This is a genomic window from Winogradskyella schleiferi (genome assembly GCF_013394655.1).
GTDB lineage: Bacteria > Bacteroidota > Bacteroidia > Flavobacteriales > Flavobacteriaceae > Winogradskyella > Winogradskyella schleiferi.
In genome coordinates this window covers 1441789-1557131 of sequence record NZ_CP053351.1, presented here as the reverse complement: position 1 = coordinate 1557131, position 115343 = coordinate 1441789, and the positions used below count along the sequence as shown (strand labels likewise).

The window sequence follows — 115343 nt, the reverse complement described above, 5'->3', positions numbered from 1 at the left end:
ATAAAAACCTCATTTTTAAAGCTCTTTTTATCAACGGCTATGTGAAGTTCAAATGTGGTTTCTTTATTTAAAATACTTTGCACTTCTATTTTACCATGATGTAACCCAACCAATTCCTTAACTAAAGACAGGCCAATTCCTGAGCCTTGGTTTTGCTCATTACTTTGGTAAAAACGTTCGAAGATATTACTCAATTCATAAGATGTTAAGCCTTTACCAGAATTGGTGATTGAAAAAAACAGTTTATTGTTTTCAATAAGAGCTTTGCAGGAAATGGTACCATTTTCAGGAGTATATTTTATAGCATTAGAAAGTAGATTAACCGTTATTTTTTCTACAACGCTCTTATCGAACCAAACTGTCTTTTCTCCTTTAGCGATATGAATGGTATAAGTAATATTTTTTTGCTCTGCATAATAGTTGAAGGCTTCGCTTAGAGCAGAAATGAGTTGAAGAACCTTCCCTTCTTGAAGTTTTAATTTTAAATGACCTTCATCAATTTTCGAAAGATCCAACAACTGATTGACCAGTTCTAGAAGGCGTTCGGAATTTTGCTTGGCTACGGTAAACTGCTGACGTTTTTTATCTGATATTGAATCTTCTGACAAAAGCTCATTAATCGGGCTGGTTATTAAGGCTAAAGGCGTACGGAACTCATGTGAAATGTTCGTAAAAAAGCTAGACTTTAACACATCTAATTCTTTTAATTTAGTATTCGTTCTTTGACGGTTTCGATATAGAAAAAAAAGGAATAGTCCAGCAATAGTAGTTATCGCCATTCCTCCTAACAAGATGTTCTGCTGGTTCGTTTTCTGCTGTTCTACAATTTCTTTTTGAGATTTTAACAGATTGATTTCTTGTTCTTTTTTTTCGGTTTGGTATTTTGCCTCTAAATTCCTTGTTTCTTGTGCAATTTTTTTAGTGTCGGACTGTTTTTGTATGTCTAAAAGTAATTCGTAATATGTAACTGCTTCTTTATAGTCTTTCTTTCTTTTTAATACCGTGATTAGCTCTTCAATATTTTGCGAAACTCTTCCATTATCATTAGCTAATTGGTTTTTTTCAATAGCCAATTTATAATATTTTTCAGCTTTTTGTAGTTGGCCACTTGATTTATAAAATAAGCCTAGATAGCCTAGACCAGAACGTTGGTAGAACTCATTTTTACTTTTTAAAGCTAAGTCATAATATAGCAAATAATCCTTTTCCGCTTTTACGTAATTTTTCATTTGAAGAAGAAGATATCCTCTTACAATTACTCCATACGAATAAGAATTTCTATGAGGAGCATAATTTTGATGAAATAAAATGGACTCATTCAATAATTTTAATGCTTTATCATATTCTTCAAAAGAAGTGTAGGCTTGAGCTATGGCAATGTTCACTTCCTGAACACCTTCATTATTTTTTAATTTTTCATGAATATTCTTAGCTTTGAAGTAATATTCAATAGCATCTTTATCACCATTACTTTTCCTAATACAAAAACCCATGTAGTTATTGATAACAGCTCTTTTCGTAGAAACTTTTAATTTAAGGTCATTTTCGCAAACGGAATCGGCTTTAGAGTAACTCATAAAGGCTTTGTCATAATCATAGGTTTGGTTCCAAATATTACCAATTGAAATATAAGCATTACAAATCGTCAAATTATTTGAGTAATCTTTACCAAGTTTTATTAATTTATTATGATAATAGATTGAAGAATCAAAAAGAGATCTTTTAGAAAACTCATCTCCAATTAATTGAAGTGCATAATGACTATATTGATTACTTTCGGGGAGGAGTTTTATTAAGTTTTTATATTCGGATATAGCGGAATCTGAATTATATATAGCTTTTTTTAATACTGCAATTTTTTTATATGAAGTATATATGCCATAATGAAACTTAATTTTTTTTGATTCATTTAGAGCTTTTTTAATTTTTTGTATTTGAATTGTAGTGTCAAGTTCTATTGAACTTTCTTCTAAAAGTTTCATTACTTTTATGGAATCTTTTTCTTTTGTTTGTCCAAAAGAATAAAGAGATAATGTAAAAATAATTATGCAGTATTTTATGTTCATAATCTAAAGATAATCAATAATATGAATCGGTATTCTATGTTATTAGATCTAACCACTAGAAGAAAGTTTTTTTGAAATCAGTTCTATTTTAAATTAATAAGTAGTGATCTATAGTCTGCGTATTTTTATTAGCGTAATTGCTAGAACTGCAATAGTAAACTTCCTTAAAGCATTTTGCAAAATAAGAATAGTCATTAAAACCTACAGGATACCCAACTTCGGACATATTAACGTCGGTCATGTTCAAGAATTGTGTCGCTAATATAAGACGTTGAGAACGTATTAGTTCTGAAGCTGTAATGCCTATTAATCCCTTTAGTTTTTTATGTAATTGCATAAGACTCATACCAAGTGCATCCGAAAATTCCGTAATATTAAATGATGGATCTGTAAGTTTTTTATTTATTATAGCCTGTATTTTTTCTAGGCTATAAATAGTTTTCAAGACTGCATAAAAATCGGTAATAATTGGTAAATCTTTTATTTCTTTGGAGACCTCCAAACATTCTGAACAAACCTCAATAGCAATTCCTGTTTGTCCTAAAAAGTAATAAATACGGTAGAGTACATTTTGAGACAATTTAATATCACACTGATAATGATATTTTTTCGCCAATTTTATTGATGAGTCAAAATAGAATACTGCGGAATCCAACATTTGAATTCTCCGAAAATAATAAGCTTTAAAATAAGGTGCTTCTACAATACCTATCGCATAATTTCTATCCAAACTAAACTGCTCTATTATTGAAGCATAGGCATAAGAACTATCGGGAGCAGGATTTATACATTTGGCAAATTGATGTTTTAGGTTTTTATATACAATAGAATCTTTTTCAGATAGTTTAATAAAAGTCACTTCTTTTTGTCCATAACAAAAAGCGCTGAATAAAAACAAAAGAATGAGGCTAAGATGTTTCATATAATTAAACCGTAGGCTAATCCACTTGTCGCAATTATATAAAAAACGAGCAATTTCTATTCCAACTATTGTAACATAAAGCGTTACATATGTTATACAATGCAAATAAATTATAGAATTCAGTTATTGTAGGAACAAAAAACAGAAATTAAATCCAAATAAAGGCTCTCTCAATAATTAAGAAAAAGGAAGAAATAAAATAGAAATTAAATATGATCTTCAATAATTTTAGCCATTTTCTCAGCACGTACTTTCACCTCTTCTTCAGTCCAAGATAATTTTATTAAACAAGAAATATTCCGACCAATGAAATGATCAGACTGTTCAAAGGTTGTGATTTTAAGATATTCTAAACCTTTTTTTACCTCCTTAGAAATAGGAAACAATGATTTTAATTCTTTTAGATGATCCCATTTTCTGATGTAATGCCAATTATTCTCGTAATAATTCCAACAGGCATCCACACCGTTTTCTTTAAATGCTGCTGATACTTTACGCGCCGATTCTAGATCTGGCAAAAAGAAGTTTAGAAAAGCATAACTTTCCTCTCCACCTTTTGGAATTCTTCTAAAGGTCACTCCAGGTACTCTGGCTAAAGCATTTCTTAAAATATTATAATTCCGTTTTTGAATGGCAACAAACTCTGGTAAACGTCTCACTTGTGCCAAACCAACTGCAGCATGTAATTCTGAAATTCTAAAATTATAGCCTAAAAATGGATGTGTTTCGGCACCTCTATCATTTCCAACGTGATCATGCCCATGATCGCTATAATGATCTGCATTGATGTAATAGTCTTTGTTATTGGTAACTACCGCTCCACCTTCTCCACAGGTGATTGTTTTTACAAAATCGAAAGAAAAACAACCTAAATCAGCAATACTTCCTAAGGGCTTTCCTTTATAGGTGCCTCCAATAGCTTGGCAAGCATCTTCAACAAAAATTAAATTGTGAGTATTACAAATTTCACTTAAAGCATCCATATTTGCCATACTTCCGCACATTTGCACCACCATAACTGCTTTGGTTTTCGGTGTTATAGCAGCTTCAACAGCCTTAGGGTCCAATGTTAATGTATCATCAATATCCACTAAAATAGGAATAGCACCCAAGAGCATAACGGCCTCAAAACTTGCCACGAATGTAAAAGTTGGCATAATAACTTCATCTCCTGCTCCAACTCCAGCCGAAGCTAATGCTACAGAAACTGCAGCAGTTCCACTTGATACTAATTGTACATGTTTGGATTGAAATGTTTTTGCCAATTCAGATTCAAGTTCTTTTGCTTTCCAATGGCCTTTTCGCATACCATCAAATCCATAGCGCATTAAGACGCCATTGTCTAAAACATCATTGACTTCTTTGCGTTCTAAATCACTAAATAATTCGAATCCTGGCATAACTGATAATTAAATTTAAAAACTCAACAAATATAATGGTTTGTTGATGCAGTTAGAAGTACTATTTTATAATTCTATAATAGTTTCGGACAAGTGTTTTCTTACCTTTTTAAAACCGGCAAACATGTCATCACTGGCTCTGTAGCCTACAGGTAATAATAAAACTGAACTCAACCCATATTGATCCAATCCTAATTTTTCATCTAATTTTTTTGGTATAAATCCTTCCATTGGGCAGCTGTCGATACCCTCTATCGCACAAACGGTCATTAAATTACCTAAAGCAATATAAGCTTGTCGTGTTGCCCAACCTACTTTTTTTTCAGGATCCATTCCATTTATTGTAGATTTCATTTGTTCCTTAAATGGTTTTAGAATATCATCTGGCGTATTTCTTATGGTTTTAATGGTATCAAAATGATTATTTACGTCATTACCATCAATTTCAGTTTGAATACATAACACCAATAAATGTGAAGAATCAACTACCTGACGTTGACCGTAAGCTACCTCCACTAAACGCTGTCTAGCAGCTTTATCTTCTACAACGACTAACTTTAGGGTTTGTAAACCATACGATAATGCGGTTAAATTAAAGGCTTCTTTTAAAGTTTCTAATTTTTCTTTTGGAAGCGTTTTGCTTGAATCAAATTTTTTAGTAGCATAACGCCATTTCAATTTTTCTATAATGGACATTCTCATATTTTTTTGTAAAAATAAGGAATTAACTTTTTACTTAATTTAAACTAATTATTTCCTTGAAATAATAAAGCTGAATGACTTTATTCGTCCTTCAGCTTTATAATAAACCCTATTATATTCTACCGCTTCAAAGTAAAATGGGCTCTAAATTCTTTACGTTCCCCTGTCAAAGGTTCATCGTACTCCACTGTAATCCAATAGTCGTCGGGCGGCATAGCACTACCATTGTAGGTACCGTTCCAGCCAGTTCCATCTGGGCTAATTGGTTTCAGAAGTTTCCCGTAACGGTCAAATATGTGAATTTTCGTATCATTTCCAATACTTTCTATGTTCCAGGTTTCATTTCGGCCGTCTCCGTTGGGCGTAAAGTACAGCGGATAATCGATTATGAAGGCCGGTTCGGTCGTTGTCCCACAGCCGTTCCTGTCCCTTGCCGTGATATGGTGCAATTTACATGATAAATGCCCCAAAATTATTTTATATCTTTAAGCCATGAATTTTATAAAAACAACTGAGCTAGATTCCAACTACAATAATCTCGAAAACATGTCTACTCACGAGATTATTGGAAGCATTAATAAAGAAGATCAGACAGTACCTTTGGCTGCGGAAAGAGCTTTACCACAAATTGAAGTGCTAATAGACCAAGTTGTTTCTAAATTAAAAAATGGAGGCCGACTTTTTTATATAGGGGCTGGCACAAGCGGAAGATTAGGTATTCTTGATGCTTCTGAATGTCCACCAACTTTTGGGGTGCCTCACGAGTTAGTTATAGGATTAATTGCAGGTGGCGATAAGGCGATACGAAAAGCCGTAGAAAATGCTGAAGATTCAATAACTCAAGGATGGGAAGACTTAAAAGCACAAGATATTTCTGTCAACGATGTTGTTATAGGTATTGCAGCGTCCGGAACAACGCCCTATGTGATCAGTGCTTTGGAAAAATGTAATGAGCAAGGTATCATTACGGGTTGTATAACCTGCAATGAAGGAAGTCCATTAGCGCTCACAGCAAAATTCCCAATTGAAGTTGTGGTTGGTCCAGAATTTTTAACCGGAAGCTCTAGGATGAAAGCTGGTACAGCTCAAAAATTGGTTCTGAACATGATAACCACTACAACCATGATTCAATTAGGTAAAGTAAAAGGAAACAAAATGGTGGATATGCAATTAAGCAATGATAAATTGGTTGACAGAGGTGTGAAAATGATTATGAACGAGCTCAACCTCTCAAAAGAAGAAGCAGCCAAACTATTAAATGAACATAAAAGCGTAAGAAAAAGTATTGCCCATGGACGACGAGAACAGAACTGATAAAGACATTTTAGTTAAAGGCTTGAAACAAATGGGCATTTGCCTTCTATTGATGTTTGCTGGCCCGACGTTACTGCACCTAACCTTAGACAATAAAGATAAATCCCTTTATATTCCGTTACTTATTGTTTCAATTCTACTATGCATATTGGCGATTTCATTTTTGTTCATTGGGATTAATACCATTCTAAACAGTATTTTTAAAAAAAAGTGATAACATTATTTATCTACACTTTAGAAAGGCAACAATTATTTATTGACTAACAACAAATTTTAGCACCATTACTTTTTAAAAGGATACATCAAACTAAGCGATGTTCCCATTTCAGGTTGAGAAGTTAATTTAAATTTAGCATTCAACAACTCCGCTCTTTTTTCCATATTGATTAACCCAGATCCCTTTTCAACATTATCAAGCTCACATCCTATTCCATCGTCTTCAACATTTATGGCTAAACATGCGTTTTGGTAATCTAAAGTTACATTTAGATGTTCAGCCTCAGCATATTTTAGGGTATTTGAAAAAAACTCCTGTAAAATTCTGAACAAAATAATTTCATCTTTTTTATTTTCAAAATCGACCTTTTCACCATTTATTGATAGGCTACATTCAATTAAACCGGTTTTATTTAAACGTTTAATTTCATTTTTAACGGTTTCATCAAAACCTAAATTAAAAATCACATCGCTATTTAAAGATTTTGACAAAGCCCTAACCTCCTCCAAGGATTCCTTTAAAGCCATTGCGGCATTTTCTACTTTAGACTTTGCCTCATCTTTTACGGTTCTGGCAGCAGCCTTCATTTGCATAGTTGCTAGCACCAACAATTGCCCAACATTATCATGTAATTCCCGACCAACGTGTTTTAAGGTTTCTTCTTGAATTTCTTGTTGCGTTTTTATGAGTTCTTCATCGAATTTCCGCTGTTGCTCAATTTTGTCCTTTAAAAGTTGATTTTTTCGCTTTTGGAAGACTATAAAAAATAATATAACAAGAGTACTCACTACTATCAATACAATTATCATGTATATAAGTAAATCGCGCTCTGCATCAGTACTAATTATTTGGTCTCGTTCCTGCAAAATATTAATGCTATTGTAAGTGTTAAGTATAGAAAAATGTTTAATGATAAATAAATCTTATATTTTAACATGACATAACTCCAATCATCGGTAATAAAATAACTTTCGAAAAAATCCATCGGAATCATGATGAGTATCCATATAAAAATTATGGAGTTGAAATAAAAATAAATTGATTTATAGAACTCAATTATTTTATCGGAACGTAGAATTTCAAAAAAGTAAACTATGATGCATAGAATGACAATCCAAAAACTTGAAATTTTCAAAAATCGTTCTTCTGGCGTGAATAAATATTCAAACCTAAATACTAATGTTAAAAAAACTTGTATCAAATAAACATATAGACTGTACTTAATGATTTTCTTCAATCTCCTAGTTTCTACAACATTGTAGTTTATATAAACCATAAATAAAGGTAGTCCACACCAAAAAAAAATATTATACCACCAATAATTCCGCTCTATAATTGTTCCTTCAATCAAATGAAACAAATTATTGTCATAAAGCATTTGGGGATAATTACCTATAAAATCTACAATAAAGGCATAAACCAGAAAATATATTATAGTTTTTGCCTTTGAATTTTTATAGCTTTTAAACAAAACTAGACCAGTAACTAACGCAGTAAGTTCAACAAATCGCGTTAGAAACGTATAATTTTCTTTTATAAATTCATCCATTCAAACTAATGTGGGTAGTTTGCGCCAGGAGGATTACCTGTACCTCCTACATTCAACCCATCTCCACCTGGTATGTCCTCACTACTGCCAAACACTATAGGAGACATACTACCTTTGGATGTATTTTCAGTACCAGTTGGCACAAAGAACATCGTTGTAAGACCTTCCTGCCCATCAACTTGAGGGTAAGACCCCAAATAAACGCGCAATCCATCCATGGTATAGCCTAACTCACCAGCTTGGTTTTCGGCATGATTGATATAATTCTGAATATCTTCTGTTGACCACCATGACGACCTGTTATCTCCACCATCCGTTGATTTCTTGAAAAGCGAATCGTTAATTATACGATGTTTAATATTATAAGCTTCATCTAAAACTTTAGCATCTTTTGAGGATATTAAACCAGATGGTTTAGTTGGTTCTTCAACGGCTAAGTCTCCATCATTACAGCAATAAAAATACATCGCCAAAGCGCCTAAAATAATACCTAATACAAGTAATCCGAAATTTTTCATAATAACTGGTTGGTTTAATTAATAGAGCCTGTAAATTATTGATTTTATTTAATATAAAAAATTTTAAAACAAAAATTTTCTTACAGAATTAGTCTTTTAAACTAAATTTTAAGCGGTTACCTGTGGCTTTCTGACTTAGAATGTTAATCGATTGTTCTGTTAATTGAAACATTCTTGGGTAACCTCCTGTAGTTTGACAATCGCGCATTAATACAATGAGTTGCCCAGATGGCGTAAGCTGAACGGTTCCTGGTAAAACTGGAGTCGTTAAGATTGGCTCCAAACTATTTTTAAATAATGGTAGAAGCTGATAAGCCATACGATTGTTAAATTTTGAGACCTGAAAATTCTGGCTAATCAATAAATTTTGCTGTTCCCTAGTTAGCTTATCAAATTCCGGTCCTTTTGTGACTTCTAATATTTTATCCTCGTGATAGGAACTATTGAACTTCAACTTTGCATGTTTAGGACTTTTTATACTTGTAGCATTAAAGTCCAAAACATCCTCTTTTTTAATTCTAATAGATTCTGTAATCCCCTTCGCCATACTTCTACTTCCTAAAACAATTTCACTTAAAAAACCTCCTTTTACGGCAACATAAGTTCTAAAACCATTTGATAGCTTTCCAAAACTCAGGACATCATTAGGCTCCACCAAGATAGACTCAAACATTTCTATTGTTTTTCCGTTTAATGTAGGGTTCATATGAGCGCCAGTTATAGCAATTGTAGTTGGCTTAAGGAATTGTAGTTCGGCTCCTGTCATAGTCATTTCCAAAACAGCTGCCTCTTTATTATTTCCCAACAGCTTATTGGCAAATTCACTTGAATAGGAATCCATAGCTCCAGAATCAGGTACGCCGTAACTACGATGCCCTAAACGACCTTGATCTTGTATGGTGGCATAAAATCCCGAATTTAAGACTTTGATCATATCGTTTCAATATTAAAGCTTGACCTCTTTATGTCATCTTGAATCCTTAAATATTCAGATTTTGTAATGGGATTGAATTTTACTTTATCTCCAGCTTTAACAACACATGGTGGATTTTGCTTTGGTTTAAATAATTCCAATGGGGAATTTCCAATAATATGCCATCCTCCAGGACTGTCTTGCGGATAGATTCCAGTCTGTTTTCCACCAATAGCAACCGAGCCTTTTTTTACGTTGAGATTGGGCGTTTCTTTGCGATCCAAATGTAAGGTTGGATTTAGCCCTCCCAAATATAAAAATCCAGGTAAAAAACCGATAAAAAAAACAGTATAGACAGCTTCTGAATGTAACTTTATTAAAGCAGATTTTGAGAGGTTTTTTGCTACGGAATAGTTGTCTAAATCCATCGCAAATTCATCTTCATAGCACACTGGAATTCTGAAAGTTTTTGATTTTAACAACTTCTTTGCATCTTGCGATTTATAAAGCACTTTTAAGGTCGAAAACTCATCATTGACATTTTCAATAGTTGTATTATATATTATTAATAATGAAGCATATGTGGATATAATATCAACTATTGGTTTATATATTTTTAATTCAATTCTAGTTTTGAAATTTAGTACATCATGAAGCACATTTTCGTCAATAATTGCTGGCCACTCTACTAAAATGGAACGTTCATTATATTGCGAAAATCGAAGTTTATAACTCATACTTTCTTATTGAATTTGAATGCTATTTTGTTTCAAATTAGAACTCAAATATTTCAAAATTTCAAGCGCATTTTTGGTGTCGCCATGTACACAAATTGTTGTGGCTTTTATGGGCACTTCCACGCCACTTATTGATGTTACTTTTTCGTTCTTAATCATATTCAAAACATGACTTAAAACCGCTTCTTTTTTATGTAAAATAGCATTGCTATTTGTTCTTGAAACCAAAGACAAATCATCATTGTAATTTCTATCTGCGAAAGCTTCAAAGGTTACAGCAATGTTTTCCTGTTTTGCTAAATTGGCGATTACGGAATTAAAAGGTGCATACAAAGCAATAGTTAATTCCAAACGTTTTATCACTTCAATAATCAAACGGGCGATTTTTTCATCTTTAGCCGCCAAATTATACAACGCACCATGCGGCTTAATGTGATTTAAAGTCACACCTTCTGCTTCAGCAATATTCTTTAAAGCTGAAATTTGGTCTATTATACTCGCATACAATTCAGCATCCGATATGTCTAAATTAACACGTCCAAAATTCGCTTTATCTGGAAAGGAAGGATGTGCACCGACTTTTACATGGTGCTTTTTTGCAAGATTCACAACGTGTCGCATCATAACTTCATCTCCTGCGTGTCCGCCACAGGCAATATTGCAAGAGGATAAAAACGGCATCAAATCCGATTCGTTGCCAAGACCTTCTCCAACGTCTGCATTTATATCTATACTAATTACACTCTTCATCTTAGATTATTATCAATAGACTAATAGTTGGTTTTTTTATTAATTATATGCCCATGGAATGCTTATTCAAACCTAAAAAAGCCTTTAAGCAAAATAATTATTAATTTTTTACACCCCTAAAGTCCCCTCAAGGGGACAAACAACCAATTCAACTGAGTGGCTTGTATCCTTGATTGGACTTTAGGAGCACTTTTTTAACATTTCTCCTATGCTTCTCTTAATTTACTGTCTTCTGAACACTTATATATTTAGTCTCAAATCAATTCAAAAACACTCAAAATCCCTTTTAACCCCAAAAAGATAGTGATTACTAAAATAATTAATCCTAAAACATTCTGAAGTTTTGAATTTTTATAGGTTCCCAAAACCGACGATTTATTCATAATCCACAATAAAAAACCAGCAATGACAGGTAACAATAAACCATTGGCAACCTGTGCAAATTTTATAATTTCAATAGACTTAAAGCCGAAACTAGAAAACAGTACTCCCAAAATCACAATGATTATCCAGATAGCTTTAAATCTTATCGACTTTAAATCTGATTTCCAACCTAAGCAACCACTTGCAACAAACGCAGCTGCTAAAGGTGCGGTTATTGCACTTGTTATTCCTGCCGCAAAGAGTCCAGCCGCCAGAAAGTATTTCGCATAACTACCAAATAATGGCTCCAGACCTAAAGCCAAATCAGCGGTATTGGTTATTGTTTGTTGCTGTATTGCGGAGGCCGCAATAATGATACACATAGATACCAATCCACCCAAAATCACGGCAACCAACGTATCTTTTTTAGCCAATGGCAAATCGCTTTTAGACTTCCATTTGGTTTTAGCTAAAGACGCATGTAGAAAAAGATTATAAGGCACAACAGTGGTTCCAATTAAAGCGATAATAGTTAAAATACTGCCTTCGGGCGCTTCAGGAATAACAATACTTTGAAAAATTTCAAACAGATTCGGCTTTGTGAGAATCGCAGTCGTTATAAATGCAAAACTCATCAGAATGACAAGGAACACAAAGGCTTTTTCCAGTACTTTATAATTTCCTATGTAAAGTAAAGTGAAAGCTATGACACCAATTACCAAGCTCATAACATTGAGTTTTAGCTGTCCTATTTCCCAAAACATATTGCCGACAATGGCTTCCATGCCCAACGCTCCACCACTGATGTTTCCTGCTTCGTACGCTGCATTTCCGACGACGATGGCGCTTATAATTAAGAGTAAAGCAAATCCTTTTAAAATAGGATGTTTGATTTCTTCCCTTATAATTTCAGACAAACCTTTTTGGGATACAATTCCCAATCGTGCTGCCATTTCCTGCAAAAAAACCGTTGCAAAAATAGACAAGGCCATGGCCCACAATAATGCAAATCCGAAATTGACGCCAGCCAAAGTACAAACGGTCACTGTTCCTGGTCCAATAAAAGCAGCTGCTACTAAAGGTCCTGGACCAATATTTTTGAAGAACTTGGCAATCATTTTTCAATAGAATTCAATGCATAAATCGCAAAACTCCCTAACCAGTGACCACCTTCATAACTATCGCCTACAATACTGGGCAAAGAATATTTGATGTGTTCATTAGCTAAATTTTTTAAATGATGAAATTCTGGTAAATCTTTGGCTATATAATTCAAGCTCCAAGCGCGCGAAAAATTAACACCATCGAGATGCACTAGTTTTCCATCGGTTCGGTCCGAAACTTCACCAACAGCAATATCAAAATCATTGTTATATAGTTCTGGCATAAAATCATTGATCCAAGATTTGAAATCTTCAATTGGCAATACGCGTTTCATTAAAGCGGCTTCTTCTAAACAAGGCGAGAGGAAATCGAATCCACTTGGCTCCCAATCTATGGGGCAATCTTGGTCATCTAAATAAAAATCTTTGGCTCTGGTTTCTATTAACGTCATTAATTGTTGATGCCCAACAGCAACTGCATAATCGTAAGCAAAACTTAATCCGAAAGCTGTATTTGGGTGCTCTCCTACTCTAATTGGATAATTTAATTTCGGTAAAAACTCTAAGTATTTATTGACGATTAAATCTGTCATCGGTTGCAGATTCGTTTCTAATGCTCGTGCAATTTCAGAATCCCATGTATGTAATTCTTCCGCTAGTTTTAAAAACCAAGCCCAACCATAGGTTCTTTCAAACGATGTATTGTGTTTCCCTTCAAAATACACTAATTCTTGCATTATGTTTACTTTGGTTATATTCTGAAGTAATTTTTCTTGAATCTCGGCTCTATTTTCCAACGCTGGAAACTGTTTTAACAAGCTGACCAAACTCCAATGCCCATGAACGGCCGAATGCCAATCGAAACAACCGTAAAATGCAGGATGCAGTTCTTTTGGCGTTTTTAAATCTGAAGCACTACCAATGGTTTGATTAAGTTTGTTTGGGTATTCAGTGTTGATGCAGCTGATTGGTAGGTGTGCTAAGCGATTGGCTTGGTCTAGGTTTAGGGTTGGTGTTTCAACAGTTTCTACCTCAGTTATTTCTTTGTCTGTATTTTTATTCTTTTCGGAAGTATTGCAGGTTAAAAAGACAAAAAATAAGGTGTAAATAAAATGGTATTTGGTCATAAAAATAGCTTAACATGAAAAGTAAAAATACAATTATTATGCTATATGACCACTACATAGGAAACCAGGGAATCGATTAAAACATATATCGCAACCCAAATAACACTCTTAATTGTGTATTATTAAAAGACTGGTTGTTATTGTCTATCGGTTTTTCAAAATAATTATAACTAGGTTCTAAAAATAGAATCGTCTTTTTTGCTAATTCATAAGACATGTTTGTATTCAGTGTCGCGCCAAAAATTGTAGAATTAACATTTAGACTTTCCCCTATTTGCTCATCATCCAAAAATGCCCTGTTGTTAGTTAGAAAGTTCATATTTCCACCTAAACCCAATGAGACATCAAATTTTTGTGCTTTTAATACCTTATATGAAACTTCTAATGGGACTTGGATATAATCAAACTGTTGCTGCAAACTGCCTTCATTGGCATTATTAGATAATGCATCAAAATTATCAATAGACTCTTGAGATCCAACAAATATTATTGATTCATTATCAACTATACTTTCCATATTATTTGCACCAAGCGTAATATCTGAATTTATGTAATTGATACTGTTTATTTCTTGACCCAATATATTTTTACCAACCCCAGATTTAACTACGATTCTGTCTGAAATTGCATAGCCAACCTTTAATGCATATATAAAGTCGTTTTGGGATGTTGTGTTTACGGACTCGCCTTGAATAGAGGCTTCAGAAGCCGTATTGGATAAGCCGCCTAAAATCTCAACTGACCATTTTGGACTTCCGATTACATTATTAATTATACTATCGCTGGCGTTCTCATTTTGGGCGACCAATTCTTCTGTTAATTCCAATAATGGAACATCATTAACCTCAGCAATAGAATCAATACTTGTTATCGCCTTATCTTTTTCAAAATTAATAAGGCCCTTATTCTTCTCTTTTAGTTGAGGCATAGCTTCAAAATTTAGGCTATCGTTGTTATTACTAGTCTTGTCTTTTATAGTATTTTGAGCATAGCTGTTATTATCGTTAGAATTTTCAATCTTTCGAGTGGTGATTTCATCATGAACTATTTTTTCGTTCACTTCTTTTTTGCCTGTTATTTCATTTTCATTCTGCGTTTGTTTTTGACTCGTAATAGCGTTTAATTCATCATTTTTAATATTTAGTTGCTCATTTGACTGCTCTACTAATACATCTTCATTTGCATTGTTTAAATCTGTCCCCTTAACTATTTTCGTCTTTTGTTCGTCCGATTTATTAATTACGCTATCATCTGTGGATTTCCCGTTATCTGCAGATTGTTCATTATCGGTAATAACATTGACAGGTAAGTTATTAGGCGCTGGAGAATTGGTGAACATGTATGCAAGGAATACCACCAATACTGCAGCGGCAGAACCCCAAATAAAAAAGAGTCCTCTTTTCTTCTTTTTAGGATGAAGTCTTGCTTCTATATTATCCCATAACTCTTTTGGAGGTGCTTTCGAAAATGCCTCCAATTCACTATATATGTTATCAATATTGTCCTTTTTCATGACACTTTTTTCTTTAATTCTTCATTAATTTTAGATCTCAGCATACTTTTAGCTCTACTTAATAACGATTTTGATGTTCCTACAGCAATTTTTAGTTTATTTGCGATTGTTTTATGGCTATAATCCTCAAAAACGTAAAGATTGAAAACCATTCTATAATGATCTGGTAACTCCCGAATGTGATTTAACAACTCTTCCTGGGTTAAAACAAGATCAATGTGATGACTATTATCTTCTGCATCCGTATTTAAATTAAAATCTTCAATCGCAACATGAAGTCGACGCTGTTTTTTTCGCAAAACCTCTAAGGCTTCATTTACGAAAATTCGTTTCGCCCAACCCTCAAAACTGCCTTCAAACCTATATTGATCAATTTTTTGAAATAGAATAATAAAGGCATCCTGAAAGACGTCATCTGCCTCGACTTTGTTCTTCATATATTTCAAACAGATACCATACAAAACTGGAGAAAGCAACGTGTATAATTCACGCTGCCCTTCCCTATCTTGCTCTACACATTTTTGTATGAGTATTCGTAGTTCTTTATCCAAATTGGTACTTATCTATATGTTTACCGAAAATGTTAGATTTCATTAGCATCTTAACATTGCAATAGTATTTTTAGCCGTTAATAGATTTGGAACAACTGACAAAGGATAATTTTTATAGCGTTAAAACTGGAGCGTACTAATAAGCTCCAACCCAAAATTATCTGCATAATTATATTGATGAATTACATTTTCTCCTACAGAAATTAAATGAGTAGATAATGGAATAACATCTTTGGAAATCGTTTGATAGGTATTTTCCAGTATGATGTTGTTTGGATTTTGAGCATCAAACACATTTATGCCATCATCATTACATACATATAAGACGTGATTTCTAATACCTAAACCATAAGGATTAGATAAAAAATATGTAGAATGTTCTACGGGAGAACTTATATCCGAAACATCAATAACATTAACTTGATCCTCAATGGCACCACATGTATTTCCACCTCTTACCGTAATATAGGCCGTGTTTTGTTCTACAACTACGGGATCGCAACCTGTAGCATGCGTAAAAGATGAGGTATAAGTGGGATTGAATTCATCTTGCAAGTCAACGATATGCATACCGTCGGTTGCACCAATAAACAAATAATCCTTTAGGATAAAAGTCGTTTCGAGCACACCGCCAAACCAACCTCCCATCCAGGTCTCAGAGGTTAAGGAAATATTATTATAATCCGAAATATTGAACGTATTCAATTTATAGTCGTCAAGCGTATATAATGCATCGCCATAAATTTGGAACTTAGCATAAGACCCTCCAACACCTATATTATTACCAGCAGAAGCAGCAGTATCAAAAAAGGTAATAAATACATCTGAACTCCAATAATAAAATTCTGGGTTATTTTCAACTTCAGTTCTTTCCATATTGACTATGGCATGGCCTGCAATAAATTCATCTTCATTATCTGGATAAATATTAGATTGGTAATATAAAATATCGTCAGGATATAAGGCGTAAAAGACTAATATGTCTTCCTCTATATTTACAAGCTCTATATCTGACACATTACTAATATCAAATACCACTAAATCCATATAATTATCAGCATAGAGTATATCATTTTTAATTGAAATATCGTTTACCCCTTCCAACTCTATAAAGGCTATATTTTGAGGATTTGCTGGGTTTTGATTATTAAACACATGTATTCCAGAGTTTTGAGCAATGTAAAACAGTAAATTGTCATAGACATATATTTTTCCGTCTGCATTGGTCGGTTGTGGATTTGTAATTGCAATAGCATTCCGCATTGCCGTTTTGGATTTTATCACAGGAACAGTAACTGCGACAGGATCTATAAGATCATTGCTATCGTCGTCAGTATTACAATTTGTAAGTTGTAAACACATTGTTACAACTAGAACTAAGGGTAGAAGTTTGTTTTTCATAATGGTTGTTTTATTATAAGATGGAAAAAACTGAAAAGGTTGCGGTGTTTTTTGAAAAAAATTATCTTTTTAATGAAATTATCGGAATTTTTGCTCCTTTATTTCTGTGAAGTATTAAATAAGCATCCATAAGTATTATGAAATTTGAGGTTCTGCAGAAGTTTTGTTTACATTGACGTGGCCTATGCTTCTGTTTGTGATTTTAAATTATGAGATTCCTACTTTCGCAGGAATTTGTTAGCCTAACCAACCATCACGATCCAAACTACGATATTGAATCGCTTCACTAATATGAGCGCCCAAAACATCTTGCGAACCTTCTAAATCTGCAATTGTTCTTGCTACTTTTAAAATCCTATCATAGGCTCTGGCGGATAAATTAAGTCGTTCCATCGCAGATTTAAGTAATTGCATGGATGCCTCATCCAACTTGCAATATTTTCGAATTTGCTTGGTGTTCATCTGTGCGTTGTAATGAATATTTTCCAAATCCTTAAAACGTTCGGTTTGTTTTTCCCTGGCTTTGGTCACTCGTTTTCTAATGTCCACTGAAGATTCACCTTTTCGGTCGTCCGAAAGTTTTTCAAAAGGCACAGGAGTGACTTCAATATGAATATCAATTCTGTCTAAAAGTGGTCCAGAAATCTTTCCCATATACCTCTGCATTTCCGCTGGCGATGAGGTTATTGGCGCATCTGGATCATTAAAATAACCACTAGGACTTGGATTCATACTTGCCACCAACATAAATGACGATGGATATGTGACCGTGAATTTTGCTCTGGAAATGGTGACTTCCCGATCTTCAAGTGGCTGACGCATCACTTCTAAAACTTCACGTTTAAACTCTGGCAATTCATCTAAAAACAATACACCATTATGAGATAAGGAAATTTCTCCTGGTTGTGGGTAACTTCCGCCACCAACGAGGGCAACGTTCGAAATTGTATGATGTGGACTTCTAAACGGTCGTTGTGCCATCAGTCCTGCATGTGCCTTTACACGACCAACCACTGAATGAATTTTGGTAGTTTCCAAGGCTTCATGCAATGTCATTGGTGGTAAAATACTTGGCAAACGTTTTGCCAACATGGTTTTTCCAGAACCTGGTGGACCAATAAGAATAATATTATGACCTCCTGCTGCAGCAATTTCCATACAGCGTTTTATGGATTCTTGCCCTTTGACATCTGCAAAATCGTATTCCGGAAAATCCAAGCTTTTATAAAACTCCTCCCTAGTGTTAATGATGGTTTGCTCTAAAGGTTCGCCTTTGTCGAAATGATTGATGACCTGCATAATGTTTTCTACGCCAAACACTTTCAGATTATCGACGATAGCCGCTTCTTTAGCATTCTGAATGGGTAATATTATACCTTTAAAGCCTTCTTCCCTAGCTTTAACAGCAATCGGCAAAGCACCTTTAAACGGTTGCAAGCTTCCATCTAAGGATAATTCTCCCATAATGAGATAATCTTCTAAATTCTCGGCTTTTATTTGGTCTGTTGCTGCTAAGATGCCTAAGGCTAAAGTTAAATCGTATGCCGAACCTTCTTTTCTCAAATCGGCAGGTGCCATGTTTATGGTTATCTTTTTACCCGGAATTCGGTAACCATTATTCTGAAGTGCTGCAGCTATTCTGTAATTACTTTCTTTAATAGCATTATCTGGCAATCCGACCAAATGGTAACCTACACCTTTATCAACGTTAACCTCAACGGTAATGGTGGACGCTTCCACACCAAAAACAGCACTGGCGAAAACTTTTTTGAGCATATAACTTTGTTTCCCCTAAATGTATGAAAAGTATTTTAAATCAGCATATTACAAGTATCCTTTCGAGATGTATATATGCTTATAATTTCTAAAAACTAGATATTGACTTTTCCACTGTAATAATTACACTTTTAGAAGCTGGTGTTTTCGCCGTATGTGCAAAACTATCTAATGGCACCAACACATTAGTTTCTGGAAAATAAGTGGCACAGCAATTTCTGGGAATATCGTACCCAATCACTTTAAAATGATGTGCTTCTCGAATAACACCATTAAATTCAGACTTCAAACTGACCACATCTTGCTCAACTAATCCTCTTGATTCCATATCATCACGATTCATAAAAATAATGCGACGCTCATTGAATATACCACGATAACGATCGTTTAGACCATAAATAGTCGTGTTAAATTGGTCATGACTTCTAATGGTCATCATAATTAATTCATTAGCTTTTAATTTCCACTTTGGTAATTTATTTAAAGAAAAATTGGCTTTTCCTGTTTCGGTTTTAAAATTCCGTTCACGGGCGCCATTGGGCAAATAAAATCCTGTTGGTTGTTTTAAACGTGTATTATAATCGTCGAAGCCAGCAACCACATCTTGAATATCATTACGAACCAACGCATAATCATCTTTATAGTGTAACCAATCAATTTTTGTACGGTTTTTCAAAGTAGCATAGGCAATATTACAGACGACGGCAACTTCACTCAAAAGTGCATCGGAACACGGTTCCAAAATGCCTTTGGTGGATGATACAATGCCCATGGAATTTTCTACACTTTGAGTTTGGATTCCTGATTTCTGATAATCTTTTTCCGAACGTCCCAAACAAGGTAATATTAAGGCTTCTTTTCCTGTCACTAAATGGGATCGGTTTAATTTGGTGCTGACGTGAACGGTTAAATTACAGTTTGCCAATGCCTGTGCCGAATAGTTGGTGTCTGGTACAGCAGAAATAAAATTACCGCCTAAACCAAAAAATACTTTAGCCTCTTTTTCGTACATGGCTTTGATAGCATCAATAACCGAATAGCCATGTTTTGTAGTGGGTTTAAATCCGTATTTGTCTTCAATTTTATCTAAAAACGCTTGAGGTGCTGATTCCCAAATACCCACGGTTCTGTCGCCTTGCACATTAGAATGACCACGAACCGGACAAGTACCTGCGCCTTCCTTGCCTATACTTCCCTTTAATAATAATAGATTCACTAACTCTCGAATATTATCCACTGCATTCTGATGCTGTGTCAATCCCATGGCCCAACAAATAATAATTTTTTGATTATTAAGAATTAAATTGAAAGTGTCATCAAAAATTTCACGGCTTACTCCAGACGCTTTCAAACAGTCTTCAAAATCATAAGTTTTTAAATCTGAAATAAAAGCCTCATAGTTATGTGTATAGTCTTCAATAAATGCTTTATCAAACACATTTCCTATTAGAGTTTGTTCTTCCAATAACTTAAGAAGCAAAGCTTTTATAAACGCCACATCTCCATTGATAGTAACCGGCACAAAAACATCAGCTATTTTGGTGCCTCCTGTTAGTAGTTTTTTTGGGCTTTGAGGATTTGTGAATTTAATTAATCCGGCTTCGGGAAGTGGATTGACGGCTATGATTTTTCCTCCGTTCTTTTTGCATTTCTCTAAAGCGTTCAACATTCTTGGATGGTTAGTTCCTGGATTTTGTCCAATGACCATAACCACTTCAGCTTTATATAAATCATCTAAAGTTACGGATCCTTTTCCGATACCCAAAGTTTCAGACAACGCACTACCACTAGCTTCATGGCACATGTTGGAACAATCGGGTAAATTTGCCGTACCAAATTCCCGTACAAATAATTGGTACAAAAATGCGGCTTCGTTAGTGGTTCTACCAGACGTATAGAACACAGCTTCATCTGGATTATTTAAGGCATTCAAATGCTCGGCGACTTTTATAAATGCATTTTCCCAAGACATAGGTTGGTAATGTGTTGCGCCTTCTGCTAAAAACATAGGTTCTTTAAGTCGTCCTGTTTTTCCAATTTCAAAATCTGACCAATTTGAAATTTCATCAACGGAATTTCTAGCGAAAAAATCAGAAGAAATGACGTTTTTTTGGGCTTCTTCAGCCATGGCCTTCATCCCATTTTCGCAGTATTCGCCTAATGCTGACCGTTCATCATCTGGATCTGGCCAAGCACAACCAGGACAGTCAAAGCCACCTTTTTGGTTTAGGGTTGTCGAAATTTTAACTGCATCACTCAGTTTCATATACCTAAACACATGTCCTACAACCGATTTTATAGCACCAAATCCCACACTATTTTTTGGTGGTGTTTTAGTCTTTAAATCTGTAAATGATTCTGATGTATTTGCTTTCTGGGATGCCGTTTTTTTCATGTAATCAATCTGAATAAACTATAAATATAACTATTTCTATGGTCTTAATCCGAACTCCTCTAATTAAAAATATTCGCATTAGCGACCGTAAATACCAAAAGGATTAATCAAAATATGAGCGACCAATTATGAGACTTTTCAACATAAAATGTAAGAATTTTACCTTATATATTTGTCAAAAAATGCATTTCATCGAATATTATATACGTTTTATGGATAAATATTTGCTTAGGTGTAGAATTATTCTCTAGTTTGTTCTCCCAAATTTACTTAACCATGAAAAAACAACTACCAACAATGTTAGCGGTTGCGCTTATGTCTAATTTTGCATTATCTGGCTGCTCTGCAGATCTAGAACCACCAGAAGAAAATTGTGCATGTGAACGCGTCACCTATATTGAGTCTAAAAATCTCGAAGAAACTACAGACATTTGGTATCTAGACTATCAAGAAACCGCTCGTGAGTCTGTTGTATGTCAAAATGAAACTGATTATTCCGTACCACTAACAGGTGCTACTGAGAGAGAGGTTTTTAGAATTGAATGTGATTGAATTTAAGGGACAAGAAAACCTTTCAAAACTTAATCTTGAAAGGTTTTTGTGTATGATAATGAGATGCTTCGCTACGCTCTGATTGACAGACTAGTGCTTTATAAACTTTTTGGTCGATTTTGATTCGCCAGATTTTATTTCCAAGAAATACACGCCTTTAGTTAAAGTTGAAACATCTAAGGTATATTCTGAATTCGATAATTCAATTTCGCTCAATAGTCTGCCATTAATATCGAATATGGTTAATCTATTAATGATCGTCTTGGATGTAATGTTTAATTGGTTTTTTGTAGGATTCGGAAATAATTTTATTGAGTTAAGCGCATGACTACTCACTGACAGAGTAGAAATGTTTCCATACCAAGCAATTTTGCTATCTTCAGAGGAGGATGAAAGAACATCAATTTTACCATCATTATTGATATCTGCCACATATACTGAAGTTGCACCATCCGCAGTAACTGATATTACTTGTTGAGAACTAAAAACCCCTAAACCCATGTTTTTATAATAAGCAATTTTATCATCATAATAGGAAGCCGACAATACATCCAAATCACCATCATTATCAACATCTGCAGTATAAACTGTATTTACAAAAGCCGCATCATTAGTTAGTATTTGCTGAGAACCAAACTGTCCTTGTTCATCTAAATTTTTGTACCAAACGATTTTATCTTCCATTGGGGAAGAGCAAACAATATCGATATTGCCATCATTATCTAAATCTACTGCGTGCAGAGACTGTAAAAAAATATTAGCAATGTTATCGGTAGCATCAATCAATTGTGGCTCACCAAAGAGACCTTGCCCATTAAGATTTTCAATCCAACTTAAGTTAAATGTACCATTCATTACAAATATATCTTTATCACCATCACCATCAATATCTGATATATCGAATGAATGAGGAGGCGAAAAACCTGGCACTTGCATTATCATCTGTGGCGCTCCAAATGAAGCTAAACCATCGATGTTTTCATGCCAGAACAAACCAGATTCAGCCATTGAATTTCTGTTAGACATAATAATGTCTAAATCACCATCATTATCCATATCTTCCGCTTGAATACCAATACCATATGCTATGGTATTTATATCAATCTCTTGGTCTGTAAAATTTCCTAAACCATCTAAATTTTCATACCAAATTGGGTTATCATTCTCATCCCAATTAGATGTTAATACATCTTTGTCTCCATCGCCATCTAAATCAGCTGTATATATTTCCTGTGCCTTAAAGTTATTACTTATTTCTTCATAAAACCCAAACGATCCTAAACCATCACTATTTTTATACCATACCAATTTTTCTTCACAAATCTGATTGTCCAGAAAATACGAAGAAGATAATATATCCATGTTACCATCACCATCCATATCATCTGCATAAATTACATAGGGCTTACATATAGCTTGCCCTCTTGTAATTAATCGCTCTTGCTCAAATGAACCTAACCCATCACTGTTTTCATGATAGAATAAACCACTTCTAAAGGCAGATACTGCATCTAAATCACCATCATTATCAAAGTCTCCTGCTTGGACAAATTTAGCTCTTGTTGCAGAAGTGGTCATCACTTGTTGGGAACCAAAACTACCTAAACCATCTAGATTTTCGTACCAAGCTATTTTATTATCATCATATGAAGCAGAGAGTACATCCATATCTCCATCACCATCTAAATCTGCAGATAACACATTTAATGCAAACATAGCCATGTTACTTATAAGCTGTTGATTTCCAAAATTCCCTAGCCCATCAGTGTTTTCATACCAAGCGATTTTATTATCACTTCTTGATGATGATAGTACATCCATATCTCCATCACCATCTATATCAGATGAAAAAACAGAAGAAGCACCATAAGCTACATTGATAATTACTTGTTGAACTCCAAAGGTCCCTAAGCCATCTGTGTTTTCATACCAAGCAATTTTATCATCAAATACAGAAGAAGATAGCACATCCAAATCGCCATCACCATCTATATCTGTGACATAAACAGACCTTGGTAAATCCACATTAGTAGTAATAATTTGCTCCACGCCAAAAGAACCTAAACCATCAGTGTTTTCGAACCAAGACACTTTATCAAGAGCCTCTGAGGCTGTAACTATATCCATATCATTATCACCATCTATATCTGCTGCAAAGAGTGAAGAAGATCCGTAAGGGATATTTAAAATAACTTGTTCTTCTGAGAAGTTACCTAGCCCATCTATGTTTTCGAACCATACGATTTTATCATCATAAACAATACTCCCAATAACATCCATATCACCATCACCATCTAAATCTGCTGCATGCACAGGGGAATATACAATATTAGTATTGACAAGAATAAATTTCTGTGGCGCAAAATTGCCTAAGCCACCTATGTTTTCATACCAACCAATCTTATGAGCAGCAGAATATAAGATGTCCAAATCTCCGTCATTGTCAATATCTACATTAAATACAGAGTGATCACTATAGAAACCATAGGTGATATCTGAAACAATATGCTCCTGAAATTCAATTTGACTAAATGAAAATTGAAAACTAAAAAAAATCGAAAAGAATAAAAATTGTTTCATAATACTAATTCTTAATGAATTTTTTCGTCAATTTAGATGCTACAGTCTGTAATTCTAAGAAATAAACACCTTTGGTTAAACTTGAAACATCTAAGCTGTATTCTAAGTATGAAACTATAGTTTCATTCAAATATCTACCGTTGATGTTAATAACTATTAATCTACCAATAAATTGATTGGATGTGAATTCCAATTATTTTTTGCTTTTGAAATTCGATTAGTCCAAAACTAAACTGCCTGCAAATAATTAAAATAACTTTTGTGTAAAACTGTTTGACAAAACTATTTTATCAACTGCCAATTTAACGCTTTTCACCCTCTTTAACAAACTCCAAAGCCCGCCGTTCGTTATAATAAACATTCTTTTTGTCGATAAATCCCACATGACCTCCATATTTTGGCATTTCTAAATACAGGTTTGGATTATGCTTGGCTTCCTTTACAGGATAACATGCTGTAGATAAAAAGGAATCATTTAACGCATTAATGATTAAAGACGGCACTTTTATATTTGGTAAAAATTGTAAGCAACTCGCTTTCTCATAATAATCCAAAGCACTCTCAAAACCATGGGCTTTTGCGGTGTAAACGTCGTCAAAATCTATTAAAGTTTTAATTTCTTTAAAATCTGTAACTGATATGTTTTTAGGATATTGAATTAATTTAGGTTTCAGTTTATCTTTTAAATGATTTAAAAAACGAATCGCATAATGTCGGTTTTTTAAACTCAGTAATTCGTCGCAAGACCCTTTTAAATTGCACGGTGTGGAAATGGCAATAACAGCTTTAATCTCATTTGGAATGTCGTTGCCTTCGCCTACATATTTTAAAGCCATGTTCGCGCCAAGACTTATGCCTTTTATGTAAATGTCATCATAAATGTTTTTGGATAAGATATGCTTTACCACAGCATCCAAATCTTCAGTAGCGCCAGAATGATAACTTCGAAATAACAGATTAGGTTCGCCACTACATCCTCTAAAATTTACCGCACAAGCATCAATACCGTTTTCGTTGAAGTGTTTTGCTGTACCAGTAATGTATGGTCGCTGTGCATTGCCTTCGAGTCCATGTAACAGAATAATAACTTTATTCGAGTTTTGTTGTGCGTAGCTCCAATCTAAATCCAAAAAGTCGGTATCTGGTAAAGTGATACGTTCTCTGGTTTGGATTACACCTTCTACTTTTCGGGCTAGTCCTGAAAATACAGTGGACACAAAGCTTTTTTTTGCCCAGAAAGGTGGTTTATATGTTGAGGTCAGTATAGGCATGGTAAGTCTTCGGTTATTAGTCTCTTTATTAGTATTCTGGCGTAGTTTTCAAATCGTAAATCATCCCAAGTTAAGCTGTCGCCATCTTTTTTACTCTTAGTTCTGCCGAAGTTTTACAAATTGAATTTGTAAGTGGGATTAATGCTGTAAGAAGAATTTTCATTATCATAAAAATTTAATGATTTAAATATAGGTATTGTGTATCAAAATATTTAAAATTTACTTCTTAATAAACTTTAAAGTTTGAATGCTTTCTCCCGATTTAACTTCCAAAAAATATAAGCCTTTAACCAAACCTGAAACATTCAATGTAATTATATCGCTATGTTCTGATATCGTTCTTAAGCGTCTTCCATTAACATCATATATACTTATCGAATCTATGACACTTTTCGAATTAATTGTTAACGCTGAATTTACCGGATTCGGGTAAAGCTTAACTAGATCCGTTTCGAAATCAGTAATTGATAATGTACTTACAATTTCTGTTGTCGCCGTATTTGTTATAATTGGTGGATTAAAATCAAAATAAATAGCAGCTGTATTAGAAAAAATATCTCCAACAACAACGTCTGACTTTGGCTTTATTTTATACGTTATAAATCCATGGGAATTAGGCTCGTCATTAGTGCTATCCGGTAAATTTATATTATCGAATATAAAGTCGATTTTATTACCATCTGTAATTTCTACACGTCCAGGATGGCTTAAACTTTGAAGCTGTATGGATGACCAATCTAATTTGTTATCTAAAATATTATTGACGCTAACATTAATAGCACTTGCCGTTCCTGTATTTTGAAAACGAATAATATAATGCAAATAATTATCGATCTCGTCAACAGTAATTTCTTCACCTTCCAGCACTATTATATCATTAGGATCATAAGCACCGATAACAGTTAGATTCAGAGTATTAGTATTATCCTCTGGCGTTAGATCGTTTCCATTAGAAGTAATTGTGGCAGTCCCAATTAACTCGTCATCAATGTTGGTTGTTGGGATAGTAAATACATTGAATTCTAAATCTATCACTCTCGTTTCAAAAGGAACTATGTTATCATAGTTAAATGATACTGTATTAGAATTCATCGAAGTCACAGTCTCAGTAGCACTTAAAAAACTAATTTTTGAATCATCAAATTCAAAAGTAATAGTACCACTCAATATGGTGGATCCGTTATTTTTATAAACTAATCGATAAGTTGTATCAAAACCTGGTCTAGGCTCATTTATCGTCGGATATACGATAATACTAACATCGTCTACAGATTGATTGGCTTCAACACAAAAATCTGCTTCGCTATTTGAATTGCTTAGCCCAGTTAAATCATACGTATGACTAGCCGGATTACTAATATAATAATTAGGTAATGTTGATGTTAGTGATGTAACATAACTTTCTTGATTGGCTTGCAACACGAAACTACCATCAGCTTGTGTGAATGTTGAGAATGAATTTGTGCCATTATCTGCAACGACTAATAGGTTTTCTAAAGAAGCATCAGACATATCACAACCATTGGCATCGGCATCCAAACGTACAACGCCAGAAATCGTATTGGTAAATGCGCCTAAATTTTTAAACCAAGCTACCTGATCGTCATCATATGAAGAGGTAATTAAATCAATTTTACCGTCATTATTTAGATCAGCTGATGTAATATGGCTAATGTCACCTATAAAACTTGTGATTTCAACAGGCTCTCCAAAATTAGCATCGCCATCATTTGGAAACCATATAAATTTTTGACCTTCGTTGGAATTTGTAATCATATCCATATCACCATCATCATCAATATCTAAACTATAAATGGATCTTGGACTTTGCGGAATTTCACTTGTGATAACTTTAGGTCCGAATGTTCCTAAACCATCCGTATTTAAAAAATAACCAACTTCATCAGCATTGCGATTACTAAACAATACATCATTATCATTGTCTCCATCAATATCCGCAACAAATAAGGCGCTTGATGAAGACAACTCTTCAATTATGATATGTTTTCCACTAAGATCACCAGAACCGTCGTTTTCGTGCCAAATCACTTCGTCACTGATATAAGATGCCAAAACATCGATATCATTGTCACCATCGACATCCGCAACCTGTAGGCCTGATAAGTAAGAAAATCCAGTCTCAGAAAAAATGATAGGTATTTCAAAAGTGCCATCTCCATTATTGTTATAAAGCTTTAAAACACTGTTGTCTTCACCACTAATTACATCCATATCGCCATCATCATCAACATCCGCATAATTGATTCTAAGAATACTGTTAGAAGTCGTTTCAAAAATGTGCTCTTGAATAAATGTTCCAGTCCCATCATTCTCGTACCAAATTAATTGATAGTCTCCTGTAGTCTCTTCCAAACGCGATGATACTAATACATCCTTGTCATTATCGCCATCCATATCGACTGCGAAAACATCTCTTGCACCATCGGTAGTATTCGAGATAATATTCTGACCATTGGAAAAGTCACCTAAACCATTGGTGTTTTCATACCAAGCTATTTTATCATCCGCGTGCGATGAGGACACCAAATCTAAATCTCCATCGCCATCTATATCACTATAATCTACATGATTCACAAAGATAACGGTTGATGAAATAAGATTTTTAGTACCAAAATTGCCTAGCCCATCAATATTACTATACCAAGAATACTCACTAAGATTAAAATCTGTAACGATAATATCTAATGTGTTATCGTTATTTAAATCACCAAGTGTTAAATCTGAAATCGACGGATTATCATTTGCTACAGTTGTGCCTTCATCATAAACAAGATTTCCCATGTTTTTATAAAGTACCATACCATTTAATCGCGAATCGAAAACAACCACATCCATTGACCCATTACCATCAATATCCGCAACCTCCAAACCACGATAATCTGTACTTGAGGATCCAGAAATCGTAGGCATTGCTATTAAAGTTTGGCTGTTGGCGAATGTGCCAAGACCATCTGTATTTTCGAACCAATACACACTTCGAGCTGAACCATTTTGATAGAGTACGATTATATCATTATCGCCATCTGCATCCATATCGGCAGCCTTATAATCTTGATATAGTGCAAAAGTGCTCATCGTCTCTATTAAACTAATAGAACCATCTGCATTGATTTTGAATGCCGTTAAATTATAACCATTATCTCTAACTATATCAACTAGGTTATCTCCATCCACATCTACTGCAATAAAACCATCATTATCACCAAACCTGGTGTCATTAGTAAAATTGGCTACACCATCATTTTCTAACCAAGATATATTACCGAGACTGCTGTAAATAATATCTAAATCACCATCATTATTCATATCAATGACCTGTAGGTTTAATCTAAAAAGTGCAGAATCCATATTAGCGATACTTATAGGTTCTGATAGATTACCAAGTCCATCTAAATTCTCGCTATACATGACATCTGTAGATGAATTTCCTGATCTTGCTAAAAACACAATATCTAAATCGCCATCAGCATCAAAATCTCCTGTTCTTACAAAGTTAGTATCTGTAAATTCGTCTAATAATGATACTTCTAATTCAAAATTACCTTGCCCATCTATACTTCGTCTCCAAATAATCTCACTATTTGAAGCTACCAATATATCCTGAAAACCATCGTTATCTATATCGGCTAAATGTATGGATTGTGGTCTTAAACTTCCGTAGGAGTCATCAATAACAACGTTTTGCTCAAATGCTACTTGTGCGTTAGTACCAAGAAAAAAGGCACACGTAAAAAGGAAGAATAGTTTTATTTTCATGTTTGATTAATTTTTCAGCGAAAATAGGAGTTTTAACCTTTTAGCTGTGTTAATGTTTCAATATTAACAATACTTAAGATGAACTATATAATCTATAATTACGAATTTTTAAAATTATAATATCACACCTTAAAAAGACTGGTTAGTTTCGTTTTCTATGCTTCAGAGCATCTTCAGGCGTTGGTACATAGTGTCCTTTCCCACCTGCTCTATCATCATTAAAAGTTACAGGGATATCGTCGTTATCAGTACGTTCGCTCCAGGTTATACGTTCTGAACCATCATCTCGTTTTACCATGGTAATACAATCCTCGACAGGACAAACCAAAGAACATAAATTACAACCTACGCAATTCTCTTCTATAATACTCGGAATTCTAATTGTTGGATCACTTGACAGAGCAATGGCTTGATGTGCGCCATCATCACAGGAAATATAACACAATTCACAACCTATACATTTATCTGCATTGATTTCCGCAACCACTTTATGCTTAAGGTTTAAATGTTTCCATTCAGTGACATTTGGTAGTGCCTTTCCAGCAAAATCATAAATTGTCTTATAATTTTTCTCTTCCATAAACTGACGTAATCCAGCGTCCATTTCACGTACAATTCCGAAACCATAATGCATCACAGCGGTACATACTTGAACCGAAGTGGCTCCAAGCAAAATAAACTCCACAACATCACGCCAAGTTTCAATGCCGCCAATTCCAGACAACGGCACTTTTCCAATTTCAGGATGCTGAGCTAAGTCCTTAAGCATGTGCATTGCAATCGGTTTTACTGCTGGGCCACAATAACCGCCGTTCGTTCCCTTACCATCCACAATAGGATATGGCGCATAAGAATCTAAATCAATCCCAACGATACTTTTAATGGTATTTATTAATGAAATCGAATCCGTTCCACCTTGAACTGCGGCTAAACCAGGATCTGTAATATGCGAAATATTAGGCGATAGCTTAGTAATCACAGGAATATTGGCCGCTTCTTTTACCCAGCCCACAATCGTCTTCAAAACTTCAGGTTCTTGTCCAACAGCTGAACCCATGCCACGTTCGCACATGCCATGTGGACATCCAAAATTAAGTTCAATGCCATCGGCTCCTGCATTCTGAACATCTTTTATAATCTGCTCCCATTCCGCTCTGCTTTCCACCATTAATGATGCAATTACAGCATGGTTTGGAAAATATTTCTTCACCTCTTCAATTTCACGAAGATTATCAGCCAACGGTCGATCTGTAATAAGTTCAATATTATTGAAACCCATCATTCTCGTATTCCTATAATTCACAGATCCATAACGACTAGACACATTAACCACGGGAACACCGAGGGTTTTCCAAACAGCGCCTCCCCAACCTGCATCAAAAGCTTTCATTATTTGATATCCTGAATTTGTTGGTGGTGCTGAGGCTAACCAAAATGGGTTTGGTGCTTTTATACCTCCGAAATTTATTGATAAGTCGATCATTTGATTTATGATTTACGATTATTGATTTACGATTTATTAGAATGCTAGTATAGTTATTTGAACGCAGATGACGCTGATGACGTAGATTTTTGCTGATTTTTTATAAACTATTTAAAAATCATTTTTTATTATATAGAGCTGGGTCATCAGCGTTCTAATTTATTTTACTGCCAACTGCAATTGAATACTGCTTACTTATTAAGCCAATTATGAATTCCTCGCGCTGCCATTTTACCATCATACGCCGCATTAACGACTTCTGCTCCTCCATTGACGGCATCGCCTCCAGCAAAATACTTTGGATTGGACGTTTGAAAGTCTTCGTTGATTTTAATTCTTATTTTACTATCGATATCTAAGTCATCTATCATTTCAAATAAATGTCCTTGCTTCGCTTGTCCTGTTGCTTTTATGACCATATCACAGCGCACAATGAAGGTGTTATTCATATTGGTTTTCAACGTTCCATCGACCATTTCGGTTTTAGGGAACTTGACCCCTTCAACTTTTCCATTTCCAGTTATGGCGATTGGTGTGACATTAAACAAACTATCTACTCCTGCGCTTATGGCTAAATCGTATTCAAAAGGGTAAGCTCCCATTTTGTCCTTTGAATTTCTATAGGCTAAAACCGTTTTACGAGCTCCCATTCTAGCCGCTTCAGAAGCCGCATCCATGGCAGTATTTCCGCCACCAAGCACCACGACCTTAGCCGGAACTTTTATTTGGTGGTGTTTCATTCTCAATTCCTCAATAAACTCAACAGCACCAACAACCCCTTTTTTATCTTCGCCATCTAAACCTAAATATCGCGATGCGCCTAACCCAACTCCAACAAAAATGGCATCATAAGATTTTTCGAGACCAGCTAATTCTTTTTTTGAATTGATAGCATTATTATATTTAATATTAAATCCGAGTTGTTTTTGAAGATAGTCAACTTCTTTTAAAACCTCCTCATTAGTAATTTTATAAGGAGCAATGCCGTAAACGGTTAATCCTGAAGGTTTGGCTTTAGCTTCATAAATATTAACCTCATATCCTAAGGTTCGGGCTTCGCATGCACAAGCAATTCCTGCGGGACCTGCTCCAATGATTGCTATCTTTTTACCGTTAGGCTCACCAACTTTAAAAATGACTTTTTCTGCATCGATTGTTTTATTTGTGGCATAATTTTGAAGTCGTCCTATTTGAATTGGTGGTACATCTTGATGATTGTAAACACAAGCGCCTTCACACAATACACCAGTTGGACAAACTACACCACAAGCATTTCCCAACCAATTGGCATCGAAAATAGTTTTGGAAGCTCCAGTTATATTATCCGTATGAATTTGTTTGATAAACAAAGGAATATCAATACTTGTTGGACAGGCCTGAATACATGGCGCATCATAACAGAACAGGCATCGTGAAGCTTCATAATAGGCTTCAGTATCATTCATTAATGGCTTTTTCTGTTTGAAATTCTTTTTGAATTCTGCCTCGGAATTTGGTCTTTTATATTCTGCCATGTTATTTAATTCAAAGTTTAATGTAATTGAACGCTGATTAAGCAGATCTTTTATGGTTAAATATGATATTTATCTCTTTTTATCCGCGAAAATCTGCGTCATCTGCGTCATCTGCGTTCTATTTTATAAATCCGTCAATCGTGAATAAGTTTCTGGTCGTCTGTCTCTATAAAATTGCCAAGTAGAGCGTACTTCTTCAATTAAATCTAAATCAAATTCAGCAACCAATAACTCATCATCATCACGAGAGGCTTCAGAAAAGATTTGTCCACGAGGATCTACAAAATATGACTGTCCGTAGAACTTTCCTAAATTCCATGGCTTCTCTTCTCCAACGCGATTGATACAACCCATAAAGTAACCATTGGCTGCGGCATGCGCTGGTTGCTCCAATTTCCATAGATATTCACTTAATCCAGCGACCGTTGCAGAAGGATTATAAACAATCTCAGCGCCATTTAAGCCCAATACTCTTGCACCATCTGGAAAATGCCTATCGTAACAAATGTATACACCAATTTTGGCATACTTTGTTTGAAATACTGGATAACCCAAATTTCCAGGTTTAAAGAAGAATTTTTCCCAAAAACCTGTGGTATGAGGAATATGATTTTTTCTATATTTCCCTAAATAGGTGCCGTCGGCATCAATTACGGCAGCCGTATTGTACAACACGCCAGGCGATTCTTTTTCATAAATTGGTACTATGATGACCATATTATGTTTTTTGGCAAGTACTTGCATTTTTTCAGTCGTTGGACCTGGAACTGACTCCGCAGAAGCATACCATTTTTTATCTTGTCCAGGACAGAAGTATGGCGTATTGAAAATTTCTTGTAAGCATAAGATTTGAACCCCTTGTTTTCCTGCTTCTTCAATATAAGGCATATGCTTGTCGTACATCGCATCCATAATTTCTTGAATGGTTCCTTCGCCTTCCGTCATTGGAAGACTCATTTGTATTAATCCTGATTTTACTTTTCTTGGCATAATTGTTTGGTTTTATAATTCTCGCAAAGGCGCAGAGACACAAAGTTGCTCGTGAAATTAAGTGTTATGTGCTTCTTCTAATCTTTATATTCAATTGAGTCTTTTTTCTTGATTCTTTATTCTTTTTTCTATATCACTGTTTTAGAGGTTGTCCCTCTTTTAATAAACTGGCCATGTCCTGCTGTTAATTTACATTCTTCATTTTCAATAGCGACTTTACCTCTTAGAATTACAGTTTCCGTTTTCCCTGTTACTTCCATGCCTTCATAACCCGAATAATCACAATTCATATGATGGGTTTCAACGGAAATGGTGTGTTGTTTATTTGGGTCGAATATCACGATATCTGCATCACTTCCAATGGCAATAGTTCCTTTTCTAGGATACATTCCGAATATTTTCGCGGCGTTCGTTGAACTCACTTCCACATATTTTGTCAGCGATATTTTTCCCTTGTTTACACCTTCAGAAAATAATAGCTCCATGCGATGCTCAATAGCAGGATGACCATTCGGGATTTTTGAAAAATCATCTATTCCCATCTTTTTTTGTTCCCACATAAACGGACAGTGATCCGTACCAACCACTTGAATTAAGCCTTGATTAATGCCAGACCATAAGGCAACTTGATCTTTCTTTTCTCGTAATGGCGGACTCATTACCCATTTGGCACCTTCAAAGTTATTTTCATAAAGCGAAGCATCCAAGACTAAATACTGCGTACACGTTTCTACGAAGACTTTCTGATTCCGTTGTGTTGCTTTTCTAACCGCGTTTAATGCGCCTTCACAAGTCATGTGAACGATATAACCAGGACAATCTGTATAGTTTAGCATATCAGCAAAACGCGCTGAGGCTTCGGCCTCTGTGACTTCGGGTTGTGATAAGTAATGATACAAAGGTGTAGTGTTTCCTAAAGCCCTATTTTTTGCTATTAAGGAATCAATCATATCGCCGTTAGTGGCATGCACAGTTACTAAACCGCCATACTTTTTTACCACTTTCATCAATTGAACCATTTGTCCGTCATCGATCATCAAAGCGCCTTTGTAAGCCATAAATGTTTTATAAGACGAAATCCCTTCGTCTTCAATCATCTGAACCACTTCTTTGGCGACATCATCATTAAAATCAGTTACAGCCATGTGATAGGAATAATCTCCTATGGCTTTGCCTTGTGATTTTTGTTGCCAAGTTTTTAAGGCATTGTGAAGGGTATCGCCTTGAGTTTGCAGAATAAAATCAATAACCATGGTTGTGCCTCCATGAAGTGCTGCTCGTGTTCCTGTTTCATAATCGTCACTAGAATAGGTGCCCATAAATGGCATATCTAAATGCACATGTGGATCGATACCTCCTGGAAATACTAATTTATCTGTAGCATCAATTATTTTATCTGCTTGATAATTTAAGTCTTTTCCAATAGCGACTATTTTTTCGCCTTCAGTATAGATATCTGCGATATAGCTTTCTGAGGCTGTGACTACTTGGCCGTTTTTTATTAGTATGGACATTACTCTATGTTTATTAGAACGCTGATGACGCGGATCTTTATGATTAATTATGATTTTTTAGTTCTCTTATCTTTTTTTTATCTGCGAAAATCTGCATCATCCGCGTCATCTGCGTTCTATTTGTTTTTTTACTGAGCTTTCCGCGTTCCATTATTTTTCATCAATAAATAATACAATACGAACGACATAAAGAATCCTGTAAACCAAGATAAGGAATACAAGAAACTCAATACAGGAATCCAAAATCCAATTAAGGCTGTAAAAACACCAACAAATAAGGCAATCATCGCCACTTTATTAAAACCGGTTCTGTTATAGGAATAAATGCCTTTCTCTTTATAAAGTTCGGCCAATTCCAGCTTCTTTTTTCTGACTAAGAAATAATCTGCGATTAAAATTCCGAGAACCGGACCTAACAAACCACTTACAAAAATTAAAAATCCTGAAATTTCATTCAGCAACCACCAAGGCATAATTAAAATCCCTATAATTCCTGTAATTGTACCGCCTTTCTTAAAACTGATTTTCTTAGGCCATAAGTTTGAAAACGCATTTGAAGGTGCAATAACATTCGCAGCAATATTGGTACTTAATGTCGCAATAATCATAAAGACCTGAGCGACGATAACCACAACTGGATTTTTGAACTTTGCAATTAGCGATACAGGATCCCAAGGCGCATCATCTGCAATTAAAATATCTTTAAAGTTAATAATTGCCGCACAGGTTACAAAAATTCCAACGAAAGAATATAGCATCATCGTTGCTGGTAAACCTATAAATTGTCCTGCAATTTGATCTTTTTGTGTGGCGGCATACCTTGTAATATCCGCAATACTAATGGACATTGTTGCCCAGAAACCAACCATAGCGGTTAACCACAATAAATAACGCCATAGTTTACTACCGGAATTTCCATCAGTATTTATGACATTAGCAGTTACTATACTCGATACCATATCGTTATTCTTGAATTGCACTTCTACACTCTTAGTATTTTCAATATGAATGGGTTCAGATGTAAAAGAACGCCATGAGGTACTCTCATCGGAAACAATATTATATTCTGAGGCTTTTAGTTGCCCTTCTTTACTTTTTAAAACATTCAAATTGAGATAAAATTTATCATCCTCTTCCGTAATTGTTGCTGCCGTCTTTTCAAGCTGAACACTTTGGTCTAACACAATTGAAAACCCTTCAGCTTTTGCATAACTCCAATAAATGAGCACTATTCCCATAATCACAAGAATTGGTGCTGAATACGTTTCTAGCCATTTGATGCTTTCCGTGCCTTTCCAAATGAAATACATATTGATGAACCAGAAAATCCCGAAGCTCACAAACTTCCCAATCGAAAGTCCAAGTTCTCCTGTTGAACCCGTAATGGCATTGAAAATGGCATAGATGGCTAAACCTCCAATCCACGTTTGAACACCAAACCAACCACATGCAATTATCCCTCTTGTAACCGAAGCTAAATGCACACCTTTTGTTCCAAATGCTGCACGACCAATAACAGGAAATGGAATGCCATATTTCACTCCAGCATGCCCATTGAGTACCATTGGAATTGTAATAATTAAATTAGCCAAACCAATTATGATCAGTGCCTCATACCAGTTCAAACCTGTTTTAATCATATAAGATGCTAAAAGATAGGTTGGAATACAAACCGCCATTCCGACCCAAATAGCTGCCAAATGCCATTTGCCCCAAGTTCTCTGACTTGATGGTACTGGTGCTAAGTCTTCGCTATAAAGTGAAGAATTGGAAACGTCTTCTTTGAGTTCTATGATGTCTTTGCTCAAATTAGTTACTAGTTTTATGTGCCTTTAATCTTATTAATTTCAATTATAATATGAGATTCCTCGTCGTTCGTCCCTCACTCTGTCGGAATGACAGCTAATTGCAGTATTCATCAGCTATTGTAATCGCTTCTGAAATTATTTTTAAACCTTCATCTACTTCTTCTTTTGTTACATTTAGTGGTGGCGCAATAAAAATCCAATTCCATCTTACGAATGTGAACATTCCCAGTTCCCTTATTTTAGCTGCCATTCTATTTGTGGCTTCCATGTCATGAGCTTTCGCATTCCATGGTGTTGTCGGTTCTTTTGTTTCCCTGTTTTTTACTAATTCAATACAGCCTAATAATCCTGTATTTCTGAAATCGCCAATGGATGGATGTTTATCTTTTAGTTTTTCAACTTCAGCCTCAATATAGGTTCCCATTTCTGCAGCACGTGCCACTAGATTTTCTTCTTCAATAATTTTAATATTTTCCAATGCTGCTGCGCATAAGGTTGGATGTGCTGAATACGTCAACCCAATAACCAAAGGATTATCATTAAAATGATCCGCAATTTTATCAGTAACCACAACGCCTCCAAGCGGCAAATAACCAGAAGTCAAGCCTTTTGCCAAGCACATAATATCTGGTGTAACATCGTGATTATCTATACCAAACATTTTTCCTGTACGTCCAAAACCACTCATTACTTCGTCATCTATCATCATGATGCCGTATTTATCGCAAAGTTTCCTAACGTGTTTTAAATACATTGGTGGATATTTTATACATCCTGAGGAACCTGATTCGCCTTCAAACAAAATAGCAGCTACACTATCTGGATTTTCAAATTGAATGACACGCTCTAAATGTGCCAAAGCTTGATCTCCGCATTCTTTAATCGAGTTGGAATTCCAAGGACAACGATACGCATAAGGGTTTTCAACATGAACCACATTAGGCATGGCTTGACTATCTACTGGAAACCGTCTTGGATCTCCACCTGCAGTCATCGCTCCATATGTTCCGCCATGATATGCTCTATAATGGGTAATGATTTTATGGCGACCTGTGTACATTCGTGCTAACTTTATGGCATTTTCTATGGCTTCTGCTCCGCCGAGTGTAAAGAATGTTTTTGTAAGATTACCAGGTGTGATTTCGGCTATTTTTTTACCAAGTTTACCTCGAACATCAGTAGCCATTCCTGGATACACATAACTCACTTCTTGCATTTGTTTTGCAACTGCTTCTGTTATACGTTGGTTGCCGTGACCGATATTTACATTCATCAATTGAGATGAAAAATCCAGGTACTTTTTTCCATCTCTGTCATAAACATAAGAGCCTTTGGCGTGTGATGCGTTTATAGGATTCAGACCACCTTGTTTTGCCCAAGAGAATAAGGTGTAGTCTAAGTTATCTTTTATAATTTGTTGATTATTCATTAAACATAAATAATTGATTAGTGATATTTTAAAGCTAATTATGTAAACAAATAGATTAGCTCATCCAATTCGTCTGTGCTTCAGGATTCCACTTCGTTGTGGTCTTTTTATTTTGAGTCCAGAACTCAATAGAACTACGTCCTGTAATGTCTCCCACTCCAAATTTAGATTCGTTCCATCCACCAAAAGAAAATGGTTCACGAGGCACAGGCACTCCAATATTAACACCAATCATTCCTGCACTTGCCCGTTCCATAACTTGTTTTGCCAGTCCACCACTTTGCGTAAAAACGGCTGCCGCATTTCCGTAATTAGAACCGTTTTCAATTTTAATAGCTTCATCCAAATCTTTCGCGCGAATAATAGAAATAACCGGCCCAAAAATTTCTTCTCTAGCCACAGACATGTCTGTAGTGACATAATCTATGATTGTTGGACCGACATAATAACCACCTTCTTTTCCTGGAACTGTGGTATTTCTGCCATCAAGCAGAATTTTAGCGCCATTTTTTTCGGCTTCGTCAATATAACCCTCTATACGTTTTTTTGCTTCTGCCGTAATTACAGAACCCAGATTACCGCCAGGAACAATCGTTTTGGCTTCTTCAACCATACGATCAATAATATGCTGCACCTTATCCACACCAACCATAACAGAAGCAGCCATGCAACGCTGACCAGCACAACCAACCATTGACGCCACAACATTGGAAGCGGTCATTTCAAGGTGTGCATCAGGTAAAACTAACAGGTGATTTTTTGCGCCACCTAAAGCAACACATCGTTTTAGATTGGAGGTGGCTCTTTTATAAACAATCTTTGCCACTTTGGTTGAACCCACAAAAGACACCGCCTCAATTTTTGGATGATCACAAATGGCTTCAACCACTTCTTTTCCGCCATTAACAATATTGAAAACACCATCTGGAAGCCCAGCCTCTTTTAGTAGCTCTGCCATACGCACAGTACTAAGCGGCACAAGCTCTGAAGGTTTCATAACCATAGTATTACCTAAGACTAGTGCATTTGGCAAGGTCCAATGTGGTACCATATTTGGAAAATTGAAAGGGGTAATCGACGCCACTACACCTAATGGTTTTCGCTCAATTCTACATTCCACCCCTTTACTTACTTCTTGCACTTCATTGACCACAATTTGTGGCATTGACACTGCAAACTCACAGAGTTCCATACTTTTTTCAATTTCTGCTTTTGCTTCTCCGTAGGTTTTACCATTTTCGAGCTGCACTAAGTTTGTCAGCTCATCCATGTTTTGTTCTAATAAATTTCGATACCTAAAAAATATCTGTACGCGCTCTTTAAAAGTCATTCCAGACCATTCAGGAAATGCTTTTTCTGCGGCTTGCACTGCCGCATCGACATCTTGTGTTGTAGATAATGGAATTGAGGAAATTTTTGATCCATCTAATGGGCTGAAAACATCCATTGACTTTTGACCAGTTCTTTGAAATTTACCGTCTATAAAATTTTTTACTTCGGAAAGTGTTTCGCTTACATTCATTACCAGCTTCGGATTAATTTTATTAATATTCGAACAAAAAATAAGAATGTGCTAAAATTATGGTCAAAAACCTGACACTTTCTAACTACACTCTTCTCAAATATATGAAATTAATACGAAAAATGGATTTTTATTGAAGAATGGAACGCGGACGACACATATTGTTATGATTAAATATGTTTTTTTGCTTTTTTATTGGAACGCAGGTGACACTGATCCTTTAAGATTACATATGATTTCTTTTTTTATCTGCGAAAATCGGCGTCATCTGCGCTATCTGCGTTCCATTTTACACCTCTAAAGACGTAAACTTAAAATTCGATCCATCAAATAAGCCTTTATCACTAAGCTTTAACGAAGGAATTACCAATAATGCCATAAACGACAAACTCATATATGGTGCATGAAGTTTACTGCCTAATCGCTTTGCCATTTTATCCAATTTAGAATACTGCTTTCCAATCGTTTCTGCATTTTGGTCGCTCATAATTCCTGCAACTGGAAGGGCGACCACTTTTTCCTCTGTATCACTAATAGCGCAAATACCGCCTGCATTTTCAATCAAGAGATTGACCGCTTTACAAATTGCTTCGTCAGAAACGCCAACGGCAATAATATTATGCGAATCATGACCAACCGAGCTGGCAATCGCGCCTTCTTTTAATCCAAAGTTTTTGATGAAACCTATTCCTGGTTTTTGATTTTCATAACGATTAATAACGGCCATTTTTAAAATATCGGTTTTAGTATTTGAAACCAAATTACCATCTTCGATAGTTGCATTTTCTATGAGTTCGTTGGTGACCAATTCGCCATCCATGCATTCTATAACTCGAATTTTTTCAGCCTGAGACTCCAATCTTAAATCTGAAATTTCCTTTTTATCGGTTTTGAAATTATTTAATTTTTCAAATTCCCCATGTTTAATTTTTGAAATTCCATTATCAAAAACCAACTCGCCATTAATATAAGTTTGAAGTGTTTTAAAGTCTTTTAAATCTTCAACAATTATACAATCCGCATTATCTCCGACATTTAAAAGTCCGACATCTAAATTGTAATGTTTAACAGGGTTTACACAAGCTGCTTGCAATACTTTAAAAACATCTTTTCCTTTGGCGACAGCTCTTGTGCACAATTGATTAATATGACCGAGCAACAAATCATCCGGATGTTTATCGTCACTACAGAACATCATATTTTGATAATGTTCGTCGAGCAAACCGATTAAAGCTTCAAAATTTTTGGCGGCACTACCCTCTCTGATAATGACTTTCATGCCTTTTTGAAGTTTTTCTAAGCCTTCATCGTAAGTAAAACATTCGTGATCGGTAGAAATGCCAGCAGAAATATATTTGGTTAAATCGTCTCCACGAAGTCCAGGTGCATGCCCATCGATTGGTTTATTGTAATGTTTTGCCCATTCTAGTTTCTTAAGAACTTCCACATCATCATAAATAACGCCTGGATAATTCATCATTTCAGCTAAATACTTGATGTCTGGATTTGCCATTAAGGTTTTAATAGCATTGGAATCAATTACGGCTCCTGCAGATTCAAAACTCGTGGCTGGCACACAAGAAGGTGCTCCGAAATTGAACTTGAAAGGGGTTTGTTTCCCGTTTTCTATCATGAATTCAACACCATTTACGCCAAGGACATTGGCGATTTCGTGAGGGTCGGAAACTGTAGAAACTGTACCGTGCTTTACGGCTATTTTTGCAAACTCCGAAGGCACTAACATTGAACTTTCAATATGAATGTGTGCATCAACAAAACCTGGTAAGATGTAATGGTTTTCTTCGCAATTCTTTTCTTCAATGGATTTAATTTTACCGTTTTCTATGGTAATCTCCCCTTTGAAGATTTTGTGGTTTGGGATGTCTATGATGTTTCCTTTAAGTTTCAAATTATTTGTTGTTTTTGATCACGGATTTACACGGATTTTTTTAACTCGAATTTCACTAATTATCACTACTTCTCACTCTATACCAATACTAAATTTCTATTTCCTGTAATTACGGGTAGATTTACTGAGTACACATTATTTTTCTCAGAGAGGTTAAGTTTGTCAATTATTCAGACTTCTGTACTATTTTAATTCTTAAAATTTCCTTGGTATCTTGTGTTACTTTAAATCTATCATCAGCACGTTTACCAACCACCCAAACAACTTCATTATTAGAAATGAGCAACCATGTATTTTCTTTTTCAATCAAAGACAATTTCTCATCTTTAAGGTATTTACTGACTTTCTTTTTGCCTTTCATTCCTAGAGGTTGAAATACATCTCCTTCTTTCCAAAGTCGCAATTCTAGAGGGTATTTTAATTTTTCTCTATCGACATAAATGGAATGGTTTGACGTTTTTTTAATGGCATCGGCTTCATCAAAAAATAAAATTCCTAAAGGGGATTTAAACTCCTTAATGACTTCATCTATAAAAAAAGATTCTTCCCTTTGCTCAAAATCACATAAATCGGTTAAAATTAAATGTTCACGATGTTTTATTAAACGATGCGAGTTTGACTTTACCAACTTACCCGATTGTGCATCTAGTAAACTTACAACATCATTCCATTCTGTAAATCCGTAGTTTTTAAAACATTCATATAGATAAGCCTTTGAATTTTTGACGTTTTTAAATTCTGAAACCTTATAACTTATGCCGTACTCATCAATTTTTGCAATGGCTTTTTTCTTAAAATCATTTAGACTTTTCTCGACGATTTCTGCCGTATCATTAAGATTATCGATAGTGTTTTGAAAATTATCTAATAACTGTGGATTGATTTCTTTTAAAATTGGAACCACTTCATGACGCAATTTATTTCTCAAATATTTTCTGGAAGAATTACTAGAATCTTCGCGCCAAATGATATTTTCTTTTTTTGCAAAAGTTTCTATTTGATTTCTAGAGAATGGCAAAAGAGGTCTAACAATGTTGCCATTTATCATCGGAATTCCCGTTAAGCCATTTAAGCCTGTCCCTCTTGTAAAATTAATTAGAAAAGTTTCTAGATTATCGTCGGCGTGATGTGCTGTTAAGATATAATCGAATTTTAACTGCGTTGCTAATTCCTTAAACCAATCATACCTCAATTCGCGTGCAGCCATTTGGATGGAACGCTTGTGTTCTTTAGCATAAACTTCGGTATCAAAATTTTGAATAAAGATTTCGACATCTAATTTCTCAGCTAATTCTAGGACAAAATCTTCGTCTTTATTACTTTCTTCTTCGCGTAAATTAAAATTGCAATGTGCGAGTGAAAAATTCAACTTTAATGAATGGCATAAATGTGCAAGCACAATACTATCAATGCCTCCCGAAACGGCAATTAACAATTTTCCTTCCTTTAAAATTGAAAGCTTTTTATTGATATGATCTTTAAAGTCTTCTTCCACCTCTCAAAGGTATTGAAATAATTCAATCTCATAGAGACGTGGAGAAGCAAAGTTTTACGAAATCTAGACTTTAAATGTTGACGTTAAAATGACAATTATCATAACAACGTAATTTCTTTTTGATTAACTTTAAGGGAATTTAAAATATTAGGTTATGAGTGTACTTGAAGAATTAACATCGAAATCTGCACGAACCGCCTTTGACAAAAAGGTGCTTTCTGCACTACCGCATTTACATCCATATGTAAAACACAGAATTTATATTGCTGAAACCACAGGAATCTTGCCCAAAAACATGTTTTCCTCTAATGGAATCATCGATGAAAGTATAATTATTCTTTATGATAAAGGGTTTAATGTGGACGCTGAGTCCATGGCTGTAAAATTAGAACTGTTCAGAATTGTGGATAGTTATATGAATGTCTTGTTTAAAAACGAAGCCTATCATAAAGACACCATAAGTACCGACGATATTCTCAAAAAGGAATTATCTAAACTTAACGAAGACTATACGGTTGATGCTGATTTTGATTTTATTCTGAATACGGAACTCAATGATATTTCTTATCATCAAGACCAGATGGAACCTTTGCAATTATATGCCAATAAGGAATCTTCAATTTTAAAAGCTTTTGAAATTGATGATTTATCTGCGAAAAAATCTCCTAAGGTATTTGGTCAGCTTTATAACTGGTTGCCTTTTAATGTCTCTAATATTGTGGATTTATATATTATTGGGAAATTAGATTTTGAGTCTATTGCTAAGATTAAAAAGATTGAGCAGAAGCGGGTTGAAGCTATTTTTGAAAAGGTGAAGCGCACTTTTAGAAGACACATAGAATAAGGCTTCTTTAGCACAGGCGCTATGCGTTCTAAATAAATAGTAACAAAACCAAAGTATGTATTAATGCGTTGAGCTGAAAACTGCCACTGCGACTGAACACTAATTCCCCAAAGCCTCTCGCATGGCTTTCGCCTTTACCAAACATTCCTCATATTCTTTCAGCGGATTGCTTTTTGAGGTAATGGCACTTCCTACGGAATAGGAAACATATTTTTTTGTTTGATTGTAAAGAATACTTCTAATAATAACATTGAAATCGAAGTCGCCGTTGGGTTGAAAATAACCTATAGAACCTGAATATAAACCGCGTTTCGTTTCTTCAAGTTCTTCAATAATTTTCATGGCTGAGATTTTTGGTGCACCTGTCATGCTGCCCATTGGAAATGTAGTTTTTAAAATGTCTATGGGATTGGTTTCTAGACTAACTTCCGACTGAACTGTAGATATCATTTGATGGACTTGCAAAAAGGAATACACTTTGCACAATTCTTTTACCTCTACACTTCCCTTTTTTGCTGTATGCGCTAAATCGTTACGAACCAAATCGACTATCATAATGTTTTCGCTACGTTCTTTTGGATCATTTGCTAAATTTTCAGCTAGTTTTGAATCTTCAGTTTCATTTTCTGAACGTTTGGCAGTTCCTTTAATCGGTTGGGAAATTACCGTATTTCCATTTTTTTGAATATAGCGTTCAGGCGACGCAGACATTAAGTATTTATCCTCAAACTTTAAGAAACTGGCGAATGGTGGTTTTGAAATATTATTCAACTTCCTGAAGGTTTCCAATGGATTTATTTCACTGTCTTCTGCATAAAACTCTTGGCAAAAATTGGCTTCGTAAATATCGCCTCTATGGATGTGAGCGAGCATTTTGCTTATCTTCTCAAAGTAGTCGTCTTTGTGGATTCTAAGTTTTATTTTGATATTGTTATTCTCATCTTCATCATATGCATTTCGACTCGATTCGGCTTTGCTCAGCGAACATTGCTCAGTGTAACATTTTTCTATGGATTTTAAATCGGCATCAATCTCATCATCTACCATTTTCAGATATTGAATCTCAACATGATTATCTTTTATTAAAAATAATTTTTTGGGTTGAAAAAAATACAATTCCGGAAATTCCAATTCATCTAAATTTTCAGATTTTAATTGTTCGGTAGTGTTTTTTAAATCGTAAGTAAGAAAACCAAAAATCCAATCGTTCGTTGAGCTTTGAAATTCCTTTAAACGCTCAAAGGCATCAAAATAATCGGCACGAATTACAGTCAGTGCATCTACCGCTAAAACCGCGTCATAATTGCTGTATTGATCCTTGTGATGATTGGAATCCAACCAAACAACATCATCAAATTGCTGACTCCAAAGCAATAGATTTTGCTTAAAGTTCTCAATGTTTTTTGGCTGATGGATTTGTGTTGTTCTCAATAGAAAAATAATTGCTGCAATTTACCGAAATTAAATTGTTTCTTCTAACCTGCAAGGTTTCAAAAACCTTGTAGGTTTAATTATTAATTGTTCCGAAAAATAACTTAAATACTTGTAAGGTTTTTCAAAACTTTCAGGATAAAACAAGAGAAGAATTGTATATTTCAAAAAAAATAAAACCGATGCCTAGTTTAAAAAATGACCTCTTACAAATCAACATCAAATCCAAAGGTGCTGAGTTATGCAACATCACTTCCGTAAAAAATAATACCGAATTTATGTGGCAAGCTTATACTGAGATTTGGGAAAGTCATGCGCCAAATTTGTTTCCAATTATTGGTTGTATGAAAGATGACAGCTATACCTACAAAAGCAAATCTTATCACATGCCAAAACATGGTTTTATAAGACATAATGATGATTTCACAATAAAGAATCAGACGGATTCGAGTATCACGTTTTCATTGATTTCAAATGAAGACTTATTTACAATGTATCCTTTTTTATTTGAACTTGACATTAGTTATACACTTACAGAAAATAGACTAACCATTAATCATACGGTTACCAATTCAGATGAAAAACCACTCTACTTTTCTTTAGGTGGTCATCCTGCTTTTAATTGTCCACTTTCGAAGGATGAAAACTACACAGATTATTATTTGGAATTCGAAATTCCTGAAAACAGCGCATCTTATGTATTGAATATGAATTCTGGTTTGTTAACTGATAAAACGAAACCTGTATTTACAGACGGTAATAAAATTAATTTACGTCCAGATTTATTTAATGAAGATGCTCTAATTTTTAAGGATTTAAAATCGAGAATCGTCAATTTGAAACATAAAACCAAGGGAAAAATCTTAGCCGTTAATTTTGAAGATTTTAAACAATTGGGAATTTGGGCCAAACCAAATGCGCCTTATGTTTGTATTGAACCTTGGTTAGGCATTGCAGATCATGAATCGACGGATCAAAACATTGAAACTAAAGAAGGGATTTTAGAACTTGAAGCTGGTGCTGTTTTTGAGGCTAGTTATAGTATTGAAATTGACGAAAAGCATTTGGTTTAATTCATTGTTGTCTGGGAGAGAATCATGACCGCTGCGCTTATAGAACAAAGAATAAAGACTTAATCATAACCAACAAACAATAGTTGTTTGAATTCAAAAAATAAAATGATATATTTTTATTACCATAACTTCAAACGAGAAATTATATAAGTATCGACAATTTTTGTCTTGTTAAGGACAATATATTGGTAAAACATACAAGTCAGTTTAAAAAAGTGCCATTAGGTACTATATATGGGTTCTAAAATTTTAACTCAGATTACGAATTAGAATAACCACTTTGGAAAATGTATCTTTGCAACTTAAAACAACGATGTGACTTTTCAAGATCTCAATTTAAATACACCTTTATACAACGCTTTAGATGATTTAGGCTTTGCCACACCTACGCCTATTCAGGAAGAATCCTTTAGCGTGGTGGCTTCTGGAAAGGATGTGGTTGGTATTGCACAAACTGGTACTGGTAAGACCCTTGCCTATATGTTGCCCATTTTACGAAACCTTAAATATTCGCAACAAGATAACCCAAGGGTTTTGGTTTTGGTGCCTACGCGTGAATTGGTGGTGCAAGTTGTGAGTGAGATTGAAAAATTTTCTAAATACATCAACAATCGTGTGTTGGGTGTTTATGGTGGTACCAATATTAATACACAAAAACAAGCGGTTGCACAAGGTCAGGATATTATTGTGGCAACTCCTGGACGACTTTACGATTTAGCCGTGAGTAGGGTTTTACAATTAAAATCGATTCAGAAATTAGTGATTGACGAAGTGGACGTGATGCTCGATTTAGGTTTTAGACATCAACTGATGAATATTTTTGACATTCTTCCACAGCGTCGCCAAAACATTATGTATTCGGCAACTATGACTAAAGATGTGGATGATTTGATTAGCGATTTTTTTATTAATCCCACAAAAATTTCGATTGCGGTTTCTGGTACGCCTTTGGAAAACATTAAACAAGAACGTTACGATGTTCCTAACTTTTACACTAAAGTCAACCTATTGGAACATTTACTTCAAGATAAAGAAGCATTTTCAAAAGTCCTGATTTTTGTGGCCTACAAGAAAATGGCTGACCGCCTTTTTGATCAATTGGAGGACTTATTCCCGAATGAATCTTGTGTTATCCATTCCAACAAAACACAAAATTACCGCTTACGCAGTATTGAACAATTTAGAGAAGGTGAAAACCGACTGTTGGTAGCTACAGACGTTATGGCAAGAGGCCTGGATATTGAAGGGGTTTCCCATGTCATCAACTTTGACACACCGGATTATCCTGAAAACTACATGCACAGAATCGGTAGAACCGGTAGAGCTGAACAGGAAGGCCATTCTATTCTTTTTTCTACTGAAACCGAACAGGAAGGTTTAGAGCGTATAGAGGTACTCATGCAAATGAAAATTGAAACGCTCACTATTCCTGAAAACGTTGAGATTTCAACAGAATTAATTGAAGAAGAACGTCCACAGATTAGAGAGCGAAACAATCCTACAAAACGACGTGATGAAGATGCGCCAGGACCAGCTTTTCACGATAAGAAAGAAAAAAACCAAAAGGAAAATTTAGGTGGTTCTTATAGACGGGAAATTGCTAAAAAGTATAAAAAACCGAAGACTCGAGGCGATAAGAATTATAATCGACGTAATAAAAAATAGTTATCAGTCTCAGTCGCAGTAATAAGTAATAAGTGTAAAGTGCGACTTTTTTTTTGAGATGAATAGCTTTGTGAATCCTTTGTGAATCCTTTGCGGAACTTTGTGAAATCGCTATGGCTTAGTTTTTCATCATGTCATCTGTCATCCGTCTTCCGTCTTCCGTCAACTATATCCTTCATTCTTCTTTCTTCAACAAATCACTACATTTCAAAACTTAAATGGTATAAAAAATAAAACCCTAATCAAATTAATGAAAAGGGTTCTCCATATATCTCAAGTACATGCAGAATCGTATTTTATGTGAACATAAAATCTATGACCCTAACCTCATAGTTAATCCTGCATTTGTACTTGATTTTCTGTTAAATCCTTAATAGGCACAATAAGTCGTCCTTTAGAATTTTTTAATATTATTGAAATGCTTTGTACAGCATCTATTGTATAGGATTCGTTATTGAAAATAATTTTTTGACCTACTTCAAACGTTTTACGAGCGTAAAATGTATTCAATAATTTTCCAACCACTTCCCTTGCTCCTAAACCAACTGCAATGGCAAATGCTCCGAGAAAAGCAGCCAATATCATGGTAATATTGCTTGTAATGATCTCTGTATTAATGCCTGCTTGGTTTAAAGCTGTTATGGAAATAAAAGTTAATAATAAGAAAAACACAACTTGGCTTATCATTTTGCCACCAGACAAATCCATGGATTCAAATAATGATTTTAAGCCATTTTTTACAAAATTAGCAAATAATAAGCCTATAACAAAGATGACTAAGGCAGCAAAAAGTTGAGGCAAATAGGCCAATAATGCACCCACTTGTTCAGTAATAATTTCTAATCCAATAGCTTCTGATACGGTTATCAATATAACGATATACATAATCCATTTTACAAATTTTGAAACTATTTTTATAGTATCAAAATTTAACTGTTTTCCTTCTACTATTTCAATTTCGTTGAGTTTATCATCAAGTTTATTTGCTTTAGCTAATTTTAATATTTTCCTAATAGCCTTTACTACAAGTTTCGTTATCAACCAGCCAACAATTAAAATTAGAATTGCACCTAAAGCTTTAAATGCAAATGCGGTAACTTCTGGCCATATCGAGGACAATGAGTCCGCTAATGTATTTTTAAAATCTGTTAAATCTTCCATGATAATACTATTTTGGTTAGGATTTGTTTAGTATTCTATTTCTTTCTTTTACTTGTGACACTTTCGATTATATGCCCAATATTATACGAAAACAACTCGGCAATTTCCATAAAAAGCTTCGCCATGGCAATGTCGTGCATAACTTTGCTTTTCAGTTCTTGTGGAACTTCCTGTAACGGTTGGTCTAGGTTTTTAAATGGATTTTCCATCTTTCGTATAATTTGTGTACTTCTGTACAAGTTTTTCTTTTGCTCTTTTTAATCGCATTTTAACTGCGCTTTCTCCAATATCTAAAGCGACAGACAGTTCTTTAATTGATAAATTATCTTGATATTTTAATAATAAAATCATTTTTTCGTCTGGCGAAATCATTTCCATAACTTTTTTTAATTGTTCTACTCTCATGCTTTCAAACTCACGAGTAGAATCAATATCTTCGCCTATATTTTCAATGTCAAAATTTTCTGTACTAACTGATTTTTTTTCAAACTTTTTAGCCGTGTTTCTGGTTACATAATTCACGCAATGATTATAGGTAAACGCATATAACCAAGTTGAAAATTTCGATTTCCCTTTAAAACTCGCCAATTTTACAAAGACCCTTAAAAAAACATCTTGGGTTAAATCCTTGGCCTCATCAATACCATTGGCAAATCCATAACATTTGTTATACACCATGCTCTCATATCTATCGTACAGCACCTCGAACAACAGAGTATCGTTGGTTTTGACAATGGCTTCTACGAGCGCTTCATCGGTTAGGTTATGAACAGCGTCTTGTGTCAAGAGATTTTATGATCGGATTAATGGATTGATATTAAACTCATTTTAAGGAGTATGTAAAGTTAAGACACTAAAAATATTATGAGGTCACATTTTATTTAATGATTTTCTTACTTTTTTAAATGATTTTCAATATCTCCCAAATGATGTTGTAATGCCTGAGCTGATATTTGTATTTCCCATATTAAAAAAGCCAAAGACACTATGAGTAGCAAAAGCCCAATTCCAAAAGCCCAAACTGCTATAACATCATAATTTACATAGATTAAAAACATAGTAAGCACACAAAATAACAAACTAGTGATTCCTGAAATTTGCATGTACCTAGTTAATTTTACTCTTAACTTTAGATTGTTTATCTGCCTAAGAATAGAACTATCCTGATGCTCTAGATATTGATCGCGCAAATTCCGAATGATAGCTGCATAAGCCAAAAACCGATTCGTATAGGCCAACATGATTAAGGATATTGCCGAAAATAAAAGCGCTGGTGTTGTGAGGGTTAGTTCTTCCATTAGGTTGTTTTTACAAAATTACAGAATATTAAGGTCTGGACGTAAAAAAAGCGAACTTTAAAAAGTTCGCTTCATTTAATGGATAATTTTTCCGTTAGAATTATTCCTGTTTTTCAGAATTGACAAACCAACGTAACACTAGAATTCCAATTCTTGCAATTACAAAAGTAAATAATCCAAAAGTGGCCGTTAAGAGCGACACTTTTAATCCACCAGCAAACATAGACGGATTAGGATTTCCCATCGCTTCCACAGAATCAAAGGCTGAAATTAAGCCTATAACAGACCCTAAAAACCCTAAAACCAGTCCCAACAGACTGGAATCTACCGTTAGTTTTAGCATTTTTTCGGTTTTTGCCATATCTTTCTTAAGGTTGATGAAGCCGTTAATTAAAAGGAATATGGACAATAAAAGACAGATTAAAATAAGCGACATAAAGAATGGGCCACCTTCGTTAAATCGATCCACAAATGGATTGGAAATGATTATAACATTTGAAATTACTAAGTCGTTCATGATCAATGATATTAAGTTAAACATACCTCAAACTTAAAAAATAAATACCTTCAATATATATATTTGCGACGGATAACCATTTTAACTTGGGATTTGGCACTATGTTGAATCCATTGCTAATTCCGTTATTCGTCTATAAACTCATAAAACACTATAAAAATACAGTATTATTGTAATTTGAATTTTCTAAATGCTTAAAACGAATTTCATATATAAAAAAATCGGTCAAGGTCTGCTCCATATTATATTTTGGTGTGCTGTGCTCCTATTCTACACCTATTTTTTTGGTGTTGGCAGTAATAATTTTGGAGATACATTAATATTTTCTTTGTTTTTGATGCCGATTACAATTGCCACAACTTATGTCTCCATTTATAAGTTAATACCAGATTATCTCATAGCAAAACGTTATTTTCAGTTTGTACTTTATAGTATTTATACGCTGATAATTTCAGCGTATTTGGTCATGGTTTCTATCTTTTTTAGTTTGATTTATATTTCAAATTTTGAATATAATGACATGAATCCTTTGACTAGAAATATTCTTTTCGTGTTGACCGGAATATATCTTGTCACCTTCATAGTAAGTGCGTTTAAGCTGATGAAACTAAATATAAGGGCTTCAAAAAGAACCCAAACGCTTGAAACTAAAATTCTTGAAACACAATTGAAATTAAAAGAACAAGAACTGAAATATTTAAAAATGCAGATTCATCCACACTTTCTGTTTAACACGCTGAATACTATGTATGGTTTCGCATTGAAAAAAGCGGATGAAACACCAGAAATGATATTAAAACTATCCAACTTATTGGATTACTTGTTGTATCAAGTGGATAAACCATTTGTAAGTTTAAATGATGAAATAAATCATATTGAAGATTATATCAGTTTAGAGCAAATGCGTTTTAGTGATACTCTGAATGTGAATTTTTCGAAACATATAAATCCAGAACCTATTGAAATTGCTCCAATGCTATTGATTCCTTTTGTTGAAAATAGTTTTAAGCATGGAAAAATTAGAAATGGTAAACTGGAAATAACTATCGATATTGAAGCAACCCGTAGTAAAATTGAATTCAAAATTCAAAATAGTTCCAATCAAACATCAAGCTCAAGTGAAGGTATTGGATTGGAGAATATAAAAAAGCGCTTGGAATTCTTATACCCGAATCAACATCAACTTAAAATTGATAGAGATGAAAATGTTTTTACTATTGCATTAAATTTAAACCTAAACCCAACGTTATAAGATGTCTAAAACTATTTCTTGTATCATTGTTGACGATGAAATAATGGCGCGGGACATTATAGCTTCCCACTTATCCAAAATTGAAAACATGAAGGTTATTGCACAATGCAAAAATGCGATTGAAGCCTTTAATTTTATTAATAACCATAAAGTTGACTTAATTTTTTTAGATATTAATATGCCTGAGGTTTCGGGCATTTCCTTTGCCAAATCCATAAATAAAAATATCAAGATTATCTTTACCACAGCTTACAGAGATTATGCTGTTGAAGGTTTTGATTTGCAAGCTGTAGATTATCTTTTAAAACCTATTGCTTTTGAGCGCTTATTGAAATCCGTTAACCGTTATTTTGAAGTGACCTCTTCTTTAATTGAAGATGTTTCTGAACCAGCAGAAAATAATGACTTTATATTTGTGCGTTCTGACCGAAAAATGCTAAAAGTAGATTTTGATTCTATTTTATATGTTGAAAGTTTAAGTGATTATATTAAAATTCATCTCTCCGACAAAATTATTGTAACGAGAGAAACCATAACCGCCATTGAAGCCAAATTACCTAAAAATCGTTTCCTAAGAATTCACAGGTCTTATATTGTTGCATTATCGCAAATTCAGTCTTTTACAAATGAACATGTTACAGTTCATCGAAAAGCGCTTTCCATTAGTCGAAGTTATAAGAAAGAAGTTTTGAAACGTCTAGAAAATTTTTAACTTTAAGGAAATAATCACCCAAATCTTAACGTTGTATAGTGATGCTATGCTATTGAATACCTGCTAAATGAATGATTATCTACACGACACGATTCCCAATTTAAAGCCGTTTAGCTATGAGCGTCATCACGATTCTCATTTTATAAATCAGCAATGGGTTTTAGTCAATGGCATTTCTAAAAAGAAATCAATTTATACCTTTAAGGAAGATAATATTCTTGAAATATCCCGAAAAGACAACGTCATCAAAACCTCTTGGAACATCAATATCCAAAACACATTTACTATTGAAACCGAAGATGGGCTGATTACTGTGGAAGCTTATTTTAAGGATGATGATATTTTGGTGCTTAACAATCAAGATAAAGAAGAATTTGCGCTTTATATCAATACGACCAAATATGAAGACGAGCTGAATTCCATTGAAGATATTCAAGCGTATTTAAAAGAGAAATATAAAAGGAAAGTTAGCACTATTATTTACGACCACGAATTCTACTATATAGAAAAATCTAAAGAATTCGGTCCATTCACGGTTGAACAACTTTCCGAAAAAGTAAAAAACGAAGAAATCAGCACCTATTGTTTTGTGAGAGATGTTAATGAGTATGATTATAGTAAGCGGCTTCGTATTGAAGATTTGATTCAGGAACTTTGAAAGCGTATTCAGTCTCAGTTTTCAGTAAGAAGTAAAAAGTGAAACGTTTTTTGATTTTATCTTGAAAGTCCATTATTTGTTTCATTTACTTCTTTTGTGAATCTTCGTGCCTTCTCTGTGGAACTTTATGTAATAAATTTTCTCACAATCCTGAAAGTTATTGGGAGTTAAGTCGCAAAGCAGAATAGCCGCACAGATGTGTGAAATTAGTGTCAAAAAAAAAGCGAAAATCCATTTCAGAAATTCGCTTTTCAAATTATTATATATATAACTTACTTATTCTTGCAATCCAGGAATAGCAACCATTTCATCAACGTCTTTATCATAGTCTACTCCATCAACTTCAAACCCAAAGAGATTAAAGAAATCAGTTTTATAACCTTGTAAATCGCCAATATTTGGTAAGGTTTCTGTAGTGGCTTGTTTCCAAAGTTCTAGAACTTTTGCTTGGATATCGTCTCGCATTTCCCAATCGTCAATGCGTATTCTTCCGGCTTCATCCAATTCTAAATTTTCAGCATATAGACGTTCGTTAAACAATCGTTCAATTTGCTCAATACATCCTTCGTGAATGCCTTCGTCCTTCATCACTTGATACAATAATGAAATGTATAATGGAATTACAGGAATTGCAGAACTCGCTTGGGTTACTAGGGCTTTATTCACAGAAACATAGGCTTTCCCATTGATGTCTTCTAAAGTATCCGTAATTTTAAAAGCTGTCGCTTCCAAATCATCTTTCGCTGCTCCAATTGTTCCTTTTCTGTAAACGGCCTCAGTTAATGATGGTCCGATATAAGAATAGGCAACGGTTTTAAAATCCTCAGATAATACATCTTCAGATTTTAATAAATCAATCCACATTTGCCAATCTTCGCCTCCCATTACAGCCACTGTGTTGTCAATATCATCGCCAGAACTTGGTTCAATAGAAATTTCCTTGACTTCGCCGGTATGAAAATCGACCGTCTTATTAGTAAACGTGTCACCAATGGGTTTTAGAACGGACTTAAAACGTTCGCCTGTTTCTGGATGCGTCCTTACTGGCGAAGCCAAACTGTAAATCAGCATATCGATTTTACCCAAATCGTCTTTTATTAATTTTAAGGTTTGTGCTTTAATTTCGTTAGAAAACGCATCGCCATTGATACTTTTGGCGTATAAACCATCTTTGTGAGCTTGTGTCTCAAAAGCTGCACTATTGTACCAACCTGGCGAAGCAGGACGACCTTCTGATGGTGGCTTTTCGAAAAACACACCAATAGTTGAAGCATCAGAGCCATAAGCACTCGTTATCCTCGAGGCTAAACCAAATCCGGTTGAAGCGCCAATTACCAATACTTTTTTAGGCCCGTTTTTAGTTGGTCGTTCTTTTATATAATTTATTTGATCCAATACATTTTGCTCACAACCTGTTGGATGCGAGGTTAAACAAATAAATCCTCTAGTTCTTGGTTCTATTATCATATCTTTTTAGTCTAAATGGTCTATACGTGTAATGCTCTATCGTCAGTTGCTGCTAAAGCGGCTTCTTTTACTGCTTCGGCGAATGTTGGGTGTGCATGGGACATCCGGGAAATATCTTCAGCCGAAGCTCTATATTCCATCGCCACAACTGCTTCCGAAATTAAATCGGCACAACGTGCACCAATCATATGGATTCCCAATACTTCATCTGTAGTTTTATCGGCTAATATTTTTACAAAACCTTCTAAATCACCACTTGCTCTAGCGCGTCCTAAAGCTCTAAATGGAAATTGACCCACTTTGTATTCAACATTATCAGCTTTTAATTCTTCTTCGGTTTTACCAACCGCAGCGACTTCTGGCCATGTGTAAACCACACCTGGAATTAAATTATAATCGATATGTGGCTTTTGCCCAGCTATAGTTTCCGCTACAAAAACACCTTCTTCCTCAGCTTTGTGTGCTAACATAGCGCCTTTGATGACATCGCCAATAGCATAAATATGGGATGCAGAGGTTTGTAGATGCTCATTTACTTCAACTTGTCCTCTATCATTGATTTTCACACCTGCAGCTTCAGCATTTAGACCATCCGTATAAGGACGACGACCAACAGACACTAAGCAATAATCGCCTTTAAATTCCACGACTTCGCCTTTTTTGTTTTCAGCTTTTACAATAACTTCATCGCCTTTTCGCTCAACGGATTGCACTTTGTGCGATACCATCATTTTGCATTTTGCCTTCTTAAAAACCTTATTCAATTCCTTAGACAAACCAGCATCCATAGTCGGTATGATTCTGTCCATATATTCTATAACCGTCACTTCTGCACCTAAACGACGATATACTTGACCGAGCTCTAAACCAATAACACCTCCACCAATGATAATTAAGTGCTTTGGAATTTCCTTTAGTTTTAAAGCTTCTGTTGAAGTGATGATACGCTCCTTATCTAATTCTATAAATGGTAAGTTACTTGGCTTACTTCCTGTTGCAATGATGATTTTTTTTGCTTCAATTTCCTGAGCATCCTTTCCATCAATTTTAATATGAGTCGCATCTTTAAAAAACCCTAACCCTTCAAAAACGTCAATATTATTTTTCTTCATTAAGAAATCAATACCACCAGTTGTTTGATCCACAACAGCTTGCTTACGACCAATCATTTTTTCCAGATTCACTTTAATCTCGCCAGGAATCTCAATACCATGCTCTTCAAAATGTTTGGTAGCTTCTTCGTAATGGTGCGACGAACTCAATAAGGCTTTGCTAGGAATACAGCCTACGTTTAAGCATGTACCACCAAGCGTGGAATATTTTTCAATAATGGCAGTTTTCATGCCTAATTGTGCGCAACGAATTGCGGCTACATAACCGCCAGGTCCAGAACCTATTATTGCTACATCGTATGACTTCATAAGAATATTTTTGTCTGATTAGTTTTAATACCAACAAAAATACGAATGTTTTGTGGGAAGGCAAACGGCTATTTCATTGAATTTATGATTTATGTTTCCAAATCATAATAGATTCATTAATCCAAGTTTGGGATTTTGGGTCTTAGTCATAGCTCACAGAATTCCTAGTGTTATTACCTATTAAAATATTTAAACTTTATGCCTTAAATATTCCCCATCCTAATAATAAAACGAGATTTCGAAATAGCGTTCAGTTTACGTCTTAGCCGATTAGTATAGAATTAATGAAACCTGAGGTTTTGAAGAAATTGTCTAAAAAAAAGCCCAAACTTTTAGCTGATTAAATTAATCTAAAAGAATGGACCTGTTTTCCCTAAGTTGCTAATAGCAAACCAAAATTGCATATTATTTAATGATGTCACAATACTCAATTTGAGTATTTATTAAATTCACAACCAATGTTGATTCATTTTTAACATACCAACGAGTTCTCCTGTTGACGAAATTTTAAGCTTTTTCAATATATTCCTTCGGTGTGTATCTACCGTGTGTGAACTTATACTTAACTTCTCAGAAATTTCTTTACTTGTATTGTTCAAAACGAGTAACCTAATAACATCGCGCTCTCTGTTGCTTATTCCCTCATTTAATAATTTTTGAGAAAAATTATTAAAATATATAGTTTCATATTCTTTTTTGGTATTAAGCAATTTAGCAGAAGCCGTAATCTCCATTTTTATATTTGGATCCAAAACCGTGTAATGAGCTAATCCAATTATGGGTTTTCCGGCAGAATCAAAAACCAAAGGGGTTGTATTCTGTACGATATTGACATAAATATCATCTGCATTTTTCAATCTAAAATTCCATGTGTAATTCGCATCTTTTCGTCTCTCTTCTGGTATTTCACTGAGTGTAAATTCCATTAAATTATTAAGTGCGCTTAACCATGCATCAACATCCCCTGGATGAATTCTACTCCAAAAATAACGCATACCATGTACTTTTAGCTCACTTGCGTCTAATCCTAGGCACGACTTATAGTTTTTACTTACATATTCGAAAGTTAATTCTTGGGTATTGGTAACGCAAAAAAACGTAGAACTGTAAGGCAAATACTCATCGAGCTCTATTAATTTTTCGATATGTTTCTTTAGAGATGGCTTGTCATATGACTTGAATATAAAGCGATATAAATCTTTGATTTGCGACTGTTTCATAATGTAAAAGTAAAAAATTAATCTAATTGGGAAAACCTAACATATCTCCCATTCCAACGATAAATAAATATAAACCATAAAACGCATTTTCAATGGTTACCATAAGCTTAGATTTTGTTTTTATAAATGTGAAATCAAAGGGAATTTCACCAAAAAAAAAGTCATGGTTACACCTGTAAAGCAGCAAGTTAAAATAAAGCTGTATTTATTACAATTAAAAGAATTTCATTTTTTAAAAGTGATTGATAGCGGTCAAAAAAAATGTTCTAAATATCGGTTCTTTTTAATACACAGACAGCAATTTATAGAAAATCAAAAATTCCAATTTCGTTTATAATTCATTCATGAAAATCTATAGCAAAAGCTACAGCAACCAATATGAATATTGGAAAGAATTCGACGCGGTTGTAAATTGTGCTTGGTATGCGTTATATTGAAATTGCCGTCGTATGTTTCACTTCATTTATCATAAACATACTGTACGTACTACCAATATGGTCAATGGTGGTTAGTTTTTTGACCATAAACTCCCTAAACGCTTCCATATCTTCTACCAAAACTTTTATAAGGTAATCATAATCGCCACTAATATGATAACATTCTAAGACTTCATTAAGCTTGGCGACTTCCCTTTCAAATTTTACAACGTAATCTTGTGTATGTTGCACTAACTTAATATTACAAAATACCACAAAATCTTTATCAACTTTCTTTTTATCAACTAGTGCCACATAGCGATTAACAACTTTATTATTTTCAAGTTTTTTGATGCGTTCGTAAACTGCCGTAACCGACAGTCCTAATGCATGAGCTAATGCTTTGTTGGTTTGTTTACTGTCTTTTTGTAGCAGTTCTAATAATTTTCTGTCAATCACGTCGAAAGTCATTCTTATATTTTTTCAGATTATAATCAAATTTACTTATAAACATAGATTATAAATCTTATTATTAGATTAAATATAGTTTTATTTTCTAAATAATCAATTTATGCTTGACAATACATCTAAAATTGTTCAATTTTGAATAACTAATCAAATCAAGACATTATGGCTTTTAAACCTGCAAACAATATTCAAGATTTACAGTACTTCGGTGAATTCGGAGGTGTGAATCCTTCCATTTCAGATTCATCAACCTATACGTTCTTATCAGCAAAAACAATGTTCGATACCTTTGAAGGTAATGCTGATGGCTGTTATTTATACTCGCGTCATTCGTCGCCCTCAAACTTATATTTAGGCGAAGCTTTAGCAGCCATGGAAGGTACGGAAACGGCAACCGTAACGGCTTCAGGAATGGGAGCTATTACACCTGTATTATTACAACTTTGTAATTCTGGCGACCATGTGGTCAGCAGTAGAACCATTTATGGAGGCACTTATGCTTTTCTTAAAAACTTTGCACCGCGTTTAGGTATTGGGACGACGTTTGTAGATATTACAAAACTAGATGTCATTGAATCGGCAATTACTTCAAAAACTAAAGTGTTGTATTGTGAATCGGTTAGCAATCCGTTATTAGAAGTTGCTGATATCAAAAGATTGTCCGAACTAGCGAAAAAGCATAAGCTTAAATTGGTCGTTGACAATACGTTTTCGCCACTGTCCATTTCCCCTATAAAATTAGGCGCAGATATCGTGGTACATAGTTTGACCAAATTCATCAATGGTTCTTCCGATACCGTTGGTGGTGTGGTTTGTGGTACCCAAGAACTCATCGATGATTTACGAAACGTCAATAGTGGAGCCGCTATGTTATTAGGTTCTACAATGGATAGTTTACGTTCGGCTTCGGTGTTAAAGAATTTAAGAACCTTACATATCAGGATGATGCAACACAGCCATAACGCGACTTTTTTAGCTGAAAAATTTGAAAACGATGGTCTAAAAACCGTTTATCCAGGATTGGCCTCTCACCCATCACATACGTTATTTAAATCCATGATGAATGAAAAATATGGCTTTGGTGGTATGATGACCATTGATGTTGGTACTCTAGATAAAGCCAATGCGTTGATGGAAATGATGCAAGAACGCAACCTTGGTTATTTGGCAGTTAGTTTAGGATTCTACAAAACCTTATTTAGTGCGCCAGGCAGTTCTACATCGTCTGAAATTCCTGAGGAAGAACAAGAAGCGATGGGCTTGAGTGATGGTCTCATCCGTTTTTCTATAGGATTGGATGCCGATATTGAACGTACTTATGAACTGATGAGGGCTTGTATGGTGGAATTGGATATTTTATAAACTTAAAAAAACCTGAGCCTCAAACTCAGGTTTCTTTATGCTATAATAAAATTTATTTTATTTATCTAATTTTATTTATCTAAAAGCTTTTCTATTCTGTCTAAACGCGCTTCAAGAGCTTTTATTTTTTCATCTTGTGTGCTTATCGTATTTTCTTGTGTTTTTATTTTCTTATTCAGCTCAGTTATATATAGAAATTGCTCTTCTAATTTCTCCAAATTTGTAATAGTAGCTTCTGTAAGTTCTAATTTGAAGCCATTCTCCATAACTTCGGCAAACGATTTTACACCAGGTAAATGACCGTTTTTAATCACAAACGCTTCTGCCTTTTCTAATGTATTGAATTTATAATCAGACTTAATTTCAGACATTCCGCTATAGTAATCTTGAAAAACATAATCGGCGTATGCTGTGCTCGTTCCAGTTGCCAAAAAACTCGGTGCATTAACAATACCAGACGTTATGACTTGAGTAATAGCGTTATTACCTAAGCGTATTTCATAATCCGCAGAAGCAGTTGCCTGATAACCAATAGCTATTGAATTTGTTCGGTCAGCCGTACTAGCACTATGACCAATAGCCACACTCTGATTTCCACTTCCATTAAATTGATTAGCTCTGTAACCTATTGACACGTTACTACCACCTGTATAATTAAACATAGCATCTACACCAATGGCCACATTAAATGCGGAACCACCACCTTGAACCATAGTAGCAGTACCAATAGCAATATTAGACTCTCCTCCTCCTAGCGCTAATCCTGCCTGATCACCGATAGCTACATTATTAATTGATGTTATGGACTGACCAGCTTGATAACCTAAAACAACATTCTTTGAAACCGTTTGTGACACAACAGAGCCAGTGCCCATAGCATCTGTCCCAATAGCTATATTACGGTCTGAAGCTGGATCTAAGTGATTGTCTAAAGTATTTGTACCGATAGCGATATTATTTGGAGCTCTATTGCCAACACCTGCTTCATAACCAATCGCAATAAATCCAGTTGCTCGGTTATTTTGTCCCGCTCTATAACCTATTCCAATATTTCTATTTCCAGTACCAGTAGCTTGACTGGCGATATTATTTTGAAGAGCTTGATAGCCTACGGCAACATTATCATTTCCAGGATTTAAATTAGTGAGCGTATTATACCCTATTGCAATATTGGCATATCCTGAAAAAGCATTAGGGCCAGCAGCGGTAGAACCAGATAGGGCATTACTTCCTATAGCAACGCTTTCTACACCATTAATACTAGATCCTAAAGCGTTTGTCCCAAATGCAACATTGTTTGTATTCGTATTCACTTCTAAGGCACCAACACCAAAAGATGTATTTGTTGATCCAATTTTTCCAGCTGGTAAATTGAATCTTCTAAAAGCAACGTCTGCGTCGTTTATAGAACCCAAAAAATTAACAGCTGTTACAGTAGGATTACCATCTAGAAGCCAACCACTACCACCAAATCTTACCCAAGTTAATGTACCTGAGATATCTGCTAGGTAGTAATAACCTGGTTCTACCGTACCATTACTTGTGGTGTTAAATACAATTTCAGATTCAGTAGGTGTTGCGACTGTTAATGTTGTTAAATCTGTTAAAGCAACTCTTGGTATCAGTAAACCATCTGTTGTCGACGTTATTTCGAGAGCTCCATTAGGAGTAGTTGTACCTATACCTACCTGTGCATTTAATGCAAATGTAAACAGTATTAAGAATGAAAATTTTATAATTGATTTCATAGCTGAATCATTTGGTTTTTGAGGAGGATTAAATTTTAATTTTTGGAATAATAATTATGTCATAAAATAACTTACGCATAGCAATTCATAACTTATGTAAGATATAACAAGAATATACGTTTGGCTATTTAAAAAAGGCATAAGAACCATACAGTTCTTAGATTATGTTCATGAGTACCAATACATCCTGATTTTAAAGGACTTTACAATTAGAAAAACTTAGTTATCTCATTAAGTAATTATTTAAATAACTGATATGTTGTGTTAATGTAGTGGTGAGTTTATACGAAACATGAATATATTTTTAACAATTCTATAATTAAATTGTTAGTTATTAAGGTTTTAAATTTCATTTCCTCAATATTATGTTGAATTATTTATAGATGTGATAATGCTGAATACGACGCTATTTAGCATTTGGTGCTAATTATTCAAATCATCTTTTGAACACATCTTGACTTTTTGTTCTTAACCGAAAACGAGAAGAAATCAATTGAGATGAAACTAATTGTGATAGGCATAGCATCACTACTCATAAGCTTATTGATAAATATAATTCGTGCTACTTTTTAGAATCCTATTAGCTATTTGCAATTGGTATCACAAAATCGTAACATTACAGAACTAAACTGAAGTAAAATGCAAGACAATGATAACCGCTCTGAGATTAATATAGAAGATCAACACATTATTGACAATAAAGAGCTTAATCTTACAGAAGCGCTTATTCCTGTTGTTATATTAATGGGTTTACTATCTTATAACATCTTTTTTGTTGAAGGACAAGAATGGTTTGGCACCTATACCAATCAAATTATATTATTATTAGGAGGAGCTGTTGCAGCTGTTGTTGGTTTTTTTAATAAAACCACTGTAAAAACAATGCTCGAGGAAGTTTGGGAAAACTTGAAAAGTGTATTTGTACCTATCATGATTTTGTTTTTAGTTGGTGCTTTGGCAGGAACTTGGTTAGTGAGCGGTGTGATTCCCGCAATGGTTTATTATGGCTTGCAAGTTCTAAGTCCAGGAATATTCTTACCTGCATCTGTGATTATAGCAGCAGTAATTTCTATTGCTACTGGCAGTTCGTGGACCACTTCTGCAACTGTTGGTATTGCTTTGGTTGGCATAGGAACAGCATTAGGTATCAATTCAGGCATGATCGCTGGAGCTGTAATTTCTGGTGCCTATTTTGGAGATAAAATGTCACCCTTGAGTGATACCACAAATTTAGCGCCTGCTATGGCTGGTACGGATTTGTTCACGCACATTAGATACATGGCACTTACAACAATACCTACTATAATAGTGACGTTAATTGTTTTCGCAATTATTAGCGCTTCAATTGCGCCAACTGGTAATGCAGATATTAGTAATTTATTGACCTCAATAGATGAAACCTTTAATACAAGTGCTTGGCTTTTTTTAGTTCCTGCTGCTGTAATATTACTTATCCTTTTAAAAACTAAACCTCTAGTTGCATTGGCCGCAGGAACGATATTAGCTGCTATTTTTGCACTAATTTTCCAACCTGAAGTTTTAAAGACATTGTCGGATTCAAGTTTTTCTGCCATTTTAAATTCCATCTTAACCGATACATCTATTGCAACTGATAATGAGAAATTAAATGACCTATTCTCCTCTGGTGGAATGAACGGCATGCTATGGACAATCTTCTTAATTATTTGTGCCATGGTATTTGGCGGTATTATGGATGGCATTGGCGCTTTAGCTCGTATAACCAAAGCTTTGCTTTCCATCGCCTCAACCATCTTCGGACTATTTGCAAGTACCGTGCTTAGTTGCTTGGGTCTGAATGTGATTGCATCAGATCAATATTTAGCCATCGTCATTCCAGGGAAAATGTTTAAAAAAGCCTATGAGGATAAAGGTTTAGCCCCTGAAAATTTAAGTCGAACATTAGAGGATTCTGGTACAGTGACCTCGGTTCTTATTCCTTGGAATACTTGTGGTGCTTACCAAAGTGGTGTTTTAGGCGTTAGCGTAGCAGATTATTTTGTCTATGCCATATTCAATTGGTTAAGTCCATTTACAACTCTAGTTTTCGCTGCCTTCAGAATTAAAATAAAAATGTTAACAAAACAGAACGTTTAATTCTTAACGCATTTCCGGCTTTCATTACCAAGTCCATAACTTTTACACGCTAAAATTATCATTCTCATAAATTATAGCACTCTTTTTTGAGGCCATTAGCACATACTATTTCACTATTAGCTATCATAATCAATATCTATTTTAAAGTACTACTCTTCTTACTAAATTTGTATCAGAAATTAATCATTTAAAACAAAATATAATGGCATTAGTAGGAAGACAATTTCCAAATTTAAACGTAAACGCTATGAATGACATGGGCGACACTTTTAAAGTGAACGTTCTTGAAGAAGCGAAAAATAACAATAAAAAAGTCGTATTATTCTGGTATCCAAAAGATTTCACTTTTGTTTGCCCAACAGAATTACACGCCTTTCAAGCTGCTTTAGGGGAGTTTGAAAAAAGAAACACTATAGTTATTGGTGCATCATGTGATACTGCTGAAGTTCACTTTGCATGGTTAAGCACTTCCAAAGACAATGGAGGAATTGAAGGTGTAACGTATCCGCTTTTGGCAGATTCTAACCGTAACTTAGCTTCAGCCTTAGGTATCCTCGATATTTTTAACGAACAATATGATGAAGAAACAGGACTTTTAACTGTTGAGGGTGACAACGTAACTTATAGAGCGACTTACATTATCGATGAAGAAGGAACCATTCAGCATGAAAGTGTAAACAACATGCCGTTAGGTAGAAATGTGAATGAATACTTGAGAATTATCGATGCATTAACACACGTACAAGAAAAAGGCGAAGTTTGTCCTGCAAACTGGGAAGATGGTAAAGATGCCATGAAAGCCAATGCAGAAGGTACTCGTGAGTATTTGAAAGCACACTTAAACTAGAATAGAACACTTAGACCTTTCAGGTTTCTAAAACCTGAAAGGTCATATAAATCGAAAACATGATCCAAGAATTAGATAAAGATAATTTACAAGACATCATTGCAGAAAACGAAACTGTTGTCGTACAGTATTCTGCTACTTGGTGTGGTAATTGCCGCATCATGAAACCAAAATTTAAGAAATTAGCAACAGAAAACGAGGATGCAACTTTTGTTATTGCTGATGCTGAAAAATTTCCTGAAAGTAGAAAATTGGCTACAGTAGATAATTTACCAACTTTTGCGACCTTCAAAAATGGCGAATTTAAAGGCCAAATACAAACTAATAAGTTTGATGTTTTAAAGGAACTTGTTGAAGAAGCACTTTAAGGATGAAATTACCAGTAATTAAAAATCTGACACAATTCATTGAAGACAATGACGAGGATTATATCGTTGAAACCATTGAAACACTTGAAAATCTAACGGAAGTTCCTTCTCTAAAAGATGAAGAACTCGATGTTATTGGCGAGTTAATTTCCAACATGTATGGCGCCATTGAGGTCCATAAAATGGTGAAAGATGGCACACCTAAGAAAGAGGCATTAAATAAATTTATGTCTCGAGTTTTAGGTTCGATTGATAAATAATTGAGAAAGAAGGATAATCTTATAAAACCACTTTGTGCAAACAAAGTGGTTTTTTTGTTTGAATTGTACATTAGCTATAAAGAAAATCTTCTAACTTAGTATACAAGTGCGGAATTTTTTTTCAGTAGCATCTGCTACGAGTCATTGTAACGGATTTTTGGCAATAAAATTACCTACAAACCAAAATAACCACCGAACCAAAATTGTGATTTTTTGGACTAAAAGCATAATTGATTGATTATAAAGTGTTTTAGTTTTGAATTATTAATATTTAAAAACATTTATTATGAAAACAATCAAATTAGTTTTAGTTCTAATTGTGTTTACCTTCAATTATACACAAGCACAAGAAAAACAAAATCAAACAACAATTAAAAACAATGACACTATGAAAACTTATGTAATTGAACGTATTATTCCTGGAGCTGGAGAATTAACAGCTGAACAATTAATAGGAATCTCTCAAACATCATGTTCAGTCTTGAAAGAAATGGGACCAAAAATTGAGTGGCAGCATAGTTATGTTACTGGAGATAAAGTGTATTGTGTTTACAAAGCAGAACATAAAGAATTAATTGAAGAGCATGCAAAAAAAGGTGGTTTTCCTTCAAATTCAGTGAATGAAGTCAAAACTGTAATTAGTCCAACAACTGCTGAACTTTAAAAATACTTTGAGACTTACTAAGAAGCTATCAAAACATCAAAAGTGATAGCTTCTTATTTAAAATAGTTATATTACTTAAAATTTATTTCACATGCCAATATATATGGACTTTCATGATTTGCCTGAAGGAGTAACCGCGGCGCATGTTGCAGAAATGCATCAAGCAGATTTACAAATTGAACACAAATACAATTGTCGCGGGTTAACATATTGGTGTGATGAGCGACGACAAACAGCATTTTGTTTAATAGAAGCTCCAAATGAACAAGCTATAAAAGAACTCCATGAAAAATCACATGGAGCTGTTCCACAACGTATCATAGAAGTTAATGATACCCTAGTTGAATCTTTTTTAGGTCGTATTGAAGATCCTGAAAAATCACAAAACACAAAACTCAACATTATTAACGATTCAGCTTTTAGAACATTAATGGTTATTAACATTAAAAAACGTGTTTTAAGAACTAAAAATATAGAAACTTTAAGTGCCGCAATTCGTGGTTATAATAAATCAATAATAAATATTGTTAATAATCAAAATGGACGTGTTGTCAAGCAAGAAGCGAATTCATTTTTAACGTCTTTTACTAGTGTTACAAATGCCGTCGATAGTGCTATTAAAATTCAAGAATTATATAATTGTGTGATTACACCAGATTTAGAATTTAACATAGGTATAAGTGCAGGTATTCCTGTAACTGAAAATGAAAGTATTTTTGAGGATACTATAAAAGAAGCTAATTATTTGTGCTATGCAATTAATGGCAAAATATTACTGTCACCAGAAGTAAAAGATCTATATGAAAGTGAAAATCAAAACAATCCGATTAATATAAACGGCGTTAAATCATTAACTGTTATTGAAAAGGAATTTATAATAAATTTATTCGAATACACTAATATTGTTTGGAATGACACAGGGACTAGTGCTTTAGATTTTTGTAAAGGTTTAGGCTTAAGTAAATCAAAACTATACCGAACTATGATTTCTATAATCGGGAAATCTCCAATTAGTTTTTTAAAAGAGTATAGATTAATTAAAGCTCTTGAATTATTAGAAAAACAAACATCAAACATTTCTGAAATTGCATATCAAACTGGTTTCAGTAGTCCAACTTATTTTTCAAAATGTTTTTACGAAGCTTATGGTGTCTTACCGTCAAAATATAACAAGTAACGATTAGCATATCAAAAATTTTCAAAAACTCTTTTCTTCATTTTCAAAAATTCACTTAAGAGGTAAGCCCACAAATAACATGTATGACTAAATGCTAAAGCTGGCTAATACGAGCATCTTATCACCCTTTTTACTATGTGATTTTATTGAGGAAAAATAATCACGAACTTGAAGGCAAATAGTCCTATTTTAGGACAAGACACGCATGAAAACTTTAAAGAATCCGTTACTTCTTTTTAGTAACAATTATAAAAAAGGTGATCCATTCCTGAATCACCTTTTCTAATTGCTATTAATCAAATAATTACTTCAAATCAAAACGATCAGCATTCATCACTTTAGTCCAAGCGGCAACAAAATCCTTAACAAATTTTTCTTCGCCATCATTTGCGCCGTAAACTTCACAAACGGCTCTTAATTCCGAGTTAGAACCAAAGATTAAATCTGCTCTTGTGGCTGAGAATTTCATCGCTCCTGTTTTACGGTCACGACCTATAAATTCTTTTTCTTCTGATGTGGCGGCTTTCCAAGTGATTGATAAATCTAATAGATTTTTAAAGAAATCATTGGTTAAGCTTCCTACGTTATCCGTAAACACACCATGTCTAGAGCCATCATAATTTGCTCCCAACACACGCATACCTCCTACTAAAACGGTCATTTCTGGAATTGAAAGTGACATCAAGTTCGCCTTGTCAATCAAAAGATCTTCAGCTTTGATATCCATATTCGCATTTTGGTAATTTCTAAAACCATCACCAAGAGGTTTCAAATAATTAAATTGCTCAATATCCGTTTGCTCTTGTGACGCATCACCTCTACCCTGTGAAAATGGCACAGAAATGTTATGACCTGCTTTCTTGGCTGCTTCTTCAACACCAACTGTACCTGCCAATACTATTAAATCGGCCATAGAAATCGTTCCATCAAATTTAGATTGAATGTCGGAAAGTACTTTCAATACTTTATCCAGTTCTTCAGGATTATTTACTTTCCAGCTGCGTTGTGGCTCTAAGCGTAAACGTGCACCATTAGCGCCACCTCTTTTGTCAGAGTTTCTATAAGTTGAAGCCGAAGCCCAAGCTGTTCTTACTAGTTCTGAAATTGACAAACCAGAGTCCATTAGCATTTGCTTTAAAGACGAAATATCAGCATCACTTAGATTATAATCCACTTTCGGAATTGGATCTTGCCAAATTAATTCCTCACTTGGTACTTCTGGTCCTAAATAACGATCTATTGGTCCCATATCTCTATGTGTTAGCTTGTACCAAGCTCTGGCAAACGCATCTTCAAAGGCTTTATGATCTTTATGGAAACGTTTTGAAATTTCCAGATATGCAGGGTCTGTTTTTAAAGCAATATCTGCAGTAGTCATCATCAGCGCTTGTCTGCCATTAGCGTCACCAGCTTTTGGTGCCATTGGCGCATTAGAATCAGCCGTTGGTGTCCATTGGTGGGCACCAGCTGGACTTTTTACTAATTCCCATTCTTTGTTTAATAAAACATCAAAATATTCATTGTCCCAACGTGTTGGATGCGGTGTCCATGCACCTTCGATACCACTGGTAATAACATCATCCAAAACACCACTATTAAATGAATTCTTCCATCCCATACTCATATCTTCAATCGGCGAACCATGAGGCTCTGCGCCAACATATTCATTCGGATCTGCAGCACCATGCGCTTTACCAAACGTATGTCCGCCTGCAATTAAAGCTACCGTTTCTTCATCGTTCATTGCCATTCTACCAAACGTTTCCCTTACATCCTTGGCAGAACCCATTGGATCTGGTTTGCCGTCTGGCCCTTCAGGATTAACGTAAATCCAACCCATCATTACTGCCGCTAGTGGATCCTCCAAGTCACGCTCATTGTAGTTATCACTGTTTCCATAACGTTTTTCATTGGCGCCCCATTCCGTTTCACTTCCCCAATATACATCTTGTTCTGGCTCCCAAATATCCTCTCTTCCACCTGCAAAACCAAAGGTTGGGAATCCCATGGATTCCAAAGCACAATTTCCAGCCAAAATCATAAGATCCGCCCAAGATACTTTTCTACCATATTTTTGCTTAATTGGCCATAATAACAATCTCGCTTTATCCAAGTTACCATTATCTGGCCAGCTATTTATCGGTGCAAAACGTTGATTACCTGTACCAGCACCACCACGTCCATCACCTACTCTATAAGTACCAGCACTATGCCACGCCATACGAATCATAAAACCACCATAATGCCCATAATCGGCAGGCCACCAGTCTTGTGAATCCGTCATTAAATTAAGAACATCTTGTTTTAATTCTGAAAAGTTGACGCTCTTAAACGCTTCAGCATAATCAAAATCGTCACCTAAAGGATCGTTCTTTGAGGCATGCTGTCTTAAAATATTCAATTTTAATTCATTTGGCCACCAATCCCTGTTTTTTACTCCACCTCCTGCGACCGCTTCTTGCTTTCCGCTTAAGAATGGGCATTGACTCGCATCGTTGTTATTAAGTTCAAAAGTCTCTGTGTTTTTATTGTCCATGATTAAATTGTTGTTTTATCGTTAGAAGTTTTAGAAGTTAAATATCCCTAAAGTTAAAGAATATTCAGCTTCAAATAAAATCTCTATATTTTTTTAACTTATATTTTAATAGTTAAAATCTATTTTCAGCATTCGAATAGTCTTTTCGTGTTATAGCAAACTTATCTAGCTGGCTTTGCTGGTCGGCAATGACGAAAACTTTATTTCTATCCTAAACAAAAAAAGAACAGAATTAAAATCTTTATGCCATTCTTATAATTTTAGTTCACGAATTATAAAAGAGCAAAGAAACTTTATTTCATAACACTAATTGCTCAAGATCCTATACTTTAAACGAACACAAAATATTTTAATTGGATCTAATCGTTTGTAAATAAATGTCATATTGAATTATTATATTCAATTAAATAGTGCCATTCTAAATAAGACCAATAGTGTTAAAATGTTGTAAATGATAAATTTGATTTATATTTTTAAAAGAAAAAATCGTCATGCTATTTAAGAAAACTAATGTTGAAGAAAAATTACGGCGTTTCAAAAAGCGCCAAAACAATGAAGATTTTATTCTTAACGAAGTACATCAAATACTTCAACAAGATGACATTAAGGATGAAAGAATTCTAGATACCTTGTCAGCGTCCAACAACGGCATCGATAACAATTTTAAATTCGATTTACTCGCCACAGAACACATCTATCACATTGACGCTATTAAAACCATTTGCATTGATTATAGACTTCGGTTTTTGGATACCAAATATTTCAAAGGCGAATTACCCTATGAAGCCATTTCTAAAATAAAGCAACTGGAAAAAGACCATAATACAGAAATCAATGGTTTTAAAATTGTGGCGCCTTCAAAATTATTCAAACTAGAAAATGCAGACGATCCTTTACTTTTTGCACCTATTGGAAATGGGTATTATTATCTAATCCATAAATGGGGAAATGACCTTCACCCTTTTAGAAAGTTACTGATGTTACCATTCAAAAATATCGTCAATCTTTTGGTTACCACACTTCTGGTGAGTCTAATTGCTACAGGTTTAGTGCCAGATGGCCTTTTTGCCCATAACATGACCGATTCACAAATAGGAATGATTTTCTTTTTTATGTTCAAATGTATTGCTGCAATGGTGATTTATTATGGGTTTGCTACTGGTAAAAATTTTAATACTGCCATTTGGAATAGCAGATATTTTAATGCCTAGAATATATTTTGAAATGTGGTTTTTATGTTAATTGAAGAATTTTAGAAAAGAGTTCCTCCTAAAATAGTGTAACATTCTGAAGTTTTTCGTAACTTACTATTACATTTAAATCCTAATATTATGAGCACGATAGAATATACAAAAGTTTATGAAGGTAGTTCCATTTTAGCTATCCGAGTTAGAGACGAATTAGAGCGTACAGGAATTATTCCCATAATAAAAGACGAAGGCGAATCACAACGATTAGGAGGTCAAGGTTCAATCAACAGTGGTTATCAAGAAGTATTTGTGCATAACGATGAATTAGATAAAGCCATGGTCATTGTGAATCGTGTTAAGGCTGAGATGGAAGCTTCTTCTTAGTTAGCAATATTCAATAAAATTAAGATATCAAGCATCTTAAGAATATTAATTAATGATTATATTTTTTTATAAAATCATTCCAAAAAAAATGCTAGGGTTTATATTCACTAGCATTTTTTTAATTCATAAATAAGGTGAAGAGCTTAAACCGTCACACCATACATCTTCTCGCGCTGCTCTTTAATCTTTGTATCACTCATATACTCATCAAAAGTCATATAACGATCAATGACGCCGTTTGGTGTTAATTCTATAATACGGTTACCTACGGTTTGTGCAAACTCATGGTCATGAGTGGTTAACATTACTGTGCCTTTAAAGTTTTTAAGTGAATTATTAAAAGCTGTAATACTTTCCAAATCCAAGTGATTTGTTGGTTCGTCCAGCATTAAAACGTTGGCTCTTATCATCATCATTCGACTTAACATACAACGTACCTTTTCGCCTCCAGACAATACATCTGCTGTTTTTAAAGCTTCTTCTCCACTAAAAATCATCTTCCCCAAAAATCCTCTGATATGGACTTCTTCACGTTCTTCTTCCGTAGTTGCCCATTGACGTAACCAATCGACCAATGATAATTTGTTGTTGAAAAATTCACTATTATCCAGTGGTAAATACGATTGCGTGGTGGTTACTCCCCAAGAAAATTTTCCTGCATCTGCTTTTTCGTTGCCATTCAAAATTTGATAAAATGCCGTTGTAGCTCTTGAATCTTTAGAATAAACGACCACTTTATCACCTTTATTCAAATTGATATCAATATCCTTAAATAATACTTCGCCATCTAAACTGGCCGATAGACCTTCAACATTTAAAATTTGGTCTCCAGCTTCGCGATCGCGTTCAAAAATTATCGCCGGATAACGACGACTAGAACGTCTTATTTCAGAAATGTTCAGTTTATCGATCATCTTCTTTCTACTGGTTGCTTGTTTGGATTTTGCAACGTTGGCCGAAAAACGACGGATAAAATCTTCGAGTTCCTTTTTCTTCTCTTCAGCTTTTTTATTTTGCTGTGCATGTTGTCTTGCCGCTAATTGAGACGACTCATACCAAAAGGTATAGTTACCAGAGAAATGGTTAATTTTCCCAAAATCGATATCAGAAATATGTGTACAAACCGAATCCAAAAAGTGTCTATCGTGAGATACTACAATGACACAGTTATCATAATTTGCCAAGAAATTTTCTAACCAAGAGATGGTTTCATAATCCAAATCATTGGTAGGCTCATCCATTATCAACAAATCCGGATTACCGAATAAGGCTTGAGCCAACAGCACGCGGACTTTTTGTTTACCATCCAAATCTTTCATTAAGGTATAATGATGTTCCTCCTTTATACCTAAGTTAGATAACATGGCTGCTGCATCACTATCGGCATTCCATCCGTTCATTTCTTCAAACTGTACCTGAAGCTCTCCAATTTTCTCAGCATTTTCATCCGTATAATCAGCGTATAAGGCATCAATTTGGGATTTCAACTTATATAGTGATTTGTTTCCTTTTAATACAGTTTCCAAAACAGTATCTTCATCATGCTTGTTGTGATCCTGCTCTAAAACAGACATACGCTTTCCTGGCTCTAAATGCACACTTCCAGATGTTGGATCCATCTTGCCAGCGATAATTTTTAGAAACGTGGATTTTCCGGCACCATTGGCACCAATAATTCCATAGCAATTACCATTATTGAATGTGGTGCTTACTTCATCAAAAAGAACGCGCTTTCCGAATTGTACCGAGAGATTAGAAACTGATAACATATCTTAAAACTTTATTGTGTTAACCTTATTTTTTTTGAGATTGCAAAAGTAGAAAATTAAACGCAAACTCAGCCATTTAACTGTATTTTGAATCTTAAAAAAACCATAAATGTTTTTCATTTGGTTTCGAAGTGTGTTTTGCTTAGGTAGCGTTTAAAAACATTATAAAACGGCCTCATAAAGTAGAAAATTTCACTACTTATACCCTCGCCATTTAACGGATTAAACCGTCACTTAACAAGATTTAACGAGGTATTAACAGGAGTTGCGCAATGCTTCCGCTATTTTTGTTTGACTAAACTAATACAAAACAAACCCATGTTTATCCTTCGCATTGTATTTGCTGTTACAATAATGTCAACTGTTTTTGGATGTCAGTTCAAAGGCAGCAATGCTAGTGAACATGCTTATATTGGTGGCGAAATTATCAATCCCAAAAATAACAATTTATTGCTTTACAACAATAAGGGTAAAATTGTTGATTCCATTACATTAGATGCTGACAACCGATTTATTTACAAAATCGAAAATCTTCAACCAGGACTTCATTCCATAACGCATGGCGGCGAATATCAAATGCTGCTTTTAGAACCTAACGATAGTCTTATGTTTAGGTTAAACACCTACGATTTTGATGAATCTTTGGTCTTTACAGGCGAAGGCGCAAAGAAGAATAACTATCTTATAAAAACGTATTTATCTAACGAAAAGGAAGCCAAGAAATTAGTAAAATATTCTAGAATGGTACCAGAGGTCTTCAATGCGTTTGTAGAGGAAAGACGTCAAGATCAATTAGATGAATTTCATAAGTTTTTAGAACGTAATGAAGAATCTGATTTTTTTAAATCCATTATTGAAGCTAATATAAATTACAACACCTATGCTGATAAGGAAATTTACCCGTTTGCATATTTCGGAAATAATAAATTAATCCATATCAAAGATTTACCTGAAGACTTTTTCGCACACAGAAAGGATATTGATTACAATGCGAGCCAATTGAGCAACTTCTTTGCTTATAATCGTTTTTTATTTTCACACATTGATAATTTGGCGATTGATGATTATTACAAAAACAATCCATACCATAGTAAATTCAATAGACATGCTATGTGTTACAATAAGTCTAAACTCGATTTAATTGATAGTATAATTACCGAGCCGACGATTAAAAATAATTTACTGAAATACAAAGCGAGGGAATTTATTAGCTATAACCATACTGAGGAAGATGCCAATGCTTTACTCGACCATTATTTGGAAAAAACGACTAGCGAGGAAGACAAAACTTATATGAAGGATTTGGTATCTTCATTGAAATTGTTACGTCAGGGAAACCCTTTGCCTAATATAGCACTCGTTAATTACAATGACACGGAACATTTTATAACTTCAATTATTACCAAACCGACCATTATATACTTTTGGTCATCGAACTCAAAATCGCAATATCGCAACAGTCATTATATGGTAGATAAATTAAAGCGACAATTTCCACAAATGGATTTTATCTCTATAAATGTGAATGATAATGACGATAAATTCTGGAAAAATATTATTGATAACTACAGCTTTAACACTATCAATGAGTTTAAGTTCAAAAACTCAAAGAAAGCACTTAAAACTCTAGCAGTGAATTATTTGAACAAAGCTATTATTGTTAATAAAGATGGAATTATATTGCATCCTAACGTTAATATTTTTAGTTCAGAATTCAACGAAACATTACAAAATTTGCTAGAAAAAAAGCATCTTATTGTTAAACAAGATGCTCTTAATCTATAGTTAATTAAATTGTGACTTCATTTCTGAATCACTTTATAACTCTTTATCTCCTATAATTTAGTTCCCTTTTTTATAATCCGCTAAGAATTTTTCTAAACCAATATCAGTTAAAGGATGTTTCAATAATCCCGTGATTGAACTCAAAGGTCCTGTCATAACATCAGCACCTAGTTTTGCACAATCGATGACGTGCATAGTGTGACGCACAGAAGCAGCTAATATTTGAGTTTCAAATGCATAATTATCATAGATATGACGAATTTCTGCGATAAGGTTTAAGCCATCTGTAGAAATATCATCCAAACGACCAATAAATGGCGAGACATAAGTTGCACCGGCTTTTGCCGCCAATAAAGCTTGACCTGGAGAAAATACCAAGGTCACGTTTGTTTTGATTCCTCTGTCCGAAAAATACTTGCAAGCCTTAATACCATCTTTAATCATCGGTAATTTAATCACAATTTGGTCGTGAAGTTCAGCCAATGCCTCGCCTTCCCTTACCATACCATCGAAATCAGTAGAAATAACTTCCGCAGAAACATCGCCATCAACAATGTTGCAGATGTCCACATAATGCTTCATAATACTGTCTGTACCAGTAATGCCTTCTTTTGCCATTAACGATGGGTTTGTAGTCACACCATCTAAAATACCCATATCCTGAGCTTCTTTAATTTGCTCTAGGTTCGCTGTATCGATAAAAAATTTCATGTATTGTAATTTTGAATTGTTGTGTTTTTTAGTTGTTGCAAAATTACAACTTAAAGCCTTATTAATAGAAATGATTTTTCATAATCTTTTGACATGTTGCTAATGACATACACTCTTCGTTATTCAACAATTAAAATATAGGTTTTAGATGTACTATAATTACACAATACATCAGAATCATCTTCATACTCCCTAAAAGGGCCATCAACATCCAAGTAGATTGTGATTCTGTAGGTTCCTGTAAATTCTGGTGTCCCTTCGATACTTATGGTTCTATAATTCACAAAATAATCCATGCCGACTGGTAAACCACTAACATCAAAATAATAATCATAATCTTCATCCCTTGGCTCATTAGTTATACCAACTCTTAAATCGGTATAATAAAAACTTTCTGTAGAGGCAATTGGAAATGATTTGTTAGGAAGTTCTGGTTCTTTTGGAATGATGCAATTGATACCGTTTTCACAACCTAAGAATAATAAACCGAATATTAAAGGAATACTGTAGTGTAGTTTCATAATAGCTTATTTGCAATTTAACATCACAAATAATGTACCAAGTCCTACAACTTATAATGATTCATCAACAACTTTTCATAAACATTATCTGGGAGAATGCGTTTTAAGACAATAGAGAATTTTTGCATAAAAGCACCAACCTTATAATGAATTTTCGGGTTCTTCGTTTGTATGATTTTATAAATTGCTTCTGCCATTTGTTTCGGGTCACTTCCACTATCCACGTGTTCATCCATCATGCTTAACGTTTTTGCATAAGTGGTTTTATATGGAGAGTCTTTTAAAACTGGAGCATGATAGCGACCAGCAGCAATATTAGTGGCGAAATCGCCTGGAGCCACATTGGTCATATGGATATTAAACCCTTTTAATTCCATTCGAAAAGCTTCGGTAATGAGTTCCAGCGCACCTTTACTTGCACTATAAATGCCGCGATATGGTAAACCCATATAACCAGCAATCGATGTAATGTTAATTATTAAACCAGAATTCTGTTGACGCATAGTTGGCAAAACTGCTTTTATAACATTTATGGGACCGAAAAGATTGGTTTCAAAATTGCGCTTTATTTCTTCGTCTGGAATTTCTTCAATAGGACCAGTTATTCCTGCTCCAGCATTGTTCACCAAAACATCTATTTGAGATTCATGTTTTAAAATTTCTGCTATACAATTTGAAATCGTTTCTGGTTGGGTAACATCTAAAGCTACAATCTGAAATTTACTGTTTGGATAATTCTCGGGATTTCTGCTCGTACCATAAACTTTAAATCCTTTGGCTTGAAGAAACTCACCAACCGATTTTCCTATTCCAGAAGATCCTCCTGTGATCAATACAACTTTAGACATAATAATTTATAAATTTCCAATTGCAAAATACAAATTCCAAAATTAGCATAAACCAAATATAAAATCGAATAAATATGTTCGAGATTAAGTATATTAATCTAAGTAAGCATTTATGGAAACCGAGTAAGAGTTCCTTCCCTTGGGGAAGGCTAGGATGGGATAAAAAAAAAGGCAAGCTACCTACATCACACCGCTACGACCGTTTACCTTTGCTGCGTTCCCGCCCTGGAGGATTCAACAGGAGCTGGTTGTGTAGGACTTGCCAGTGGCAAAGATACAATCTTTAATTACTTTCACAATGATTTTTAAACTGAATTTTATTTAATAACTTGCTAAAAATTCAAACAGAACTTATGCATCTTGCTAAATATTTCATTCTCTTATCCTTAAGTTTATTTTTATCGAATTGTGGCGATTCAAATACATCAAATCAATCGCGTTTATCCATAAATACAACCGAAAAATCATTAATGCTTGGAGATACGTTAAAATTATCGATTCACAATCCGAAACAACTAGAAGTTTCCAATGTTAGTTACGAGCTTAACGGCAAACCCATTGAAAACAATATGGTTTTAAATAACATTTCACTAGGAAATAAAACCATCACAGCAAAGGTGAAAATCGGAGACAAAATGGAGACTATTACGAAGTCGGTTAAAGTTTATAACAATATCATTCCATCTATTTACACGTATGAAATTATAAATACATTTCCCCACGACATTAGTTCGTACACACAAGGTTTGGAATTTTATAATGGTGAATTGTACGAAAGTACAGGTCAGAAAAAGGAATCCAAGCTCAGAAAAATTAATTTTGAAACTGGTGAAATCTTAAAAAACATTGATTTAGAAGACCAGTATTTTGGAGAAGGCCTAACTATTCTTAATGATAAAATCTATCAACTGACTTGGCAAGCTAAACGCGGCTTTATTTACGATGTCAATACTTTTGAAAAGTTAAGTACCTTTAATTATGGAACAAGTAAAGAAGGTTGGGGAATTTGCAATGATGGAAAGACATTATTTAAATCCGATGGTACAGAAAAAATTTATCTCCTAAATCCTGAAAACCTTACAGAACAAGGTCATATAGAAGTTTATACTGAAAAAGGAATGATTCCAAGTTTGAATGAACTCGAATGGATTGATGGCAAAATCTTTGCTAATATTTACCAACGCAATGGTGTTTTAATTATCAATCCTAAAACTGGAGGTGTTGAAGGCGTTATTGATTTTAAACCGCTAAGAAAACTAGTGAAGCAACATCCAAAATTAGATGTTTTAAACGGCATCGCGTACCATCCAGAGCGTCAAACTATTTTTGTAACCGGAAAAAATTGGGACAAGCTATTTGAAGTAAAAATATCGAAACGATAGACGGTTTTAGTTATTTAGTGATTCAATCTGTAAAGAGACAAAAGAAGTGCAAATATTTGAAAAAACCATAACCGTCTCCGAAGACGATATCGACGATCTTAACCATGTGAATAATGTTCGCTATGTACAATGGGTTCAAGATATTGCCAAAGACCATTGGTTGGCTTATGCCACAAAAGACATCTTAGAAACCTATTCCTGGTTTTTGGTCAACCATTTTATTGAATATAAAAGTCAGGCATTACTGGGCGATACCTTGCTTTTAAAAACCTATGTTCCTTTGGTTGAAGGGGTTTCTACTACGAGACATGTCGAAATCATCAATACAAAAACCAAGCAACTTATTGTTAATTCGAAGGCAAAATGGTGTTTGATAGATAATAAAACGCAGCGTCCAACTCGTATCATTCCAGAAATTGGAGCGCTTTTTAAATAGGTAAAAACAAATCATTTTTAAGGGAGTACATATGAATCAATTCTTTAAAACATAATTGGAAACGATTCTCGCTCTCCTGCCGAAGCTTGAGCGAAGTTGGAATAACAAATTATTAGGTTAAAGTTTTTTTAAGATTGGGTTGATTTTCATTCAAAACACGTTTCTTTAACGCAGTAACCCACTCAGTCATGCATAACTTTACTTTTCTCTTCCTTTTTTTATGTGTGCCTTTTATTCAAAATGCCCAAACGTTGAATGGAAAAGTCTATGATGCCAAAGGAACAGCAAAAAATATTAAAGTCTACAATGACACTCAAAAGCAGCTTACAGTAACGAATGACGAAGGCGACTTTAGTATTAGTGCAACAGTCAATGACACTCTCTTATTTCAATCCATATTTTATCATCCGAAAGCCATTGTCTTAAAAGACTTTCATTTTGAAGGTATTGCTGTATTCGAGCTTAAAGAAATACTTACGGAACTTGACGAGGTTGAAATAAAATCAGATATAGAACAGCCTGTTTTTACTGAAGAAACTTATAATGCTGAATTAAAAAATTTTTTGAAAGAAGATATTAAGAACAATCCACACCTATATAAACATACAAGTGGAAATATATTGGCACTTCTAAGTCTTGTTGGTAAACTTTTAAAGAAAAAAGATAAATACAGGACACCAATTTATCAACCGATTACATATACACAAATGGATTCGTTATTTGAGAAAAGTTCTTTTTTTAATAAGCAATTGATAACTCAAAATTTAAAGATTCCTTACGATAAAAAAAATCTGTTTTATGATTTCTGCGAAGCCAAAGAAATCAGTTCAGAATTGCTGAAAGACGAGAACAAAATGCAATTATTAGAAGAATTGGTTTTAAACAGTCAGTTGTTCCTGATTCTTTTAGAGCAATATGGAGAAAAAAATGTAATAAAGAATTAATGCTTCTATTTTGCAAACTTTATGCTAACGTCAGTTCGAGTGACATTGCTTTTTAGCAATTTTTTATCGAGAACCTCTCATTAGACTTGTTCTATAACTCTACATATTAATCTGATCCTCAATACAACTTAAATTTTACTGAATTCGATAGATACAACTAATAAGAGTTACCTATATAATTTATGCACTTCTATAATAAATGCTAACTTCAAAAGTTATATTTTTAGGCCTTAATTATATTTATTACTTATGAAACGAGCGTTAATAAATTTTAAATAAATATTGACAACGGAAATATTTAAAATTTTTAATGCGAGAACGAAGTGGTTACACACGTTCTCAATTTTATAATTACTTTTAAAATCTCTTAATTATTAAAATTTAAACGTGTGAAACGATTACTAACATTTTTATTATGTTTCGGAATCTTATTATTTTGGAGTTCTTGTCGTGACGATTTTGAATTTACACCAAGTAATGGCCAACTAGAATTCGCAAGAGATACCATCTATTTAGATACTGTTTTTACAAATATTGGCTCAAGCACATATAATTTGAAAGTTTATAATCGTAGTGATGATGACATTGTAATTCCGACGATACAACTTGAAAATGGAATCAACTCAAATTACAGAATGAATGTGGATGGAGCAACCGGTTTAGAAGATGCACAAGAAGGCAAATTCTTCGAAAATGTAGAGCTACTAGCCAACGATAGTTTATTCATTTTTATTGAAACTACTATTGACATTTCATCATTAGGTGCGCTAGAAAACCAATTCTTATATACGGATAGAATTTTATTCGATTCTGGCAGCAATCAACAAGATATAGATGTGGTTACTTTAGTAAAGGATGCTGTTTTTATTTACCCAAACAAAGATGATGCAACCAATATCATTGAGACCTTAACTTTTGATGTCGATGGCGACGGCACACCAGACGAAACCAATCTACAAGGTCGTTTTCTTACGGATCAAGAACTGACTTTTACCAATGAAAAACCCTATGTTATTTATGGGTATGCAGGTGTAGGTGCTGGCAAAACCTTAACTATGGAAGCTGGTGCACGTGTTCATTTTCATGCAGATTCTGGAATAATCGTAACTGATAATGGGTCACTAAATATTAATGGCGAATTAAGTCCAGACCAAGAAACTTTAGAAAATGAAGTCATTTTAGAAGGTGATCGCTTAGAACCTTTATATGCTGATATTCCTGGTCAATGGGGAACGATTTGGTTATTCAACGGAAGTGAAAATAATACTATTAATTATACGACTATTAAAAATGCAACCGTAGGCATTATTGCAGATGGCAATCAAAATGCGTCAAATGATAAATTAACCATTACCAATTCACAGATTTATAATATTAGTAGTTTTGGAATTAGAGGAACTGCAACATCGATAACAGCCGAAAATTTGGTAATTAACAATTGTGGACAATCATCTTTTGCTGGTACTTTTGGTGGAAAATATAACTTGACGCATTGTACGATTGCCAATTATTGGAACAACAGTTTTAGACAATTTCCTGCCCTACTCTTAAATGATTTTATCATAGATGAAAATAATACCGTTTTTACTAACGATTTAACGGAAGCCAATTTCAATAACTGTATTATCTTCGGAAATGATAATCCTGAATTTTTATTGGAAAACGAAGGCAGCGTTTTCAATTATAAATTTACCAATTGTTTACTAAGATTTGATAATGAGAATCTCGAAGGATCAGGGAATTATAATTTTAGTGATACTATCTTTTATCAAGACAACGTATTTAATCAAGATCCTGATTTTGAAAATTCTTTTGAAAACATGATGCGCATAGGTTTTGATTCTGGTGCGAAAGGAATCGGTAATTCTACATTTGAGGTTGAAGATGATATTCTAGGAAATGAAAGAACAGGAGATATCGATGCTGGTGCCTATAATTTCACAACTTTTGAAGATTAAAAAATCCTTACTAAAATAAAAGATGAAAAAACGCCTTAATCTATTAGCGGCTATAATTTTATTTTCAAACTTATCCCAAGCTCAATTTATTAAAGAGAAATCACTAAACGCACAAATCGGATTTGGAGTGAGTTCACCCTTTGAAAGCGCCGACGATGTTGCTGGTACTGGTTTTTTTCTTCAAGGTGAGTTTGTTATGCATATTACTTCTTGGGTAGAATTAAAACCATATGCCGGATTAATTTTGACCAATTCTAATGGTAAAGATCTTAATGATAATCCAACAGATGAAAAGGTAGAGTCCAAAGCATTTTGGTTTGGTGGGAAAGCAAGATTAAGAGCACCTATTCCTTGGGTTGCACCATATATCGAGTTAGGTTTTGGGGCATCAATAGGAAAATTTGAAACATTGACAACATTTACAAACATTGAGAAAAAAGGATTATCATTTCACATACCATTTGCTTTTGGTTTGGAATTAGGACGCAATAATAATATTGATTTAGGCTTTTCATTTTATATACATCCTACCGTTGAACAATCCGTTGGTGCATTTGCTGTTGAGATTTCAATTCCTTTAAAAAATAAATCATAAGCAGAACTTTTCTTGTACAAAAAAAGCCTTTCAAACTAAATCGAAAGGCCTTTATAATTGATAAACTTGAGTTAAAATAATTTCTTGTAATACTCGTCTGCCATTCTTCGGCTTGTAAATTCTGGAATAACATCATCCATACCATTAAAAACAATGTCCTGCCATTTTTTAGGCGTATCATAATAGGTTGGAATAACTTTATTTTCTAAAATAGAATACAAATTATCGGCATCAATTTTATCTTGATCCCAAACCGGAAGTTTATAATCTAATTCAGGTAAAACGAAACAGTTTTTTTCATCCTTTTCAAATTCGGGAATCCAACCGTCATTTGTAGAAACGTTTACAGATCCATTCATTGCGGCTGTCATACCACTAGTTCCAGAAGCTTCACGCGTAATTCGAGGTGTATTTAACCAAACATCAGATCCACATTTTAGTTTTTTGGATAAATCAATTTCATAACCAATTAACACCGCGAGACTCTTTTCACTTTTGGATTGATTGACCAAATAATCAAACGTGTCGATAGCCTGGAAATCAAAAGGGTAAGGTTTACCTGCCCAAATAATTTGAACCGGATATTTTTCGTTGGAAATTAATTTCTTAAATCGCTCTATATTGTGCAATAATAAGTCGGCTCTTTTGTAACCTGCAAAACGCCTTGCCCAAACTATGGTCAATACGTTCGGATCAAAGGTTTTTCCTGTTTGCTTGTAAACCTCTTCAAACAATTCTTTTTTCAAAATAGTTTTACGGGTTTTATAGGCTTTTATATTTTGAGCTGTCCACGCTTTTTTGATACTGGCATCTTGCCAAAATTTTTGATTCTGCGCATTTGTTATTGGGATGATTTTACTGACACCATCATAATCTTTCCACATATCATTGGCAACTTTCGCATGCAGTTTTGAAACGCCATTCGCTTTTTTAGCCATTCGTAATGCAGCAATGGTGTAATTAATCATACCTCCATTTACGGTTTCTTTTTCAAGTTCTTCTTCCGAAAGAGTCCTTCCAAAAAACCCACATCTATTTAAATGTCTAGCTTCCCGTTCTTCATTACCCGCTTTTTCCGGCGTATGTGTTGTAAAAACCATCTGGTTTTTCTTAACGCCTTGGTCCCTTAAATAATAAAAGGCTGGTAAGGCATGACCTTCGTTCAGATGATACGTGTCTGCGCCACCCAATGCCTCTACAACTTTAGCACCACCAATACCCAAAATGATACTTTGCGAAACTCGGGTTACCGGATTATTATCATATAAATGATTGGTTATAGTACGTGATAAATGGTCGTTTCCATCCACATCTGTCGTTAGAAAATACATTGGTACAGTACCAAATACTTCAGGTTTTAAAACATACGCTCTTACTTTTACATGTGGATTATCATGAAGCTTTACCTCTACTTCTATTCCGGTATCTTCAAGAAAATCGAAATGCTTGACGTTAAATTCCGTTTTTAAGGTTTGATCGTCATTTCTAGCTTGATCGTAATATCCATATTTCCAAAGCATCCCAATGCCTATCATATTCTGTTTAAGTTCGTAACCAGAACGCATATGTGAACCTGCTAGAAAACCAAGACCTCCAGAATAAATATTGAAAGACTGATCGATACCAAATTCCATACTAAAGTATGCTACTTTTTTCTTGTATTTTGTAGATGGTTTATAAGGATGGTGCCAGCTGCTATATTCGTTTTCCATTTTATATTTAATTTAAGCGTCAAACTTACCAATAAAAACTGTTAAGGTTTTATGATATATGTCATTATATTTGATAAAAGCGGGAAGAAAACTAAAAAGCCCTTCAAATAAATGAAAGGCCATTTTTATTTCCATATTTCAGATTTATTTTGATCCGGAGTCTTCGGCACTGAAAGGTTTTGTAAAATTTAAGCATTAAACAAAGGACGTCCTCCCATTAACTCATTAACTTTCTCGGCAATACCTTGTAAAACGGTTTCATTGTCATGGTTTTTAAGTACTTCGTCAATTAAATCCACAACATAGCCCATATCATTTTCTTTCAATCCTCTTGTCGTAATTGCAGCAGTGCCTACTCGTATTCCTGAAGTTACAAATGGAGATTCGGTATCAAAAGGTACCATATTCTTGTTTACTGTAATATCTGCTTTTACCAAGGCATTTTCGGCATCTTTTCCAGTTATATTTTTATTTCGAAGATCAATTAGCATCATGTGATTATCTGTTCCGCCAGAAATTAAATTGTAGTCTTTAGCCACAAATGCTTTAGCCATAGCATCTGCATTATGCTTTACTCGCAACATATAGTGCATAAATTCATCGGTTAAAGCCTCACCAAAAGCAATCGCTTTAGCCGCAATAATATGTTCTAATGGACCACCTTGATTTCCAGGAAAAACACCAGAATCCAACAATCCAGACATTTTACGAAGTTTACCATTTTTTAAAGTAATACCAAATGGGTTGTCAATATTTTCGCTCATCATTATCATTCCGCCTCTAGGGCCACGTAATGTTTTGTGTGTCGTGGTTGTCACAATATGGCAATGTGGCATTGGATCATTCAAAATCCCTTTGGCGATTAGACCAGCAGGATGCGAAATATCTGCTAATAAAACGGCGCCAACACTATCTGCCACTTCCCTAAACTTAGCAAAATCGATATCACGAGAATATGCAGAAGCACCAGCAATAATTAATTTTGGCTGTTCTTTTTTAGCTTGGTCAGCCAACATATCGTAATCAATAAGTCCAGTATCTTTCTTTACACCATAAAACGTAGGACGATATAATTTACCTGAAAAATTAACAGGAGAACCATGGGTTAAATGTCCACCATGGGACAAATCAAATCCTAAAATCGTATCACCAGGTTTTAAGCAGGCATGGAAAACAGCCGTATTTGCTTGACTTCCAGAATGCGGCTGTACGTTTGCGTAAGCAGCACCAAATAAAGTTTTTGCTCTTTCAATGGCAATATTCTCTACTTCATCTACCACTTCACAACCACCATAATAGCGTTTTCCAGGATAACCTTCGGCATACTTGTTGGTTAATACCGAACCAGCAGCTTCCATCACTTGGTCGCTTACAAAGTTCTCTGAGGCTATTAATTCTATACCATCGGTCTGGCGTTCTTTTTCAGCTTTAATGAGTTCAAAAATTTGTTCGTCGCGTTGCATATATAAGGTGTTTGTTAAATCGATACAAAAATAGTGAATACATTAGTTTAAATATCAAAAATTATGTAGGTTTGAATAGAATTAATGAACATTTAATCAACAATAACACTATGCCATTATCAGCCAACAATCCAGATCGTACCTCATGGTTACATGTCGGTAAAAATTCAGATTTTCCAATTCAGAATATTCCTTTTGGTGTTTTCTTAACCAGAGACGACATTATTACGATCGGAACGCGTATTGGAGATACAGCAATTGATCTCGGTGCATTACATCAGCTGGGCTATTTTGAGGGGATACCTTTAACAGATGATATCTTTTTACAAGATACCTTAAATGATTTTATTGCTGATGGTAGAAAAACATGGCGTTTAGTTAGAAATAGAATCGCTGAGATTTTTGATGCTGAAAACGACACTTTAAAAAATAATAATCCGCATAAAGAAACTATTTTGTTTCGTTTGGACGAAATTGAAATGCAGCTACCTATACAAGTTGGTGATTATACCGATTTCTACGCCAGTAAAGAACACGCCACCAATGTTGGAACGATGTTTAGAGATCCAGACAACGCATTAATGCCAAATTGGGTGCATATGCCAGTTGGTTATCATGGTCGTAGTTCATCTATTATTCCTTCGGGAATTCCGATTCATCGTCCGCAAGGGCAGACTTTGCCAGCCGATGCTGATAAACCTATATTCGGACCCTCCAAATTAGTGGATTTTGAATTGGAAATGGCATTTATAACAACGGACGCCAATGACTTAGGCGAACCAATTCCGATTGAGGAAGCTGAAGAATATATCTTTGGGTTGGTATTGTTCAATGATTGGTCTGCAAGAGATATCCAAAAATGGGAGTATGTACCACTTGGGCCATTCTTAGGTAAAAGTTTCGCATCGTCAATGTCGCCTTGGATTGTAACATTGGATGCTTTAGAGCCTTTTAGAACCGAAAGCCCAAAACAAAACCCAAAACCTTTGGAATATCTTCAAACGAAAGGCAAAAAGAGTTTTGATATTAATTTGGAAGTTGGAATCCAACCAAAAGGAGGCAAAGAAACTACGGTTGCAAAATCGAATTTTAAATATATGTACTGGAATATGGCGCAACAGTTGGCACATCATACAATTAATGGTTGTCCAATAAATTCTGGAGATATGATGGGAAGTGGAACCATCTCTGGACCAACACCAGATTCTTATGGTTCCATGCTAGAATTGAGCTGGAAAGGCACAAAACCTGTAAAGTTGAAAGATGGTACGGAGCGTAAATTTATCAATGATAATGATACGGTTATTATGAGAGGTTATTGCGCAAATGACGATATACGAATTGGTTTCGGGCAGGTTAAGACACAGTTGTTGCCTGTTTTCAATCCGAAAAAGAAGAAGTAAGAAGTAAGAAAATATTGAAAAGAAGATTAAGGTTGAATAACTTTAATCTTCTTTTTTTGTTTAAGTTTGAAAATATGGATTGTAAATAAAATTTTTTTCACAAAGCTCCTTAAAGAAGACACAATATAAAGACAGAATGATAGTGTTATATGGTAATTATATTCCTGCTGAATCCATAGTCGAGTTTGAAGTGAACAACTAAATCAATGAAGACTGCCAACTGAAAACTACCAACTCAGAAAGGTGCTTCACAACTAAAACTAACCCATTCTTTCTTCACAGGATGTTCAAAACCCAAAGTTTCTGCATGAAGATGTAATCGATTTGATGGCATTCCATATAAATCATCGCCAACAATTGGCATATTCAAGCCTTTTTGATGTGCTGCATGAACGCGTAATTGATGTGTTCTTCCTGTAATCGGATAAAAATGAATTCTGGTTTTGTTCTGCTTTACCTCGACAACGTCATATGTTGTGGTTGCTTTTTTGCCGTGTTCGAAGCAAACCAATTGTCTTGGTCGATTATTTAAATCTACCCGAAGCGGCAAATCGATCATTCCTTTTTTTAATTCTAAACTGCCATCCAATAAAGCGACATAACGTTTTTTTACGCTTCTATTGATAAATTGCTTTTGAAGGTTTTTATGGGTTCTCTCGTTTTTAGCCACTAATAACAATCCGGAAGTTGACATATCCAAACGATGCAATAATAATGGCCCTGTTGCATTTGGTAAATAGTTTTGCATTCGGGTTAGCACGGAATCTTTTATGGTTTTACCTGAAACAGATAAAAACTCGTGAGGCTTATTTATAACTAATATAAAATCATCTTCATAGATAATTTCTAATTCACCATTATAAACGCCTGCTAACTCTATTGGATTTGGTTCTATATCCAAACCTTGCATCATGTGTCCCAAAATAGGTTCGCATCGACCTCTGCACGACGGATAGAACTGTCCATGTTTTCTAACTTCTGCTGTTGGCGAAATTCCCCAATAAAATTCAGCCATAGCAATAGGCTTTAAGTTATTCTCGTATGCGTATTGAAATAATTTAGGTGCAGCACATTCACCTGCAGCAGCAGGAGGCTTACCTAAATCGGTAGTTTTAAAAATGGCTATTAAGTCTTTGATTTGACCTTTAGCGTTTAAAAATTGATACTGCTCATGGATTTGCTTTTGCAAACTTGCAGACAATTTCTTTCTTTCTCGTTTTAAAATTTCAATGGGTTTTAGTAAATCATCTAAATTATTTTCTGCGTCTTCAATCTCAGCTTCAAGATTAAGTTTCAAATATTTTAGATCAATATTACTTTGAATACTTTGTTGTTTTAATTCTTCAAAAAGCACTTCTTTCTCTGACAAAGATAAATTCTGCTCTGCCTCTACCCTTTGTTGTTTACGCTTTTGTTTTTTGGCTTTTGCAATCTTTTTAAATTCTTCAAGCTTATGGTCACTTTCAAGCTTTAATTGCTTCAAGTATTTTTCGGCATTTTCTAGTTCAGAGTTGTCTTCTAACGTTTCAATTTCAGAAGTCAAACGGTTTAAATGTGCTTCATTTTTTTTGTAAAAACCAGCTTTATTCAGGGTATCATAAATTGGCGGCACAAATCCTTTTAAGTGGTTGGTTTCCGCCAATTTTCCCGAAAATGCTGCAATATAGCCTAGTTGTCCTTTTGGATTTTCAACCAACATCACACCAAACATTTTTCCGATTTTCAAACCCTTTTTAGAATGACCCAAGCCAAAATTATGGTCAAAATCAGTCTGAGTTGACAAATATGATTTTATCTCATCTGCAGCTTTTATACAAAGTGGATGCGGTGTATAATAAAACGGAAATGTAAACTGTTTCGGAAGTTTTTCCGAGCGACATTCTATAGGATGAAAACAACCGTTTTCCGTACGAAACATAAGCCTTTTTATTGAGTTGCAAAGAAACAAAATTAACCCATAAACTCATCAGCGAATACACTCAAAACTTAATTTGGCATCATAATTGAAATTATAATTATATAACCAATAAAAACTCAAGATTATGAAAAAGCTTCTACTATTATTAACCCTTATTTCGGTACTCGTATCTTGTAGTGCCAAAAAGCAAATTGAAAGCGCCATAAGCCATGGAAATTATGACGAAGCCATTTCTGAAGCTTTAAGAAAACTTGAAAACAATAAAGACAAAAATCGCAAGCAAGATTATATTGTGATGCTTGAGGACGCCTATTATAAAGTTTTGGAAGAAGATTTACAGACCATTGCTCATTTTAAAAAAGACGGTAATCCTGAGCAATACAAAGCAATTTATAATATCTATGTGGATTTGGACGAAAGACAAAAAGCTATCAAACGCGTGTTGCCTTTACAGATAAATGGGAAAACATTGCATCTTGAATTTAATGATTACAGTTCTGAAATTGTAGATTATAGATATAAAACATCTGAGTATTTAATAGGTCAAGGGATTACATTGCTGGATTCCGGAGATAAATTCAACGCCAGAAAAGCCCACGGCATTTTCAGTTATATTGAACACATAAATCCAAACTTTGAAGAAAACAGAAGCTTAATAACTGAAGCTCATGAAAAAGGAATGGATTATATACATGTGTCTATTCAAAACCAAACACGTCAAATCATACCGCAACAATTGGAAGCCGAATTGGTAGATTTTAATACCTACGGGTTGAATCAATTCTGGACAACCTATCACGCCAATCCTAATGAAACTATTGATTACGATTTTGCCATGCAATTGCAATTAAAGCAAATTAACATATCGCCAGAGCGTTTTAACGAACGTCAGATACTGAGAGAAAAACAAATAGTCGATGGTTGGGAATATAAACTAGACAGAAACGGTAATGTGAAAAAAGACAGTTTGGGAAACGATATAAAGATCGATAAAATCATAAACGTAAGAGCAAGGTTTGTTGAAGTATTGCAAACCAAATCCGCTCAAGTTGTTGCAGATATTGTTTATACGGATTTAAAACAAAACCAAGTGATTGATGCCTTTTCCATTGATAGCGGCTTTGTTTTTGAAAATGTGTTTGGACGTTTTAGAGGCGACAGAAGAGCCTTAAACAGCGATGATATTCATCTTTTGAATCAAAGACAACTACGTTTTCCTAGTGATGAACAAATGGTATACGATTCAGGAGAAGATTTAAAACTAAAATTGAAAGATATTATTGGTACTTACCATATTAGAAAAAGTTAGTTTTAGTATAACATACAGAATAAAAACTCTTACTTAGGTAGGAGTTTTTTGTTTATAGCTGTTTTAATAGTAGAACGCATTGTACCTATATTGGTTAAAAGTTCTTAATTTAACGCAACCGTTTGTAAGAAACTACATCTAATAAAAAACAAAACCAATCATTATGAAAAAATTTACACTACTTCTTCTACTCGCTTTCTATTCCATGTTTTGTTTTTCTCAAGACCCAACAGTTTATATTACCAATGGTGGTAGTGGTTATTCTGTGATAGAGGGCAATACTTATACCTTTACAGTGAGTATGTATAGTGCAACAACTACAGATGTTATAGTAGATGTGTCAACGCTTCCAATTTCAGCGGATAATAGCGATTATACACCTTTATCAACTACAGTTACAATACTAGCAGGAGAGTTGAGCAGTACTCCACTTTCGATTCCGACATTCAATGATTCTTCTATCGAAGAAAATGAATATTTTACAATTGAAGCCGAGGTTACTTCTAATAACACTTCAAATGAGACAATCTCTAGAAATATTACCTTATGGGACAATGATACCACACCAACGATAAATTCAAATACAACACCAAGTATAATTGAAGGTCGATATTCTAACCATTATGTGAGTATAAGTAATTATTTTAGCTCTGACGTAACCATTAATTTATCTACAACATCAGGAACTGCAGATGCATCAGATTATGATCCAACGTCCGTTTCTTTAACTATTCCTGCTGGTGAACTTTCTGTATATTTTACAATCAATACATTACAAGATGCCATAACTGAAATTGACGAAACCTATACCATTACCTTAAATGTTACCTCAGGAAATACAACCAATACAAGTCTTGATATTACAGTAACAATTTTAGATAATGATACCACACCTACACTTAGCCTTTATACTAATACTAGTACAACTGAAGGGTATAATGCCTTTGTATATGCAAGATTAGACAGAGCTTACAATTCAAATGTCGTTGTTGAACTTACTACAACTAATGGTACAGCAGATAATTCAGACTATACTTCTGTCACTCTAACAAAGACTATTGCTTCAGGTTATACATCTACCAGCAGTTTTCAAATTCCAACTACTGATGATACCTTAGACGAACCTAATGAATCTATAAACATCACCGTGACGGTCATTTCAGGAAATACCACCAATACAACAGAAACGACTACTGTAAATATTGTTGATAATGATGGGTTGCCTGATTTCTACTTGCAAGCCGTCAATGACACTGATAATTCAACGGGTTTAACCTTAGACGGATTAGCTGCTGAGGAAGGATACGATCTTAAGTTTATACCACGATTAACTCAAATAAGCCCAATGGATACTGAGATTGAAATTACTACTACTAATGGATCTGCCGATAGTTCAGATTATACAACATCAACTATAGCAGTTACCATTCCTGCAGGTCAATATTCTAATTATTATGAGGTATTGGGTTATTCAACTATTTTAGATCAAATAGATGAAGATGATGAAAACATGTTCGTTAATGCACAAGTGACCTCTTCTAACACCTATAATACCGCATATACATTAGAAGGCATCATTATTGACAATTATGATCTCAATGCACAACCAGATGATGTGACATCCATTATAGAAGTCGGTACAACATTTCAAGTATTGGATAATGATACTTTTGAAGGTTTACCAGTTGATGCGGCGGATTTGGATGTTAGCTTACTTGGGCCAAATACTGTTGGTATTTCTTTAAGTTCTGATGGACTATTAACTATACCCTCTAGTGCACCGATGGGCATTTATCAAATTAACTATCAAATATGCCAAATTGCAAATCCAACCAACTGCGATATGGCCAGATTAACCATTAGAGTTGATTCTCCATTGGATGCAACCCATACTGCAACATATGTTGATTTCAATGGTGATGGATTTATAAGTGCAGGAGATACTATTGCTTACGAATTCACCATTACCAATAACGGAAACGCACCAATTATAGACATTGACGCTGATTATTATGCAGATTTTGACTTTGTTGGCGGACCACTAGCTAGTCTAGGCCCAGGACAAGTGGATAGTACAACATTCACAGCTACACAAATTATTACACAAAATAATATTAATAGTGGTTATTACGGAGGCGATTTAGAGGGTGCATATTTCTATGGTACTTATTATGATGTTGAATACCAAGAATATTTGTACGATCAAAGTCAAAGTTTTAATTTACAACAATCCGATGGCATAGAACTAAACGCCTTTGTGGATACCAATGGAAACGGAACACAAGAATCTAGTGAAATCAATTTTCCCTTAGGACAGTTTAACTATGAAGTAAACAATGATGGTGTAATAAACAATCTTTACGTATCTCCACATTATTTATATGAATCTAATCCATCTACAACCTATGAGCTTTCTTATACAGTAGATGCTGATTATGCCGCTAATAATACTACTGCAGCAAGTTATTCTAATGTCACAGTTCCCATTGGTTCTGGAATTACTACTTATGATTTTCCTATTAATGTAACGCCTTATAATGACTTATCAATTGATATTTCAGCCTCTTGGAGACCACCAATTCCTGGTTTTCAATATTGGAATTACATCAGTTACACAAACAATTCTAATGAAACAGTAACATCTGGCACTATAGATTTTACAATGGATAGTGCACTTAGTTTACTGAGTGTTCATGACGTTACTAATTATTGGTACAATTATAATCCTGCTTCGGTAACAATAACGGCTACTGGCTTTTCTTACGCGTTTAGTAATTTACAACCTTACCAAACCAAACGTCTATGGGTTAAAATGCAAGTGCCAATTCTTCCTACAGTTAGTCTTGGTCAATTGGTTACAAATACTGTTGATATTGAATTACTGACTGATGAAATTTCGCCATCGAATAACACATCCAGTTTAACACAAACCATTGTTGGTTCTTACGACCCTAACGATATTACTGAAAAACATGGTGAAGAAATCCTCTTCTCATCGTTCTCAACAGACGATTATTTAACCTACACCATTAGATTTGAAAACACAGGGACTGCCAATGCTATTAATATAAGGGTTGAGGAACTCTTAAATGAACAATTAGACGAATCTACTCTGAAAATGGTAGATGCTAGTCATCCATACAATTTAGAGCGTATTGGAAAACAGTTAAAATGGAATTTCTTTGGTGTTAATCTTCCGCCATCAGAGGGTAATGACTCACAGGTTGGTCATGGTTTTATCACTTTTAAGATAAAACCGTTTCCAGATTATGCTGTTGGAGATGTGATACCGAATACCGCAGAAATTTATTTCGATTTTAATCCTGCGATAGTTACAAATACGTGGAATACTACATTTGTTCAAACTTTAGGTATAGCTGAATCTGATTTTAGCAACTTGACTGTTTATCCAAACCCTGTAAAGGATATACTCCTTATTAGTAATAATTCTGAAATCTTTACAGTTGAAATTAGTTCAATTCTTGGGAAACAAATTTTATCGAAATCAGTCGATGCTTTGACCACCGAAATTGATTTAAGTAAGTTTTCTAATGGTGTTTACTTTGTGAAAATCAAGAATACCAATAGAGAGAGGATTGTGAAGGTTCTTAAAGAATAAAACCTTAGTATACACCAATCTAATTAGAACTCTCATATTATACTTTAGTTTAATATGAGAGTTTTTAGTTTATTTTAAAAACACTTTGAATCTCGTTCAATCATCGATTCAATTCTCGGTAAATAGTAAAGACATCTCGACTAACTTACCTTAGTTCCAAAATATTTAATCTTTTTACTAATAACTTTGTAAACTACACAAATATTTATAAAAATAATTTATCGCCATTAAGAATTCTTAATCATTTTTCAGTATAATTTTTGCCATTTTGTTTTTGTTATTTAGAGTTAAATTGTAAGGAAATCATGTAATATCAGATATAAACAGTAAATACGTGATTTTAATCGAGTTATAAAAAGAATACAAAACTCTTATTATCAGTTTCTTATAACAATTTAAATCACTTTTTATTACTTACTAAATCCACAAATTACGACAATAATTAGGTCGTAAAACGCTTAACAAATATATTTTTATCGATGTTTTAATACACTTTATCGTGTTTTTATTTTGTAAATAATTTTTATCGCTCTATATTTGACCTCCCTCAATAGTTAATTCATCAACTATATTTTTATCCATTTGAATCTATTTCTAAAATTCTAAGTACTAAATAATTATTGTCCATAACAATAACCTAATAGTATTATGAAAAAGAGTTACTCTTCGTTAATTCAATTTTTAATTGCTTTAACTTGTTCCGTAAGTTTAACTGCACAAAACGAGTTTATAACAACTTGGAAAACAGACAATCCTGGTTCTTCTAACCCAACATCTATAATCATTCCCACTGTAGGAGGTGGTTATAATTATGATGTAGATTGGAATGATGACGGTATTTTTGACCAATTCGGTATTACTGGGACAATCACCCATGACTTCGGAACTCCCGGAACTTATACCATAAGAATTCAGGGGAACTTCCCTAGAATTTACTTTAATAATAATGGTGATAGAAGAAAGATAATTGAAATTAATCAATGGGGAAATATTGCATGGAGTTCTATGCAAAATGCCTTCTATGGATGTAGTAATTTAGAATTAACAACAACCCCTCCTGACGCTCCAGATTTGAGTGCCGTAAGCAATATGGTGAGAATGTTTAGGGAAGCGTCTATTTTCAATGGTTCTATTGATCATTGGGATGTTTCTAATGTTGTCTTAATGCGTGAAACATTTCGTGATGCTTCGGCTTTCAATCAACCTTTAAATTCATGGAATGTTTCTCAAGTTAGGTTCATGAACACTATGTTCTTTAGAGCGGTTGCCTTTAATCAAGATTTAAGTGCTTGGGACGTTTCTAATGTTGAACAGATGGGAAGTATGTTTAATGGAGCCTTTTCTTTCGATCAAGACTTAAGTGCTTGGAATATTACTTCTGTGCTCAATATGAATAACATGTTCCAGAATATTACACTTTCTACAGCCAACTATGAAAATATATTAATAGGTTGGAATAGTTTAGCTCTAAAAAATGGTGTTACTTTCAACGGAGGAAATAGCCAATATTGTTCCGTTGCCGCTACTGCTGCAAGAGCCAATATGATTGCTTCTTATAATTGGAGCATCACTGATGGTGGTCCTGAAGATGCAGTTACAGCTATCTGTATCGGCACACCATTCGCCTTAACCTTAGATGCAAGTGGAAATGCCACTTTAAATGTCAATGATATTGATAATGGGTCTTTCATGAATTGTGGAAATATATTGGGATTAAGCTTATCCCAAACTGCTTTTACTTGTGGAGATTTGGGAAGCAATTCCGTAACCTTAACTGCTGATAATGGCAATGGTAAGACTGATACATGCACAGTGACAGTCAATGTTATTGATAATACCGATCCTACTCCTGATGTAGCAACTTTAGCAACTATAACTGCGGAATGTGAAGTTACTTCCTTAACGCCACCCACGGCTACTGATAATTGTGGTGGAACCGTCACAGTGACTAACAACGCATCACTTCCCATTACAACCCAAGGAACAACGACCATTACATGGACCTATGATGATGGCAACGGAAATACAACGACCCAAGATCAAGATATCGTTATTGACGATCTCACTGCTCCTGTGCCTGATGTCGCAACTCTAGCCAATATTAATGCGGAATGTGAAATTACTTCCTTAACAACACCAACTGCTTCAGATAATTGTGGTGGTACCGTCACCGTGACCAACAACGCATCACTTCCAATTTCAACCCAAGGAACAACGACCGTGACATGGACCTATGATGATGGCAACGGAAATACAACGACCCAAGATCAAGATATCGTTATTGACGATCTTACTGCTCCTGTGCCTGACGTCGCAACTTTAGCCAATATTACTGCGGAATGTGAAGTTACCTCCTTAACGCCACCAACTGCTACAGATAATTGTGGTGGAACCATTACGATAACACACAATGCAAAGCTTCCAATTATAACCCAAGGAACAACGACCATTACATGGACCTATGATGATGGTAATGGAAATACAACGACCCAGGATCAAGATATCGTTATAAATGATGTTACTGCTCCGGTGCCTGATGTAGCGACTTTAGCAACTATAACTGCGGAATGTGAAGTTACTTCCTTATCGCCACCAACAGCTACAGATAATTGTGGTGGTACCGTTACGGTGACCAACAATGCATCGCTTCCAATTACAACCCAAGGAACAACCACCGTGACATGGACCTATGATGATGGCAACGGAAATACAACGACCCAAGATCAAGATATCGTTATTGACGATCTCACCGCTCCTGTGCCTGATGTAGCGACTTTAGCAACTATAACTGCGGAATGTGAAGTTTCTTCCTTAACGCCGCCAACTGCTACAGATAATTGTGGTGGAACCGTTACGGTGACCAACAATGCATCGCTTCCAATTACAACCCAAGGAACAACGACCATTACATGGACCTATAATGATGGTAACGGAAATACAACGACCCAAGATCAAGATATCGTGGTAAATGATGTAACTTTTCCAACCTTTAATTCTTGTCCAACAGACTACTTTTTAAATAATGATGCTGGATTTTGTTCAGCTATAGTTAATTATACGATACCAACGGCAAATGATAATTGCGCTGGCGTGACTGTAACACAAACGGATAGTACCGGTTTAACTTCTGGTTCTGGTTTTCCAATTGGAGTCTCAACATTAGAATATACCGCCACAGATATTAATGGAAATAGCACTATTTGTACTTTCACGGTAACTGTTATAGACAACGAAGTTCCAACCATTGTTTGCCCTGCAAACACAAACGTAAATGCCGATGCTAATTGTGAAGCAACTTCGGTAACTTTGACGCCACCGACTACAAATGATAATTGTACTGTAGCATCCGTTACAAATAACTTAGCTGGTCAATTACCATTACCTGTTGGTAATCACACCGTGACATGGACGGTTACAGATACTGCAGGTCTTACAGCGACTTGTGATCAGCTAATTTCAGTTATAGACGTAACTCCTCCTGTAATTACTTGTCCAACAGTCAATCCTTTTTATAATACAGATCTTAATCAATGTGATGCAACGTTATCATTCACAGCAACTGCTACTGATAATTGTAACGGATCACCACTTATTAACTATGAAATTGCTGGTAATCCAATAACATTCCCATATACCTTTTCTGTTGGAACAACTACTGTTGATGTCATTGCCGATGATGGGAATGGCCTAACCTCAACTTGTGATTTTGATGTTATAGTCGAAGACCACCAAGCACCAACTGCTGTATGTCAACCATTGATAATAACATTAAATGCTTCAGGAAATGCTGCTATTGCAGAAGATGCCATTAATAATGGTTCTTCTGATGCCTGTGGCGGATTGAGCTTTGATACTGATATCACAAATTTTAATTGTTCAAATATTGGTATTAACAATGTAGAACTTACAGTCACAGATTCCAGCGGTAATTCGGCAACTTGTACAACAACAGTAACAGTATTAGATAATGTTCAGAGTGCAACAGCATCGATTACCTCTACTCCTATTTCTCCAATTTGTTTAGGAGAATCCGTAACGTTCACAGCTACAGGTTCAAATTTAGGCACTAGCCCACAATACGAATGGTTTGTTGGAGGTGTATCGGTTGGTAATAACAGTGCTACTTATACCACAACAAGCTTAGCAAATGGAGACGATATATATGTTGAAATTTCATCCGGACCTTGTGATACCGTAACCACAAGTAATAATATTATAATGACGGTAAACCCATTGCAACCTGTATCATTTGCACTAAATGCATCTGCAAACCCTGTTTGTGACGGCGATAATGTAACTTTCTTTATAACCAGTTTAATAAATGGAGGTACGATGCCTAGCTATCAATGGTATTTAAATGGATCTCCTGTTGGAGGAAATACAATTTCATATGCAACCGCTGCTTTATCTAATGGTGACGTAGTTTCAGTAGAAGTCAGTTCAAATCTTGCATGTGCTGACCCAATTCCTGCAAGCGAAAGTTTAACAATGGTTGTTAATCCTATTCCAGTTGTTACTGCCCTTGCCAATGGTAGCAGTAGCGATATCACACTTTGTATAGGCGATAGTTTAACATTAACTGGTTCTGGAGCATCCACCTACACTTGGGACAATGGAGCAACGAATAACATCCCTTTTATACCTTCTGTTGGTACACATACGTATACGGTTACAGGAACACAGAGTGGTTGCGAAAGTACAGATACCATAACGGTAATCGTTGAACCAAATGCTTCGATTGCATTAATTTCTGCTAGTGCAGACCAAAGTGTTTGTAGAACTGGAGGAAATCCTATTGGTAGAGTGGAAAACATCGATTTCAATATTGCCAATGCGACATCTGTTTCTGTAACTGGATTACCTACAGGAGTCAATTACAATTATAATTCTGGATCTGGTCTGTTAAGAATTAATGGAAACCCCAACAATGCTATTAGTGGTGTTTTTAATTATACCATAACGGCTTCTAATGCCTGTAATACGGTTACTTCAACGGGAGAAATAACGGTGTACTACGGCACGCCTTCAACACCAGGAACGATAAATGGTCCTGGGTCATTTTTATGTCCTGTTTCTACCGCTATTTATTATGTGGCTGACGATTCAAATGTTGAAACTTATAATTGGACGGTTCCTGGAACAATGACAATTATTGAAGGACAAGGCACTAACCAAATTGAAGTTGATATAACTGGCACTGTTACTTTTTGGCAACAAATTAGTGTTACGGCCAGTAATGCCTGTGGAACTTCATCGGCAAGAACGTTAGGTATCCTATTAAACTTCAGTGCACCAGGTATTGATGCCGGTAACGACATTTATGTTTGTGAAGGAACAAATATGGTTACTATGGCAGGAGATGCTGATGGCTTAAGTAACACAGAGTGGGAATGGAGCGATAATGGATCTGGCGGAACGTTTTCAACAGTCGGAACATATGATCCTCCTGAATACTGTGATGGCTTTTATTGGTGGGGTTCTTGTGTTGGTACTTTAGTAGATCCACCTCCTAGACCTTTATATTCGGAAACAGCAACATACACACTTCCGTCTGGTCTTGTTGCTGGAGATGTTGTAACCATTAACTTAATAGCAGATAGTGGTGGATTTACTTGGTGTGACGATATAGAAGACACTATGCGTATTCATATCATTGAAAACCCAACAGCTACAATGGCCGTACCCGATACTATATGCTTGGGAGATGATATTATTGTTAATGGAACTCCAAATACAACTGTAAGTTATGCCTTTAATGGTTCAGCAGCTGGCTCTTTCAACATCGATAATTCAGGTACTATTACATTTTCTAATCTACCTTCAGGTAATTATGAATTAACGAGTATTCAATATACCAATGCCCCAAATAGCAATGGTGTAGGATGTGTTAACTTGCTCACTGGTGAAACAGTTTTAATTAATGTACCTCCAACAGTTGTAGCACCTGCTGATGTTACTATCTGTGAAGGTGATACAGTAAATTTATCATCGAGTACATTTGGAGGAACCAATGCAGTGGTTACATGGAGTACGTCTGGTAGTGGCGCCTTTAGTGGTAGCATTTACACACCAAGTGCTGGTGATATATTTAATGGAACGGTTACGCTTACTTATACAAACACACCTAGTGATGGCATATGTTCTTCTGTAAGTGACTCAATGGTAGTAACCATTAATGACGCTCCTACTGTTTATGCAGGAGTTAATCAAACTATATGTGGAGATGGTTCCATAGTCCTAAGTGGTTCAGTAGGTGGAGGTGCATCTTCAGCAACATGGAGTGCTCCTAGTGGTAATTTTTCTAGCAATACAGATTTAAACGCTACATACACGCCAACAATTACATCTGGAACAGTAACTCTAACTCTAACAACCAATAATCCATCTGGACCTTGTGGTTCTGAAACGGATACTGTTGTTATTACCGTAAATCAAAGTGCAATTGCAGATGCTGGTTCAGACTTTACGGTATGTAGTACTGATATCATATCTTTGAGCGGTAGTATAAGTGGTAGTGCCACTTCTGGAACTTGGAGCTCAGGTACTGGAGGCACATTTACAAATGCTTCCATTTTAAATACTACGTATAACCCAAATGCAACAGATATTACAAATGGAAGCGTTATTCTTACGTTAACAACAAACAATCCATCTGGAGTATGTAATCCGAATATGGATACTGTAGTCGTCACCATAAATGAAGCAGCCTCAGTAAATGCTGGCACAGTAATTACAACGTGTTCTAGTAGTACAACAGTAAATTTGAATGCGACTACAAACACTCCTGGTTCATGGTCTGGTGGTACTGGTACGTTCAACAACGCAACTTTACCTAATGCTACTTATACCTTAGGTGCTGGTGAAAATACAGGAACTGTAATACTTACATTCGCAACGAATGATCCAGATGGAGCTGGTCCTTGTTCTGTAGTTTCAGATACTGTATCAATTAATATTATTCCTTTTGTAAATGCTTCAGCGAGTAATTTAACAACGATTAGTTCTTGTAGCGATACCACTATTCAATTGTTTGGTAATGGAAGTGGAAATTGGTCGGCAGTTTCCGTACCTCCCGGAAGCCCTTTTACATTCTCTAATACCAGTGATCCAAATGCTAACTTTACAGGAGAAAGTGGTTCAAATTATACCTTAACATGGACTTTAAATAATACAGCACCATGTGCAGATGATTCAACTACATTGGCTGTTAGTTTTCCTGACTGTGGTAGTTTTATGGATTTTGATGGATCAGATGACAGTGTTAATTTTTCTGATAATTATGATTTACCAGGAAGCTTCAGTATTGAGACTTGGATCAAGCCAAATGCCATTAATGGCAACATCCAAACAATTTTATCGAAACGAAATGCAACTAATTTTTCTACGGGTTATGATTTAAGACTTGTGAACAACAATATTATCTTTAGAATGAATGGTTCTGGTCTTTCTGCCGGAGGGATCACAGCAGATAGATGGTATCATATAGCCGTAACTTTCAATGGTACAACATATAAGTTGTATGTTGATGGAATTCAAAAAAATAGTATTTCCGGACCTAGCCCAACATCCAATACATTCAATATGCTAATAGGTGCTATGTCTCGCGTAAACAATACGCCAACAAATCACTTTAATGGTTGGATAGATGAAGTACGTATTTGGAATACCCCTTTGACCACAAAACAGATTCGTGAAATGATGAACCAAGAAATTGAAAATAATACTGGTATGGTTCGTGGTTCAATTATTCCCTTGGATATTTCAGGAATAACATGGTCTAACTTAATGGCGTATTACCAAATGAATCAAAGTAACTCTGATGTCACAGGAGGTAAATTAATTGCCAACATTGGTGTTGATGGTACCCTTAGAAATATGACCTCTATGCAAACCGAATCAGCACCTTTACCTTATATAAGTTTAGGAATTACAAGTAACTGGGATGATGCAAATACATGGCAAGGTGGAAGTGACTTAATGCTTCCTAATACTAATGGTATCGAGTGGAGTATTGTAAAAACCCAAAACAACGTAACCATAGATAGACCTATTCAAGTATTAGGCCTTATTGTGGATAATAATAAATTAACGATCACAAATGATCAACCATTAGTAGTAAATAAATACCTAGAAATAAATGGTGTTTTAGATCTTGTAGATGAATCTCAATTATTGCAACCTACAGGAAGTGTCGTAACTGGTTCTGGTTATTTAGAACGAGACCAACAAGGCACCAAGAATGGATTTAGCTATAATTATTGGGGAAGTCCCGTAAATACTTCCGGAACAAGTTATTCAGTAGGATCTATATTGTATGACGGCGCAACTCCTGTTGATTGGACTACTGGCTACGATGGATCGCCTTCGCCATTAACTATAAGTTCGAGATGGCTTTATATTTTCGATGATCAAAATTTTAGTGACTACAGCGGTTGGACCCAAATTGGTACAAGTACGCCTGTAAATATTGGTTTGGGATTCACTATGAAAGGTAGTAACACCAGTTCATCAGACCAAAACTTTACGTTTAGGGGACTTCCAAATAATGGTGTGATAACCAATAGTATCAGTGCAGGAGCAAAAGCCACATTGGTAGGAAACCCTTACCCGTCAGCAATTGATGCTAACACATTTATAGATGACAATGCGACATCTTTGTTAGACGGAACGCTGGTCTTTTGGGAACAGTCACCTAATAGTAATTCTCATTACCTATCGGCTTATGAAGGACGATATTCATACTATAATAAAACAGGAGGTCTTGCATCCACAGTTCCTTCTGAAATCAATGGAGCAGGTTTAACTTCAAAAATACCTGAACGTTACATTCCAGTGGCACAAGGTTTCTTTGTCAACGGTAGCTTAACAGGCGGTAACATTACGTTCAATAATGACCAACGAATATTCAAAAAGGAAAATCCAGGTGAATCCATATTCTTTAGGTCTAGTGTTGATAATGAAACTCAAGAATCTAGTGATGATGAAGACTCCGATATTATTAGACGTATAAGATTTAACTTTACCACACCGGAAGGTGCCATGAGATATTTACTTTTAGGATTTACAGCGGATAATGCAGCCACAGATGGTGTTGATTATGGTTTTGACGGACTTTTAGCAGACGATTTTCCAAGTGATCTATCCTTTAAAATCAATGATGAAAATTATGTCATTCAAGGGGTTGGGGAATTTAATCAAACTAAAATATATCCTTTGGATATGGTTCTTAACGAAACAGGAAATTTTGAAATAGCACTTGACGATTTAGAAAACTTCGATGAAACTATTGATGTATTCATATACGATAGTGTTTTGGAAACTTATACCAGATTCAATGAGGTTAACTTCCAAATGAATTTAGAAGCTGGTCATTACACAGATAGATTCTACTTAGCTTTTCAGGAAGATGCAACGCTATCTACCATAAAAGAAGAATTCGATAATGTTACAGTAAGATTTTTAAATCAATCTAATGAGATTTATGTAAATACACCGCTTTCTGTTGATGTTAAGCAATTGTATTTAATCAATGTTGCAGGTCAAACTATCGCCTCATGGAATGCGTCTAATTTACCAATGTCACATGCTATTAAGATTCCTGTTAAGACTATTTCGGAAGGTGCTTATATCATAAAAGCTGAAACATCTACAGGTACATTCAATAAAAAAATAATTATTAAATATTAACCCGTAATTATTCGTTGCTTAAAAATGAATAAACCCTCAAAATAACTTTGATTTTGAGGGTTTATTATTTAATAATAATTGAATTTATAAATACTTCTCTAAATCCATCTCATTAATCGCACCATGACTAGCATGTGCTACCACTACGCCATTCCTAATCACTAAAAGCTGAGGCGACTGATGCATCACTTGAAATTTATAACCTACTTCATTAGAAACATCTCTATAACTCAACAAATCTAAATAATACAAATCGGCATTATTGTCCAAATCATAAGCAGATACAAATTGCTTCATAACCATCCTGCTAATACCGCAACGCGTAGAATGTTTAAATATAAGTTGCGTTTTGGTTTTGGATTTTTCTGAAATACGATCTAATTGTGCTACCTCATTTAAAGGTTGCCAAGGCAATATTTTTTCTTCTTTAGATTTCTTTGACTCGGACGAACCGAATATTTTTTTAAACATCTTAAATTTTGTTTTAAAGTTCCTTTGACAATAGGAAACTATTTGCATAACTATAGTCGAAACATCATAACAACCTTACACACAGACAAAACGTCATTTAAAATTAAAGTAAATCAGTCATTTTGTCGTTTATTTCTTACTTTATTGAAATGGTAAGATTATTGCCTAAAGATAATCAAACACAATAACAATATAAAACATTGTCCATTCGAGTTTAGCCGAGACTTATTAACTTTCGACTGATCTCGATGTGACAGAAAAACAATATAAAAGATGAATTTTAATAATTATACCATTAAATCGCAGGAAGCGATACAGCAAGCACAGCAGCTTGCCCAAGGGTTTGGTCATCAGCAAATTGAAAATGAGCATATTTTTAAAGCGCTTTTCAATGTTGATGAAAATGTTCTCCCGTTCCTTCTTAAAAAGTTGAATGTTAATGTACCTCTACTTAAACAAGTATTGGACAAAGAACTCGAAAGTTTTCCTAAAGTTTCAGGAGGTGATATTATGCTCTCTCGTGAAGCCAGTAAATCTTTAAATGAAGCATCCATCATCGCCAAAAAGATGAATGATGATTATGTTTCTATCGAGCATTTAGTGTTGGCTATTTTCAAGTCAAAAAGTAAAATTGCCCAAATTCTAAAAGATCAAGGCGTTACTGAAAAAGGCTTAAATGCTGCTATCGAAGAACTGCGTAAAGGCGACCGAGTAACATCTCAAAGTCAGGAAGAAACTTATAATTCACTTAGCAAATACGCTAAGAATTTAAATCAATTAGCCAGAGATGGTAAATTAGATCCTGTAATTGGTCGTGATGAAGAAATACGAAGAATACTTCAAATTTTATCACGTAGAACTAAAAACAATCCGATCTTAGTTGGAGAACCTGGAACAGGTAAAACTGCCATTGCCGAAGGCCTAGCTCATAGAATCATCGATGGTGATATTCCAGAAAATCTAAAAGACAAACAAATTTTTGCCTTAGATATGGGCGCTTTAATTGCAGGTGCCAAATACAAAGGTGAGTTTGAAGAACGTTTAAAAGCGGTGATCAAAGAAGTCACCGAAAGTGATGGAGATATCGTTTTATTTATCGATGAGATCCACACTTTAGTTGGTGCTGGTGGTGGACAAGGCGCTATGGATGCCGCAAACATCCTAAAACCTGCTTTAGCACGTGGCGAACTGAGAGCGATAGGCGCAACCACTCTAGATGAATATCAAAAATATTTTGAGAAAGACAAAGCTTTGGAACGTCGTTTTCAAAAAGTAACCGTAAACGAGCCTGATACCGAAAGTGCAATTTCAATTCTTCGAGGAATAAAGGAAAAATATGAGACGCATCATAAGGTAAGAATCAAGGATGAGGCCATTATTGGTGCCGTTGAATTATCTGAACGTTATATAACAAATCGTTTTTTACCAGATAAAGCCATTGATTTAATGGATGAGGCGGCTTCTAAATTACGAATGGAAATCAACTCCAAACCAGAAGAATTGGATGTTCTCGATCGTAAAATTATGCAGCTTGAAATCGAACATGAAGCTATTAAACGTGAAAAAGATGAATCCAAATTAAAAAGCTTAAAAGCAGAATTGGCAAATCTTAAAGAAGAACGCAATGAGCTTAATGCGAAATGGAAATCTGAAAAAGAAGTCGTAGAAAACGTTCAGAATATAAAACAAGCAATTGAAAACTATAAAATTGAAGCGGAACGTGCTGAGCGTGATGGTAACTATGGAAAGGTTGCAGAAATCCGTTATGGCAAGATTAAAGATGCTACTGAAAAATTAGAAAAATTTCAAAAGGAATTAGCAGAACAACAAGATACCTCCTTAATAAAAGAGGAAGTCACTTATGAAGATATTGCTGAAGTTGTCGCTAAGTGGACAGGAATTCCTGTAACCAAAATGCTTCAAAGTGATCGTGAAAAGCTATTGAAACTTGAAGACGAATTGCACAAACGTGTCGTAGGACAAGAAGAAGCGATTGAAGCAGTCAGTGACGCGGTTCGTAGATCGAGAGCTGGACTCCAAAATCCGCACAAACCAATAGGAACCTTCTTATTCCTAGGTACAACTGGTGTGGGTAAAACAGAATTGGCCAAAGCATTGGCAGAATATTTATTCGATGACGAAAATGCCATGACACGTATTGACATGAGTGAATATCAAGAGCGTCATGCTGTAAGTCGTTTGGTAGGTGCGCCTCCAGGATACGTAGGTTATGATGAAGGCGGACAATTAACAGAAGCCGTAAGACGTAAACCGTATTCTGTAGTGTTACTTGATGAAATTGAAAAAGCACATCCAGATACGTTCAACATTTTATTACAAGTTTTGGATGAAGGTCGTTTAACAGACAACAAAGGTAGAATTGCAGATTTCAAAAATACGATTATAATTATGACCTCAAATATGGGAAGTCATATAATTCAAGAGCGTTTTGAAGCTACCAAGGATATTCCATCAGCGATGGAAGCCGCAAAAGTGGAAGTCTTGGCCTTATTAAAACAAAGCGTAAGACCAGAGTTTTTAAACCGTATTGATGATACCATAATGTTTACACCATTATCCAAGCAAAACATTGTTGATATCGTTGGTTTACAACTGAAAGGTATTACCAAAATGATAGCAAAACAAGGTATTACTTTTGATGCGACACCAGAAGCCGTAGGTTATTTGGCCGAGAAAGGTTATAATCCAGAATATGGAGCGAGACCTGTAAAGCGCGTTATTCAGAAGGATGTTTTAAATCAGTTGAGTAAAGAAATATTGGCTGGCAAAGTAACCACAGACAGTATCATTCTACTGGATGAATTTGACGGACAATTGGTCTTTAGAAATCAAAGTGATTTGGTCACTGAAGAATTAGAATAGATCTCAAATAATTTTGACTTTAACCGTAACAATTTAGGTTAAAAACAGTCTATATAATGATTGGTTGGTAAAAAGCAACACAATTTTCATTTACTTGAAAGGCGTGTTGCTTTTTCATTTCTATTCATTATCTTTATATAAACCGTTGTAAATCCATCCAAAATCAACCCATTCACATGATAAAACATTACAACTTACAAGACGCAGACATCTACATATTCGATAATTACATCATCAATCAAATACGTGAAGGCGTTACAGTAGAAGCACCTCACGACAAAGAATTAAACCAAATTGTTCAAGAGCATTTTAGCGGACAGGAAATTGTCTATATTTCCAACCGTATGAAATCGTACACAGTTGATCCTTTGATTTACCCCAAGGTGGAACAAATCCCGAATATTATTGCTGTTGCCATAGTTCCTAAAACCGCAATAATGCGACAAAATGCAGAATACGAAAAAAACTTCTACGACAAACCCTTTAAGATTTTTGACACCCTCAATGAGGCAATTATATGGGCAAATAAATTAGCCATGGCAGAAAGCGGTAAATAAGTTGTAATATATAATTGGCTTATCCAACATAAATCCCTTCTTATATTTGTATTACACAGCAATTGTAGGAATCAAACATCGGAATGTACAACAACAAAAAAATCTAACTAAAACCTATTATTTGGTGTGGGTTTGTTCATTATTAGCTAGTATTTCAAAAGCGTGAAACACACCCTGAATCCATAATGTCATTATACAATTCGACAAAAAATCTGATTGAAGCTAAGACATTTGAAGAGCGAATTTTAGACATTAAAAAGATTGTTTAATTTTTAAAAAAATTGTTTCCCTACAGTTATCAAAATGAATGCGTTTGATAGTTATTAACAATTATTCGACGAAATACATGATAAAATTAAAAATTTATTATGCCTTTTAACCGATAAAACCCTAATTTTGTCGAGCTATTTAATTCCAACGAAACTTTAAGACATTATTTATCTTGTGAGTAATCCCTCTACTTGTAGAGAATTGCTATAGCTAATTATTGCCTAAAAACCCCTAACATAAAAAATAAAAAATGGAATTAAATAGATATATAGACCACACCTTATTAAGTGCCTCAGCAACTGAATCTGATATTCTTAGACTTTGCGAAGAAGCTATAAAGTATAATTTTTACTCAGTCTGTGTCAACAGCTGTTATGTGCCTATTGCAAAACAGGCATTAGTACGATCTGGAGTTAAAATCTGTACGGTCGTTGGTTTTCCTTTAGGAGCCATGTCTACTGAAGCCAAAATATTCGAAGCTAAAAATGCTATCGATCAAGGTGCTACTGAGATAGACATGGTTATGAATATTGGCCGACTTAAAAGTAAAAATCATGTGGCTGTATTAAAGGACATTAATGCCGTAAAACGCGCTATTGGTCTTACCCCTCTAAAAGTTATTCTTGAAATCAGCGAACTTTCTAAAAACGAAATCGTCAAAGCCTGTGAAATCTGCATTGATGCTAATGCAGATTTTGTAAAAACTTCTACTGGATTCTCAAAAAGCGGAGCCACTTTAACTGCAGTAAAAATTATGAGAAAAACAGTTAAAGATCGACTAAAAGTTAAGGCTTCTGGTGGTATTAGAGATGCAGAAACTGCTCTTAAGTACATCGAAGTTGGTTCCGATAGAATTGGCGCTTCAGCTGGAGTTTCCATGATGAACAATCTAGTATCCAAAGCATCATAATATTGAAACACTTTGCTTAACTTTGTGGCATGAGTGTACATATTGAAGCCAAAAATGGCGAAATCGCAGAGACCATTCTTCTTCCTGGTGATCCATTAAGAGCTAAATGGATAGCTGAAACATTTTTTGAAAACCCTAAATGCTTCAATAAAGTCAGAGGCATGCTTGGCTATACAGGTACTTATAAGGGGAAACGGATTTCTACGATGGGAACAGGCATGGGAGTGCCTAGCATTACCATTTATGCCAATGAACTGATAAAAGACTATGGCGTAAAAAATCTTATTCGAGTGGGCAGTGCAGGTTCTTACCAAAAGCATGTCAAAATTAGAGACGTCGTTATTGCCATGGCTGCATCGTCCAATTCTGGTGTTAACGAACTGCGTTTTGGCGGCGCAAATTATGCGCCTACTGCGGATTTTGGCCTGTTCATGAAAGCTGTAGAGGCAGCGCGTTCTAAGAATATTCCTATTAAAGCTGGTAATGTTTTATCGTCCGATATTTTTTATGAAGACGATAAAGAAGCTTTCAAATTGTGGTCTAAATTTGGCGTATTGTGTGTAGAAATGGAAGCTGCTGGTCTATATACCGTTGCAGCTAAACATCTTGTAAATGCATTGGCCATTTTAACCATTTCAGATTCATTAGTTACTGGAGAAACCACAACAAGCAAAGAACGAGAGACTACCTTTAAAAGTATGATTGAAGTGGCTTTGGAGTTGGCTTAGGATTTTTTTATATCTTGTGGTAAGAATTTCATTCTATAAAAAGAAAATGGAAAACGTCATATTAAGAGATAAACTTTTAGGACCAATTTTAATTATCTTAGTAATAGGTACTTTCTGTTTTATAAAAATGAGTGGTTCGGTTTTTATTGCTGTTTTTTTATCTATATCATTCGTTATTCTTCTTAGTATAAGCATCTGTAGAACCGATCGCTATATTCACAATTATATACATGAAGATGAGGTGTTTACAATTGAATATCAAAAGAATTTTTCAAAAAATAAAATGAACACATTTTCTATTAATTCAGATTCGATAAGATCTTTCAAATTTTATTCAAAAACTTTTCTTGATCCTTTTCACAGAGTTTCGATTAATTATTTTGATGATGAGGATTATATCGATGAAAAGATTTTCAAAATAAACAACGATGATAAATTTATCAATCTTATCTACGAATTGAAAAAAGAAAAAAATAAGTATCTCAATTCTAATTTATAATGCGCTCATCATTTTGAAAAAACTAATCCTATTACTATTAGTCACGTTATTAGCTTTTCCATCTTGCATACAAAGGAAAGAAAAGACCGAAAAGAAAGAAGTTGTTTCAACTTATTACCTAATTAGACATGCGGAAAAAGACCGTTCTGATGACACCGATAAAAATCCTAATCTTACCGAAGATGGACTTCAACGTGCCGAAAACTGGGCAGAATACTTTGACAACGTAAAATTTGATGCTATTTATTCTACAGATTATAACCGAACGAAGCAAACAGCGACGCCAACGGCAAAAGCAAATCAGCTTGAACTTCAGTTTTACAATCCATCAAATTTAAAGATGGAAGAATTCATAGAAAAAACCAATAGAAAAACGGTTTTAGTGGTTGGTCATAGTAATACCACGCCAAAGTTTGTGAATGAATTGTTAGGCGAAGATAAATATGAAGATATAGCCGACGATAATAATTCTAATCTATATGTAGTGACCATTTCCAAAGAAGGAAAGTCTTCGGAATTATCAGTCGTTGAGTAATTGTACTTCAACGTTTTCAAGTTCTATTTTAGACAATAATATTAACTGATTGGCTTCAAAGGCTTTTCCTAAATTTTCAAGCGGAATTATCTGGTCTTCAGACTTATAATTATTATAATCCACAAAGCGTAAACTGTTTATGTAACGTTCGTTATAAGCTTCTCTAAAACGCATACCCACACCCTCTTCTTCATTATACGAATACGCTAAATAATCAACTTTAAACAATTCTTTATCAATCCAGTATATAAAAACATCTTCATGATCCTCACCTCCACCTTTGGCATTAAAAGTCACTTTGATTTTATGATAATCCTTGTCTTTAATAGTTTCAGTACCGAGTCTTGTTTTGTTAACCGCTTCATCATTCAATCCATAAGGTAAAACTGAAAAATAGTGTACGGAATTAACTGATGCTTCATATGCCTTAGCTATGGAATCTTCAAGCTTTACAAAGCTTTCATTATTATAACGTTCAAAACCTACATTACTCAACATATCGAACATTGAATCGTTATCCTTTACAGTTATTCTTACTAAAAGGAATTCATGATTTTTACGCAGTGCTTGATAATAGGTATCTCGAAATTCAAACTTAAGACTCGATCTTTTAAAGTTTTCGCCTCCTGAAACTTGAATCGATTTATTAAAAATTTCATTCGCAGTTAATTCTTTTATAGGTGCTTCCACTCCATTGTCGTTCAAAGTTGAATTTTCATTCTTGCAGTTAAAAAGCAATACAGCAAATAAGAGTATGAGATATTTTTTCATTAAGAATCTATTTAAAAACTTAAAGTCGTAAAATTAACAGTTTGATTACAATTGTCTTTCTGTAAAGCAATAATTCTTTGCATATCTGCAAGAAAACTTCCAACTTAGCGTTTCAAATTTCCAACTATAAAAACTATCTTTGTTTTCTATGCAAAGAACGGTAAACATACTCAATAGAAAAGCCAAGTTTCAATACGAAATTTTGGATAAATATACCGCAGGAATTGTCCTTACCGGAACTGAGATCAAATCCATCAGATCCGGAAAAGCATCCATTGCAGAAGGTTTCTGCGAGTTTAACGACCGAGGCGAACTTTTTGTAATTAACATGACAGTCGAAGAGTATAAATATGGCACGCACTATAATCATAGACCTAAAGCCGAGCGTAAATTATTGCTGAACAAAAGAGAGCTTAAAAAGCTGGAAAAAGAAGTAAATATCAAAGGAAATGCCATTATCCCAATGCGTTTGTTTATCAACGATAGAGGTTTGGCTAAACTTGTAATTGCGCTGGCAAAAGGCAAAAAACTCTACGACAAGCGCGAAACCATTAAAGATCGTGACAACAAACGGAATTTAGACCGTATTAAAAAAGTGTACCGCTAAACTTTAAGATTTCTATAACTTTCTACATTTTATTTTTAGTCTAAGTTTGAGATACCTATTTATCATTGATTTACCTCTGTGTATTTGGAAACCGTTGAAGTTTCACAATTTTAGGTAAAGAACTGGTGAATATGAGTGATTCCGATGCTCCGGGAGTATCAAACTTTTTTATCATCAATCAAAATCAAATGACTAAACATTTACTCAGTCTTTTTCTTATTGTAATGAGCACGTTCGTTTCCGCACAAATAACGGGAAACATCACTGACCAAAACAACGAAGCACTTCCCTTTGTAAATATTTTAATCGAAAACACCTATAAAGGCACGACGAGCAATGATGATGGTTACTACGAACTCAACATTTCAATACCAAAAACCTACACTATTGTTTACAGTTATTTAGGTTATAAAACGGTAAAAAAAGAAGTCGCTATTGCTGAATTCCCGTATCAATTGGACATCACTTTAGCTGAAGAATCGGTCTCGCTTAGCGAAGTCATAATAGATTCTGAAATCGATCCTGCCATTGCCATAATGCGTAAAGCCATTGCCCAACGAAAAGCCAATCTCGAAAAAACAAACTCGTATAAAGCCGATTTCTACTCTAGAGGATTAATTAGAATTAAAGATGCACCAGAAAAACTCTTAGGTCGGGAAATTGGCGATTTAGGAGGTGGCTTGGATTCTACCAGAAGTGGGATTATTTACTTATCTGAGACAATTTCTAAAATCCAGTTTTTAAGTCCAGATAAATTAAAAGAAAAAATTACGGCGTCAAAAGTTAGCGGTAACGATAACGGTTTTAGCTTTAATGCTGCCATGGATGTCGATTTTAATTTCTATAATAATACCATCGATTTTGGCAATGCAATTATTTCGCCAATCGCCAATAACGCCTTTGGTTACTATAATTATAAGCTCGATGGTGTTTTTTATGATGGTAGAGGAAATCTAATTAATAAAATCAAAGTGATTCCAAAACGAAAAAACGACCCTGTATTTTCCGGCTTTATATATATTGTGGAAGACCAATGGGATATTTATGCTTTGGAATTGGATTTAACAGGAACGCAAGCACGTATTCCTGTGGTGGATATCATTTCACTAAAACAGAGTTTTTCCTATTCAGAAGCAGATGACATTTGGGCAAAAATATCCCAGAGTATCGATTTTAAATTCGGAATGATGGGCATCAATGGTGATGGTCGATATACGGCGGTTTATAGTAATTACGAATTTAACACTGGACTGACTAGACAAGACTTTAGCAGAGAACTTGTCGCTTTTGAAAATGAAGCCAATAAAAAAGACTCCTTGTTTTGGAACACTATTAGACCTGTGCCCTTGACACTCGAAGAACGGACCGATTACGTAAAAAAAGATAGCCTTCAAACACTTCGGGAATCGAAACCTTATCTGGATTCCTTGGATCGTGCCAATAATAAATTCAAATTGGGAAATCTAATGGGATATTCCTATCAGAATTCGCACAAGGATTATAGCTTAGGATTTGATATTCCACTCATTGGTGGTGTGCAGTTTAATACGGTTCAAGGGTATGCCGTTAATGCCAATGTTTTTTACACAAAAAATTATGACGATTTTAAACGTTTTTTTAGTGCGAATGGAACGATTCAATATGGATTTTCAGATGAACGGTTACGTGCCACTGGCTCTCTGACTTATAAATTCAACAGTATAACCAATTCTTTTTTAAGTTTGTCTGGTGGCGTTTCAGCCGAACAATTTAATCCTTCCAATCCTATTTCGCCATTAATCAATTCGGTAAGCACCTTATTTTTTGAAGATAATTACATGAAATTGTATGACAAGAGCTTTGTCGGTCTTAATTATTCTGAAGAACTCTTCAACGGTTTTAGATTGTATACAGGCTTGAGTTACGAAAGGAGAAAAGCACTTTTCAACACCACAGACCAAACATTTACGAATGAAGACAATGATGCTTACACGAGTAATAATCCATTAGATGAGACGGCTTTTGGAGTAGCGCCTTTTGAAACGCATAGTATCGTTAAAGGACATGTTGACGTTCGGATCAATTTTGGACAAGAATACCTCAGTTATCCAGATGCTAAATATAATGTGAGCAATGACGATTACCCAACTTTATATCTGGGTTACGAAAAAGGTTTTGGTGCAACAAATACTGATTATAATTTTGACCAAATCAAAGCGCGACTTACTCAGGACTTTAATATTAAGGACAAAGGAAAATTTATATATAACCTTAAAGCTGGTAAGTTCTTTAATGCAGACGATATTGCTTTTATGGACTACCAACACTTTAATGGAAACCAAACGCATGTGAGTACAGATGGCAATTATACCAATGTGTTCAATAATTTGGATTACTATGCGGCAAGTACAAACGATGCTTATTTTGAAGGGCATGTAGAGCATGATTTCAATGGGTTTTTACTTGGAAAAGTGCCATTGCTCAACAAGTTGAATTTTAATTTAGTCGTCGGAGCACACCTATTGGCAACACCAGATTTTAATCCTTATCAAGAGTATTCTGTTGGTTTGGATAACATTGGTTGGGGCAAGTGGCGATTGTTGCGAGTGGATTATTTACGCTCATATCAAAGTGGATTTCAAAGTGATGCAATTGTATTTGGTTTGAAATTATTTTAATACTCTATTTTGAATAAGTATATCCTATTAGTCTTGATTTCTACGCTTTATTTCAATTGCAAAAATGAAAGTTCAGATTTAGACAATTTCACATCTGATGGAGAAACCAAAATGGCTTCTTACACATTTTGCTCAATCACTCCTAGTGAAGTCGAATATTCATACAGGATCGGTCACTGGACTTTCAAATATCCCAATGGTTTCAAAATTGCTGAAGGTAAATATGATATTTCAACAATTACAGTTGACAGTTTAGGTGGCTGTTCATATTCATATATCTCAAGTTCTATTAATATTGAAAAGTGGAAGTTTTGGAATAAAAAAGGTCAAGAAATAGAACCAACAAAAAGAATGATTAACTTAGTCCAACCAAATCAAAGAGAATCAGAAAATCCATTCGATCAAAATCAATAAAGTATATGAAAACGAATTTCACAGTTCTTATATTTCTTATTACAATAAATCTCTCAGCACAAGAAAAAAAAGACTACTCAAAAAATGTCGCTACTTTAGACAGTACAATTGCGACCTTATATTCCGTAATCTCTGGCGATAAAGGCGAAGCACGCAATTGGGAATTATTTAAGCATCTTTTTAGAAAAGATGCTAAACTCATTCCTACAGGAAAAAATAAAAAAGGTGAAACCACTATACGTTATATGTCACCAGAAGATTATATAAAAACTTCTGGAAAATGGTTAGTAGATAACGGTTTTCACGAGATAGAAATAAAACGGGAAACCCAAACCTTTGGGAATATTTCTCACGTTTTAAGCACCTATGAATCTTATAAAAGTAAAGACGATGAAGAACCTTTTATGCGTGGCATAAACAGTATTCAATTATTTAATGATGGAAAGCGTTGGTGGGTTATCAACATCTATTGGATGCAAGAATCTGATAAACATCCTATTCCTGAAGTTTATTTGCCGAAGGAATAATGAAAAGGGAATCAATTTCAGTTTCGGCTATTCAAGTTA

At 34.7% G+C, this 115343-nt stretch carries 89 protein-coding genes and 1 other RNA gene (1 of these 90 running past the window's edge); 38 read left to right on the top strand and 52 right to left on the bottom strand.

Annotated features, from left to right (window positions below; genetic code table 11):
• The 5 genes from HM990_RS06705 to HM990_RS06685 form a co-directional block, all read right to left on the bottom strand.
• Positions 1-1982, bottom strand: the 5' portion of a protein-coding gene (locus HM990_RS06705) for a response regulator (protein WP_178988189.1). Its footprint begins 841 nt before the window's first position; only the first 1982 of its 2823 coding nucleotides appear in the window; its start codon is at positions 1980-1982; the stop codon falls past the left edge of the window.
• A 172-nt stretch (positions 1983-2154) separates the two neighbouring features.
• On the bottom strand, positions 2155-2988 hold the full coding sequence (locus tag HM990_RS06700) for a helix-turn-helix transcriptional regulator (protein ID WP_178988188.1): 834 nt from the start codon (positions 2986-2988) through the stop codon (positions 2155-2157).
• 206 nt (positions 2989-3194) lie between these two features.
• Complete coding sequence (locus HM990_RS06695; protein WP_178988187.1) at positions 3195-4388, bottom strand: DegT/DnrJ/EryC1/StrS family aminotransferase; 1194 nt, start codon at positions 4386-4388, stop codon at positions 3195-3197.
• A 66-nt stretch (positions 4389-4454) separates the two neighbouring features.
• Entirely contained in the window at positions 4455-5084 is a 630-nt protein-coding gene (locus tag HM990_RS06690) for an NAD(P)H-dependent oxidoreductase (protein ID WP_178988186.1), read from the bottom strand.
• A 125-nt stretch (positions 5085-5209) separates the two neighbouring features.
• The gene (locus HM990_RS06685) at positions 5210-5539 is read right to left on the bottom strand and encodes a T9SS type B sorting domain-containing protein (RefSeq protein WP_229719433.1); all 330 of its coding nucleotides are present in this window, start codon (positions 5537-5539) and stop codon (positions 5210-5212) included.
• A 43-nt stretch (positions 5540-5582) separates the two neighbouring features.
• On the opposite strand from HM990_RS06685, the gene murQ reads away from it, so the two are divergent.
• Both murQ and HM990_RS19830 read left to right on the top strand, forming a co-directional pair.
• Positions 5583-6404, top strand: a complete 822-nt coding sequence (gene murQ, locus HM990_RS06680; RefSeq protein WP_178988185.1) for an N-acetylmuramic acid 6-phosphate etherase — start codon at positions 5583-5585, stop codon at positions 6402-6404.
• Positions 6382-6618 carry a DUF6095 family protein gene (locus tag HM990_RS19830; protein WP_317166924.1) on the top strand — a complete coding sequence of 79 codons (237 nt, stop codon included), beginning with the start codon at positions 6382-6384 and terminating at the stop codon, positions 6616-6618. The genes murQ and HM990_RS19830 overlap by 23 nt, the downstream gene beginning before the upstream one ends.
• A gap of 68 nt (positions 6619-6686) precedes the next feature.
• On the opposite strand, the gene HM990_RS06675 is transcribed toward HM990_RS19830, so the two are convergent.
• The 12 genes from HM990_RS06675 to HM990_RS06620 form a co-directional block, all read right to left on the bottom strand.
• Positions 6687-7487: a sensor histidine kinase gene (locus HM990_RS06675; protein WP_229719400.1), complete on the bottom strand. Its 801-nt coding sequence runs from the start codon at positions 7485-7487 to the stop codon at positions 6687-6689.
• A 688-nt stretch (positions 7488-8175) separates the two neighbouring features.
• Positions 8176-8688: a hypothetical protein gene (locus HM990_RS06670; protein ID WP_178988184.1), complete on the bottom strand. Its 513-nt coding sequence runs from the start codon at positions 8686-8688 to the stop codon at positions 8176-8178.
• 88 nt (positions 8689-8776) lie between these two features.
• Positions 8777-9622: a 5-oxoprolinase subunit C family protein gene (locus HM990_RS06665; protein ID WP_178988183.1), complete on the bottom strand. Its 846-nt coding sequence runs from the start codon at positions 9620-9622 to the stop codon at positions 8777-8779.
• On the bottom strand, positions 9619-10338 hold the full coding sequence (pxpB, locus tag HM990_RS06660) for a 5-oxoprolinase subunit PxpB (RefSeq protein ID WP_178988182.1): 720 nt from the start codon (positions 10336-10338) through the stop codon (positions 9619-9621). The genes HM990_RS06665 and pxpB overlap by 4 nt, the downstream gene beginning before the upstream one ends.
• Before the next feature lie 6 nt (positions 10339-10344).
• On the bottom strand, positions 10345-11088 hold the full coding sequence (gene pxpA / locus HM990_RS06655) for a 5-oxoprolinase subunit PxpA (protein ID WP_178988181.1): 744 nt from the start codon (positions 11086-11088) through the stop codon (positions 10345-10347).
• 254 nt (positions 11089-11342) lie between these two features.
• Positions 11343-12569: an Nramp family divalent metal transporter gene (locus HM990_RS06650; RefSeq protein WP_178988180.1), complete on the bottom strand. Its 1227-nt coding sequence runs from the start codon at positions 12567-12569 to the stop codon at positions 11343-11345.
• A complete protein-coding gene (locus tag HM990_RS06645) occupies positions 12566-13681 on the bottom strand; it encodes a DUF2891 domain-containing protein (RefSeq protein ID WP_178988179.1) in 1116 nt (371 codons plus the stop codon). The genes HM990_RS06650 and HM990_RS06645 overlap by 4 nt, the downstream gene beginning before the upstream one ends.
• A 76-nt stretch (positions 13682-13757) precedes the next feature.
• Positions 13758-15194: a hypothetical protein gene (locus tag HM990_RS06640; RefSeq protein WP_178988178.1), complete on the bottom strand. Its 1437-nt coding sequence runs from the start codon at positions 15192-15194 to the stop codon at positions 13758-13760.
• The gene (locus HM990_RS06635; protein ID WP_394351747.1) at positions 15191-15631 is read right to left on the bottom strand and encodes an RNA polymerase sigma factor; all 441 of its coding nucleotides are present in this window, start codon (positions 15629-15631) and stop codon (positions 15191-15193) included. The genes HM990_RS06640 and HM990_RS06635 overlap by 4 nt, the downstream gene beginning before the upstream one ends.
• A gap of 234 nt (positions 15632-15865) precedes the next feature.
• Positions 15866-17146, bottom strand: a complete 1281-nt coding sequence (locus HM990_RS06630; RefSeq protein ID WP_178988176.1) for an LVIVD repeat-containing protein — start codon at positions 17144-17146, stop codon at positions 15866-15868.
• A 237-nt stretch (positions 17147-17383) separates the two neighbouring features.
• Complete coding sequence (locus tag HM990_RS06625; RefSeq protein ID WP_178988175.1) at positions 17384-18922, bottom strand: YifB family Mg chelatase-like AAA ATPase; 1539 nt, start codon at positions 18920-18922, stop codon at positions 17384-17386.
• Positions 18923-19010: 88 nt separating this feature from the next.
• Positions 19011-21317 carry an FdhF/YdeP family oxidoreductase gene (locus HM990_RS06620; RefSeq protein WP_178988174.1) on the bottom strand — a complete coding sequence of 769 codons (2307 nt, stop codon included), beginning with the start codon at positions 21315-21317 and terminating at the stop codon, positions 19011-19013.
• Between the two features lie 276 nt (positions 21318-21593).
• Between HM990_RS06620 and HM990_RS06615 the strand changes: the two genes are divergently transcribed.
• Positions 21594-21869, top strand: coding sequence for a hypothetical protein (locus HM990_RS06615; protein ID WP_178988173.1), 276 nt, complete (start codon positions 21594-21596; stop codon positions 21867-21869).
• Between the two features lie 90 nt (positions 21870-21959).
• On the opposite strand, the gene HM990_RS06610 is transcribed toward HM990_RS06615, so the two are convergent.
• From HM990_RS06610 to tilS, 13 genes are all read right to left on the bottom strand, one after another.
• On the bottom strand, positions 21960-24449 hold the full coding sequence (locus HM990_RS06610) for a T9SS type A sorting domain-containing protein (protein ID WP_178988172.1): 2490 nt from the start codon (positions 24447-24449) through the stop codon (positions 21960-21962).
• Positions 24450-24453: 4 nt separating this feature from the next.
• Positions 24454-24579 (bottom strand): T9SS type A sorting domain-containing protein, encoded by a 126-nt coding sequence (locus HM990_RS19965; protein ID WP_394351753.1) that lies wholly within the window; start codon positions 24577-24579, stop codon positions 24454-24456.
• A gap of 172 nt (positions 24580-24751) precedes the next feature.
• Positions 24752-25720, bottom strand: coding sequence for a YheT family hydrolase (locus tag HM990_RS06600; RefSeq protein WP_178988170.1), 969 nt, complete (start codon positions 25718-25720; stop codon positions 24752-24754).
• A 219-nt stretch (positions 25721-25939) separates the two neighbouring features.
• Positions 25940-29497: a T9SS type A sorting domain-containing protein gene (locus HM990_RS06595; protein WP_178988169.1), complete on the bottom strand. Its 3558-nt coding sequence runs from the start codon at positions 29495-29497 to the stop codon at positions 25940-25942.
• Between the two features lie 142 nt (positions 29498-29639).
• Entirely contained in the window at positions 29640-30980 is a 1341-nt protein-coding gene (gene preA / locus HM990_RS06590; RefSeq protein WP_178988168.1) for an NAD-dependent dihydropyrimidine dehydrogenase subunit PreA, read from the bottom strand.
• A gap of 191 nt (positions 30981-31171) precedes the next feature.
• Entirely contained in the window at positions 31172-32494 is a 1323-nt protein-coding gene (locus tag HM990_RS06585) for an FAD-dependent oxidoreductase (protein ID WP_178988167.1), read from the bottom strand.
• A gap of 123 nt (positions 32495-32617) precedes the next feature.
• Positions 32618-33484, bottom strand: a complete 867-nt coding sequence (locus HM990_RS06580; protein WP_178988166.1) for a nitrilase-related carbon-nitrogen hydrolase — start codon at positions 33482-33484, stop codon at positions 32618-32620.
• Between the two features lie 128 nt (positions 33485-33612).
• Entirely contained in the window at positions 33613-34998 is a 1386-nt protein-coding gene (hydA, locus tag HM990_RS06575) for a dihydropyrimidinase (RefSeq protein WP_178988165.1), read from the bottom strand.
• A gap of 128 nt (positions 34999-35126) precedes the next feature.
• Positions 35127-36806, bottom strand: coding sequence for an NCS1 family nucleobase:cation symporter-1 (locus tag HM990_RS06570; RefSeq protein WP_178988164.1), 1680 nt, complete (start codon positions 36804-36806; stop codon positions 35127-35129).
• A gap of 94 nt (positions 36807-36900) precedes the next feature.
• Entirely contained in the window at positions 36901-38235 is a 1335-nt protein-coding gene (locus tag HM990_RS06565; protein WP_178988163.1) for an aminotransferase class III-fold pyridoxal phosphate-dependent enzyme, read from the bottom strand.
• 55 nt (positions 38236-38290) lie between these two features.
• The gene (locus HM990_RS06560; protein ID WP_178988162.1) at positions 38291-39757 is read right to left on the bottom strand and encodes a CoA-acylating methylmalonate-semialdehyde dehydrogenase; all 1467 of its coding nucleotides are present in this window, start codon (positions 39755-39757) and stop codon (positions 38291-38293) included.
• Between the two features lie 289 nt (positions 39758-40046).
• Complete coding sequence (ade, locus tag HM990_RS06555; protein WP_178988161.1) at positions 40047-41666, bottom strand: adenine deaminase; 1620 nt, start codon at positions 41664-41666, stop codon at positions 40047-40049.
• A gap of 166 nt (positions 41667-41832) precedes the next feature.
• On the bottom strand, positions 41833-43161 hold the full coding sequence (gene tilS, locus HM990_RS06550; RefSeq protein WP_178988160.1) for a tRNA lysidine(34) synthetase TilS: 1329 nt from the start codon (positions 43159-43161) through the stop codon (positions 41833-41835).
• A 154-nt stretch (positions 43162-43315) separates the two neighbouring features.
• Here tilS and HM990_RS06545 point away from each other — a divergent pair, with 154 nt between their 5' ends.
• On the top strand, positions 43316-44005 hold the full coding sequence (locus HM990_RS06545) for a hypothetical protein (protein WP_178988159.1): 690 nt from the start codon (positions 43316-43318) through the stop codon (positions 44003-44005).
• A gap of 99 nt (positions 44006-44104) precedes the next feature.
• On the opposite strand, the gene HM990_RS06540 is transcribed toward HM990_RS06545, so the two are convergent.
• On the bottom strand, positions 44105-45436 hold the full coding sequence (locus HM990_RS06540) for an anthranilate synthase component I family protein (protein WP_178988158.1): 1332 nt from the start codon (positions 45434-45436) through the stop codon (positions 44105-44107).
• A 182-nt stretch (positions 45437-45618) separates the two neighbouring features.
• Here HM990_RS06540 and HM990_RS06535 point away from each other — a divergent pair, with 182 nt between their 5' ends.
• On the top strand, positions 45619-46509 hold the full coding sequence (locus HM990_RS06535) for an aldose 1-epimerase family protein (protein WP_178988157.1): 891 nt from the start codon (positions 45619-45621) through the stop codon (positions 46507-46509).
• Positions 46510-46824: 315 nt separating this feature from the next.
• Positions 46825-48174: a DEAD/DEAH box helicase gene (locus HM990_RS06530; protein ID WP_178988156.1), complete on the top strand. Its 1350-nt coding sequence runs from the start codon at positions 46825-46827 to the stop codon at positions 48172-48174.
• A gap of 333 nt (positions 48175-48507) precedes the next feature.
• Here the strand turns inward: HM990_RS06530 and HM990_RS06525 are convergent, their stop codons facing one another.
• The 5 genes from HM990_RS06525 to HM990_RS06505 all read right to left on the bottom strand — a co-directional run bounded on the left by HM990_RS06525 (position 48508) and on the right by HM990_RS06505 (position 51150).
• A complete protein-coding gene (locus HM990_RS06525) occupies positions 48508-49335 on the bottom strand; it encodes a mechanosensitive ion channel family protein (RefSeq protein WP_178988155.1) in 828 nt (275 codons plus the stop codon).
• A 35-nt stretch (positions 49336-49370) separates the two neighbouring features.
• Complete coding sequence (locus tag HM990_RS06520) at positions 49371-49544, bottom strand: hypothetical protein (RefSeq protein ID WP_178988154.1); 174 nt, start codon at positions 49542-49544, stop codon at positions 49371-49373.
• The gene (locus tag HM990_RS06515) at positions 49528-50121 is read right to left on the bottom strand and encodes an RNA polymerase sigma factor (protein ID WP_178988153.1); all 594 of its coding nucleotides are present in this window, start codon (positions 50119-50121) and stop codon (positions 49528-49530) included. The genes HM990_RS06520 and HM990_RS06515 overlap by 17 nt, the downstream gene beginning before the upstream one ends.
• 107 nt (positions 50122-50228) lie before the next feature.
• Positions 50229-50633, bottom strand: coding sequence for a DUF2721 domain-containing protein (locus tag HM990_RS06510; RefSeq protein WP_178988152.1), 405 nt, complete (start codon positions 50631-50633; stop codon positions 50229-50231).
• A gap of 100 nt (positions 50634-50733) precedes the next feature.
• Positions 50734-51150, bottom strand: coding sequence for a MotA/TolQ/ExbB proton channel family protein (locus tag HM990_RS06505; protein WP_229719399.1), 417 nt, complete (start codon positions 51148-51150; stop codon positions 50734-50736).
• 190 nt (positions 51151-51340) lie between these two features.
• On the opposite strand from HM990_RS06505, the gene HM990_RS06500 reads away from it, so the two are divergent.
• From HM990_RS06500 to HM990_RS06490, 3 genes are all read left to right on the top strand, one after another.
• Positions 51341-52402, top strand: a complete 1062-nt coding sequence (locus HM990_RS06500; protein ID WP_178988150.1) for a sensor histidine kinase — start codon at positions 51341-51343, stop codon at positions 52400-52402.
• A 1-nt stretch (position 52403) separates the two neighbouring features.
• A complete protein-coding gene (locus tag HM990_RS06495; RefSeq protein ID WP_178988149.1) occupies positions 52404-53114 on the top strand; it encodes a LytR/AlgR family response regulator transcription factor in 711 nt (236 codons plus the stop codon).
• Positions 53115-53181: 67 nt separating this feature from the next.
• A complete protein-coding gene (locus HM990_RS06490) occupies positions 53182-53772 on the top strand; it encodes a hypothetical protein (protein ID WP_178988148.1) in 591 nt (196 codons plus the stop codon).
• A 276-nt stretch (positions 53773-54048) separates the two neighbouring features.
• Here the strand turns inward: HM990_RS06490 and fabV are convergent, their stop codons facing one another.
• The 4 genes from fabV to HM990_RS06470 form a co-directional block, all read right to left on the bottom strand.
• On the bottom strand, positions 54049-55239 hold the full coding sequence (gene fabV, locus HM990_RS06485) for an enoyl-ACP reductase FabV (protein ID WP_178988147.1): 1191 nt from the start codon (positions 55237-55239) through the stop codon (positions 54049-54051).
• A 20-nt stretch (positions 55240-55259) separates the two neighbouring features.
• Positions 55260-56660 (bottom strand): dihydrolipoyl dehydrogenase, encoded by a 1401-nt coding sequence (gene lpdA, locus HM990_RS06480; RefSeq protein WP_178988146.1) that lies wholly within the window; start codon positions 56658-56660, stop codon positions 55260-55262.
• A gap of 449 nt (positions 56661-57109) precedes the next feature.
• The gene (locus HM990_RS06475; RefSeq protein WP_178988145.1) at positions 57110-57880 is read right to left on the bottom strand and encodes a response regulator transcription factor; all 771 of its coding nucleotides are present in this window, start codon (positions 57878-57880) and stop codon (positions 57110-57112) included.
• A 428-nt stretch (positions 57881-58308) separates the two neighbouring features.
• A complete protein-coding gene (locus HM990_RS06470) occupies positions 58309-58767 on the bottom strand; it encodes an Lrp/AsnC family transcriptional regulator (protein ID WP_178988144.1) in 459 nt (152 codons plus the stop codon).
• A 159-nt stretch (positions 58768-58926) separates the two neighbouring features.
• Here HM990_RS06470 and HM990_RS06465 point away from each other — a divergent pair, with 159 nt between their 5' ends.
• Entirely contained in the window at positions 58927-60126 is a 1200-nt protein-coding gene (locus HM990_RS06465; RefSeq protein WP_178988143.1) for an aminotransferase class I/II-fold pyridoxal phosphate-dependent enzyme, read from the top strand.
• A 71-nt stretch (positions 60127-60197) separates the two neighbouring features.
• On the opposite strand, the gene HM990_RS06460 is transcribed toward HM990_RS06465, so the two are convergent.
• On the bottom strand, positions 60198-61874 hold the full coding sequence (locus HM990_RS06460; RefSeq protein WP_178988142.1) for an autotransporter outer membrane beta-barrel domain-containing protein: 1677 nt from the start codon (positions 61872-61874) through the stop codon (positions 60198-60200).
• A 639-nt stretch (positions 61875-62513) separates the two neighbouring features.
• Here HM990_RS06460 and nhaC point away from each other — a divergent pair.
• The 6 genes from nhaC (at position 62514) to HM990_RS06430 (ending at position 67305) form a co-directional block, all read left to right on the top strand.
• Positions 62514-63989 carry a Na+/H+ antiporter NhaC gene (gene nhaC / locus HM990_RS06455; RefSeq protein ID WP_178988141.1) on the top strand — a complete coding sequence of 492 codons (1476 nt, stop codon included), beginning with the start codon at positions 62514-62516 and terminating at the stop codon, positions 63987-63989.
• 202 nt (positions 63990-64191) lie between these two features.
• Entirely contained in the window at positions 64192-64836 is a 645-nt protein-coding gene (locus HM990_RS06450; RefSeq protein WP_178988140.1) for a peroxiredoxin, read from the top strand.
• A 59-nt stretch (positions 64837-64895) separates the two neighbouring features.
• A complete protein-coding gene (locus HM990_RS06445) occupies positions 64896-65204 on the top strand; it encodes a thioredoxin family protein (protein ID WP_178988139.1) in 309 nt (102 codons plus the stop codon).
• A 2-nt stretch (positions 65205-65206) separates the two neighbouring features.
• The gene (locus HM990_RS06440) at positions 65207-65464 is read left to right on the top strand and encodes a DUF6952 family protein (RefSeq protein WP_178988138.1); all 258 of its coding nucleotides are present in this window, start codon (positions 65207-65209) and stop codon (positions 65462-65464) included.
• A gap of 286 nt (positions 65465-65750) precedes the next feature.
• Positions 65751-66128, top strand: a complete 378-nt coding sequence (locus tag HM990_RS06435) for a DUF4242 domain-containing protein (protein ID WP_229719398.1) — start codon at positions 65751-65753, stop codon at positions 66126-66128.
• A 91-nt stretch (positions 66129-66219) separates the two neighbouring features.
• A complete protein-coding gene (locus HM990_RS06430) occupies positions 66220-67305 on the top strand; it encodes a nickel-binding protein (RefSeq protein ID WP_178988137.1) in 1086 nt (361 codons plus the stop codon).
• Positions 67306-67609: 304 nt separating this feature from the next.
• Here HM990_RS06430 and katG read toward each other — a convergent pair whose 3' ends face one another.
• Positions 67610-69841 carry a catalase/peroxidase HPI gene (gene katG / locus HM990_RS06425; protein WP_178988136.1) on the bottom strand — a complete coding sequence of 744 codons (2232 nt, stop codon included), beginning with the start codon at positions 69839-69841 and terminating at the stop codon, positions 67610-67612.
• A 491-nt stretch (positions 69842-70332) separates the two neighbouring features.
• On the opposite strand from katG, the gene HM990_RS06420 reads away from it, so the two are divergent.
• A complete protein-coding gene (locus HM990_RS06420) occupies positions 70333-71052 on the top strand; it encodes a hypothetical protein (protein WP_178988135.1) in 720 nt (239 codons plus the stop codon).
• A 120-nt stretch (positions 71053-71172) separates the two neighbouring features.
• Positions 71173-71415, top strand: coding sequence for a putative signal transducing protein (locus HM990_RS06415; protein ID WP_178988134.1), 243 nt, complete (start codon positions 71173-71175; stop codon positions 71413-71415).
• Between the two features lie 143 nt (positions 71416-71558).
• Here the strand turns inward: HM990_RS06415 and HM990_RS06410 are convergent, their stop codons facing one another.
• A complete protein-coding gene (locus tag HM990_RS06410; RefSeq protein ID WP_178988133.1) occupies positions 71559-73184 on the bottom strand; it encodes an ABC-F family ATP-binding cassette domain-containing protein in 1626 nt (541 codons plus the stop codon).
• Between the two features lie 354 nt (positions 73185-73538).
• Here HM990_RS06410 and HM990_RS06405 point away from each other — a divergent pair, with 354 nt between their 5' ends.
• A complete protein-coding gene (locus HM990_RS06405; RefSeq protein WP_178988132.1) occupies positions 73539-74969 on the top strand; it encodes a TlpA family protein disulfide reductase in 1431 nt (476 codons plus the stop codon).
• 57 nt (positions 74970-75026) lie between these two features.
• On the opposite strand, the gene fsa is transcribed toward HM990_RS06405, so the two are convergent.
• The 4 genes from fsa to ffs all read right to left on the bottom strand — a co-directional run bounded on the left by fsa (position 75027) and on the right by ffs (position 77314).
• Positions 75027-75680 (bottom strand): fructose-6-phosphate aldolase, encoded by a 654-nt coding sequence (gene fsa / locus HM990_RS06400; protein ID WP_178988131.1) that lies wholly within the window; start codon positions 75678-75680, stop codon positions 75027-75029.
• Positions 75681-75799: 119 nt separating this feature from the next.
• A complete protein-coding gene (locus HM990_RS06395; protein WP_178988130.1) occupies positions 75800-76201 on the bottom strand; it encodes a hypothetical protein in 402 nt (133 codons plus the stop codon).
• Positions 76202-76245: 44 nt separating this feature from the next.
• A complete protein-coding gene (locus tag HM990_RS06390; protein ID WP_178988129.1) occupies positions 76246-77049 on the bottom strand; it encodes an SDR family oxidoreductase in 804 nt (267 codons plus the stop codon).
• A 166-nt stretch (positions 77050-77215) separates the two neighbouring features.
• Positions 77216-77314, bottom strand: an RNA gene (ffs, locus tag HM990_RS06385) — signal recognition particle sRNA small type.
• Positions 77315-77402: 88 nt separating this feature from the next.
• On the opposite strand from ffs, the gene HM990_RS06380 reads away from it, so the two are divergent.
• The 5 genes from HM990_RS06380 to HM990_RS06360 all read left to right on the top strand — a co-directional run bounded on the left by HM990_RS06380 (position 77403) and on the right by HM990_RS06360 (position 82364).
• Positions 77403-78431, top strand: coding sequence for a glutaminyl-peptide cyclotransferase (locus HM990_RS06380; RefSeq protein ID WP_178988128.1), 1029 nt, complete (start codon positions 77403-77405; stop codon positions 78429-78431).
• A 46-nt stretch (positions 78432-78477) separates the two neighbouring features.
• Positions 78478-78867, top strand: coding sequence for an acyl-CoA thioesterase (locus HM990_RS06375; RefSeq protein WP_178988127.1), 390 nt, complete (start codon positions 78478-78480; stop codon positions 78865-78867).
• A 188-nt stretch (positions 78868-79055) separates the two neighbouring features.
• Positions 79056-79811, top strand: a complete 756-nt coding sequence (locus HM990_RS06370) for a hypothetical protein (RefSeq protein WP_178988126.1) — start codon at positions 79056-79058, stop codon at positions 79809-79811.
• A gap of 389 nt (positions 79812-80200) precedes the next feature.
• On the top strand, positions 80201-81769 hold the full coding sequence (locus HM990_RS06365; RefSeq protein WP_178988125.1) for a hypothetical protein: 1569 nt from the start codon (positions 80201-80203) through the stop codon (positions 81767-81769).
• A 22-nt stretch (positions 81770-81791) separates the two neighbouring features.
• Positions 81792-82364, top strand: coding sequence for an outer membrane beta-barrel protein (locus HM990_RS06360; RefSeq protein ID WP_178988124.1), 573 nt, complete (start codon positions 81792-81794; stop codon positions 82362-82364).
• A 71-nt stretch (positions 82365-82435) separates the two neighbouring features.
• On the opposite strand, the gene glgP is transcribed toward HM990_RS06360, so the two are convergent.
• Entirely contained in the window at positions 82436-84076 is a 1641-nt protein-coding gene (gene glgP / locus HM990_RS06355; protein WP_178988123.1) for an alpha-glucan family phosphorylase, read from the bottom strand.
• Positions 84077-84264: 188 nt separating this feature from the next.
• Complete coding sequence (locus HM990_RS06350; RefSeq protein ID WP_178988122.1) at positions 84265-85539, bottom strand: serine hydroxymethyltransferase; 1275 nt, start codon at positions 85537-85539, stop codon at positions 84265-84267.
• A 110-nt stretch (positions 85540-85649) separates the two neighbouring features.
• On the opposite strand from HM990_RS06350, the gene fahA reads away from it, so the two are divergent.
• Positions 85650-86942: a fumarylacetoacetase gene (gene fahA, locus HM990_RS06345; RefSeq protein ID WP_178991875.1), complete on the top strand. Its 1293-nt coding sequence runs from the start codon at positions 85650-85652 to the stop codon at positions 86940-86942.
• A 235-nt stretch (positions 86943-87177) separates the two neighbouring features.
• Here fahA and HM990_RS06340 read toward each other — a convergent pair whose 3' ends face one another.
• The gene (locus HM990_RS06340; protein WP_178988121.1) at positions 87178-88860 is read right to left on the bottom strand and encodes an RluA family pseudouridine synthase; all 1683 of its coding nucleotides are present in this window, start codon (positions 88858-88860) and stop codon (positions 87178-87180) included.
• 124 nt (positions 88861-88984) lie between these two features.
• Between HM990_RS06340 and HM990_RS06335 the strand changes: the two genes are divergently transcribed.
• The 3 genes from HM990_RS06335 to HM990_RS06325 all read left to right on the top strand — a co-directional run bounded on the left by HM990_RS06335 (position 88985) and on the right by HM990_RS06325 (position 103475).
• A complete protein-coding gene (locus HM990_RS06335) occupies positions 88985-90169 on the top strand; it encodes a hypothetical protein (RefSeq protein WP_229719397.1) in 1185 nt (394 codons plus the stop codon).
• Between the two features lie 163 nt (positions 90170-90332).
• Positions 90333-93788 (top strand): DUF7619 domain-containing protein, encoded by a 3456-nt coding sequence (locus HM990_RS06330; RefSeq protein WP_178988120.1) that lies wholly within the window; start codon positions 90333-90335, stop codon positions 93786-93788.
• A 648-nt stretch (positions 93789-94436) separates the two neighbouring features.
• A complete protein-coding gene (locus HM990_RS06325) occupies positions 94437-103475 on the top strand; it encodes a BspA family leucine-rich repeat surface protein (protein WP_178988119.1) in 9039 nt (3012 codons plus the stop codon).
• 84 nt (positions 103476-103559) lie between these two features.
• Here HM990_RS06325 and ytxJ read toward each other — a convergent pair whose 3' ends face one another.
• Positions 103560-103946, bottom strand: coding sequence for a bacillithiol system redox-active protein YtxJ (gene ytxJ, locus HM990_RS06320; RefSeq protein ID WP_178988118.1), 387 nt, complete (start codon positions 103944-103946; stop codon positions 103560-103562).
• Positions 103947-104219: 273 nt separating this feature from the next.
• Here ytxJ and clpB point away from each other — a divergent pair, with 273 nt between their 5' ends.
• From clpB to HM990_RS06290, 6 genes are all read left to right on the top strand, one after another.
• Positions 104220-106829, top strand: coding sequence for an ATP-dependent chaperone ClpB (clpB, locus tag HM990_RS06315; protein ID WP_178988117.1), 2610 nt, complete (start codon positions 104220-104222; stop codon positions 106827-106829).
• Between the two features lie 176 nt (positions 106830-107005).
• The gene (locus HM990_RS06310) at positions 107006-107386 is read left to right on the top strand and encodes a hypothetical protein (RefSeq protein WP_229719396.1); all 381 of its coding nucleotides are present in this window, start codon (positions 107006-107008) and stop codon (positions 107384-107386) included.
• Positions 107387-107906: 520 nt separating this feature from the next.
• Positions 107907-108566: a deoxyribose-phosphate aldolase gene (gene deoC / locus HM990_RS06305; protein ID WP_178988116.1), complete on the top strand. Its 660-nt coding sequence runs from the start codon at positions 107907-107909 to the stop codon at positions 108564-108566.
• A gap of 29 nt (positions 108567-108595) precedes the next feature.
• Entirely contained in the window at positions 108596-109294 is a 699-nt protein-coding gene (gene deoD / locus HM990_RS06300; RefSeq protein WP_178988115.1) for a purine-nucleoside phosphorylase, read from the top strand.
• Between the two features lie 46 nt (positions 109295-109340).
• On the top strand, positions 109341-109793 hold the full coding sequence (locus HM990_RS06295) for a hypothetical protein (protein ID WP_178988114.1): 453 nt from the start codon (positions 109341-109343) through the stop codon (positions 109791-109793).
• A 13-nt stretch (positions 109794-109806) separates the two neighbouring features.
• On the top strand, positions 109807-110328 hold the full coding sequence (locus HM990_RS06290; protein ID WP_178988113.1) for a SixA phosphatase family protein: 522 nt from the start codon (positions 109807-109809) through the stop codon (positions 110326-110328).
• Here HM990_RS06290 and HM990_RS06285 read toward each other — a convergent pair.
• Positions 110314-111099: a DUF6503 family protein gene (locus HM990_RS06285; protein WP_178988112.1), complete on the bottom strand. Its 786-nt coding sequence runs from the start codon at positions 111097-111099 to the stop codon at positions 110314-110316. The two genes, HM990_RS06290 and HM990_RS06285, sit on opposite strands and share 15 nt — an antisense overlap.
• 148 nt (positions 111100-111247) lie before the next feature.
• Here HM990_RS06285 and smpB point away from each other — a divergent pair, with 148 nt between their 5' ends.
• The 4 genes from smpB (at position 111248) to HM990_RS06265 (ending at position 115304) form a co-directional block, all read left to right on the top strand.
• The gene (gene smpB, locus HM990_RS06280; protein WP_178988111.1) at positions 111248-111706 is read left to right on the top strand and encodes an SsrA-binding protein SmpB; all 459 of its coding nucleotides are present in this window, start codon (positions 111248-111250) and stop codon (positions 111704-111706) included.
• A 188-nt stretch (positions 111707-111894) separates the two neighbouring features.
• The gene (locus HM990_RS06275) at positions 111895-114363 is read left to right on the top strand and encodes a DUF5686 and carboxypeptidase regulatory-like domain-containing protein (RefSeq protein ID WP_178988110.1); all 2469 of its coding nucleotides are present in this window, start codon (positions 111895-111897) and stop codon (positions 114361-114363) included.
• A 9-nt stretch (positions 114364-114372) separates the two neighbouring features.
• On the top strand, positions 114373-114777 hold the full coding sequence (locus HM990_RS06270; RefSeq protein ID WP_178988109.1) for a hypothetical protein: 405 nt from the start codon (positions 114373-114375) through the stop codon (positions 114775-114777).
• A 5-nt stretch (positions 114778-114782) separates the two neighbouring features.
• Positions 114783-115304 carry a hypothetical protein gene (locus HM990_RS06265; RefSeq protein WP_178988108.1) on the top strand — a complete coding sequence of 174 codons (522 nt, stop codon included), beginning with the start codon at positions 114783-114785 and terminating at the stop codon, positions 115302-115304.
• Positions 115305-115343: the final 39 nt, after the last annotated feature.

Coding starts and splice junctions, on each gene's coding strand:
- HM990_RS06700 (WP_178988188.1), bottom strand. CDS start 2,988: ATGAAACATCTTAGCCTCATTCTTTTGTTTTTATTCAGCGCTTTTTGT.
- HM990_RS06695 (WP_178988187.1), bottom strand. CDS start 4,388: ATGCCAGGATTCGAATTATTTAGTGATTTAGAACGCAAAGAAGTCAAT.
- HM990_RS06690 (WP_178988186.1), bottom strand. CDS start 5,084: ATGTCCATTATAGAAAAATTGAAATGGCGTTATGCTACTAAAAAATTT.
- murQ (WP_178988185.1), top strand. CDS start 5,583: ATGAATTTTATAAAAACAACTGAGCTAGATTCCAACTACAATAATCTC.
- HM990_RS19830 (WP_317166924.1), top strand. CDS start 6,382: ATGGACGACGAGAACAGAACTGATAAAGACATTTTAGTTAAAGGCTTG.
- HM990_RS06670 (WP_178988184.1), bottom strand. CDS start 8,688: ATGAAAAATTTCGGATTACTTGTATTAGGTATTATTTTAGGCGCTTTG.
- HM990_RS06665 (WP_178988183.1), bottom strand. CDS start 9,622: ATGATCAAAGTCTTAAATTCGGGATTTTATGCCACCATACAAGATCAA.
- pxpB (WP_178988182.1), bottom strand. CDS start 10,338: ATGAGTTATAAACTTCGATTTTCGCAATATAATGAACGTTCCATTTTA.
- pxpA (WP_178988181.1), bottom strand. CDS start 11,088: ATGAAGAGTGTAATTAGTATAGATATAAATGCAGACGTTGGAGAAGGT.
- HM990_RS06650 (WP_178988180.1), bottom strand. CDS start 12,569: ATGATTGCCAAGTTCTTCAAAAATATTGGTCCAGGACCTTTAGTAGCA.
- HM990_RS06645 (WP_178988179.1), bottom strand. CDS start 13,681: ATGACCAAATACCATTTTATTTACACCTTATTTTTTGTCTTTTTAACC.
- HM990_RS06640 (WP_178988178.1), bottom strand. CDS start 15,194: ATGAAAAAGGACAATATTGATAACATATATAGTGAATTGGAGGCATTT.
- HM990_RS06635 (WP_394351747.1), bottom strand. CDS start 15,631: ATGAAGAACAAAGTCGAGGCAGATGACGTCTTTCAGGATGCCTTTATT.
- HM990_RS06630 (WP_178988176.1), bottom strand. CDS start 17,146: ATGAAAAACAAACTTCTACCCTTAGTTCTAGTTGTAACAATGTGTTTA.
- HM990_RS06625 (WP_178988175.1), bottom strand. CDS start 18,922: ATGCTCAAAAAAGTTTTCGCCAGTGCTGTTTTTGGTGTGGAAGCGTCC.
- HM990_RS06620 (WP_178988174.1), bottom strand. CDS start 21,317: ATGAAAAAAACGGCATCCCAGAAAGCAAATACATCAGAATCATTTACA.
- HM990_RS06615 (WP_178988173.1), top strand. CDS start 21,594: ATGAAAAAACAACTACCAACAATGTTAGCGGTTGCGCTTATGTCTAAT.
- HM990_RS06610 (WP_178988172.1), bottom strand. CDS start 24,449: ATGAAACAATTTTTATTCTTTTCGATTTTTTTTAGTTTTCAATTTTCA.
- HM990_RS06600 (WP_178988170.1), bottom strand. CDS start 25,720: ATGCCTATACTGACCTCAACATATAAACCACCTTTCTGGGCAAAAAAA.
- HM990_RS06595 (WP_178988169.1), bottom strand. CDS start 29,497: ATGAAAATAAAACTATTCTTCCTTTTTACGTGTGCCTTTTTTCTTGGT.
- preA (WP_178988168.1), bottom strand. CDS start 30,980: ATGATCGACTTATCAATAAATTTCGGAGGTATAAAAGCACCAAACCCA.
- HM990_RS06585 (WP_178988167.1), bottom strand. CDS start 32,494: ATGGCAGAATATAAAAGACCAAATTCCGAGGCAGAATTCAAAAAGAAT.
- HM990_RS06580 (WP_178988166.1), bottom strand. CDS start 33,484: ATGCCAAGAAAAGTAAAATCAGGATTAATACAAATGAGTCTTCCAATG.
- hydA (WP_178988165.1), bottom strand. CDS start 34,998: ATGTCCATACTAATAAAAAACGGCCAAGTAGTCACAGCCTCAGAAAGC.
- HM990_RS06565 (WP_178988163.1), bottom strand. CDS start 38,235: ATGAATAATCAACAAATTATAAAAGATAACTTAGACTACACCTTATTC.
- HM990_RS06560 (WP_178988162.1), bottom strand. CDS start 39,757: ATGAATGTAAGCGAAACACTTTCCGAAGTAAAAAATTTTATAGACGGT.
- HM990_RS06545 (WP_178988159.1), top strand. CDS start 43,316: ATGAGTGTACTTGAAGAATTAACATCGAAATCTGCACGAACCGCCTTT.
- HM990_RS06535 (WP_178988157.1), top strand. CDS start 45,619: ATGCCTAGTTTAAAAAATGACCTCTTACAAATCAACATCAAATCCAAA.
- HM990_RS06525 (WP_178988155.1), bottom strand. CDS start 49,335: ATGGAAGATTTAACAGATTTTAAAAATACATTAGCGGACTCATTGTCC.
- HM990_RS06520 (WP_178988154.1), bottom strand. CDS start 49,544: ATGGAAAATCCATTTAAAAACCTAGACCAACCGTTACAGGAAGTTCCA.
- HM990_RS06510 (WP_178988152.1), bottom strand. CDS start 50,633: ATGGAAGAACTAACCCTCACAACACCAGCGCTTTTATTTTCGGCAATA.
- HM990_RS06505 (WP_229719399.1), bottom strand. CDS start 51,150: ATGAACGACTTAGTAATTTCAAATGTTATAATCATTTCCAATCCATTT.
- HM990_RS06500 (WP_178988150.1), top strand. CDS start 51,341: ATGCTTAAAACGAATTTCATATATAAAAAAATCGGTCAAGGTCTGCTC.
- HM990_RS06495 (WP_178988149.1), top strand. CDS start 52,404: ATGTCTAAAACTATTTCTTGTATCATTGTTGACGATGAAATAATGGCG.
- HM990_RS06490 (WP_178988148.1), top strand. CDS start 53,182: ATGAATGATTATCTACACGACACGATTCCCAATTTAAAGCCGTTTAGC.
- fabV (WP_178988147.1), bottom strand. CDS start 55,239: ATGATAATAGAACCAAGAACTAGAGGATTTATTTGTTTAACCTCGCAT.
- lpdA (WP_178988146.1), bottom strand. CDS start 56,660: ATGAAGTCATACGATGTAGCAATAATAGGTTCTGGACCTGGCGGTTAT.
- HM990_RS06475 (WP_178988145.1), bottom strand. CDS start 57,880: ATGAAACAGTCGCAAATCAAAGATTTATATCGCTTTATATTCAAGTCA.
- HM990_RS06470 (WP_178988144.1), bottom strand. CDS start 58,767: ATGACTTTCGACGTGATTGACAGAAAATTATTAGAACTGCTACAAAAA.
- HM990_RS06465 (WP_178988143.1), top strand. CDS start 58,927: ATGGCTTTTAAACCTGCAAACAATATTCAAGATTTACAGTACTTCGGT.
- HM990_RS06460 (WP_178988142.1), bottom strand. CDS start 61,874: ATGAAATCAATTATAAAATTTTCATTCTTAATACTGTTTACATTTGCA.
- nhaC (WP_178988141.1), top strand. CDS start 62,514: ATGCAAGACAATGATAACCGCTCTGAGATTAATATAGAAGATCAACAC.
- HM990_RS06450 (WP_178988140.1), top strand. CDS start 64,192: ATGGCATTAGTAGGAAGACAATTTCCAAATTTAAACGTAAACGCTATG.
- HM990_RS06445 (WP_178988139.1), top strand. CDS start 64,896: ATGATCCAAGAATTAGATAAAGATAATTTACAAGACATCATTGCAGAA.
- HM990_RS06440 (WP_178988138.1), top strand. CDS start 65,207: ATGAAATTACCAGTAATTAAAAATCTGACACAATTCATTGAAGACAAT.
- HM990_RS06435 (WP_229719398.1), top strand. CDS start 65,751: ATGAAAACAATCAAATTAGTTTTAGTTCTAATTGTGTTTACCTTCAAT.
- HM990_RS06430 (WP_178988137.1), top strand. CDS start 66,220: ATGCCAATATATATGGACTTTCATGATTTGCCTGAAGGAGTAACCGCG.
- katG (WP_178988136.1), bottom strand. CDS start 69,841: ATGGACAATAAAAACACAGAGACTTTTGAACTTAATAACAACGATGCG.
- HM990_RS06420 (WP_178988135.1), top strand. CDS start 70,333: ATGCTATTTAAGAAAACTAATGTTGAAGAAAAATTACGGCGTTTCAAA.
- HM990_RS06415 (WP_178988134.1), top strand. CDS start 71,173: ATGAGCACGATAGAATATACAAAAGTTTATGAAGGTAGTTCCATTTTA.
- HM990_RS06410 (WP_178988133.1), bottom strand. CDS start 73,184: ATGTTATCAGTTTCTAATCTCTCGGTACAATTCGGAAAGCGCGTTCTT.
- HM990_RS06405 (WP_178988132.1), top strand. CDS start 73,539: ATGTCAACTGTTTTTGGATGTCAGTTCAAAGGCAGCAATGCTAGTGAA.
- fsa (WP_178988131.1), bottom strand. CDS start 75,680: ATGAAATTTTTTATCGATACAGCGAACCTAGAGCAAATTAAAGAAGCT.
- HM990_RS06395 (WP_178988130.1), bottom strand. CDS start 76,201: ATGAAACTACACTACAGTATTCCTTTAATATTCGGTTTATTATTCTTA.
- HM990_RS06390 (WP_178988129.1), bottom strand. CDS start 77,049: ATGTCTAAAGTTGTATTGATCACAGGAGGATCTTCTGGAATAGGAAAA.
- HM990_RS06380 (WP_178988128.1), top strand. CDS start 77,403: ATGCATCTTGCTAAATATTTCATTCTCTTATCCTTAAGTTTATTTTTA.
- HM990_RS06370 (WP_178988126.1), top strand. CDS start 79,056: ATGCATAACTTTACTTTTCTCTTCCTTTTTTTATGTGTGCCTTTTATT.
- HM990_RS06360 (WP_178988124.1), top strand. CDS start 81,792: ATGAAAAAACGCCTTAATCTATTAGCGGCTATAATTTTATTTTCAAAC.
- glgP (WP_178988123.1), bottom strand. CDS start 84,076: ATGGAAAACGAATATAGCAGCTGGCACCATCCTTATAAACCATCTACA.
- HM990_RS06350 (WP_178988122.1), bottom strand. CDS start 85,539: ATGCAACGCGACGAACAAATTTTTGAACTCATTAAAGCTGAAAAAGAA.
- fahA (WP_178991875.1), top strand. CDS start 85,650: ATGCCATTATCAGCCAACAATCCAGATCGTACCTCATGGTTACATGTC.
- HM990_RS06340 (WP_178988121.1), bottom strand. CDS start 88,860: ATGTTTCGTACGGAAAACGGTTGTTTTCATCCTATAGAATGTCGCTCG.
- HM990_RS06335 (WP_229719397.1), top strand. CDS start 88,985: ATGAAAAAGCTTCTACTATTATTAACCCTTATTTCGGTACTCGTATCT.
- HM990_RS06330 (WP_178988120.1), top strand. CDS start 90,333: ATGAAAAAATTTACACTACTTCTTCTACTCGCTTTCTATTCCATGTTT.
- HM990_RS06325 (WP_178988119.1), top strand. CDS start 94,437: ATGAAAAAGAGTTACTCTTCGTTAATTCAATTTTTAATTGCTTTAACT.
- ytxJ (WP_178988118.1), bottom strand. CDS start 103,946: ATGTTTAAAAAAATATTCGGTTCGTCCGAGTCAAAGAAATCTAAAGAA.
- clpB (WP_178988117.1), top strand. CDS start 104,220: ATGAATTTTAATAATTATACCATTAAATCGCAGGAAGCGATACAGCAA.
- HM990_RS06310 (WP_229719396.1), top strand. CDS start 107,006: ATGATAAAACATTACAACTTACAAGACGCAGACATCTACATATTCGAT.
- deoC (WP_178988116.1), top strand. CDS start 107,907: ATGGAATTAAATAGATATATAGACCACACCTTATTAAGTGCCTCAGCA.
- deoD (WP_178988115.1), top strand. CDS start 108,596: ATGAGTGTACATATTGAAGCCAAAAATGGCGAAATCGCAGAGACCATT.
- HM990_RS06295 (WP_178988114.1), top strand. CDS start 109,341: ATGGAAAACGTCATATTAAGAGATAAACTTTTAGGACCAATTTTAATT.
- HM990_RS06285 (WP_178988112.1), bottom strand. CDS start 111,099: ATGAAAAAATATCTCATACTCTTATTTGCTGTATTGCTTTTTAACTGC.
- smpB (WP_178988111.1), top strand. CDS start 111,248: ATGCAAAGAACGGTAAACATACTCAATAGAAAAGCCAAGTTTCAATAC.
- HM990_RS06275 (WP_178988110.1), top strand. CDS start 111,895: ATGACTAAACATTTACTCAGTCTTTTTCTTATTGTAATGAGCACGTTC.
- HM990_RS06265 (WP_178988108.1), top strand. CDS start 114,783: ATGAAAACGAATTTCACAGTTCTTATATTTCTTATTACAATAAATCTC.